The 115,343-nt window shown below is 60.5% G+C and carries 104 protein-coding genes (2 of these 104 only partly in view); 49 read left to right on the top strand and 55 right to left on the bottom strand.

What is annotated here, in order from left to right:
• The 3 genes from JJN09_RS18285 to JJN09_RS18275 all read right to left on the bottom strand — a co-directional run.
• Nucleotides 1–526, bottom strand: partial view of an alpha/beta fold hydrolase gene (locus tag JJN09_RS18285; protein ID WP_249482945.1) — the 5' portion only. It extends 287 nt beyond the left edge of the window; the window shows 526 of its 813 coding nt (coding positions 1–526); it begins with the start codon at nt 524–526; its stop codon lies beyond the left edge, outside the window.
• Between the two features lie 127 nt (nt 527–653).
• Entirely contained in the window at nt 654–2,534 is a 1,881-nt protein-coding gene (locus JJN09_RS18280; RefSeq protein ID WP_249482944.1) for a hypothetical protein, read from the bottom strand.
• A gap of 199 nt (nt 2,535–2,733) precedes the next feature.
• Nucleotides 2,734–15,732 (bottom strand): non-ribosomal peptide synthetase, encoded by a 12,999-nt coding sequence (locus JJN09_RS18275; protein WP_249482943.1) that lies wholly within the window; start codon nt 15,730–15,732, stop codon nt 2,734–2,736.
• A 368-nt stretch (nt 15,733–16,100) separates the two neighbouring features.
• Here JJN09_RS18275 and JJN09_RS18270 point away from each other — a divergent pair, with 368 nt between their 5' ends.
• A complete protein-coding gene (locus tag JJN09_RS18270) occupies nt 16,101–16,655 on the top strand; it encodes an RNA polymerase factor sigma-70 (protein ID WP_249482942.1) in 555 nt (184 codons plus the stop codon).
• Nucleotides 16,656–16,725: 70 nt separating this feature from the next.
• Here the strand turns inward: JJN09_RS18270 and JJN09_RS18265 are convergent, their stop codons facing one another.
• From JJN09_RS18265 to JJN09_RS18250, 4 genes are all read right to left on the bottom strand, one after another.
• Nucleotides 16,726–17,739 (bottom strand): GNAT family N-acetyltransferase, encoded by a 1,014-nt coding sequence (locus tag JJN09_RS18265; RefSeq protein ID WP_249482941.1) that lies wholly within the window; start codon nt 17,737–17,739, stop codon nt 16,726–16,728.
• Nucleotides 17,740–17,863: 124 nt separating this feature from the next.
• Complete coding sequence (locus JJN09_RS18260; protein WP_249482940.1) at nt 17,864–18,700, bottom strand: sugar-binding protein; 837 nt, start codon at nt 18,698–18,700, stop codon at nt 17,864–17,866.
• Nucleotides 18,701–18,849: 149 nt separating this feature from the next.
• The gene (locus JJN09_RS18255; protein ID WP_249482939.1) at nt 18,850–19,644 is read right to left on the bottom strand and encodes an ABC transporter substrate-binding protein; all 795 of its coding nucleotides are present in this window, start codon (nt 19,642–19,644) and stop codon (nt 18,850–18,852) included.
• Nucleotides 19,645–19,735: 91 nt separating this feature from the next.
• Nucleotides 19,736–20,359: a TetR/AcrR family transcriptional regulator gene (locus JJN09_RS18250; RefSeq protein WP_249482937.1), complete on the bottom strand. Its 624-nt coding sequence runs from the start codon at nt 20,357–20,359 to the stop codon at nt 19,736–19,738.
• Between the two features lie 187 nt (nt 20,360–20,546).
• Here JJN09_RS18250 and JJN09_RS18245 point away from each other — a divergent pair, with 187 nt between their 5' ends.
• The 8 genes from JJN09_RS18245 to JJN09_RS18210 all read left to right on the top strand — a co-directional run bounded on the left by JJN09_RS18245 (nt 20,547) and on the right by JJN09_RS18210 (nt 29,889).
• On the top strand, nt 20,547–22,337 hold the full coding sequence (locus JJN09_RS18245; RefSeq protein WP_249482936.1) for an acyclic terpene utilization AtuA family protein: 1,791 nt from the start codon (nt 20,547–20,549) through the stop codon (nt 22,335–22,337).
• A 10-nt stretch (nt 22,338–22,347) separates the two neighbouring features.
• Complete coding sequence (locus tag JJN09_RS18240) at nt 22,348–23,217, top strand: SDR family oxidoreductase (protein ID WP_249482935.1); 870 nt, start codon at nt 22,348–22,350, stop codon at nt 23,215–23,217.
• Between the two features lie 3 nt (nt 23,218–23,220).
• Entirely contained in the window at nt 23,221–24,837 is a 1,617-nt protein-coding gene (gene atuC / locus JJN09_RS18235; protein ID WP_249482934.1) for a geranyl-CoA carboxylase subunit beta, read from the top strand.
• 29 nt (nt 24,838–24,866) lie between these two features.
• Nucleotides 24,867–26,024, top strand: a complete 1,158-nt coding sequence (atuD, locus tag JJN09_RS18230; RefSeq protein ID WP_249482933.1) for a citronellyl-CoA dehydrogenase — start codon at nt 24,867–24,869, stop codon at nt 26,022–26,024.
• Complete coding sequence (locus JJN09_RS18225) at nt 26,021–26,818, top strand: enoyl-CoA hydratase/isomerase family protein (protein WP_249482932.1); 798 nt, start codon at nt 26,021–26,023, stop codon at nt 26,816–26,818. Before atuD ends, JJN09_RS18225 begins: the two co-directional genes overlap by 4 nt.
• A 131-nt stretch (nt 26,819–26,949) precedes the next feature.
• Nucleotides 26,950–28,911, top strand: a complete 1,962-nt coding sequence (locus tag JJN09_RS18220) for an acetyl/propionyl/methylcrotonyl-CoA carboxylase subunit alpha (protein ID WP_249482931.1) — start codon at nt 26,950–26,952, stop codon at nt 28,909–28,911.
• 69 nt (nt 28,912–28,980) lie between these two features.
• A complete protein-coding gene (locus JJN09_RS18215) occupies nt 28,981–29,523 on the top strand; it encodes an exonuclease domain-containing protein (RefSeq protein WP_249482930.1) in 543 nt (180 codons plus the stop codon).
• Nucleotides 29,524–29,604: 81 nt separating this feature from the next.
• Entirely contained in the window at nt 29,605–29,889 is a 285-nt protein-coding gene (locus JJN09_RS18210) for a pyrimidine/purine nucleoside phosphorylase (RefSeq protein WP_249482929.1), read from the top strand.
• 71 nt (nt 29,890–29,960) lie between these two features.
• On the opposite strand, the gene JJN09_RS18205 is transcribed toward JJN09_RS18210, so the two are convergent.
• Both JJN09_RS18205 and JJN09_RS18200 read right to left on the bottom strand, forming a co-directional pair.
• Nucleotides 29,961–30,767, bottom strand: a complete 807-nt coding sequence (locus JJN09_RS18205; protein WP_249482928.1) for an MOSC domain-containing protein — start codon at nt 30,765–30,767, stop codon at nt 29,961–29,963.
• Nucleotides 30,768–30,879: 112 nt separating this feature from the next.
• Nucleotides 30,880–31,815 (bottom strand): chemotaxis protein CheV, encoded by a 936-nt coding sequence (locus JJN09_RS18200; protein WP_034155209.1) that lies wholly within the window; start codon nt 31,813–31,815, stop codon nt 30,880–30,882.
• A gap of 455 nt (nt 31,816–32,270) precedes the next feature.
• On the opposite strand from JJN09_RS18200, the gene JJN09_RS18195 reads away from it, so the two are divergent.
• From JJN09_RS18195 to JJN09_RS18185, 3 genes are all read left to right on the top strand, one after another.
• The gene (locus JJN09_RS18195; protein WP_249482927.1) at nt 32,271–32,741 is read left to right on the top strand and encodes a hypothetical protein; all 471 of its coding nucleotides are present in this window, start codon (nt 32,271–32,273) and stop codon (nt 32,739–32,741) included.
• 490 nt (nt 32,742–33,231) lie between these two features.
• Nucleotides 33,232–34,125, top strand: coding sequence for a sensor histidine kinase (locus JJN09_RS18190; RefSeq protein WP_249490821.1), 894 nt, complete (start codon nt 33,232–33,234; stop codon nt 34,123–34,125).
• Nucleotides 34,122–34,781 carry a response regulator transcription factor gene (locus JJN09_RS18185; protein ID WP_096821098.1) on the top strand — a complete coding sequence of 220 codons (660 nt, stop codon included), beginning with the start codon at nt 34,122–34,124 and terminating at the stop codon, nt 34,779–34,781. The genes JJN09_RS18190 and JJN09_RS18185 overlap by 4 nt, the downstream gene beginning before the upstream one ends.
• Here JJN09_RS18185 and yegS read toward each other — a convergent pair.
• Nucleotides 34,765–35,682: a lipid kinase YegS gene (gene yegS, locus JJN09_RS18180; RefSeq protein ID WP_249482926.1), complete on the bottom strand. Its 918-nt coding sequence runs from the start codon at nt 35,680–35,682 to the stop codon at nt 34,765–34,767. The two genes, JJN09_RS18185 and yegS, sit on opposite strands and share 17 nt — an antisense overlap.
• 314 nt (nt 35,683–35,996) lie before the next feature.
• Here yegS and JJN09_RS18175 point away from each other — a divergent pair, with 314 nt between their 5' ends.
• Nucleotides 35,997–36,305 (top strand): hypothetical protein, encoded by a 309-nt coding sequence (locus JJN09_RS18175; RefSeq protein ID WP_249482925.1) that lies wholly within the window; start codon nt 35,997–35,999, stop codon nt 36,303–36,305.
• Between the two features lie 42 nt (nt 36,306–36,347).
• On the opposite strand, the gene glp is transcribed toward JJN09_RS18175, so the two are convergent.
• Entirely contained in the window at nt 36,348–37,574 is a 1,227-nt protein-coding gene (gene glp / locus JJN09_RS18170; protein WP_249482924.1) for a gephyrin-like molybdotransferase Glp, read from the bottom strand.
• Nucleotides 37,558–38,097, bottom strand: a complete 540-nt coding sequence (gene moaB, locus JJN09_RS18165; RefSeq protein WP_249482923.1) for a molybdenum cofactor biosynthesis protein B — start codon at nt 38,095–38,097, stop codon at nt 37,558–37,560. The genes glp and moaB overlap by 17 nt, the downstream gene beginning before the upstream one ends.
• A gap of 81 nt (nt 38,098–38,178) precedes the next feature.
• Here moaB and mobA point away from each other — a divergent pair, with 81 nt between their 5' ends.
• Both mobA and JJN09_RS18155 read left to right on the top strand, forming a co-directional pair.
• The gene (gene mobA, locus JJN09_RS18160; protein ID WP_249482922.1) at nt 38,179–38,781 is read left to right on the top strand and encodes a molybdenum cofactor guanylyltransferase MobA; all 603 of its coding nucleotides are present in this window, start codon (nt 38,179–38,181) and stop codon (nt 38,779–38,781) included.
• A 78-nt stretch (nt 38,782–38,859) separates the two neighbouring features.
• A complete protein-coding gene (locus JJN09_RS18155; RefSeq protein WP_157711524.1) occupies nt 38,860–39,081 on the top strand; it encodes a YgdI/YgdR family lipoprotein in 222 nt (73 codons plus the stop codon).
• 74 nt (nt 39,082–39,155) lie between these two features.
• On the opposite strand, the gene JJN09_RS18150 is transcribed toward JJN09_RS18155, so the two are convergent.
• The 3 genes from JJN09_RS18150 to JJN09_RS18140 form a co-directional block, all read right to left on the bottom strand.
• Nucleotides 39,156–40,049 (bottom strand): pseudouridine synthase, encoded by an 894-nt coding sequence (locus JJN09_RS18150; RefSeq protein ID WP_249482921.1) that lies wholly within the window; start codon nt 40,047–40,049, stop codon nt 39,156–39,158.
• A 69-nt stretch (nt 40,050–40,118) separates the two neighbouring features.
• Complete coding sequence (locus JJN09_RS18145; RefSeq protein ID WP_249482920.1) at nt 40,119–40,436, bottom strand: transcriptional regulator; 318 nt, start codon at nt 40,434–40,436, stop codon at nt 40,119–40,121.
• 173 nt (nt 40,437–40,609) lie between these two features.
• Entirely contained in the window at nt 40,610–40,846 is a 237-nt protein-coding gene (locus JJN09_RS18140; protein WP_249482919.1) for a glutaredoxin family protein, read from the bottom strand.
• 202 nt (nt 40,847–41,048) lie between these two features.
• On the opposite strand from JJN09_RS18140, the gene JJN09_RS18135 reads away from it, so the two are divergent.
• Nucleotides 41,049–42,761, top strand: coding sequence for a monovalent cation:proton antiporter-2 (CPA2) family protein (locus tag JJN09_RS18135; protein WP_249482918.1), 1,713 nt, complete (start codon nt 41,049–41,051; stop codon nt 42,759–42,761).
• Here JJN09_RS18135 and JJN09_RS18130 read toward each other — a convergent pair.
• Nucleotides 42,758–43,966, bottom strand: a complete 1,209-nt coding sequence (locus tag JJN09_RS18130; RefSeq protein WP_249482917.1) for an ammonium transporter — start codon at nt 43,964–43,966, stop codon at nt 42,758–42,760. The genes JJN09_RS18135 and JJN09_RS18130 overlap by 4 nt on opposite strands.
• 317 nt (nt 43,967–44,283) lie before the next feature.
• Between JJN09_RS18130 and JJN09_RS18125 the strand changes: the two genes are divergently transcribed.
• The 8 genes from JJN09_RS18125 to JJN09_RS18090 all read left to right on the top strand — a co-directional run bounded on the left by JJN09_RS18125 (nt 44,284) and on the right by JJN09_RS18090 (nt 55,683).
• On the top strand, nt 44,284–44,598 hold the full coding sequence (locus tag JJN09_RS18125) for a YqjD family protein (RefSeq protein ID WP_197869093.1): 315 nt from the start codon (nt 44,284–44,286) through the stop codon (nt 44,596–44,598).
• A gap of 2 nt (nt 44,599–44,600) precedes the next feature.
• The gene (locus tag JJN09_RS18120) at nt 44,601–44,987 is read left to right on the top strand and encodes a phage holin family protein (RefSeq protein WP_249482916.1); all 387 of its coding nucleotides are present in this window, start codon (nt 44,601–44,603) and stop codon (nt 44,985–44,987) included.
• Nucleotides 44,984–45,322 (top strand): hypothetical protein, encoded by a 339-nt coding sequence (locus tag JJN09_RS18115; protein WP_249482915.1) that lies wholly within the window; start codon nt 44,984–44,986, stop codon nt 45,320–45,322. Before JJN09_RS18120 ends, JJN09_RS18115 begins: the two co-directional genes overlap by 4 nt.
• Nucleotides 45,323–45,442: 120 nt before the next feature.
• Nucleotides 45,443–46,606, top strand: coding sequence for an EAL domain-containing protein (locus tag JJN09_RS18110; protein WP_249482914.1), 1,164 nt, complete (start codon nt 45,443–45,445; stop codon nt 46,604–46,606).
• A 68-nt stretch (nt 46,607–46,674) separates the two neighbouring features.
• Nucleotides 46,675–48,003, top strand: coding sequence for a deoxyguanosinetriphosphate triphosphohydrolase (locus JJN09_RS18105; protein ID WP_249482913.1), 1,329 nt, complete (start codon nt 46,675–46,677; stop codon nt 48,001–48,003).
• A 392-nt stretch (nt 48,004–48,395) separates the two neighbouring features.
• Nucleotides 48,396–49,022 carry a response regulator transcription factor gene (locus tag JJN09_RS18100; protein WP_096821086.1) on the top strand — a complete coding sequence of 209 codons (627 nt, stop codon included), beginning with the start codon at nt 48,396–48,398 and terminating at the stop codon, nt 49,020–49,022.
• An 8-nt stretch (nt 49,023–49,030) separates the two neighbouring features.
• A complete protein-coding gene (locus JJN09_RS18095) occupies nt 49,031–52,678 on the top strand; it encodes a transporter substrate-binding domain-containing protein (protein WP_249482912.1) in 3,648 nt (1,215 codons plus the stop codon).
• Nucleotides 52,679–52,737: 59 nt separating this feature from the next.
• The gene (locus JJN09_RS18090; RefSeq protein ID WP_249482911.1) at nt 52,738–55,683 is read left to right on the top strand and encodes an HD domain-containing phosphohydrolase; all 2,946 of its coding nucleotides are present in this window, start codon (nt 52,738–52,740) and stop codon (nt 55,681–55,683) included.
• On the opposite strand, the gene JJN09_RS18085 is transcribed toward JJN09_RS18090, so the two are convergent.
• Both JJN09_RS18085 and JJN09_RS18080 read right to left on the bottom strand, forming a co-directional pair.
• A complete protein-coding gene (locus JJN09_RS18085) occupies nt 55,684–56,166 on the bottom strand; it encodes a GAF domain-containing protein (RefSeq protein WP_249482910.1) in 483 nt (160 codons plus the stop codon). It abuts the gene before it with no gap.
• Nucleotides 56,163–57,053, bottom strand: coding sequence for an ATP-binding protein (locus JJN09_RS18080; protein WP_096821083.1), 891 nt, complete (start codon nt 57,051–57,053; stop codon nt 56,163–56,165). The genes JJN09_RS18085 and JJN09_RS18080 overlap by 4 nt, the downstream gene beginning before the upstream one ends.
• A 166-nt stretch (nt 57,054–57,219) precedes the next feature.
• Here JJN09_RS18080 and JJN09_RS18075 point away from each other — a divergent pair, with 166 nt between their 5' ends.
• Nucleotides 57,220–59,541 (top strand): response regulator, encoded by a 2,322-nt coding sequence (locus JJN09_RS18075; protein WP_249482909.1) that lies wholly within the window; start codon nt 57,220–57,222, stop codon nt 59,539–59,541.
• Here the strand turns inward: JJN09_RS18075 and JJN09_RS18070 are convergent.
• From JJN09_RS18070 to msrB, 3 genes are all read right to left on the bottom strand, one after another.
• The gene (locus JJN09_RS18070; protein ID WP_249482908.1) at nt 59,525–59,986 is read right to left on the bottom strand and encodes a MarR family winged helix-turn-helix transcriptional regulator; all 462 of its coding nucleotides are present in this window, start codon (nt 59,984–59,986) and stop codon (nt 59,525–59,527) included. The genes JJN09_RS18075 and JJN09_RS18070 overlap by 17 nt on opposite strands.
• Nucleotides 59,983–60,468 (bottom strand): glutathione peroxidase, encoded by a 486-nt coding sequence (locus JJN09_RS18065; RefSeq protein ID WP_249482907.1) that lies wholly within the window; start codon nt 60,466–60,468, stop codon nt 59,983–59,985. The genes JJN09_RS18070 and JJN09_RS18065 overlap by 4 nt, the downstream gene beginning before the upstream one ends.
• A gap of 101 nt (nt 60,469–60,569) precedes the next feature.
• A complete protein-coding gene (gene msrB / locus JJN09_RS18060) occupies nt 60,570–60,965 on the bottom strand; it encodes a peptide-methionine (R)-S-oxide reductase MsrB (RefSeq protein ID WP_249482906.1) in 396 nt (131 codons plus the stop codon).
• Nucleotides 60,966–61,190: 225 nt separating this feature from the next.
• Here msrB and JJN09_RS18055 point away from each other — a divergent pair, with 225 nt between their 5' ends.
• Nucleotides 61,191–62,402 carry a pyridoxal phosphate-dependent aminotransferase gene (locus JJN09_RS18055; protein ID WP_249482905.1) on the top strand — a complete coding sequence of 404 codons (1,212 nt, stop codon included), beginning with the start codon at nt 61,191–61,193 and terminating at the stop codon, nt 62,400–62,402.
• 304 nt (nt 62,403–62,706) lie between these two features.
• Complete coding sequence (gene htpX / locus JJN09_RS18050; RefSeq protein WP_102620441.1) at nt 62,707–63,594, top strand: protease HtpX; 888 nt, start codon at nt 62,707–62,709, stop codon at nt 63,592–63,594.
• A 55-nt stretch (nt 63,595–63,649) separates the two neighbouring features.
• Here the strand turns inward: htpX and JJN09_RS18045 are convergent, their stop codons facing one another.
• Complete coding sequence (locus JJN09_RS18045; RefSeq protein ID WP_249482904.1) at nt 63,650–64,306, bottom strand: thiopurine S-methyltransferase; 657 nt, start codon at nt 64,304–64,306, stop codon at nt 63,650–63,652.
• A 102-nt stretch (nt 64,307–64,408) separates the two neighbouring features.
• Here JJN09_RS18045 and JJN09_RS18040 point away from each other — a divergent pair, with 102 nt between their 5' ends.
• Nucleotides 64,409–65,176, top strand: a complete 768-nt coding sequence (locus tag JJN09_RS18040; RefSeq protein ID WP_249482903.1) for a class III extradiol ring-cleavage dioxygenase — start codon at nt 64,409–64,411, stop codon at nt 65,174–65,176.
• A gap of 91 nt (nt 65,177–65,267) precedes the next feature.
• Here the strand turns inward: JJN09_RS18040 and JJN09_RS18035 are convergent, their stop codons facing one another.
• Entirely contained in the window at nt 65,268–66,941 is a 1,674-nt protein-coding gene (locus JJN09_RS18035) for a DEAD/DEAH box helicase (protein WP_249482902.1), read from the bottom strand.
• A 422-nt stretch (nt 66,942–67,363) separates the two neighbouring features.
• Here JJN09_RS18035 and JJN09_RS18030 point away from each other — a divergent pair, with 422 nt between their 5' ends.
• Nucleotides 67,364–68,155, top strand: a complete 792-nt coding sequence (locus JJN09_RS18030) for a crotonase/enoyl-CoA hydratase family protein (protein ID WP_249482901.1) — start codon at nt 67,364–67,366, stop codon at nt 68,153–68,155.
• A 3-nt stretch (nt 68,156–68,158) separates the two neighbouring features.
• Here the strand turns inward: JJN09_RS18030 and JJN09_RS18025 are convergent, their stop codons facing one another.
• Nucleotides 68,159–68,914 (bottom strand): spermidine synthase, encoded by a 756-nt coding sequence (locus tag JJN09_RS18025; RefSeq protein ID WP_096821076.1) that lies wholly within the window; start codon nt 68,912–68,914, stop codon nt 68,159–68,161.
• A gap of 150 nt (nt 68,915–69,064) precedes the next feature.
• On the opposite strand from JJN09_RS18025, the gene JJN09_RS18020 reads away from it, so the two are divergent.
• On the top strand, nt 69,065–70,411 hold the full coding sequence (locus tag JJN09_RS18020) for a class II 3-deoxy-7-phosphoheptulonate synthase (RefSeq protein WP_003226774.1): 1,347 nt from the start codon (nt 69,065–69,067) through the stop codon (nt 70,409–70,411).
• A gap of 131 nt (nt 70,412–70,542) precedes the next feature.
• On the opposite strand, the gene JJN09_RS18015 is transcribed toward JJN09_RS18020, so the two are convergent.
• Both JJN09_RS18015 and JJN09_RS18010 read right to left on the bottom strand, forming a co-directional pair.
• The gene (locus JJN09_RS18015) at nt 70,543–71,769 is read right to left on the bottom strand and encodes a winged helix-turn-helix domain-containing protein (RefSeq protein ID WP_249482900.1); all 1,227 of its coding nucleotides are present in this window, start codon (nt 71,767–71,769) and stop codon (nt 70,543–70,545) included.
• 64 nt (nt 71,770–71,833) lie between these two features.
• A complete protein-coding gene (locus tag JJN09_RS18010; RefSeq protein WP_249482899.1) occupies nt 71,834–72,049 on the bottom strand; it encodes a DUF1127 domain-containing protein in 216 nt (71 codons plus the stop codon).
• Nucleotides 72,050–72,146: 97 nt separating this feature from the next.
• Between JJN09_RS18010 and JJN09_RS18005 the strand changes: the two genes are divergently transcribed.
• Nucleotides 72,147–73,001 (top strand): LysR substrate-binding domain-containing protein, encoded by an 855-nt coding sequence (locus JJN09_RS18005; protein ID WP_007955701.1) that lies wholly within the window; start codon nt 72,147–72,149, stop codon nt 72,999–73,001.
• Here the strand turns inward: JJN09_RS18005 and JJN09_RS18000 are convergent.
• Nucleotides 72,991–73,740 (bottom strand): sulfite exporter TauE/SafE family protein, encoded by a 750-nt coding sequence (locus JJN09_RS18000; protein WP_085744971.1) that lies wholly within the window; start codon nt 73,738–73,740, stop codon nt 72,991–72,993. The genes JJN09_RS18005 and JJN09_RS18000 overlap by 11 nt on opposite strands.
• A 112-nt stretch (nt 73,741–73,852) precedes the next feature.
• Between JJN09_RS18000 and JJN09_RS17995 the strand changes: the two genes are divergently transcribed.
• The 3 genes from JJN09_RS17995 (at nt 73,853) to JJN09_RS17985 (ending at nt 76,032) form a co-directional block, all read left to right on the top strand.
• Nucleotides 73,853–74,809, top strand: coding sequence for a LysR family transcriptional regulator (locus JJN09_RS17995; protein ID WP_249482898.1), 957 nt, complete (start codon nt 73,853–73,855; stop codon nt 74,807–74,809).
• Nucleotides 74,810–74,892: 83 nt separating this feature from the next.
• Complete coding sequence (locus tag JJN09_RS17990) at nt 74,893–75,357, top strand: MarR family winged helix-turn-helix transcriptional regulator (RefSeq protein WP_249482897.1); 465 nt, start codon at nt 74,893–74,895, stop codon at nt 75,355–75,357.
• Nucleotides 75,358–75,612: 255 nt separating this feature from the next.
• Nucleotides 75,613–76,032 carry an organic hydroperoxide resistance protein gene (locus JJN09_RS17985; RefSeq protein ID WP_249482896.1) on the top strand — a complete coding sequence of 140 codons (420 nt, stop codon included), beginning with the start codon at nt 75,613–75,615 and terminating at the stop codon, nt 76,030–76,032.
• A gap of 78 nt (nt 76,033–76,110) precedes the next feature.
• On the opposite strand, the gene JJN09_RS17980 is transcribed toward JJN09_RS17985, so the two are convergent.
• Both JJN09_RS17980 and earP read right to left on the bottom strand, forming a co-directional pair.
• Complete coding sequence (locus tag JJN09_RS17980) at nt 76,111–76,680, bottom strand: elongation factor P (RefSeq protein WP_096821070.1); 570 nt, start codon at nt 76,678–76,680, stop codon at nt 76,111–76,113.
• A gap of 48 nt (nt 76,681–76,728) precedes the next feature.
• Nucleotides 76,729–77,871 carry an elongation factor P maturation arginine rhamnosyltransferase EarP gene (gene earP, locus JJN09_RS17975; RefSeq protein ID WP_249482895.1) on the bottom strand — a complete coding sequence of 381 codons (1,143 nt, stop codon included), beginning with the start codon at nt 77,869–77,871 and terminating at the stop codon, nt 76,729–76,731.
• A gap of 124 nt (nt 77,872–77,995) precedes the next feature.
• Between earP and JJN09_RS17970 the strand changes: the two genes are divergently transcribed.
• The gene (locus JJN09_RS17970) at nt 77,996–78,403 is read left to right on the top strand and encodes a hypothetical protein (RefSeq protein WP_249482894.1); all 408 of its coding nucleotides are present in this window, start codon (nt 77,996–77,998) and stop codon (nt 78,401–78,403) included.
• Nucleotides 78,404–78,405: 2 nt separating this feature from the next.
• The gene (locus tag JJN09_RS17965; protein ID WP_096821067.1) at nt 78,406–78,888 is read left to right on the top strand and encodes a GreA/GreB family elongation factor; all 483 of its coding nucleotides are present in this window, start codon (nt 78,406–78,408) and stop codon (nt 78,886–78,888) included.
• An 8-nt stretch (nt 78,889–78,896) separates the two neighbouring features.
• Here the strand turns inward: JJN09_RS17965 and cysB are convergent, their stop codons facing one another.
• The 5 genes from cysB to JJN09_RS17940 all read right to left on the bottom strand — a co-directional run bounded on the left by cysB (nt 78,897) and on the right by JJN09_RS17940 (nt 82,862).
• Nucleotides 78,897–79,871: an HTH-type transcriptional regulator CysB gene (cysB, locus tag JJN09_RS17960; RefSeq protein ID WP_007955684.1), complete on the bottom strand. Its 975-nt coding sequence runs from the start codon at nt 79,869–79,871 to the stop codon at nt 78,897–78,899.
• A 113-nt stretch (nt 79,872–79,984) separates the two neighbouring features.
• Nucleotides 79,985–80,488 (bottom strand): universal stress protein, encoded by a 504-nt coding sequence (locus tag JJN09_RS17955; protein ID WP_085710767.1) that lies wholly within the window; start codon nt 80,486–80,488, stop codon nt 79,985–79,987.
• Between the two features lie 98 nt (nt 80,489–80,586).
• Nucleotides 80,587–81,492 carry a 5'-nucleotidase gene (locus JJN09_RS17950; protein WP_249482893.1) on the bottom strand — a complete coding sequence of 302 codons (906 nt, stop codon included), beginning with the start codon at nt 81,490–81,492 and terminating at the stop codon, nt 80,587–80,589.
• Nucleotides 81,493–81,522: 30 nt separating this feature from the next.
• Nucleotides 81,523–82,479 (bottom strand): putative 2-dehydropantoate 2-reductase, encoded by a 957-nt coding sequence (locus JJN09_RS17945; RefSeq protein ID WP_249482892.1) that lies wholly within the window; start codon nt 82,477–82,479, stop codon nt 81,523–81,525.
• The gene (locus tag JJN09_RS17940) at nt 82,476–82,862 is read right to left on the bottom strand and encodes a co-chaperone YbbN (RefSeq protein WP_249482891.1); all 387 of its coding nucleotides are present in this window, start codon (nt 82,860–82,862) and stop codon (nt 82,476–82,478) included. Before JJN09_RS17940 ends, JJN09_RS17945 begins: the two co-directional genes overlap by 4 nt.
• Here JJN09_RS17940 and JJN09_RS17935 point away from each other — a divergent pair.
• Nucleotides 82,861–83,289, top strand: coding sequence for a PilZ domain-containing protein (locus JJN09_RS17935; RefSeq protein ID WP_085730573.1), 429 nt, complete (start codon nt 82,861–82,863; stop codon nt 83,287–83,289). The two genes, JJN09_RS17940 and JJN09_RS17935, sit on opposite strands and share 2 nt — an antisense overlap.
• Before the next feature lie 145 nt (nt 83,290–83,434).
• On the top strand, nt 83,435–84,511 hold the full coding sequence (locus JJN09_RS17930) for a 3-deoxy-7-phosphoheptulonate synthase (RefSeq protein WP_114884576.1): 1,077 nt from the start codon (nt 83,435–83,437) through the stop codon (nt 84,509–84,511).
• A gap of 70 nt (nt 84,512–84,581) precedes the next feature.
• Here JJN09_RS17930 and JJN09_RS17925 read toward each other — a convergent pair whose 3' ends face one another.
• The gene (locus JJN09_RS17925) at nt 84,582–84,863 is read right to left on the bottom strand and encodes a GNAT family N-acetyltransferase (RefSeq protein WP_007955658.1); all 282 of its coding nucleotides are present in this window, start codon (nt 84,861–84,863) and stop codon (nt 84,582–84,584) included.
• Nucleotides 84,864–85,502: 639 nt separating this feature from the next.
• Here JJN09_RS17925 and oprI point away from each other — a divergent pair.
• Nucleotides 85,503–85,754, top strand: coding sequence for an outer membrane lipoprotei OprI (oprI, locus tag JJN09_RS17920; protein WP_003183784.1), 252 nt, complete (start codon nt 85,503–85,505; stop codon nt 85,752–85,754).
• Between the two features lie 123 nt (nt 85,755–85,877).
• Here oprI and JJN09_RS17915 read toward each other — a convergent pair whose 3' ends face one another.
• The 3 genes from JJN09_RS17915 to JJN09_RS17905 form a co-directional block, all read right to left on the bottom strand.
• Entirely contained in the window at nt 85,878–86,849 is a 972-nt protein-coding gene (locus JJN09_RS17915) for a L,D-transpeptidase family protein (protein WP_096821063.1), read from the bottom strand.
• 150 nt (nt 86,850–86,999) lie between these two features.
• The gene (locus tag JJN09_RS17910) at nt 87,000–87,293 is read right to left on the bottom strand and encodes a hypothetical protein (protein WP_007908575.1); all 294 of its coding nucleotides are present in this window, start codon (nt 87,291–87,293) and stop codon (nt 87,000–87,002) included.
• A gap of 57 nt (nt 87,294–87,350) precedes the next feature.
• Nucleotides 87,351–87,956, bottom strand: coding sequence for an arylesterase (locus JJN09_RS17905; RefSeq protein WP_249482890.1), 606 nt, complete (start codon nt 87,954–87,956; stop codon nt 87,351–87,353).
• Nucleotides 87,957–87,966: 10 nt separating this feature from the next.
• On the opposite strand from JJN09_RS17905, the gene JJN09_RS17900 reads away from it, so the two are divergent.
• From JJN09_RS17900 to greB, 3 genes are read left to right on the top strand one after another with little or no spacing between them, the layout of a single operon-like run.
• Entirely contained in the window at nt 87,967–88,650 is a 684-nt protein-coding gene (locus JJN09_RS17900; RefSeq protein ID WP_085710774.1) for an ABC transporter ATP-binding protein, read from the top strand.
• Nucleotides 88,650–91,154 (top strand): ABC transporter permease, encoded by a 2,505-nt coding sequence (locus tag JJN09_RS17895; protein ID WP_249482889.1) that lies wholly within the window; start codon nt 88,650–88,652, stop codon nt 91,152–91,154. The genes JJN09_RS17900 and JJN09_RS17895 overlap by 1 nt, the downstream gene beginning before the upstream one ends.
• A 34-nt stretch (nt 91,155–91,188) precedes the next feature.
• Entirely contained in the window at nt 91,189–91,686 is a 498-nt protein-coding gene (greB, locus tag JJN09_RS17890) for a transcription elongation factor GreB (protein WP_003226818.1), read from the top strand.
• Nucleotides 91,687–91,689: 3 nt separating this feature from the next.
• Here greB and JJN09_RS17885 read toward each other — a convergent pair whose 3' ends face one another.
• The 3 genes from JJN09_RS17885 to JJN09_RS17875 form a co-directional block, all read right to left on the bottom strand.
• On the bottom strand, nt 91,690–91,998 hold the full coding sequence (locus tag JJN09_RS17885; RefSeq protein ID WP_249482888.1) for a class I SAM-dependent methyltransferase: 309 nt from the start codon (nt 91,996–91,998) through the stop codon (nt 91,690–91,692).
• 250 nt (nt 91,999–92,248) lie between these two features.
• Nucleotides 92,249–92,683, bottom strand: coding sequence for a DoxX family protein (locus tag JJN09_RS17880; RefSeq protein ID WP_201237336.1), 435 nt, complete (start codon nt 92,681–92,683; stop codon nt 92,249–92,251).
• 107 nt (nt 92,684–92,790) lie between these two features.
• Nucleotides 92,791–94,212, bottom strand: a complete 1,422-nt coding sequence (locus tag JJN09_RS17875) for a transglycosylase SLT domain-containing protein (RefSeq protein WP_249482887.1) — start codon at nt 94,210–94,212, stop codon at nt 92,791–92,793.
• A gap of 236 nt (nt 94,213–94,448) precedes the next feature.
• Between JJN09_RS17875 and JJN09_RS17870 the strand changes: the two genes are divergently transcribed.
• The 3 genes from JJN09_RS17870 to JJN09_RS17860 all read left to right on the top strand — a co-directional run bounded on the left by JJN09_RS17870 (nt 94,449) and on the right by JJN09_RS17860 (nt 97,330).
• Nucleotides 94,449–95,255 (top strand): TatD family hydrolase, encoded by an 807-nt coding sequence (locus tag JJN09_RS17870; RefSeq protein WP_249482886.1) that lies wholly within the window; start codon nt 94,449–94,451, stop codon nt 95,253–95,255.
• A 109-nt stretch (nt 95,256–95,364) separates the two neighbouring features.
• Nucleotides 95,365–96,843 carry a methyl-accepting chemotaxis protein gene (locus JJN09_RS17865; protein WP_249482885.1) on the top strand — a complete coding sequence of 493 codons (1,479 nt, stop codon included), beginning with the start codon at nt 95,365–95,367 and terminating at the stop codon, nt 96,841–96,843.
• A 121-nt stretch (nt 96,844–96,964) separates the two neighbouring features.
• Nucleotides 96,965–97,330: an Mpo1-like protein gene (locus JJN09_RS17860; RefSeq protein ID WP_085730565.1), complete on the top strand. Its 366-nt coding sequence runs from the start codon at nt 96,965–96,967 to the stop codon at nt 97,328–97,330.
• Between the two features lies 1 nt (nt 97,331).
• Here the strand turns inward: JJN09_RS17860 and JJN09_RS17855 are convergent, their stop codons facing one another.
• The 3 genes from JJN09_RS17855 to JJN09_RS17845 all read right to left on the bottom strand — a co-directional run bounded on the left by JJN09_RS17855 (nt 97,332) and on the right by JJN09_RS17845 (nt 99,370).
• Nucleotides 97,332–98,126, bottom strand: coding sequence for an acyl-CoA thioesterase II (locus JJN09_RS17855; RefSeq protein WP_249482884.1), 795 nt, complete (start codon nt 98,124–98,126; stop codon nt 97,332–97,334).
• Between the two features lie 120 nt (nt 98,127–98,246).
• Nucleotides 98,247–99,014 (bottom strand): CHAD domain-containing protein, encoded by a 768-nt coding sequence (locus JJN09_RS17850; RefSeq protein WP_249482883.1) that lies wholly within the window; start codon nt 99,012–99,014, stop codon nt 98,247–98,249.
• A 77-nt stretch (nt 99,015–99,091) separates the two neighbouring features.
• On the bottom strand, nt 99,092–99,370 hold the full coding sequence (locus JJN09_RS17845) for a hypothetical protein (protein ID WP_129394926.1): 279 nt from the start codon (nt 99,368–99,370) through the stop codon (nt 99,092–99,094).
• A gap of 218 nt (nt 99,371–99,588) precedes the next feature.
• On the opposite strand from JJN09_RS17845, the gene JJN09_RS17840 reads away from it, so the two are divergent.
• Nucleotides 99,589–100,626, top strand: coding sequence for a patatin-like phospholipase family protein (locus JJN09_RS17840; RefSeq protein ID WP_249482882.1), 1,038 nt, complete (start codon nt 99,589–99,591; stop codon nt 100,624–100,626).
• On the opposite strand, the gene JJN09_RS17835 is transcribed toward JJN09_RS17840, so the two are convergent.
• The 6 genes from JJN09_RS17835 to kdpF form a co-directional block, all read right to left on the bottom strand.
• Nucleotides 100,623–101,321 (bottom strand): response regulator, encoded by a 699-nt coding sequence (locus JJN09_RS17835; protein WP_102620456.1) that lies wholly within the window; start codon nt 101,319–101,321, stop codon nt 100,623–100,625. The genes JJN09_RS17840 and JJN09_RS17835 overlap by 4 nt on opposite strands.
• Nucleotides 101,322–101,369: 48 nt before the next feature.
• Entirely contained in the window at nt 101,370–104,021 is a 2,652-nt protein-coding gene (locus JJN09_RS17830) for a sensor histidine kinase KdpD (RefSeq protein ID WP_249482881.1), read from the bottom strand.
• Nucleotides 104,022–104,055: 34 nt separating this feature from the next.
• Nucleotides 104,056–104,601 (bottom strand): potassium-transporting ATPase subunit KdpC, encoded by a 546-nt coding sequence (gene kdpC, locus JJN09_RS17825; protein ID WP_249482880.1) that lies wholly within the window; start codon nt 104,599–104,601, stop codon nt 104,056–104,058.
• Nucleotides 104,602–104,933: 332 nt separating this feature from the next.
• Nucleotides 104,934–106,991 carry a potassium-transporting ATPase subunit KdpB gene (gene kdpB / locus JJN09_RS17820; RefSeq protein WP_249482879.1) on the bottom strand — a complete coding sequence of 686 codons (2,058 nt, stop codon included), beginning with the start codon at nt 106,989–106,991 and terminating at the stop codon, nt 104,934–104,936.
• 10 nt (nt 106,992–107,001) lie between these two features.
• On the bottom strand, nt 107,002–108,696 hold the full coding sequence (gene kdpA, locus JJN09_RS17815) for a potassium-transporting ATPase subunit KdpA (protein ID WP_249482878.1): 1,695 nt from the start codon (nt 108,694–108,696) through the stop codon (nt 107,002–107,004).
• Nucleotides 108,697–108,704: 8 nt separating this feature from the next.
• Nucleotides 108,705–108,794 (bottom strand): K(+)-transporting ATPase subunit F, encoded by a 90-nt coding sequence (gene kdpF, locus JJN09_RS17810; RefSeq protein WP_007899818.1) that lies wholly within the window; start codon nt 108,792–108,794, stop codon nt 108,705–108,707.
• A gap of 423 nt (nt 108,795–109,217) precedes the next feature.
• On the opposite strand from kdpF, the gene eat reads away from it, so the two are divergent.
• Nucleotides 109,218–110,582 carry an ethanolamine permease gene (eat, locus tag JJN09_RS17805; protein WP_249482877.1) on the top strand — a complete coding sequence of 455 codons (1,365 nt, stop codon included), beginning with the start codon at nt 109,218–109,220 and terminating at the stop codon, nt 110,580–110,582.
• 130 nt (nt 110,583–110,712) lie between these two features.
• A complete protein-coding gene (locus JJN09_RS17800; protein ID WP_096821045.1) occupies nt 110,713–110,880 on the top strand; it encodes a DUF2897 family protein in 168 nt (55 codons plus the stop codon).
• A 45-nt stretch (nt 110,881–110,925) separates the two neighbouring features.
• On the opposite strand, the gene JJN09_RS17795 is transcribed toward JJN09_RS17800, so the two are convergent.
• Nucleotides 110,926–111,777 (bottom strand): DUF1989 domain-containing protein, encoded by an 852-nt coding sequence (locus JJN09_RS17795; RefSeq protein WP_249482876.1) that lies wholly within the window; start codon nt 111,775–111,777, stop codon nt 110,926–110,928.
• Between the two features lie 175 nt (nt 111,778–111,952).
• Here JJN09_RS17795 and JJN09_RS17790 point away from each other — a divergent pair, with 175 nt between their 5' ends.
• Nucleotides 111,953–112,510: a TetR/AcrR family transcriptional regulator gene (locus tag JJN09_RS17790; RefSeq protein ID WP_249482875.1), complete on the top strand. Its 558-nt coding sequence runs from the start codon at nt 111,953–111,955 to the stop codon at nt 112,508–112,510.
• Here JJN09_RS17790 and fabF read toward each other — a convergent pair.
• The 4 genes from fabF to JJN09_RS17770 all read right to left on the bottom strand — a co-directional run.
• Entirely contained in the window at nt 112,507–113,781 is a 1,275-nt protein-coding gene (gene fabF, locus JJN09_RS17785; protein WP_249482874.1) for a beta-ketoacyl-ACP synthase II, read from the bottom strand. The genes JJN09_RS17790 and fabF overlap by 4 nt on opposite strands.
• 32 nt (nt 113,782–113,813) lie before the next feature.
• Nucleotides 113,814–114,608, bottom strand: a complete 795-nt coding sequence (locus tag JJN09_RS17780; protein ID WP_249482873.1) for an SDR family oxidoreductase — start codon at nt 114,606–114,608, stop codon at nt 113,814–113,816.
• 217 nt (nt 114,609–114,825) lie between these two features.
• Complete coding sequence (locus JJN09_RS17775; RefSeq protein ID WP_249482872.1) at nt 114,826–115,164, bottom strand: helix-hairpin-helix domain-containing protein; 339 nt, start codon at nt 115,162–115,164, stop codon at nt 114,826–114,828.
• Nucleotides 115,165–115,276: 112 nt separating this feature from the next.
• Nucleotides 115,277–115,343 carry the 3' portion of a nucleoside-diphosphate sugar epimerase/dehydratase gene (locus JJN09_RS17770; RefSeq protein WP_249482871.1) on the bottom strand. The gene runs 1,928 nt beyond the window's last position, so 67 of the gene's 1,995 nt are visible here — the last part of the coding sequence; its start codon lies beyond the right edge, outside the window; the stop codon is at nt 115,277–115,279.

The following is a 115,343-nucleotide window of genomic DNA, read 5'->3' as shown; positions in this document are numbered from 1 at the left end:
GTTTTGCGCGGAAATCCTGATACAGCGCCGACTGCGGATCGATGCCCGGACGGAAGAAGATCGGCACCACGATGTCGAGTAACTGCTCGGAGATCTCGCCGCTTTCTTCGATCTGCTTGAACAGCGAAAAGTAATACTGACGGGTCGGCTCCGGCTCGACGCCGACGTAGGTGTCCATCAGCACCAGACCATTGAGCCGCTGCGGCGCCGACAACGCCAGGCGCACGCCCCACATGCCGCCGACCGACAGTCCGACCAGCGTGACCCGGTCGATCTCCAGATGATCGAGCAGGGCCAGTGACTGACGGGCGATGTCGTCCAGCGAAGCGGTGCCTTCAGGCAAACGTCCGGATTCACCGTGGCCCCACAGATCCAGCGCAATCACCCGATAGTGCGGCGATAACGCAGCGATCTGCGGTGCCCACATGGCCTGGTCCCACAGGTAGCTGCCGGCCAGCAACACCGCCGGACCTGTGCCTTGATCAAAGTAGTGAAGCGCCTGTCCGTCAACCTCGAAGAAAGCCATCGACTCACCTGCACGGTAAAAAAGAGAACCGGCAGACTGAGCTGCCGGTTCTCCATCGTCAACCCTGCAAATATTGGTGAATGCGCCAAGGCCCCACGCGAGCCACTCGCTCCAACAAAAATGAGACTCAGCGAATCAAGTTGAAAAAATCCAGGAAGGAAAAATCCCCGACTTCAAACACAACACTGTATATCCGCTGGTGTTCCGGAGCAGACAGCTCGATCCATTGGTGCAACGCTCCGCCAACGTCTTGCCCCAGAATATCAACACTGCCTAAATCAGCATCTTGCGCATCACAATAGAAGACTTTTCCAGCCTTATGCCCCCAAGTCCAGGCAAACCGAAGCTGCAGATAGCCATGTCTGAATCGTAGTCGCACACGTTGAGGAGGAGTGAGATTTCCTTGGTTCAGGCATAAAACAATCGAAGCCCCCTCACGCATACCGCTTTCGTTACCGGCGTAGGTGTATATCCCCGCCTGACCCGCACCACTCAAAAACTCGATATCCATCATCGCCGCGGAGTTAGTGTGTTGACCTTCAGTGATCAACTCATTCACCAGTCCCGTAAATTGCTCGGTATCGGTAAAGCGCTCCGTGATCAACCGAAGAGTCAGGGGTGGAAACTTCTTAGCCGTCATCAGATCGGCCTTATCGTCAAAGCTGCTCCACAACTCCAGCACCACCTCGCTGTCAATGGCAAACCCCTGAAGCATGTCACGCACTAATTCATCGGCGATACCGTTCGCAACTTCCCCATCCTGGAGCGCTACAGCGTTGCGCAGGATGACCTGCCGAGGGCTCCCTGCTTCGTCGGTGCCGCTGATTTTCGTCCAGGTCGCATCGTCCGCTTTCGCAAAGTCCCATCCTGCAACCATCAGTTTTGGAGTTTCGGTAAAGGTATTCAGGTCCAGCACACCACCGCTGGCCCGATCAACCGTCAGCGGGGAAAAATCTGAAAGATCCAATACCCTGAGTACGGTGACCGGTGACGTGAGTAAACGGCCATCGCGCACCACCGTGTACCAGACGTCCAGCGCACGGCCCAAAAATTCCCGGATCAAATCCGGGAGGACATCAAAAGTCAGAGACCCCGGCAAATTGCCTGCCTTGCACTCCAGCGCCAAGGAATTGCCCCAGTGAATACACACCCAGTCTGAGGTACGCAATCCTGGCCAGTTAATTCGAACGGTTGCACCCTGGGTGACCAAGTGTGGATTGAGAGTTCCTGCTTGTGACTGATCAATCTCGGGCGCTGGCAGACTAATCAGCGCAGAACGCACGCGCACCTTCGTACGCGGAAACCGATGCGCACAACGATGAGAGTCCAGGCTATCGAACGCCACTTCGACCTTGAGCTCCAGCGTCGATCTATCCATCAACAGATCGAGCCACCAGCGCGGAATGCTCAGGTTCACCCCGTCAACCACCTGTTCATCGGTGATCTCATGGCCATCCAGCAGATAGATGAAAGTGAACTCCTGATCGGTGCGCTGCCCGATACTCCTCACCCAGATCTTTTGCCCTTTGCGCATGAGCGGCCAGGGTGGCAGGAACGCACGCGCATCGCCTGGCAATTGACCAAGATCCAGCCAGTGCTTGCAGTTCTCGCAAATCAGATCCTGCACCTTGACCCTGGGGAGATCGCGACACTTGAAACGCTTCACCGCCAAGCGAAGTGTCGAAGAGCACACCGTACAATCCTCCTGTGAGACATCACTCCAGATATCCACTGACTTGCCCACGAAAGGCGCGAGGATAGATGCTGGCAACCAGGCCTGAGCGCAGCCATGATCGTTACCGGTTTGCTCGAATATCAATGGTTCTGATGTTTGCCTGGCGGGGCGCAAGAAGAACCGTACAGGTTGACCTGCGGACAATCCGTTGAAAGCCCAGGAAAGTTTCAGGCCGTCCCCGACATCTCCTGGATAGATCCGGTTGCAGAAGCTGCTTTTGGACTTTGCGATGACGGGCATCGGCAACTGCGAACAACATTCTTCGTGCGACATGATCGGACCTCTTGTCCAGGCGGAACAGAAGTCAATCTAGCCTCCAAACAGGAACGTCTGCCTACTGTCAGATCTGACAGGTTCCCCAGACTCGCCGACGAACGGCTTCTTCGAAAAGAAAAAACCGCTGGATCTACATAGGCAAATCCAGCGGGATGTTTCACTCAAACACTCGCCATAAAAGCTGCTACTACAGAGATTACAGGCCTTCCAACTCCGCCATCAGATCATTCAACCGATCCACCTTATCCTCGGTAATGTCACTGGCCGCGAGCCCTTCGATGTACTCGGCCAGTTCCTCCACCGTGCTGCACTCGAACATCGCTCGCAGCGGCACATCCCGTTGCAGGGTTTTCTGCACCCGCGAGGCGATTTGCGTGGCGAGCAGCGAATGGCCGCCAAGTTCGAAGAAGTTGTCGCGGACCCCGACCTTCTCGACCTTCAGCACCTCGGCCCAGATATCGGCTAGGGTCTGCTCCAGTTCGCTGCGCGGTGCCAGGTAATCCTGGCTCTGCAACTGGCCGATCTCCAGCGCCGGCAGGGCCTTGCGGTCGAGTTTGCCGTTGGCGTTGAGCGGCAAGCGGTCGAGCCACAACCAGTGCAGCGGCACCATGTATTCCGGCAACTCTGCACGCAGGCGCTGCTTGATCCGCTCCAGCCGTTCGCTCTGATTCAGTGCGGAATCGGCGGCGACAAGGTAGCCGACCAGATGCTTGCCGTTGACACCTTCCTGAACGCCAACAGCACCATCGCGGACTTCCGGTTGTTCATGCAGACGCGCCTCGATTTCACCCAGTTCGATCCGGTAACCGCGAATCTTCACCTGATGGTCGACCCGGCCGACATACTCCAGCACGCCGTCACTGCGACGACGCGCCAGGTCACCAGTGCGATACAGGCGCTCACCCGGCGCACCAAACGGATTCGGCACGAACACCGGCGCGGTGCGTAGCGGATCGCTGACATAACCGCGACCGACACCGGTGCCCGCCACGCACAACTCACCCACCGCACCCAACGGCACCAGATCCAGCGCGCCATCGAGCAGGTACAGCAAGTTGTTATCGGTCGGCGTACCGATCGGCAGGTAACTGCCGCGAGTCGACGCCATATCGACGCGGAAGAACGCCACGTCGTCCGAGCATTCCGCCGGGCCATAGGCGTTGACCAGACCAATGTCCGGATAACGCAGCAGCCATTGGTGCGCCAGCTCCGGCGGCATCGCTTCACCGGTCGGCAGCATCCAGCGCAGGCCATCCAGGCTCAAACGATCCGAAGCGAGCATGCCCTGGATCAGCGACGGCACGCTTTCCAGCACGGTGATGCCCTGTTGCTGAACATGCACCAGCAAGCCTTGTGGATCGTGGGCGATGGTGTTCGGCACAATGTCCACCCGCGCACCGAACAACGGCGCGGCAAGGAACTGCCAGACCGAAATGTCGAAGCTTTGCGAAGCGGTCTGGGCGATCACATCGGCGTCGCTCAGGTTCAGGTACGGAACCTTGCTCAACTGGTTGTTGAGCATGCCACGCTGCTCGACCATCACGCCTTTCGGCAACCCGGTGGAACCCGAGGTGTAGATCACGTAGGCCAGGTTGTCCGGGCCGCTGAAGATGCCCGGATTCGACGGCGAAACCGCGCCCGCCTGAACCTCCTCCCACACCAGCAAGCGCGGACGGTTGGCGCAACTGAACTCGTCCAGCAAGGTCTTCGCCTGTTCACGGCAAGCTTCGGTACACACCAGCACCGGCGTGCGACTGAGCTCGATGATGCGTTGCAGACGCTGGCTCGGCAGGCCCGGATCCAGCGGCAGGTAACCGGCACCGGCCTTGAAGCTGCCGATGATCATGCCCAGCAGATCCAGATTACGTTCGCCCAACAGCGCCACCGGTTGATCCATCTGCACTCCAGCCGCGACCAGGGCATGGCCGAGACGGTTGGCGTTCTGGTTCAACTCGGAATAGCTGAGTTGCTGATCGAGGCAACTGGCGGCAATGCGTTGCGGATGTTGCTCGACCTGTGCTTCGAACAGTTCGACGTAGCTCTGCTCCAGCGGATAGTCGTGCTTACTCTGGTTGCAACCGTGGAGCAGGAGGTCCTGTTCCTCAAAGCCCAGCAGCGGCAGGTCAGCCATGTCGCCATGGAAGCCGTCGACCAGCGCCAGCAACAGACGCTTGAACTCGCCGAGCATGCGCTCGATGGTCGTCTCGTCGAAGTAGCGCTGGTCGTAAGACAGGTGCAGCCCCAGGTCATCGCCCGGATAGCAAACCGCCGTCAGCGGGAAGTTGGTGTGGGTACGGCCCGAGTCTGAGGTCGCGTTGAGGCTCTGCGCACGGTCCAGCACGGAGACTTCCACCGGGGCGTTTTCGAACACGAAAAGGCTGTCGAACAGCGGCTGGCCTTTCGGCAATTCGCTTTGCTCCTGGATGTTCACCAGCGGCAGGTATTCGTACTCGCGCAGTTGCATGTTGCTGTCGAGCAGACCGCTCAGCCACTGACGCACGCTGGCGCGCTGATCGTCAGCCGGGATCTGCACCCGCAGCGCGATACTGTTGATGAACAGGCCGACGGTGCGTTGCATCTCCGGCATTTCCACCGGACGCCCGGCCACGGTCACGCCGAACAGCACGTCGCGATCACCGCTCATGCGGCGCAGCACAAGAGCCCACGCCGCCTGGGCGAAGGTGTTGATGGTCAGTTGATGGGCCTGGGCCAGCTCACGCAGACGGGCGCCATCCTCGACATTCAGTCGGGTGTAGCGGTCGCCGACGATCATGCCGCCGCTTTCGCCGGCGTGTTCACGCAAGAACGGACGGTCGCTCGGGATCGGCGTGGTGCGCTCGAACCCTTGCAGGTTCTGCTGCCACCATTGACGCGCCTCGGCCAGGCTCTGACGTTGCAGCCAGCCGATGTAATCGCGGTAGCGCGGCGGCACCGACAATTGCGCTTCGCGCCCTTCGCCAAGGGCGGTGTAGATCTCGAAGAAATCATTCATCAGCAGCGAACGGCACCAGGCATCGATCAGGATGTGGTGGTTGCTCATCATGAACCAGTATCGCGCCGCGCCGACCTTGATCAGACGCAGGTGGAACGGTGCCTGATTGAGCAGATCGAAACCGGCCTCGCGCTCAGCCTTGAGCAGCGCTTGCAGTTTCGGCTCCTGCTCGGCGTCAGCGATGGTGCTCCAGTCCAGGTATTCAATCGGCGTGCGACCCGGTGTGTGGATCACTTGCAGCATGTCTTCGCCAACGTTCCAGCAGAACGACGCACGCAGCGCTTCATGACGGGCGACCACCGCTTGCCACGCCCGGGCGAAACGCTCGGGATCGAGCTCGCTGTTGATGCGGTAGCGATCCTGCATGTAGTACAGACCGGTGCCCGGTTCGAGCAAGGTGTGCAGCAGCATGCCTTCCTGCATCGGCGTCAGCGGGTACACGTCTTCGATGTGCGCCGCCGGCACAGGCAGTGCATCAAGTTGCGCCTGGGTCAGTTTTGCCAGCGGGAAGTCCGACGGCGTCAGACCACCGGCTTCGTCCTGCAAGCAATGTTCGATCAGGCTCTGCAACTCGCCGACATAGGCATCGGCCAGCTCGTTGATGGTCTGCGTGTCGTAACGTTCGGCGCTGAAAGTCCAGCGCAGCAGCAGTTCACCTCCGTACACCTGACTGTCGACGCTCAACTCGTTCGGCAATGGTGCGTGCGGATCGTGGGCAGCGCCAACCGATTCATCCAGCGGACGGAACAGCGCATCGCTGCCGAAACTCTGGTCGAACTGGCCGAGGTAGTTGAAGGTAATCGGCGCGTTCGGCAATGCCGCCATGCTCTGACGGCTGGCATCATCGGCGAGATAACGCAGCACGCCATAGCCCAGACCTTTGTGAGGCACGGCGCGCAGTTGTTCCTTGATCGCCTTGATCGAAGCGCCCTGCCCGGCAGCTTCTTCGATGTTGTGCGGAGTCAGGCGCAGCGGATAGGCGCTGGTGAACCAGCCGACCGTGCGGGTCAGGTCGATCTCGTCGAACAGGGTTTCGCGGCCGTGGCCTTCCAGTTGAATCAGCGCCGACGGCTGACCACTCCAGCGGCACAATACGCGGGCCAGTGCGGTCAGCAACAGGTCGTTGACCTGCGTGCGATAGGCGCTCGGTGCCTGTTGCAACAGTTGCTTGGTGCGCTCGGCATCCAGACGCACGCTGATCGTTTGCGCATGACGATTCTCGCGACCGCCCTCAGGACGTTCGCACGGTAAATCGAAGTTCGGGCCGGCCAGTTGCGCTTGCCACCAGCTCAGTTCTTCACGCAGGGACTCGCTGCCGGCGTAAGCCTGCAAGCGTGCTGCCCAGTCCTTGAAGGCGCTGGTTTTCGCCGGCAGCTTCACCGACTGATCGGCGTCGAGCTGGCGATACACGGTTTGCAGATCGTCGAGCAGAATGCGCCACGACACACCGTCGACCACCAAGTGATGAATCGCAATGAACAAACGTTGCTGACCTTCCGGTCCATCGACCAGTACCGCACGCAACAGCGGGCCTTGTTCCAGATCGAGGCTGCGCTGGGCATCGGCGAACAACGCGGCGCACTTGTCCATCGACGGCACGCGAACCTGCCACAACACGGCGGCATCGGTGACCGGTTGATGGGTTGCCTGCCACTGGCCGAGGGCTTCAGAGAAGCGCAGGCGCAATGCGTCATGTTGCTCGATCACCGCCAGCAGCGCTTGCTCCAGACGATGTGGTTCAAACAAAGCAGTCGGTTCCACCAGCAGCGCCTGGTTCCAGTGCTGACGCTCGGGAATCTCGGTGGCAAAGAACCAGTGCTGAATCGGGGTCAGACGCGATTCGCCAGTTACCAAACCTTGTTCGGCGGTTACGGTTTCACTGCGACTGGCAACGGCGGCCAGGGTCTGCACGGTCTGATGCTGGAACAGATCGCGCGGGCTGAAATGAATGCCCTGCTGCCGCGCCCGGCTGACCACTTGAATCGACAGGATCGAGTCGCCGCCCAGTTCAAAGAAGTTGTCGTTGAGGCCGACCTGCTCGACGTTGAGTACTTCGCACCAGATTTGCGCCAGGGTTTGCTCCAGTTCGTTGCTTGGCGCTACGTAATCCTGACGGTTCAGCTCCGGGTCCGGCGTCGGCAAGGCGCGACGGTCGAGTTTGCCGTTGGCGGTCAGCGGCATGCTCGCCAGCAGGATCAAGTGCGTCGGCACCATGTAGTCCGGCAGTTGCGTCTTCAGGTGCGATTTCAGTGCTTCGCGCAGTTCAGCTTGTTGGGCTTCGCCTTGTTCGGCGATCTCGGTGACAAGGTAGCCAACCAGTTGCTTGCCGCTCGGCGCATCCAGCGCCAGCACTACCGCTTCGCGGATCGAAGCGTGATCGAGCAGGCGGGTTTCGATTTCGCCCAGTTCGATACGGAAACCACGGATCTTCACCTGATGGTCGATCCGACCCAGGTACTCCACCAGACCATCGGGACGCTGGCGCACCAGGTCGCCGGTGCGGTACATGCGCCCGCCATCGGCGGCAAACGGGTCAGCGACAAAACGCTCGGCGCTGATGCCCGCACGGTCGTGATAACCCTGGGCCAGGCCGGCGCCGCCGACGAACAACTCACCGGTCGCGCCTTGCGGCACCAGTGCCAGATCGGCGTCGAGGATGTACGCCACGCGATCTCCGATCACGCTGCCGATCGGCACGCTGCCGGCGCCCTCTTCCAATACTTCCGGCGCCAGACTGGCCAACGGCATGACCACGGTTTCGGTCGGGCCGTAAGCGTTGAAGAACAGGCTCGGCTTGAACGCTGCACGAATCCGTTGCAGGTGCTCGCCGGTCAGCGCTTCGCCGCCGGTGATGATCATGCGCACTGGCAGGATGTCGTTTTGCGTCGCGAGGAACTGCGCCAACTGGCTGCCGTAACTCGGGGTGAAACCGAGAATATTGATCCGATGTTCGCGGATCAGGCCGCAGATTTCTTCCGCGTCCCACTGTCCTTGCGCACGCAGCACCACTTGCGCACCGCTGAGCAACGGCACCAGCAGACGCTCGGTGGCGGCGTCGAAGTTGATCGAATAGAAGTGCAGCTCGCAATCGTCCGCACGCATGCCGAAGCGTTCGATCACGGCCTGGCAGTGCATGGCGATTTCACCGTGGGACACCACCACGCCTTTCGGCTTGCCAGTGGAACCCGAGGTATAGATCAGGTACGCCTGATGCTGCGGCAGGCTGATAAATGGCAGCTCGGTGGCCGGGTAATCGGCCAGCGCGGCGCTGTCGTCTTCCAGACACCAGCGCGCCACATTCGGCGGCAGTTCGCCAAGGGCTTTGAACATCGCCCGGTCGCTGAGCAGCAGGCCGACGCGGCTGTCTTCGATCATGTAATGCAAACGGTCGAGCGGGTACTCCGGGTCCAGCGGCACGTAGGCGCCGCCGGCCTTGAGGATCGCCAGCAGGCCGACGACCATTTCCAGCGAACGCTCCAGCGCCAGACCGACCCGCACTTGCGGGCCGACGCCGCGCTCACGCAGGGCCCAGGCCAGGCGATTGGCGCGGGCGTCGAGTTCGGCGTAGCTCAGGGTCTGTCCGGAAAAGGTCAGCGCCGGCGCGTCTTTGCGCGCCAGTGCCTGTTCGGCGAACAGGTGATGGATGCACTGATCGAGACGACGCTCGCCCGGTTCGACGCCAAGGCTGTCGAGCAATTGCTGTTGCTCGGGCGCGTCGAGCAGCGGCAGTTCGCTGAGGCGTTGTTGTGGGTTGGCGATCAACGCTTCCAGCAGATTGCGCCAATGCCTGGCCATGCGTGCGATGGTTGGTTCGTCGAACAGGTCGGTGCTGTACGTCAGGCAGCAACCGAGGCGATGGTCGAGGTCGGTGACTTCCAGATTGAGGTCGAACTTGGTCGCCCGCGCATCGTTGGCCAGGTACTCGACGGTCATGCCGGCGAGCATGCGGCTCTGCTGGAACTCCCAGCGCTGCACGTTGCACATCACCTGGAACAGCGGGTTGTACGCCGCGCTACGCGGTGGCTGCAACGCCTCCACGAGATGATCGAACGGCAGGTCCTGATGGGACTGGCCTTCGATCACGGTGTGGCGCACCTGCTCGAATAATTCGCCGACCGACATCTTGCCGTCGAGCTGGCAACGCAGCACTTGAGTATTGAGGAACGCACCGATCAGCCCTTCACTTTCAGGCCGGATACGGTTGGCCACCGGCGCGCCAATGCGCAAATCGGTCTGGCCGCTGTAGCGATAGAGCAACGTTGCAAGTGCAGCGGTCATGGTCATGAACAGGGTCAGACCGTTCTGCGCATTGAATGCACGAACGCGTGCAGCGAGATCATCGCTGAGGTCGAAACGGAACAGCTCGCCCTGATGGCTTTGTACCGGCGGACGCGGACGGTCACCCGGCAGTTCCAGCAGCGGATGTTCGCGGCCCAGTTGCGCAGTCCAGTAATCGAGCTGACGTTGACGCTCGCCGGACTCCAGCCAGTTGCGCTGCCACACGCTGTAGTCGAGGTACTGCACCGGCAGCGGCTCCAGCGGCGAATCGCGGTCATCGACGAACGCTTCGTACAGCGCGCTGAGTTCCCGGGCGAAGATGTCCATCGCCCAGCCTTCGGTAACGATGTGGTGCAGGGTCAGGACGAAGTAATGCTCTTGCTCGGCCGTCTTGACCAGACAGGCGCGCAGCAGCGGGCCGGTCTCCAGATCGAACGGCAAATGCGCTTCATCGTCGGCCAGTTGCTGGACTTTCTGCTCGCGCACATCAGCGGCGAATTTCGAAAAATCCTTCCAGTCCATGCGCACGCCGGTCTCGGCATGCACGTGCTGACGGGCCACGCCGTCGACGCTCGGGAACGTGGTGCGCAGAGTTTCGTGGCGCAGGATCAACGCTTGCAGCGCCGCCTCGAAACGCCCGACATCCAGCACGCCACGCAGGCGCGCCATGCCGCCGACGTTGTACGCCGGGCTGTCCGGCTCCATCTGCCAGAGGAACCACATGCGCTGCTGGGAATAAGACAGCGGCACCGGTTTGCTGCGATCCACCTTGTCGATCGGCGGCTGTTTGTTGGTGCGGCCGCTGGCCTGAATCTGGCGAATCTGTTCGGCGAAATCACCGAGTTCACTGTGTTCGAACAACGCACGCAACGGCAACTCGACATCGCAGGCCTGACGGGTGCGGGAGATGATTTGCGTGGCCAGCAGCGAGTGACCACCGAGAGCGAAGAAGTCGTCGCGCAAGCCGACCTGTTTCAGGCCCAGCACTTCACGCCAGATCGCAGCGATCTGCTGTTCCAGCTCGGTGACTGGCTCGACATGTTCGCGCACTTGCCATTGCGGTTCGGGCAAGGCGCGACGGTCAAGTTTGCCGCTCGGGCTCAGGGGCATTGCGTCCAGGCGCATCAGTTGCGCCGGGACCATGTATTCCGGCAGCTCGGCGGCCAGTGCGGTTTTCAGGCGAGCGATTTGCGCGTCCTGATCTTCATTGGCATCGGTGGCGGTGAAGTAGCCGATCAGTTGCGGGCCGGCGACGGTTTCACGCACCAGCACGGCGGCCTGGGCCACACCGTCCTGCGCAAGCAGACGCGCTTCGATTTCTTCCGGCTCGACGCGGAAGCCGCGCAGTTTGACCTGCTGATCGAGACGGCCGAGGTATTCGATCACGCCATCGTTCGTCCAGCGTGCGCGGTCACCGGTGCGGTACAGACGCGCGCCCTGCTCGCCCAGCGGATCGACCACGAAACGTTCGGCGGTCAACGCCGGGCGACCGAGGTAACCACGGGCCAGGCCGATACCGCTGATGCACAGCTCACCCGGCACACCGGCCGGCACTGGATTCAGATCGCTGTCGAGCACGCGGCAAACGACGTTGCCCAGCGGACGGCCAATCGGCGAACGCTCGCCGTCGGCCACGGAACAATGCCAGTGGGTGACGTTGATCGCAGTTTCAGTCGGGCCGTAGCGGTTGTGCAGTTGCACCGCCGGCAGTTGCGCCAGAACGCGGTTACGTAGTTCCGCCGGCAGCGCTTCCCCGCCGGAGAACACACGGCGCAGGCTGGTGCATTCGGCGCTCAACGGTTCGTCGATGAACAGCGAAAGCAGCGGCGGCACGAAATGCAGGGTGGTTACGCCGTACTGCTGAACCAACTGCGCAATGCGATGCGGATCGCGATGTTCACCGGGGCCGGCGATCAGCAGGCGCGCGCCGGTGATCAGCGGCCAGAAGCACTCCCACACCGACACGTCGAAACTGATCGGCGCCTTTTGCATCAGCACGTCGGTGTCGTTCAGGCGATAGGTGTTCTGCATCCATTGCAGACGCTCAGCCAGCGCCGCGTGAGTGTTGCCCACGCCTTTCGGCTGGCCGGTGGAGCCGGAGGTGTAAATCACGTAGGCAAGGTTGTCGCCGTGCAGGTGCAGGCCCGGCGCCTGGCTCGGCCAGCTCTCCAGGTGCAGGGTGTCCATAGCGATCACGCTGACGCCTTCGCTGGCCGGCAAGCGGTCGAGCAATGCGGTCTGGGTCAGCAGCAGTTCGACGCCGCTGTCGCTGAGCATGTAGGCCAGACGCTCGGCCGGGTAGTCCGGGTCCAACGGCACGTAGGCGCCACCAGCCTTGATGATTGCCAGCAGACCGATCAGCAGTTGCGGCGAACGCTCGGCGGCGATGGCCACGCACACGTCCGGTCCGACGCCTTTGTCGCGCAGGTAATGGGCCAGACGGTTGGCCTGGGCGTGCAATTCGGCGAAGTCGAGGCTGCCGCCGTCCCATACCAGCGCGGTGCGATCAGGGGTCTGACGGGCCTGTTCATTCAGCAGTTCCGGCAGCCATTGCTGAGCCGGTGTGCACGCGGCGAAGCTCCACGCGTTTTGCTGAGTGTGTTCGGTGGCGGTCAACAGCGGCAGGTCGCCGATGGTTTGCTCCGGGTGCTCGCAGACAGCCCGCAGCAGGTTGCTGAAGTGCTCGGCGAGGCGTTCGATGGTCGCGGCGTCGAACAGCTCATCGGCATAGTCGAAGGACAGGCTCAGGCGACCATTACGGTCTTCTTCGCTATGCAGTTGCAGATCGAACTTGGCCTCGCGACTGTGCCACGGCAGTTCTTCGGCGAGCAGCCCCGGCAGACGTTTGAGCGCACTCAAGTCACGCTGCTGGTGGTTGAACATGACCTGGAACAGACCTTGTTCACGAGCCTGCGGGAAGGCTTCGAGCAATTGTTCGAACGGCAGGTCCTGATTCGCCTGGGCACCGAGTGCAGCCTGACGGGTTTGCGCCAGCAGTTCAGTGAACGGCAGACGCGAATCGACGTCGGCGCGCAGCACCTGGGTGTTGATGAAGAAGCCGATCAGACCCTGAGTTTCCAGACGCGGACGGTTGGCGTTGGGCACGCCGATGCGAATGTCACGCTGGCCGCTGTAGCGATGCAACAGGCTTTGGAAAGCCGAGAGCAGCAGCATGAACGGCGTGGCTTGGTAGGCCTGCGCGGTCTGGCGGATGGCGTCGCTGAGGCTGATTCCCAGACGAACGCTGTGGCGTGCGGCGCTGTGAACTTGCTTGGCAGAACGTGGATGATCGGTGGCAATTTCCAGCGTCGGATGTTCATCACCCAACTGCATTTTCCAGTACGCCAGTTGTCGCTCACCCTCGCCTTGCGCCAGCCAATGGCGCTGCCAGATGCCGTAATCCGCGTATTGGGTGGGCAGCGGCGCGAGTTCGGCGCGCTGGCCTTGGGACGCGGCGGCGTACAGGCGCGAGAACTCGTCGATCAGTACGTTCAGCGACCAGCCGTCGGCGATGATGTGGTGCATCGTCACCAGCAGTTGATGATCTTCGTCGTCGAGACGGACCAGCGTCACCCACAGCAGCGGGCCTTTCTCCAGGTCGAACTGGGTCCGGGCTTCGTCTTCACGAATCTGTTGTGCGCGGGCTTCACGTTCGCTGGCCGGCAGGTCGCTGATGTCGATCAGTTGCAGGTTGAACTCGCCCGCCACTTCAACCTGTTGCAGCGCCACGCCGTCGCGCTCAAAGAAACGCGTACGCAGGGATTCGTGGCGCTCGATCAGTTGCTGGAAACTGGCGCGCAGTGCGTCTTCGTCCAGTTCGCCACGCAGGCGCAGGGCACCGGGAATGTTGTAGGCGCTGCTTTGCGGATCGAGTTGCCAGGTGATCCACAGACGGTTTTGCGCCAGGGATTGCGGCAAGGCTTCGTGGCGCGACAACAAGGTGATTTCGCCTTGGGCGCTGCCGCCGTCCTGTTGCTGTTGCGCCACGGCTGCGGCGAACGCGGACAGGGTCGGCGCTTCGAACAGCAGGCGCAGGTTCAGCTCCAGGCTCAGCTCTTCACGGACCTTGGCGATTACCTGAGTCGCGGCGATCGAGTTGCCGCCAAGCAGGAAGAAGTGGTCGTCGGCGTTGACTTGCTTGACATTGAGTTGCTCGGCCCAAATTTTGCCGATCAGCGCTTCCAGCTCGGACGAGGACGCAGTCAATTCGCTGGTTTCAGCGGTGGACGACGGGAATACGGCGTAGCTGTCGAGGCTGCCGTCGGCCAGGCGATTGCGGCAGGCCGAACGTTGCAGCTTGCCGCTGGAGGTCTTCGGCAATGCGCCAGGATTGAGCAGCACCACCACGCTCGGCGCTTCCTGATAGGCCTCGGCCACGGCTTGGCGAATGGCTTTGATCAGCGCTTCGGGCGGGAGAATTTTCTGCACGCTGCGGCTGATTTCCGCCGCGATGCCGATGCCTTCTTCGCCATTCTGGTTGACCGCGAACGCCGCGACGCGGCCCTTGCGCACCACCTCCACTTCGCTCTCGACCGTCTTCTCGATGTCCTGCGGGTAGAGGTTGTGACCACGCACGATCAGCATGTCTTTCAGGCGACCGGTGATGAACAGTTCACCGTTACGGATGAAGCCCAGGTCGCCTGTGCGCAACCAGGTCTGTCCGGCGTGCTGGACGAAAGTCTTGGCGCTGGCCTCAGGATTGCGCCAGTAGCCGTGGGCGATGCTCGGGCCCGTGGCCCAGACTTCGCCGATGGCATTGTCGGCCAATTCTTCAAGCGTGCTCGGCTCGACGATCAATACGGCATGCTGTGGCTGGCTGATGCCGCAACTCATGATCGGGCTGCCCTCGCCCGCTTCGGCGCGGTTCCGGGCCAGAGCTTGATCGTCCACGCGCAGTGCAGGAATACCTTTGCCGCGCGGTGTGCCGGCGACGAACAGAGTCGCTTCCGCCAGACCATAGGACGCCATGAAACTGTTTTCGCTGAAACCGCACGCGGTGAACTTTTCGGTGAAGCGCTCAAGGGTATCGAGACGGATCGGCTCGGAACCCGAATAGGCCACGCGCCAGCGGCTCAGGTCGAGACGCTCCAGTGCCGATTCGCTGACCCGCTCGCTGCACAAACGATAGGCAAAGTCCGGCCCGCCGCTGATGGTGCCGCCGTATTGGCTGATCGCTTCGAGCCAGCGCAACGGCCGGCCGAGGAAGTACGCTGGCGACATCAGGATGCACGGCACGCCGCTGAAGATCGGTTGCAGCAGGCCGCCAATCAAGCCCATGTCGTGGTACAGCGGCAACCAGCTGACGATCACGTCGTCCGGGTTCACGTCGATGCCGAAGCCGTGGCGGATCAACAGTTCGTTGGCCACCAGGTTGCCGTGGCTGACCTGCACGCCTTTGGGCAGTGCGGTGGACCCGGAGGTGTATTGCAGGAAGGCGATGTGGTCTTGCGGCAAGGTCGGTTCGACCCAGCGTTCGGCCAGTGCGCTGTCGAGGGTATCGACACACAACAGCGGCGGCGCACCTTCGATTTGCTGCAAGGCGTCGCGCAGGTCGGCGCTGGTCAGCAGCAGACGCGGTTCGGCGTCGGCAATGATCGACAGCAGACGCTCCTGATGGTGACGCTTGGCCGACTCCGGCGGATAAGCCGGCACCGCGATCACGCCCGCGTACAGGCAACCGAAGAACGCCGCGACGTAATCCGGGCCGCTCGGAAACAGCAGCACCGCGCGATCACCGAATCCGGCCTCGGCCTGCAACGCTGCCGCGATGGTGCGCGCACGCTGATCGAGTTCGCGATAACTGAGCACCACAGCCTGCTCCTCGGTTTCAGCGAGAAAGCGCAAGGCCAGCCGGTCCGGCGTCAGGGCCGCGCGGCGCTGGAGGGCTTGGACCAGGGTGCTGGGGAGTTCGAACGCGTCGGTCATGAGGTTTCCTGCCTGAATTCGGCTTGCTGGTGGAATCGGGTTGGCTGCGGCATGCCCGTGCAAGGCATGCAGGACACGGTCTTCGCCGACCGTGCAAGGCATTGGAATGCTGTCTGGCCGGGGCTGTGTACCCGGAACCATTCACCAATGAGAACGGATGACGTCTTGAAATAATTAGTCGGCAGGCTGGATCGCCAATGGGGCTGGGGTGTGGCAGTGCGTCGCAGTTCTCAAATCGCACCGTATTGGATCATTAGTTCTCTTTCTCAATTGACAATCATTATCATTCAACATAATTTGTCGCTCGATGTGTTGGACGGCCCGTCCCCCAGGCGTCCCACTAACCTATTGGCAGCAAGGTGATTTCCATGACGGAACAAGTATCCACAAGCAGGTGCGATTCACCGCTACTTCAGGCATTCGTCGACAATCGACTGATTCTGGTCAAGATTGCAGCCCGAATTACCGGCTGCCGTTCACGCGCCGAAGATGTGGTGCAGGATGCGTTCTTCCGACTGCAATCGGCGCCGCCGATCACGTCATCGATCAAGGCCCAGCTGAGTTATCTGTTCCAGATCGTGCGCAATCTGGCTATCGATCACTACCGCAAACAGGCGCTGGAGCAGAAGTACGCCGGCCCCGAGGAGGAAGGGTTGAACGTGGTCATTCAGGGCGCTTCGCCGGAAACCTCGCACATCAACTTCTCGACCCTGGAACACATTGCCGATGCGCTGACCGAGTTGCCGGTCCGCACTCGCTACGCCTTCGAGATGTACCGTCTGCATGGCGTGCCGCAAAAGGACATCGCCAAGGAACTCGGCGTTTCGCCGACGCTGGTCAACTTCATGATTCGTGATGCGCTGGTGCATTGCCGCAAGGTCTCGGGCAATCGTGCCGATGCCGTGACAGCGCACCGTCGCTGACAGCGCACCGCCAAAAAAAAGATCGCAGCCTTCGTTGAAGGGCTGCGATCTTTTTTGTTTCAGCGAAACATCACGCCAGTTTGCACCGATCAAAAAACCGCTCGCGTCCCAGGATCATCAACGCCGCGCGCTTGTGCGGGAAGTCGAATTCCTTTTCGCAGTGGAAGCACTGGTTGTGCATGTGGCCGATCATTTTCGCGTTATCGGCACGCGGCTCCGCGACGACGCGCTGAGTACGCGGATCATCCAGAAACAGGTAGTGCACCAACGCAGACAACCAGCTCGCCACCTTGTGTGGGCCGCGATGGTTTTCTTCCCCGACCAGCATATGAATCCCGCGATCGTAATTATCGGCGTCGTAGAATGGCGCGATGCGATCTTCCTTGGCCCAATAGGCTTCGAAATAGGCAAACGGCTGATCATCGAAACAACCGATCAGGGTCAGGGTATGCGGATCGGCGTCGAGCTTGCTCAAGTACTCCCGATGCTGTTCGAGGCTGCCCTCTTCCTGCCAGAAACTGGCGACTCGCGGGCTGTTCTGCCAACGGTTGAAACGCGCAAGATCCTGCTCGATCTCCACCGTTCGCAGGGAAATCCATGCACCGAGACGTGCATCGAAACGCCGATAAACCTCACCCCGAGGCTTCACCGGTCGCTGCGGATGGCGCTTGCCGTTGCTGATGACCATTTGCTGCGGATAACTGCCGGTCAGCGAAGCCCCTAGCCACGGTTGCGGCAGTTGCCAGAACAGCGTGCGCTCGCAGCGATATTCACCTGCCACTTCAGTGCTCACCAGCAAACCGCTGAGCAAGGCTTCGGTCGGCGGTTGATCCAGTTGCCAGATCAATTGCTGACGCGCCGGATCCCGGGCAAACAGCCAATAGCAGGCGGCCCACAGCGCCTGGCCTGGAGGCAATGCATAGCGTTCATCGATCTGGATCGGTCCCAGGCCTTCACGGTCGAGGCGCAGGCGAATCAGCGGTTGCCCATCCAGACTGAGGCTCAGACGGCTTTCAGTGGCATCGGCTATCAGTTGACTGCCCGAAGGCAAGGCCAGGGCAGTCAGGTCATTCAGATTGGACATGGGTCGGGCTCACGATAATCGTCGACAGTTCAACGGTAAACGTGATGCACGACCGGAAATTTAACGCCAAGAGTATCAACAATCGGAGGATCGATAGGTGCCAGACAACTACGACGCGCAGTGGCTATTCGGATTTGACCCAGATCCTGCTGATCGCATAGTCATTCCCTTGGCCAGACGCCGTGTGACTATCCACAGACAATGTTTCAGGTGAGTAGCCCGCGGTAAATGTCCCTTCAAACAACTCCCAGGTTGTAGTTGTGAAACTCTGGGGACCCGCTACCGTCGTTGTGCCAACTGCAAGCGACAAACTCGGTACGTTAGAATTGGTGTTGACTCTGCAAGCCAGCAAGCCAAATTTGTAACGCTGACCCGCCTCAAGATCCTCAAAAACCTTCTGCAGGATAGGACCCGCAGATGAGTTGGTGTACGTCATGTTGAAAAGCACAAATTCATTCTCACTACGGCCGACAACCAGGTCTCGGACATCCTGGGCAGCAGCGCCTCTTTCCCAGCCGTTCCATGGAGCTGTTTGACCTTCGCAGAAGGTGGTCAGATCCAGATAAGGTACCTGCACCTGAAGGCACAACGGAGGGAACAATAGCGGGCAATCACAACCAGTACTATTCAATGCGACCTGAAAAACAAACACCAGATGGCTGTTGTGTTTCAGATTCTGCAGATAACTCCACTCAATCGTTCTATGCCAGCCCGCTTCATACTCTTGCCGATTAATCGGTTCGGCATCAGCGACGCACAACATCAGCGCAGTGCCATCCGTGTTCTGCCCACAGGCATGCAATGTCGCCAATTGGTTCTCGGTCATGAACGGCCATCGCGAGACTTCAACCTTCACACCGGTCGATTCCTCAGGCCTGTTCAGAGTCAGGACATCGCCGACAGCTTGTTCGGCTACTGGCGTGGGCACGCAATGCAGGGAAACAGGATATGGGGCCGGCATGAGGTATTCCTCTGTGTGGGATCCTCCTCACAACGAGTAGAACCTGACAGGAATCAAACCCCCGGCAGACACGGGCCGTCTACTGTCAGATCTGACAGGTAACAACGCAAAACCGATAAACGGCAGTCCCTGCGATCGCAGTGCACTGGCTATTTAGGCACCGGCACCACCGCAATCTTGTACGGATCGAAGATTTTCAGCATCTGCCCGCTGTCGCGCAACCCTTGCAGCAACTTGCCGAACGCTTCGCCGGTGATTGGCGCTTTCGGACTGAGAATCGCGTAATGATGGTAGATCTGGTCGATGCGCTGCGACACCAGCAATTCGTCGCGCACTTTTTCGTTTCGCAGCAGGTAATCGAACAGGTACGAGCGAGTGACCAGCGCAATGTCCGCCCGACCGCGCAGCACCATCAACAGGTTGCTGTCGTGGGAATAGGTCAGTGTGGCGTTGTAGGTTTCAGAGAGGTACTTGGGGTCGGCATTGAAGTTGGCGAATTCGTAGTGATAGCCGCTGTACAACGCCAGGCGCTTGCCCTTGAGATCAGCGAAGTAGTTCTGCTGACGACCGGGTTCGTTTTCCGCGACGAAAATCTCCGCGTCCTCCAGTCCCATGTCGACCGTGGTATGGGGAATGTCTTTCCAGCCCCAGTCCGGGTTCTCGAAGATCGCCATGTCCGTGCGGCCCTCCTTGAAATCGCCGAATCGTCGCGGAATCGAGGTGGGGACAAGTTCAAAACGGTAGTCGCTCTGAGCGCTGTTCAATGCGGCGACCAGTTCCGGCAGCAACCCCGTGTCGGCGCCGTTTTCCGGGCGAATGGTGTAAGGCGGGAAATGCGCCGCACCCACCCGAACCACTTGCACCGCCTGAGCGGGCAAAACCCAGGATGCAGCCAGCGCTGCGAGCATCAGCCCGGCGGCCGTCCGATTTGGCGAAAACTTCAAAACACCCCACTCCCCGAAAAAGTACCGTTGCTTGCATTCAAGCTAGGCGGTTTCGCCCAGTTAGCCAGTTTCCCGAACCGATAGAAAGCGATTAGCGCTCCTCAAGCACCAGGATCAGCGCTTCTTCGGCCAGTTGATCGAGGCTCAGACTGCCGCCAGCGCGGAACCATGTGGTAGTCCAGGACAGCGCGCCCGTGAGAAAACGTCGGGTAATGAACACATCGCCACGGATGAACCCCGCCTCCTTGGCCTCGCCCAGCACTTGCAGCCAGATGTCCTCGTAAATGTCACGCAGCGCCAGCACCTTGGCCTGACCGTCTTCGGACAGCGAGCGCCATTCATACACCAGCACCGCCATTGCTTCGCCGCTGCCGCCCATGATCGACTGCAATTCGCAGCGGATCAGCGCCAGTACCCGCTCGCGCACATTGGATGCTTCGGCAAGGGCTGCACGCATCAACGCGGTGTTGTAGCGGATGGTTTCTTCCATCACGGCGCGCAGGATTTCGTCCTTGCTCTTGAAGTGATGAAAAATGCTGCCCGACTGAATCCCCACAGCGCCGGCCAAGTCGCGCACGGTGGTGCGTTCGTAGCCTTTGTTGCGAAACAGGTGGGCCGCCACTTGCAGCAGTTTGCCGCGAGCGCTGTCCGGGTCGGTCAACCGGCCTTCGTCGACCAGTTCGCGCATGACCTTCAGGGCTTTTTGCTCGTCCACCCGTTCTCTCCTACAGTCGTTCAGTCGTCTGCCGCCCTGAAACCGCAGGGTTGCGCGGGCAATTTAAGCCGCCGGCCGCGACCAAGCAAGCGCTTGGGCAGAAGATAATTTCGCCTGTTTACAAACCAAGCGCTTGCTTGGTAGCCTCGATGCACTTCTGTCACAGGTTGCTGAGTCGGAGATGAAAATGCCCACCACCGTCCGCATCGGATGCGCCAGCGCATTCTGGGGAGATACGTCGACCGCCGCCGCGCAGCTCGTGGCCGCAGGACAGCTGGATTATCTGGTGTTCGACTATCTGGCCGAGATCACCATGTCGATCATGGCCGGCGCCCGCATGAAGGACCCGCAGGCCGGATTTGCCGGAGATTTCATCGAAGTCCTAGCACCCCTGCTGGCGCAACTGGCCGAGCAGAAAATTCGCGTCATCAGCAATGCCGGCGGGGTCAATCCCCAGGCCTGTGCCGCCGCCTTGCAGGCAGCCTGCGACAAGGCCGGTGTGTCGCTGAAAATCGCCGTGCTGTCGGGCGACGATCTGCAACCGCAATTCAAACAGCTCGCCACCCAAGGCATCAGGGAAATGTTCAGCGGCGCCCCGTTGCCACCGATGTGCGTTTCGACCAACGCCTACCTCGGCGCACCGGGCATTGTCGAAGCCCTGCGTCTGGGCGCCGATATCGTCATCACCGGGCGGGTGGTGGACAGCGCGGTGGTCAGCGCCGCGCTGGTGCATGAGTTCGGCTGGTCATGGCATGACTACGACAAACTCGCTCAGGCAGCCTTGGCCGGGCACATCATCGAATGCGGCGCGCAGTGCACCGGCGGCAACTTCACCGATTGGCGCGACGTACCGGATTACGAACACATCGGTTTTCCGATCGTCGAGGTCAGCACGGACGGCCAGTTCATCGTCAGCAAACCCGAAGGCTCTGGCGGGCTGGTCACGCCGCTGACCGTCGGCGAACAGATGCTCTACGAAATTGGCGATCCGCAGGCCTATCTGTTGCCTGATGTGGTCTGCGACTTCAGCGAGGTCAAACTTCAGCAACAAGGTAAAAACGCCGTCCGCGTCCACGGCGCAAAAGGCCTGCCGCCCAGCGACAAATACAAGGTCAGCGCGACGTACCCCGACGGTTTCCGCTGCACCGCCAGTTGCCTGATCGCCGGCATCGATGCGGTGGAAAAGGCCCGGCGCGTCAGTCAGGCGATCATCGACAAGACTTCGGAAATGCTCGAGCAACGTGGCTGGGGCCCTTACAGCGAAACCCACATCGAACTGCTCGGCAGTGAAGCCTCCTACGGCCCTCACGGCCAGCGCCGGGACAGCCGCGAAGTAGTGATCAAACTCGCCGTGCGCCACCCGAACAAACAGGCCTTGATCCTGTTCTCCCGGGAAATCGCCCAAGCCGCCACCGGCATGGCGCCGGGGTTGACCGGCATCGTCGGCGGGCGCCCGACGGTGTATCCGCTGATCCGGCTGTTCTCGTTCCTGATCGAAAAAAGCACCTGCAGCTTGCAGATCGACATCGCTGGCGAGCGCCACCCGTTTGCCCTGCCCGCCTCGGCCGTCCTCGACAGCCAGGATCTGCCACTGCCCCACGAAACACCCAAAACCCATGGCCGCGCCGACGCCAGCGTCGCGCTGGTGAAACTGGCGGTGGCGCGCTCCGGCGACAAGGGCAATCACAGCAACATCGGCGTTATGCCGCGCCGTCCGGAATACCTGCCGTGGATCGCCGAAGCGTTGACCCCGGCGGTGGTCGTCGACTGGATGAGCCATGTCCTCGACCCGATTCACGGCCGGGTCGAACGCTGGTATCTGCCGGGCACCCACAGCCTCAATTTCCTGCTGGAAAACGCACTCGGTGGCGGCGGCGTGGCGAGTCTGCGCATCGACCCGCAAGGCAAAGCCTTCGCCCAACAATTGCTGGAAATCCAGATCCCGGTGCCGCAGAGCATCGCCGAGCAGTTCGATTAGAGGATTGTCCATGGCATACGAATCGATTTTCAGAGCCGATCTGTTCAGCGGTCAGACCCTCATTGTCACCGGTGGCGGCAGCGGCATCGGGCGTTGCACTGCCCATGAGCTGGCGGCGCTGGGGGCCACCGTGGTGCTGGTCGGACGCAAACCGGAAAAGCTGCAAACCGTCGCCGCCGAAATTGCCGAAGACGGTGGCCGGGCGCACTGGAAGGCTTGCGATATTCGTGATGAAGAGGCCGTGAAGACGCTGGTCAGCGAACTGATCCGCGAGCATGGGCCGATCCACGGGCTGGTCAACAACGCCGGCGGCCAGTACCCGTCGCCATTGGCCTCGATCAATCAGAAAGGCTTCGAAACCGTGCTGCGCACCAATCTGGTCGGCGGTTTTTTGATGGCGCGGGAAGTGTTCAATCAATCGATGAGCAAACACGGCGGCAGCATCGTCAACATGCTCGCCGACATGTGGGGCGGCATGCCCGGCATGGGCCACTCCGGCGCCGCCCGTTCGGGCATGGACAACTTCACCAAGACGGCGGCGTTCGAATGGGGTTATGCCGGGGTGCGGGTGAATGCGGTGGCGCCGGGCTGGATCGCCTCCAGCGGCATGGACACTTACGAAGGCGCGTTCAAAGCCGTGATTCCGACCTTGCGCGAACACGTACCGCTCAAGCGCATCGGCACCGAATCCGAGGTCAGCGCAGCGATCGTGTTTCTGCTCAGCCCTGCAGCCTCGTTCGTCAGCGGCAGCACCTTGCGCATCGATGGCGCGGCCAGTCTGGGCAGCCGCGCATGGCCGCTGCACAAGGCGACCCACAGCGAATCTTTCAACGGTTTTCACCGGGCCTATATGCCGGACGTCTTGAAGGACAAGGAGTAAGCCATGCCGGTCATTCAATCCCAACTCGACCCACACAGCGAAGCCTTCGCCCGCAACCGCGCAGCGATGCTCGCCGCCATCGAGCAAGTCCAGCAGCTCGAACAGAACCTGCTGAACAAGGCCGCCGAAGCCAAACCGAAATTCGACAAGCGCGGACAACTGCTGCCCCGCGAACGCCTGAACCTGTTGCTCGACCCCGGCGCGCCATTCCTCGAACTGGCGAGTCTGGCCGGTTACAAACTGCACGATGACAAGGATGGGAGTTCGGCGGGTGGCGGTTTGATCACTGGCATTGGCTACGTCTCCGGCGTGCGGGCGCTGGTGGTGGCGAACAACAGCGCGATCAAGGGCGGGACGATTTCCCCGTCAGGCCTGAAAAAGTCCCTGCGCCTGCAACAGATCGCTCAGGAAAACAAACTGCCGGTGATCACCCTCGCCGAAAGCGGCGGCGCCAACCTCAATTATGCGGCGGAGATTTTCGTCGAAGGCGCGCGCAGCTTTGCCAATCAGGCACGCATGTCGGCAATGGGGCTGCCGCAGATCACCGTGGTGCACGGCTCAGCCACCGCTGGCGGCGCCTATCAGCCGGGGCTGTCGGATTACGTGGTGGTGGTACGCGGCAAGGCCAAGCTGTTTCTCGCCGGTCCCCCATTGCTTAAAGCCGCGACCGGCGAAGTGGCCACCGACGAAGAACTGGGCGGCGCCGAGATGCACGCGCAAGTCGCCGGCACCGCCGAATACCTGGCCGAGAACGATGCCGACGGTGTGCGTCAGGTGCGGGAAATTGTCAGCCTGTTGAACTGGAACGAGCAGCTTCCGTGGCTGCCCGAACCGCAATTCAAAGAGCCGTTGTACCCCATCGACGAACTGCTGGGCCTGATCCCGGACGACCCGAAAAAGCCCTACGACGTGCGTGAAATCATTGCGCGGATCGCTGACGAATCACGCTTCATGGAGTTCAAGGGTGAATTCGATCAACAGACCATTTGCGGCCACCTGAAGATTCAGGGCCGCGCCTGCGGTTTCATCGGCAACAACGGCCCGATCACGCCCAACGGCGCGAGCAAGGCGGCACAGTTCATTCAGCTGTGTGACCAGAGCCAGACGCCGCTGTTGTTTTTCCACAACACCACCGGGTTCATGGTTGGCACCGAATCGGAACAAAACGGCGTGATCAAGCACGGTTCGAAACTGATCCAGGCCGTAGCCAATGCACGGGTACCGAAACTGACCATTGTGGTCGGCGGCTCTTACGGCGCGGGCAACTACGCAATGTGCGGGCGCGGGCTCGATCCGCGCTTCATCTTCGCCTGGCCCAACAGTCGCACCGCTGTCATGGGCGGCGCCCAGGCCGGCAAGGTGCTGCGGATCGTCACCGAAGCCAAGCAGTTGAAGGACGGCCTGGTACCCGACCCGAAAATGCTCGACATGCTGGAACAGGTCACCGCACAGAAACTCGACAGCCAGTCCACTGCCCTCTACGGCAGCGCCAACCTGTGGGACGACGGGCTGATCGATCCGCGCGATACCCGCACCCTGCTCGGCTACCTGCTGGACATCTGCCACGAAGCCGACATCCGCACGCTGGCCCCCAACAGCTTCGGCGTCAGCCGGTTCTGATCGCCACGGACTCAAGGAGAACAATAAAAATGATCTTCACCCCGGAACACGAAGCCCTGCGCCGTACCGTCCGCCAGTTCGTCGAGCACGAGATCAACCCCCACGTCGATGAATGGGAAAAGGCCGGGCGCTTTCCGATCCACGAGATTTTCCGCAAGGCCGGCGACCTCGGCTTGCTGGGGATTTCCAAGCCGGAAAAGTTCGGCGGCATGGGCCTGGATTACAGCTATTCGATCGTCGCCGCCGAAGAGTTCGGCACCATCCATTGCGGCGGCATTCCGATGTCGATCGGCGTGCAGACCGACATGTGCACCCCGGCCCTCGCCCGCTTCGGTTCCGATGAGTTGCGCGACGAATTCCTGCGCCCGGCGATCACCGGCGAGCAGGTCGGCTGCATCGGCGTCTCGGAAGTCGGTGCCGGCTCCGACGTCGCCGGGCTCAAGACCACCGCACGCAAGGATGGCGACGACTATGTGATCAACGGCAGCAAGATGTGGATCACCAACTCGCCGAGCGCCGACTTCATCTGCCTGCTAGCCAACACCTCGGACGACAAGCCGCACATCAACAAGTCGCTGATCATGGTGCCGATGAACACACCGGGCGTCAGCCTCAGCTCGCACCTGGACAAGCTCGGCATGCGCAGCTCGGAAACCGCTCAGGTGTTTTTCGACAACGTGCGCGTGCCCCAGCGCAATCGCATCGGCCATGAAGGCGCCGGGTTCATGATGCAGATGCTGCAATTCCAGGAGGAACGACTGTTCGGCGCGGCGAACATGATCAAGGGCCTGGAATACTGCGTCGACAGCACCATCGAGTACTGCAAGGAGCGCAAGACCTTCGGCAACGCGCTGATCGACAATCAGGTGATCCACTTCCGCCTCGCCGAACTGCAGACCGAAATCGAATGCCTGCGGGCGCTGGTCTATCAGGCCACCGAGCAATACGTGAAAGGCCAGGACGTCACCCGACTGGCTTCGATGGCCAAGCTCAAGGCCGGGCGCCTCGGTCGGGAAGTCAGCGACAGGTGCCTGCAATATTGGGGCGGCATGGGGTTCATGTGGGACAACCCGGTGGCCCGCGCCTACCGCGACGTACGCCTGGTATCGATTGGCGGCGGCGCCGACGAAATCATGCTGGGGATCATCTGCAAACTGATGGGCATCCTGCCGGGGAAAAAGAAATGACCACCCTGCCCGCTTGCCAGACGCTGTTGCTGGAGCCACATAACGGTGTACTGCACATCACCCTCAATCGCCCGGAAAGCCGCAACGTCATGAGCCTGCAAATGGTCGCCGAACTGCGTGCGGTGCTGGCCGCCGTGCGCGATGACCGCAGTGTTCGCGCGCTGGTGCTCAGCGGCGCCGGCGGGCATTTCTGTGCCGGTGGCGACATCAAGGACATGGCCAACGCCCGCGCTCAGGGCAGCGATGCCTATCGCGAGTTGAACCGCACTTTCGGGTCGTTGCTGGAAGAAGCGCAGCATGCGCCGCAAGTGCTGATCACGGTGTTGCAAGGCGCGGTGCTCGGGGGTGGCTTCGGACTGGCGTGCGTGAGCGATATCGCGATGGCCGATCATCAGGCGCAATTCGGTCTGCCGGAAACCAGCCTCGGTCTGTTGCCGGCGCAGATCGCACCGTTTGTAGTGCAACGCATCGGCCTCACTGAAGCCCGCCGCCTGGCCCTGACCGCCGCGCGTTTTGACGGCCACCAGGCGCGGCGTCTGGGGCTGGTGCATTTTGTCGAGCAGGATCCCCAGGCACTGGCCGAACGGCTGGATGAAGTGCTGCAACATGTCCTGTGCTGCGCCCCCGAAGCGAACGCCGCCACCAAGAAACTCTTGCTGACCAGCGCCGGCCAGCCGTCGAGCACATTGCTGGATGAAGCGGCGCAGTGGTTCAGCGAAGCGGTGACCGGTGCCGAGGGCATCGAAGGCACGATGGCGTTCGTGCAGAAACGCAAACCGAGGTGGGCCTCCTGAAAGCTTCGTCGGAACGCCGCCCGGAGCAAGCCCGCTCCCACATTGGATCTGTGTCATTCACAAGTCCGGTGGGAGCGGGCTTGCCCGCGAAGAGGCAGTCCCATTCAGCACAAAACTCAAGGGAAAAGCCCATGCCCGCCATCCACAAAATCCTGATCGCCAACCGCGGTGAAATCGCCTGCCGTATCCAGCGTACCGCCCAGGCCCTCGGCTATCGCACGGTCGCGGTGTTCAGCGACGCCGACGCCGATGCACTGCATGTACAAATGGCGGACGAGGCCATGAACATCGGCCCGGCGCCAGTGCAACAGTCTTACCTGAATATCCCGGCCATCCTCGACGCCGCCCGGCGCAGCGGTGCCGACGCGATCCATCCCGGTTATGGCTTCCTTTCGGAAAACGTCGGGTTCGCCCGAGCCTGCGAACAGGCCGGTCTGACTTTCATCGGCCCCAGCGTCGAAGCCATCGAATTGATGGGCAGCAAACGCCAGTCGAAAATCGCCATGCTGGCCGCCGGCGTACCCTGCATCGCCGGCTATCAGGGCGCCGAGCAGGACGACGCGACCCTGACACGCGAAGCCGAACGCATCGGTTATCCGTTGATGATCAAGGCCAGCGCTGGCGGTGGCGGACGCGGCATGCGCCTGGTGCACCACGCATCCGAACTGGCGGCGCAATTGCGCACCGCCCGTTCCGAAGCACTGAACGGTTTCGGCAGCGACGAACTGATCCTCGAACAGGCGTTGATCGAACCGCGGCATGTCGAAGTGCAGTTGTTCGGCGACCGGCACGGCAACCTGATCTACCTCGGCGAGCGCGATTGTTCGATCCAGCGTCGCCATCAGAAAGTCATCGAAGAAGCACCGTGCCCGGTGATGACCGAAGAACTGCGTCAGGCGATGGGCGAAGCGGCGCTCAAGGCCGGACGCGCGGTGAACTATGTGGGTGCCGGGACCGTGGAGTTTCTGCTCGATGCCCGTGGCCAGTTCTACTTTCTGGAGATGAATACCCGGTTGCAGGTCGAGCACCCGGTGACCGAATTGATTACCGGACTGGACCTGGTGGCATGGCAGCTTCTGGTTGCCGAGGGCCATCCTCTGCCGCTGTCGCAAGCGCAGGTCAAACTCGATGGCCACGCCATGGAAGTGCGCCTCTATGCCGAAGATCCGGCCCAAGGTTTTTTGCCGCAGACCGGGCGTGTCGAAGCTTGGGCACCGGCACTGGATCGGGGGGCACGAGTTGATCACGGGCTGATCGAAGGCCAGTCGGTCTCACCGTTCTACGACCCGATGCTCGGCAAACTGATTGCCCACGGTGCAACCCGCGAAGAGGCCCGGCGCAAACTGTTGTGCGCAGTACAAGACAGCGTGTTGCTCGGCGTACAAACCAATCAGCGACTGCTGGCCAGTCTGTTGCAGCATCCGCAATTCATCAGCGGTGAATTCAGCACCGGGTTTATCGCGCAACACTTCGTCGACCATCCTTGTCTGCATCCCCATACTCCGAGTGGCGAAGAACTCGCGGTGGCGGCGTTGCTGTTTTATCAATCCTGCGCCAAATCGCATCACGCCCCACTGGCCGGTTGGCGCAACAATGCCGGAGCGCCATTGCACTATCGGCTGGGTCTCGACGATCAGTCGTGGAGCGTGCAATTGCACGCCGCCTCGGATGGCATCGTTCGGGTTCAGGTGGCTGAACGTGCCTTCGAACTGAAGCTCATCGAACACGGCGAACACTCGATATCCCTCGAAATCGAAGGCCTGCGCCGACGCCACGCCTATCGCCTGCACGACGACCAGCTTTGGCTGTTCACCCGTCCCGGCAGCCTGCGTCTGGTGGATCGAACTCATGCCGTGATCGACAGTCAGACCAGCGTCAGCACCGGCACCTTGAAAGCCCCGATGGATGGCGCAATCATCGACGTGCTTGTCAGCGAAGGCAGCCCGGTCAGCAAAGGCCAGTTACTGGTGGTGCTGGAGGCAATGAAAATGGAGCACCCGCTCAAGGCTGGCATCGATGGCGTGCTCAAGCGGGTGCAGGTCAAGGTCGGCGATCAGGTCAAAAATCGTCAGGTTCTGTTGCAGGTCGAGTAGTCGCCGCGCGCATCCGCAAGGTTTGACTACGCTCTGAATAATCAGGACGCGGAAATCAGGAACCCTGCGATGCCCCATTGGCTGGTCATTGATCTGGAAGCCACCACCGATGAAGGTGGCTGGCCGATTACGGAAATGGAGATCATCGAGATTGGCGCCACCCTGGTGGACCGTGCCGGTCGCGAGCAGGATCACTTTCAGCGCTTCGTCAAACCGACGCGTCGGCCACTGCTGACGACGTTCTGTCGTGAACTGACACACATCACTCAGGCCAACATCGACGCCGCGCAACCGCTGTCCGACGTCTGGCCGGCGTTCGAGCGCTGGCTCGGCCAGCATCAGACACGCCTTGAAGGCTGGGCCAGTTGGGGCGATTACGACCGCAAGCAATTGCTTCAGGAATGGCAGCGCCTGCAACTCGACACTGTGCTGAGCCGTGTGCCGCACATGAACCTCAAACAACGCTTTGCCAAGGCCCGACGCCTCGAACGGCCCCTGGGACTCAATGGCGCCCTGCAACTGGCGGGCATGCAGTTCACCGGTCAACAGCACCGGGCGCTGGAAGATGCGCGTAATACCGCCCGATTATTGCCGCTGGTGCTGCCGCTCTAGCGCAGGTGACGGCGCCATGAGCCTTGTGCATACTGGCCGACCTTTTTGACCCTTTTAAGCCCTTTTCGAGAGGAATCGCCCATGTTTAAAGTCAACGAGTACTTCGACGGCACCGTCAAGTCGATCGCCTTTGGCACTGCCGAAGGTCCTGCGACCATCGGCGTCATGGCCCCGGGCGAATACGAATTCGGCACCAGCCAGCGTGAAATCATGCACGTGGTGTCCGGCGCACTGACTGTCAAACTGCCGGACAGCAGCGACTGGGAAACCTTCGCCGCCGGCAGCCAGTTCAACGTGCCAGCCGACAGCAAGTTCCAGCTGAAAGTGGCCGTAGACACCGCTTACCTGTGCGAATACCGCGGCTGAAACCACAGTTTCCTGCGGCAATAAAAAATGCCCGTGTCCTTGGACACGGGCATTTTTCGTTTCGGGGCACATTACTCGAGGATTTCCACCGGCATGCCGACTTCGAGTCGGCCGTTGCTGTCATTGACCAGGTTCTGACCGAACATCGCACCATCGGCCTGGGTGCGGGTCTTCTGCAGCGTTGCCAGCGGCTCGCGATCGGCACTGCGTTCACCGGTTTTCGGATCGATCGTGGTGAGAATGCAGCGTGAACACGACTTGACCACGCGGAACTCGACATCACCGATGCGGATACGCTTCCAGCCATCCTCGGCATAGGCCTCGCTACCTTCGATCACCAGATTTGGCCGGAACCGCAGCATTTCCAACGGACGCCCGACTTCCTGCGACAGATGTTGCAGCGATGCCTCGCCAATCAGCAGCAGCGGGAAACCGTCGGCGAACGCCACTTGGTCGTCATCGTTGCCATACCCGGCCGCAGTCGTACGGGCGCGATCCAGCGGCACTTGCACCAGTCGCGTCGGTTTTCCGATGAATTCGCTGACCCAGCGGGCTGCTTCTTCGCCGGCATCCGGCACGCGCAGGGTGTCGCGCCAGATGGTCACGCCGCGCAGTTCGGCTTCGTTGCCGGGCAAGGCGATATCAATCGCCGAATGCCCCGGCGCATCGAGGGTCAGGCCACCGTCGGCATTCCACAGCGCCGACAACTGGCCCATCTTCGCTTCGGCACGCTGAGTCAGGAAGCGCCCGCTGGCCTCGTCCACCAGCATCCAGCGTCGATCGCCCTCAAGCCCCAGTTTGTCCAGGTCGATCCCTTGCAGGACCTCGCCCTTGCCGGATTTCAACGGGTAACGATAAAGCGCGCTCAGACGCAGCATGGCCAGCTCCCTGGTGGGTCAAAAACGCCACCCTATACGAGCTGCGTCGCCGAATCAAAGGCCTGAGAATGAGGAAGCGAACTTGCTCGCTTCCACTGCAACTGTGTGGTGATCAGGCCGGCACTTCGTCAAGCATCAGGCGCTGGCGCACCACATCGACCAGTTTGTCCGGCTGGAACTTGGAGAGGAAGTTGTCGCAGCCGACCTTCTTCACCATCGAGTCGTTGAAACTGCCGGACAGCGAGGTATGCAGCACCACGTAAAGGCCACGCAGACGCGGGTCGTTGCGGATTTCGGTGGTCAGGCGATAGCCGTCCATTTCCGGCATTTCCGCGTCGGTGAAGATCATCAACAACTTGTCGGTCATGTTGACCCCGGTGTCGGCCCAGGCCTTGAGCATGTTCAGGGCCTTCAGACCGTCGCTGGCGATGTGCATCTTCACGCCCAACTGGCCGAGGGTGTCGCGCAACTGCGACAGCGCCACATTGGAGTCGTCGACCAGAAGCACTTCACGGCCACGGGCACGTTCCAGGACTGGATCGTCAAGTTTGTCGCGGGAGACCTTGGCGTTGTACGGCACGATTTCGGCGAGGACTTTCTCGACGTCGATGATTTCTACCAGTTGATCGTCGACCTTGCTGATGGCGGTCAGGTAGTGCTGGCGGCCGGCGCTGGTCGGCGGTGGCAGGATGGCTTCCCAGTTCATGTTGACGATGCGATCCACACCACCGACGAGGAACGCCTGCACCGAGCGGTTGTACTCGGTGACGATGATCGTGCTGTTGGGGCCCGGCACCAGCGGACGCATGCCGATCGCCTGGGACAGGTCGATCACTGGCAGGGTCTGGCCGCGCAGGTTGACCACACCGCAGACAAACGGGTGACGCTGAGGCATCAGGGTCAGCTTCGGCAGTTGCAGGACTTCCTGAACCTTGAACACGTTGATCGCGAACAATTGGCGCCCGGCCAGTCGGAACATGAGAATTTCCAGGCGATTCTCACCCACCAGTTGCGTGCGTTGGTCTACCGTATCGAGAATGCCGGCCATCAATGACTCCTGGGCTTGTTCTGGTGAATTCACTAAAGAGGGTTATCGGCGGATTCCGGCCAATCTTGATCCCTCTACAAATCACCTACAAAATGCCATGAGAAGGCATTGATGTCACATTAACATCATGCTTTACTGGCCCCGTGATTTCATCTGCTACATTCTCTGCGGCGCGACCTCGGTTTGCACGGTAGGTTCCCGCGTCTAAGGGATTCCCCTAGTAACAATCAGGCCCAACCTGATGTTCGCAATATCCAATAGCCATTAATGTGACGCCATTCTCATTGCATGAACGGAGTCAGGCTTTTGTGTGCGATCGCAGGTCAGTGGAACCCCATCCTCTCGAAACCCCCGGCACAAGCCTCCTCGGCACTGCAGGGCGCGATCTCACGACGGTTCATGATCGTCGACACACACGACATTCGCTCATCAGACATGACGTTGTGGAGATAAGCATGCCGAACGACCGTAAAGAGTGGGCGCAGCGGTTCCCCGAATTTCTTGTCGAGGCTGAAACGCTCCTGGCGAAGTCCGAAGAGTGCCTGAGTCATTTGCAACTGATCAGCAATGACAAGGACGCCATCGACTGCATGCTCAGCACCCTGCTCAAACTGGCGAACAAGGCTGATGCCCTGGCGCTGGAGGCAGTCTCCGAATTCTGCCTGCACCTGCACGGCTTGCTTACTCAGGCACAGGATCATGTCGACCTGCATGCCCAGGCGCTCGATGCCCTGAAAGATTGCTTCACCTTGATGGCCTGGCAACTTGAACTGGTCGACCAGAGCACCGGCCAGCTGAGCCTGGACGAAAGCGAGCAGACCTCCCTCATCGAAGCGTTCGCCTTTCAGGTTGGACAGAGCCAATTTCAGCCGCCGCTCAGTGCCAAACCCTTGTCCTTCGTGTCTTACTCGGAGCGGCAAGCGTAATCGAGTGCACGCCGGGCCCATTGCAGCCCGTTAGTTCGAGCCATCGAATGTCGCAATTGAATAACTCATGCCTGCCAGCGACATCCTCAAATAAATAATTACGTTCCAACATGCAGACTGGCCATCGTTGAAGTCAGGGTTTACCTGTGTATGAAAATTGAAAACTTCAGGTTTCATCGATAATTATCGATCCCGATAAATCAACTTTTTCCATTATGGAACTCGCGTCCAACATGGCATATTTCCTGACTCTTTGGACATATAGGGCGAACGCGACCAACGGTATGTTAAGTGGTATTATGCCGCCCGTTAGTTGCTTTCACTTAATGGCACAGTGACTTCAATGATCGGTCCCCACCGAAGTTTGCAGTCAATTATCGATCACTGAACCGTATTGAAAACAACAACCTGAATCACAGATTTTCAGACAGAGACCGCCAGCCACTCCGCCCGGTCTGCCCGCAGCGAACATCCATTGGCTCCATCCGCTATGTACGCCAGCCTCAAGTCAATCACCACATGGCCTCCCTCCCGAGAAAACGCGCGCAGGTTCACGCTCACGCTTTGCATGGGTGCAGCGGTGGGCAGTCTGCTGACTTATGGCTTGTCTGCGCCGCTGTCGTTTGGCTTGCTGCTTATCAATCTGGCGGCCGCCGCTTGTGTTTTTACTCAGCATCGCCTGTCGCGCAAATCGATCAAGTTCCAGCCCCAAGAACTGGCCGATCGCTTGCTCGAAGTTCAGGAAAACGAGCGTCATCGTCTCAGTCGTGAACTGCACGACGATATCGGCCAGTTACTGACCGCCGCCAAGCTGCAGAGCGAATGGCTCAAACGGCGTCTGCCCGACGACCTTCAGGAGCACTGCTCGGCACTCTGCGACACCCTTGAGGAAACCCTCAACAAAGTCCGAGATGTGTCGGCCATTCTCAATCCACGGCAACTGACCAGCCTCGGGCTGGAAGCCAGTTTGCGCGCGCATCTGCTCAAGACGCTGACCAACACCTCGGTGCACTGGAGCCTGGACTGTCAGCAGCGCCTGAACGGCATTCCCGAAGAAATGGCGGTCGCCGCGTTCCGTATCACCCAGGAAGCCGTGACCAACATCCTGCGTCATGCGCAGGCCAAGAACCTGCTGATCCGCGTGCAACGCCTTCCCAAAGGCTTGACCCTGCTGATCAGCGATGACGGTCTGGGTTTTGCCCCGGCCGCCAATCCTGGTCGCGAAGGACAACGAGGCATGGCCGGGATGGCCGAACGGATCGAGCAACTGGGCGGCACCCTGAGCGTGACGAGCGAACCGGGCAAAGGCACTCAAATCGAAGCACTATTCCCCTGGGCGCCCCGTGCACTCGAGCGGGCCAGTACGAATAAGGTTATGCGTTGACTTGTAACTTACTTCTGGTGGATGACCACTCGCTGATCAGAGCCGGCGTGCGCGCTCTGGTGCTGGATATTCCCGGTTATGCGGTAATCGGCGAGGCCAATGACGGCTCGCAGTTGCTTGAGATGGTCGAGCAACTGAACCCCGATATCGTCTTGCTGGATATTTCCATGAAAGAAACCGGCGGCCTCGAAGCGTTGCAACGGCTCAGACGGGTTCGTCCGCACAGCAAAGTACTGATCCTGTCGATGCACACCGACCCTGCGCTGATCATGCAGGCACTGGAATCCGGTGCTCATGGCTATCTGCTCAAGGACACCACGGCCACCGAGCTCGAACACGCGCTGGAAGCCCTGCGCAACAACGAACGTTACCTGAGCCCGGCCATCGCCCACACGGTGATCAACCAGGCGCTGACCCGCAATCAGAAGCTGCAACCGGAAGTCGCCGATTCACATAACCTGACAGCGCGCCAGCTGGAAATCCTGCGCCTGATCGTGCGCGGCAAATCCACACGCGAGATCGCCAATGGCCTGGGCCTGAGCATCAAGACCGTGGAAACCCACCGCTCGCAGATCATGAAACGCCTGCAGATCTACGACGTGGCCGGGCTGGTGCTGTTTGCCGTGCGGGAACAGATCATCAGTCTGGACGACTGAAGCGCCGCGTCTTGCCCAGCAGCGGCGAGTTCTCCGGCAAATGCACGCGCAACGCCGCCGGACGCGCCGCAAACCGCAGACTGTCTCCTTCCAGCGGCTCGCCATCGAGATTGATGCAGAGCCCTTCGGCGACCTTGATTTCAACCCACGGCAAACGCGTGCGCACAAACATGTTGTCGAGGCCAAACCCGTCGCTGAGCAGGGTTTTCAGCGTGCCGATCAGTTCCTGCGGTGCCGGCAGGATACTGATATCCAGCAGACCATCATCGGCCAGTGCCTCTGGGCACAATACATGCCCTCCGCCCGCCTGGCGGCCATTGCCGATACCCAACGCAAGCAGCTCACCGCGCCAGTGGAAATCCGGCCCCTGCAGTTCGCCATAAGCGGCGTGCAACTCACTGAATCGTGACAGGCCCGTAAACAGATAGGCTGCGCCTCCCAGCACCTTTTTCAGATCTTCCGAGGTATTGGCGGTGACCTGGCTGCCGAAACCGCCAGTGGCCATGTTCAGGAATATCTGCCCGCCCACTTCACCCAGATCGATGTCATGGGGAGGTGCATCAAGCAACTCAAGCGCCTCGGCCGGCTCCAGGGGAATGCCGGCCGCGCGGGAAAAGTCGTTGGCGGTTCCCAGTGGCAACAGCACCAAACTGGCCTTGCGCGGGTGAGCCGCCAGGGCCTCGGCGATATCACGCAACGTACCATCGCCACCGCCGGCTATGATCTGCTCGAATCCGGCATCCAGCGCTTCTTCGACCAGACGCTGGGCATCGCCGGCTTCCCAGGTCAGGCGCACCGCCAGTTCCCAGCCTTGCTCGCGCTTGTGCTCAACAGCGGCGCGAACCGCTTCGTTGAGTGCCTGCTTGCCGTGCAGAATCAACAATGCCCTGCGATCACTCATTTTGGTCACTCCCGGAATTGAATCAGTTCGGGACATCTTGACCTTCACAGCACGCAAAAGAGCCGCCGCAATCCCAAGTATTTCCAGCCCCCCCGTTCACTCGTCCTACAAGGCGGTATTTTTTCGCACAGAATGTAAGGAATCGGCTCAATTGACCCGCCCTGGCCATTGGTACACCGTGCATCGACGGCAACAATCTTCAACCCGATTACACAAGGATGTGCAGGTAATGAGTCAATACATCATCAGGACTTTCGATCATTCGAGCAGCCGTTTCTGCCGGCAGAAACTCATGGCAGCAGGCGGGGATTTCCATGCACAGCCATGAAGCAAGAATGCAGGTGAGTCCGGTTGCCCCCCTCTCCGACAGTCGTACCAGTCAAAAAGCCGAATTCAACAGCTGTACCAAAAACACCGGAGAAACCGTTATGGAACCTCGTGTCACCGAGCTGGAAACCCACCTCAAATACATCCGCCGTGACATGGACGAAGTAAAGGGAGACGTCAAAGCCATCAAACACCGCCTGGCCTACTCCGCAGGTGCCACAGCGGTGGTCCTAGGATTGTTGGGCTGGGTTGCCAACAGTCGCTTCGACCAGCTCGTCACACTGATCAGCCGCTGACGGGCTGAAATGCAGGCTCTCACCGAGCCTGCATTTCAATGATCAGCCGAGAAGTTCACTCAAGGGAATGAAGGGCACCATGTCTCCCCGAGTCAGGGTGCGCCCCTCCTGCACCTCTACCAATCCGTCGGCCCAGGCGGCGCTACGCAGAACACCCGAGCTCTGGTTTCGGTAGATCGTTGCCTGCCCCTGCTCCAGACGTCCCCGCAGGAATTCACGCCGATTGCCGGCCTGTGGCCAGACGAAGCCAGCCGGGACTGGAAACTTGAGTGGCTCGACATCTTGCACCCCCTGACGACGCAGCAGATAGGGCTTGGTCAACAAGGCAAAAGTCACCAGGGTCGACGCCGGATTGCCGGGCAAGCCGATAACCGGAACACCACGGAAATGACCAACAGTCAAAGGCTTCCCTGGCTTGATCGCCAGCTTCCACAGTGTCAGCTCACCGTCTTCCCTCAGCGCAACGCCGAGGAAATCCGCGTCCCCAACCGATACGCCACCGGTCGACAGTATCAGGTCGGCTTTTTTGAGCTCCCCAAGACGTGCGCGGGTGGTGGGCAAGTCATCCGGAAGAATCCCGGCATCCAGCACTTCACAGCCCAAACGCTGCAGCCAGCTGCACAGCACCACACGGTTACTGTTGTAAATCTGTCCCGGGCCCAGTGCCGCTCCCGGTTCGACCAACTCATCGCCAGTGGACAGCACCGCCACGCGGATCTTGCGGATCACATCAAGGCCGGCGCAGCCCAAAGACGCAGCCAACCCTTGCTCGATCGGACCGAGTCGGGTTCCCGCGGACAGAATCAGTTCGCCGACAGTGGTTTCCTGCCCCTGCGGGCGGATGTTCTGCCCGGACACCATGGACTCGATGAACCGCACGCGTTCGTCGGCCTCGATGACCGCGTTTTCCTGCATCTCGACGCAATCGGCGCCCGACGGAACGGGGGCGCCCGTAAAGATGCGGGCGCAGGTGCCCGGCTCCAGCGGTTCAGGCGCCTGACCGGCAAAAATCTTCTGACTGACCCGCATCGGCTCACCGGTCCAGTCGGCCAGGTTCAAGGCATAACCGTCCATGGCACTGTTGGGCCATGGCGGCAGATCCAGTGTCGAAACCAGATCCTGCGCCAGCACCCGCCCCTCGACCTGCGCCAATGGCAGATACTCGGATTCAATAATCCGCGAGGCGTCCGCCATTTCCAGCAGACACGCCAAGGCCTCCTCGACCGGTATCAGGCTGCCGGTCTTGCCAGGCTTACCCGCGGGATTCACAGGGAACTGCCTGTTTCAGATGAGGGACGAAATTGCACGGACGATGTCGCGAATCCAGTTGCTCGGCCAGGATGCCATCCCAACCGGTACGAACCGCATTGGTCGAGCCCGGCAGGCAGCAGACCAGCGTACCGTTGGCCAACCCCGCCAATGCCCGGGATTGCACAGTGGAGGTGCCTATATCGGCAACCGAAATCTGGCGGAACAACTCACCAAAACCATCGACTTGCTTGTCCAGCAGGCACGCAACAGCTTCGGGTGTACTGTCGCGACCCGTGAAGCCCGTGCCCCCAGTGATCAGCACCACTTGCACGACGTCTTCGGCAATCCAGTGGGCGACTTGCGCACGGATTTTGTACAGGTCATCTTTGAGCAAAACCCGCTCCGCCAGGTTGTGGCCGGCAGCCGTCAAACGGTCGACGAAGACCTGGCCGGAGGTATCGGTTTCCAGGGTACGGGTGTCGCTGACCGTCAGTACCGCAATATTGAGCGGTGCAAAAGGTACATCAGCCTTGGCTTTCATAGGCTCATCCAGTTGTAGGAGAAACAGCCCGGTGTTATATCACAGCGCCCCATTTTTTCGCCGAACCTGCGGAGAGTTGCCATGACTTCCAATACCCGATTGCCGCCCTGCTCTGTCCTGTTGCTGGCCGGCGGACGCGGCCAGCGCATGGGAGGTCAGGACAAGGGACTTATTGAATGGCACGGGGAGCCTCTGATCGCTCATTTGCAGCGCAAGGTTCGTCCGCTGACCGACGACCTGATCATTTCATGCAACCGCAATCGCGAACGCTATGCACCTTTCGCCGATCAATTGGTTGTGGATGACGAAGAAGGCTTTCCCGGGCCGTTGGCCGGCATCCGGGCTGGCTTGCGAGCAGCCCGCCACACCCATCTACTGGTGTTGCCTTGCGACGTACCGCGAATCGATGGCCCCCTGTTACAAAGCATGCGCGAGACCGCCAGCCTGCACCCTGAAAACCCTCTGATGCTACGTCACGACGAGCACTGGGAACCGCTGCTTTGCGTGATTCCCGCAGCGCTTCTGCCCGCATTCGAAGAGGCCTGGCACGAGGGGGAGCGCAGCCCTGGCCGGCTCATGCGCAGCCTTGGCGCTCAGGCCCTGATTTGCCCGGACAACGACCCGCGGCTGGCCAATCTCAATACCCCGGAACTGTTAAGCTCTCATAACACTGTGTCAGACTGACCGCATTCAAGGAACTCTCACGCCTTGCATACGTCTACAAGTTCAGTAACCAAAAGAATTCCCTTCGGAGACAAACACATGACTCAACGGACTCTCGCCACTTTCATGCTCGCTCTGGGCCTGGCCACCCTCGCCGGTTGCGCTTCGCCAACGGTGATTACCTTGAATGACGGTCGCGAAATCCAGGCCGTCGACTCGCCTAAATTCGACAAGGATTCGGGCTTTTACGAATTCGAACAACTGGACGGCAAGCAGACTCGCATCAACAAAGATCAGGTTCGCACCGTAAAAGAGCTGTAAGCGACGCCAGATACAGAAAAGCCCGCATGATGCGGGCTTTTTCGTGGGCGGGAGAAAGTGGTTGGCGCTATTGATCACCAGTCCAGCGTGATCCGGCTTTCAAATTCGCGCGCCTGACCTGTGACCGGATCAATGAACCGCAAACCCTGCGCCAGAAGTTTGAGTGGGTTGGCGTAATCATCTTCGACGTCCTTCAGTACCTCGGGATAGAACGGATCGTTGCAGATGCTCGCGCCCAGCGCCGTCATATGCACCCGCAACTGGTGTTTCTTGCCGGTCACCGGGTACAGGCCATAACGCCAGAGGTCACCGTTCCTTTCCCGCACTTCCACTGCTGTTTCGGTGTTGCTGACACCGGGACTTTCCTGCATGCGGAAAAAAGGCTCGCCATCGACCATGCGGCTCTTGTGCACCAATGGAAAATCCAGCCCCGGCAATGCAGCAGCGATGGCTTCGTAGCGTTTTTCGATTTGCCGTGTCGGGAACAATGACTGATATGCCGAACGCGTCTGCGGATTGGCCGAAAAAATCACCAACCCGGCGGTGTGCCGGTCAATCCGGTGCAGCGGCACCAGGTGCGGATTGTCCAGTCGACGAATCAACCGGCGCAGCAGCGTTTGCTCCACGTACTCACCCGCTGGCGTCACCGGGAGGAAATGGGGTTTGTCGGCAACAACCAGATGATCGTCCGCATAGAGAATCGACTCGACCACCGGAATAGGCTTTTCGTCTGGCACTTCGCGAAAGTAATGGATGCGCAGGCCTTCCTTGTAAGGCAAGTCGAGCGCAATCGGCTGGCCTTCACCATTCAGCACCCGGCCTCGGGCAATACGGTCCAGCCATTGATCGCGTCCGATGGCACCGAAGTGATCACACAGACAATCGAACACCGTCTCCCAGTCGCCGGGAGGCAGATAAAGCGTACTGGCCTGATTCTGTGCGGCGGAAAAAGTAGATGTGCTGGACATACGGAGAACTCGAACCCTCAAGGCAGAGCGGCATTATCCAACACGGGACGCAGCAGACCTAGCGCAGAATCAGGCGGAGATCGATTTGAGGGCCGCCGCCTCGGTGAATTCCTTCAGCCAGCGCAATACATCGACGGCCTCCCAGCGACCCGGATCGTACAAGGCGTACAGCAAGCCCTGATAACCCACCACATCCAACTGCTTGTGATAGCCGGCGCGCTGGAATAACGCCTCGATCTCGGCAAAACAGGTATTGAAATGCAGCTTGTTGAACGGCGTCTTGCCTTCCGTGACCAGACCGTCCAGGCGCAATTCGTGGACGGCTTCGCGCACCACGTCAACCGACATCCGGTTCACGCTGCTTTTCAACTGTTCGACATTGACCACGGTTCATCCCTCTGACGTACTGGCCACCGTGCTCATCGCCCAAAAAAGGACACCGCACGACGAGCCCACTCAATTACTGTATGAACATACAGTAACCGAATAAACCCCAGAGTGCCAAGGATCGATGACCATCGCGATGAATGGCCAGGTCGGAACAATGAAGAGGGAAAAGGCTAACGCAGGAATGCCACAACCTGATCGGCACTGAACGGCCAGCTCATTTCCGCCCCGGTATCGACCCGGCGCAGCACAGGGATCCGCAGACTGTAGGCCTCGAACCAGGACTCATCGTCAGCAATGTCCACCAGTTCCACCAGCAGGCCATGCTCGACAAACGGCATCAGCTCGGCTTCAGCGACTTCACACAGATGGCACCCCAGGGTGCCGAACAACTGGCATTCAGGAAGCATGCGCGTTCAATCCCAAAATTTGATTGGCCATTTTAGGCCTGACCTGTGAACCCGTCGACCCATCAGAGGCTTCAAGCCTTTGAGTGGTTTTATCCTCGCAAAACCCTGACTCAAATCAGCCCGCACAAATGCGTTTTCCACCATGCTCCGGTGTTTTTTGCCTCTACGCTTGAAGAGCCTGCCCCTGCCGCCGGAGTGTTTTGTGTTTGCCAACCTGTTGATCATTCTTGCCTCGTCCCTGGTGATGATTGCCCTGTTCCGCCGCCTGCGCCTGCCACCGGTGCTGGGCTACCTGTGCGTCGGGCTGATGGTCGGACCGAAGGCGTTCGACTGGATAAACGAGAGTGAACACCTGCCGGACCTTGCCGAGCTGGGCGTGGTGTTTCTGCTGTTTTCCCTGGGGCTGGAATTCTCCCTGTCAAAAATGATTGCCTTGCGCCAAGTGGTTTTCCGTCTGGGCAGCCAACAGGTGCTGATCAGCACAGCGCTGCTGGGAAGCGTACTGATGCTACTGGGCATGCCCCTCACCCCGGCGCTGCTGCTCGGCGCAGGTCTTTCACTTTCATCCACGGCGATCGTCACCAAGGAACTGGGCAGCCTCGGCGAAATCTTCAGCAGCCACGGCCAGAACGCGGTGGGGGTCCTGTTGTTTCAGGATGTGGTGGCCGTGTTGTTGCTGACGCTGGTGCCCGTCTTCGCCGGTAGCAGCGATCAAGCCTGGTATTGGGCGTTGCCGCTGACACTGCTCAAGACGGTTGTGCTGTTCATCGGCTTGCTGCTGGCCAGTCGCTGGCTGTTGCCGCGTCTGTTTCAGGAGGTGGCGGCATCGCGTTCGGCCGAACTGTTCGTGCTGTTGGCGCTGGTGATCGTGTTGCTCACGGCGTGGTTGACCCACCTGCTCGGCCTGTCCCCTGCCCTCGGCGCCTTCCTGGCCGGCATGCTGCTGGGGGAGAGTCATTACCGGCATCAGATCGAAGCCGATATCCGACCGTTCCGCGACATTCTGCTCGGCCTGTTCTTCGTCAGCATCGGCATGCTGATCGACCTGCAACTGTTCGCCAGCCACAGCCTGCTGATTCTCGCCATGACCCTGGGATTGCTGGTGATCAAGGGCTCAGTGGTGGCGCTGCTGGTGAAATGGCGCGGCAACGACAATGAAACCGCGTGGCGCAGCGGCCTGGCACTGGCTCAGGGCGGCGAGTTCTGTTTCGCCCTGATGGCGCAGATGCAGCAAAACCGGCTGATGCCTGCCGAACTCGGCGCGCTGCTCCTCGCTGCAACGTTCTGCTCGATGCTGCTGACGCCGCTGATGTTGCGCGCAGCCCCGCGCATCGCCGCCGCCCTGCACCGCAAACCCAATCAGGAAGCACAGATCGAGCAGATCAGCGCCCTCAATGCCGGCCTCGACCAACATGTGGTGATCTGTGGTTACGGTCGTGTCGGTCAATCCATCGGACGCTTCATGCGCAATGCCGGGCAAACCTACATCGCGCTGGACAACGATCCGGTGCGGATACAGGAAGCCGCCACCGTCGAACGCGACGTCCACTACGGCGACTCAACACGCGGCGATCTGTTGACCGCCGTCGGTTTGCTGCGCGCCAGGTTGCTGGTAATTGCCGTGGATCAAGCCGACGTGGCCTTGCGGATTCTCAAGGAGGCCCGGCGCCTCAACCCGAAAGTGCCGATCCTGGTGCGTACCCGGGACGACAGCCAGTCGGCCGAGCTGAAAGCAGCCGGCGCCAGCGAGGTGGTGCCGGAACTGCTGGAATCGAGTCTGATGCTCGGTTCACATGCCTTGGTTCTGCTGGGGTTTCCTGGGCACCAGGTGCAGGCGAAAGTCGATCAGGTGCGCGCTGACCGTTATCGCCTGCTTCACGGCTTTTACCCCGGAGCCGCTGATGAAGAGACTTAGTCCTGACTCACCGCGCCGATCTTGTGCAGCGACAGGTCCGCGCCGTAATACTCCTGTTCCTGACTCAGGCGCAGGCCATGCAGCGCCTTGATCGAACCGTATACGGCAAACCCGCCGGCCAGGGCCACCACTACGCCCAATGCGGTGCCGATCAACTGGCTGATCAGGCTGACGCCGCCGAGCCCGCCCAACGCGGTCGAGCCGAAGATCCCGCAGGCGATGCCACCCCACACGCCACACAAGCCGTGCAACGGCCAGACACCCAGCACGTCGTCAATCCGCCATTTGACCTGCGCCGCCGTGAAGCACCAGACAAACAGGGCACCCGCGATCCCACCGGTCACCAGCGCACCCACCGGATGCATCAGATCAGAGCCGGCACACACCGCCACCAGACCGGCCAACGGGCCGTTGTGCAGAAAACCCGGGTCATTGCGCCCGACGATCAACGCCGCCATCGTACCGCCCACCATCGCCATCAACGAATTGACCGCCACCAGGCCACTGACGCCCTGCAGGGTTTGCGCGCTCATCACGTTGAAGCCGAACCAGCCGACGATCAGGATCCACGAGCCCAGCGCCAGAAACGGAATGCTCGACGGCGCAAATGCCACCAGCCGGCCATCGCGATAGCGCCCGTTGCGCGGACCCAGCAACAGCACCGCCGCCAAAGCCAACCACCCACCCATGGCGTGAACCACCACGGAGCCGGCGAAATCATGGAAGGATGCGCCGAACTGCGCCGCCAGCCAGGCTTGAAAGCCATAGTTGCCGTTCCAGATCATGCCCTCGAAAAACGGATAGATGAACGCCACGATCAGCGCCGTCGCGCACAATTGAGGAACGAACCGCGCCCGCTCGGCGATGCCACCGGAAATGATCGCCGGAATCGCCGCCGCAAAGGTCAGCAGGAAGAAAAACTTCACCAGCCCGTAACCGTGATCGGCACTGAGCACCGACGCCGGTTGCAGGAACGTCACCCCGTACGAAATCCAATAGCCTATAAAGAAATAGGCCAGGGTCGACACCGCGAAGTCGCTGAGAATCTTCGACAGGGCGTTGACCTGATTCTTCTGGCGAACCGTTCCAACTTCTAGAAAGGCGAACCCGGCGTGCATGGCCAACACCATGACCGCACCGATCAGAATGAACAACGTGTTGGAGCTATGAACGAGCGTATCCACAGCGCTTTGCAGATTTTCCATGAAGAGGCAGACCCAAGGCTGAAAAAGGCACCAAAGCGGTTCATGCAGACATTTCATGCACCAAGTTGCAACCGCGCAGTCACCGATGCACTCGTCCGGCGAACCGCTTTGGCGCACAAGGTCGATGTCCTGATATGAACCCGTGTCATCCGGGCTATGATTTCCCGGCTTCGCGCTCGGCAACAGCGCACTGCTACCGATGGACGCACCACGACATAGCAAAAGACATACCAGTCATTTGTACTGAACCTTCACGCAAGGCTCATACTCGAAAGTTTCAGAAAGCCGCTTAAGACAGCCACTTACGGAGATCCCCAATGGCCAGCATCAAGGCAAAGACTGCTCAAGAAATCCTGATGAACGACTTCCAGACCCTGGTCAGTGACACCGAACGGTTGCTGGAACACACCGCCACGCTGGCCGGTGATCAGGCTGACGAATTGCGCGAACAGATCCACGAAAGCCTGCTGCGCGCACGAGAAACCCTGAAGCTGACCGAGGACACCCTGCGCGAGCGTGGTCAGGCAGCGGTCACCGCTACTGAAGACTATGTATCGGCCAACCCGTGGCAATCGGTGGGTATCGCGGCGGGCGTGGGCTTTCTGATTGGCCTGCTGGCCACGCGGCGCTGATCATGTCGATCGGTGAATCCGGCCCGACTTCGGGCACCACTTCCTCCACGCGGCGCCTGGGCGCAGCCGTCCTCGGTCTGTTGCACAGTCATGTCGAACTGTTCGGCATCGAACTGCAGGAGCAGAAGGCGCGCACCGTCAGCCTGTTGTTGTTCGCAGGTCTGGCGCTGGTGTTTGCATTGCTGTTGCTGGTCGGCCTGTCGACACTCGTCCTGATCGTGTTCTGGGACACGTACCGTCTCGCCGCAATCATCGGCCTGTGCGTGTTCTATACCCTGGCGGCTATCTTCTGTGCGCTGCGTCTCAAGGCTGCGATCTTCGATGAGTCCTCACCCTTCCACGGCACTCTGCAAGAGCTGGCCAACGACCGGGAGCGCCTGCTGCCATGAGCCTGCCTGAACTTCCGCACAACAGCTCTCGTCGGGAAATGCGCAAGGCCCTGATCCGTCTGCGCATGGAAATGCATCGTCAGGAAATCCGTCATGAAGCCGGCCAGGTCCTGCAACCCTTGCAACGCATGCGTGGCATGACGCAAAACCTGCAAGGTGGTTTTGGCATCAAGCACGCGCCGTTGTGGGGCGTGGCAGCCGTGACGCTGCTGGGTTTCCTCACCGGCAAAGGCGCTAAAAGCGGGGGCGTCGGCGGTCTGAGTCGGTTGATCCGCCTCGGCACCAGCCTCGCTCCGCTGATCAAACTGGTGATGCAAAATTCCAGCAAGCGCTGAGCTACACATCTGGCTGCATTCTTGCAGTGCTGGCGGGATTGAACCTCTTCATCCGGAGATTCAATCCCGCTTGCCTATCTGGCCGGCAGGATCCAGAACAACAACGACCAAGGAGGCCCCGTGATCGACGGGCAACCGCTCGCCTGCTTTCAGCCTTTCATCGATACCGCCACCGGACGCATTGCAGGGGTCGAAGCGCTGGGTCGTCTGCGCCAGGCGCAGGGGCAACTGACATCGGTGGGGCCGCTGTTCGCCGATCCACGAACGCCAGCCACCGCGTTGCGCCGCCTCGACCGGCAGATTCGCGACAATGCGCTGAGCCGATTGCACGAAGCGCCGCCGGACTGGTTTCTCAGCCTGAACATGTCGCCGCGCTGGATCAGCCGTCTGCGCGCCGATCAGGCGCTGCCGAGTTTCAAACAACTTGCCCGGCATGGGGTCAACCCGCAGCGGATTGTCTTCGAGATCACCGAGTTGGGCGGCAACAGCCAGCGACTGTCTGAAGTGGTCGCGCGCTATCGCGATGCCGGGGCGCGAATCGCCATCGACGATTTCGGCGCTGGGTACTCACAACTTGATCGTGTGCTTGCGTTGCAACCGGACATTCTCAAGCTCGACATGCGCCTGTTCCAGGCCGCTGCCCTCGGCGGACCCAGCAGTGATGTGGTCAAGGCGCTGGCACAGATGGCGGAAAAAACCGGCTGCTGGATCATCGCCGAAGGGGTGGAGACCGAAGCGCAGCTGAATTTTGCGCTGGAGTGTGGCTCGCGTTACGTACAGGGTTTTCTGTTCGCCCGGGCGCAAGAGGCTTTTTTTGCGACGGATGCCTTCGTCCAGCGCTTCGCTGAACTGCGCCAATCCTATGTGAAGCAGAAACTCACTGAGCGCGGCAAGTTGATGTCGATGCGTCAACAGCTCGGCGAATTGATGACGATCCTGCAGACCTGGGCCCAGGCTCGCGCGCCGCTCAGCGCCTTGCCGCAACTCGATGCCTTTCCGTGGTTACTGCGGTTTTATCAGTGCGACCGTCAGGGCACACAACTGACGCCGAATCTGGAATGGCGCCAGAACGCTTGGGTCGCCGACAACCGCTACCTGGGCCACAACTGGTCGTGGCGCCCCTACTTCTATCACTTGCTGGCAGAGGGCTGGGAAGAACGCCGACTGACGCTTTCCAACACCTACCGCGATGCCACCAGCAACCAGTACTGCCTGACCGCCGGACAGTTTTTCGACAATGGCGAACGCCTGCTGTTGATCGACATCGACGCCGCCGGGCTGTAGTTGCGCTTGCAGACACACGCTCGAACCGGGAAGCTAGGGCACCAGTCACCCGACGGAGAGAATCAGCCTTGGATTGGCAAACCCTGCTCAACCGCGAACGTCTCGGTAAGCCGCTGCACAGCCCGCAAGAACTCGGCCGCAGCCCGTTCCACAAAGACCATGACCGCATCATTTTCTCTGGTGCCTTTCGCCGTCTGGGCCGCAAGACCCAGGTGCATCCGGTGTCCAGCAACGACCACATCCACACGCGCCTGACCCATTCGCTGGAAGTCAGTTGCGTCGGTCGTTCGCTGGGCATGCGCGTCGGTGAAACCCTGCGCCGTGCCCTGCCCGAATGGTGCGAGCCGAGCGATCTGGGCATGGTCGTCCAGTCCGCCTGCCTGGCCCATGACATCGGCAATCCGCCGTTTGGCCATTCCGGTGAAGACGCCATTCGTCACTGGTTCCAGCAGGCTGCCGGGCGCGGTTGGCTGGATGCGATGAGTGACGCCGAGCGCGGTGACTTCCTGAATTTCGAAGGCAATGCCCAGGGCTTCCGGGTCCTCACGCAACTGGAATATCACCAGTTCGACGGCGGCACTCGACTGACCTATGCGACCCTCGGTACCTACCTCAAGTACCCGTGGACCGCGCGTCACGCCGACTCCCTGGGTTACAAGAAACACAAGTTCGGTTGCTATCAGAGCGAGCTGCCACTGCTGGAGCAGATCGCCCACAAACTGGGACTGCCGCAACTCGAAGAGCAGCGCTGGGCGCGCCATCCACTGGTTTATCTGATGGAGGCCGCAGACGACATCTGCTATGCACTGATCGATCTGGAAGATGGCCTGGAGATGGAGCTGCTGGACTACGCCGAAGTCGAGTCGCTGCTGCTGGGTCTGGTCGGCGATGATTTGCCGGAAACCTATCGACAGTTGGGTCCGCAGGATTCACGCCGACGCAAACTGGCAATCCTGCGGGGCAAGGCCATCGAACACCTGACCAATGCCGCCGCCCGGGCCTTCGTCGAGCAACAGGACGCACTACTGGCCGGAACGCTGCACGGGGACCTCGTGGAGCATATGCACGGCCCGGCCAAGCGCTGTGTGCTGAATGCAAAGGACATCGCCCGCCGCAAGATTTTTCAGGACAAGCGCAAGACTCTCCATGAGATTGGCGCTTATACGACGCTGGAGATACTGCTCAATGCGTTCTGCGGTGCCGCCCTGGAACAACACAACGGCCGTACGCCGTCGTTCAAGAGCCGCCGAATCCTCGACTTGCTGGGCAACAATGCACCGGATCCGCACGGCCCGTTGCACACATCGTTCCTGCGCATGATCGACTTCATCGCGGGCATGACTGACAGCTACGCCAGTGACATGGCCCTGGAAATGACAGGGCGCTCCAGTCATTGAAGCATCGCCGTCCGACCGGTCAGACATTGATCGGTCGGACACGTACTTCGTCCAAAACAGGATTCAAAAAGCGCTCCTGGTGAATATCACGACTTCTCTCTGATACCTATGTTCGATTTTCGCGACGAGCCGCCAACATAAAAAACGAAATTCATGATGACTGACAAACATTAAACAAACTTGCTTTTCAGCCATATACCGCCCGCCACTGAACAAGTGCAATTGACGAAGCGCCCCCTCTACCTACGTTAAAACTAGTTAACACGTAGTCTTATTCTTCTTTGTTTGTAGGACTAATCCTAGATTGCCACTAAGGTCCTGTCGGTTCATGCGACCGCTCATCCATCTGAGCTAAGGTGCGCCCTTTCTTCGTGCTCGCATGGGACTTTATTATGAACTCCGTTTTTATTGTCGACGATCACCCGGTTATCCGTCTTGCCGTTCGAATGTTGTTGGAACATGAAGGTTACAAGGTCGTCGGTGAAACCGACAACGGGGTCGATGCCATGCAAATGGTTCGCGAATGTGCTCCCGATCTGATCATTCTCGACATCAGCATTCCAAAGCTGGACGGCCTGGAAGTCCTCGCCCGCTTCAATGCCATGAGTTCCCCGTTCAAGACGCTGGTTCTGACCGCACAGTGCCCGACATTGTTCGGCATTCGTTGCATGCAGTCCGGCGCGTCGGGTTATGTCTGCAAACAGGAAGACCTCAGCGAACTGGTCAGTGCCATCAAGGCTGTTCTATCCGGTTACAACTACTTTCCCAGTCAGGCATTGAACCCGGTTCGCAGCGATGATGTGCGCTACACAGAGCTGGAACTTTTCAAAGCCGTCAATGACCGGGAATTAATGGTATTGCAACTATTCGCTCAAGGTCGCACAAACAAGGAAATTGCCAAAGGCATGTTCCTCAGCAACAAGACCGTCAGTACTTACAAAAAGCGTCTGATGCAGAAACTCAAAGCCAAATCCCTTGTAGAACTTATCGAAATGGCCAAACGTAACGCACTCGTGTGAGAGCAAACATGCCCAGCCGTTTAAAGAACTGTCTGATTGTACTGAGCACCTGCCTTGGGTTAAGCGCTCATGTAACTGCCACGCCCGTCACCTCACAAGACTTGACCTTGCTCAGCCGCTCGACTGCCAAGTTGTTGCCAGTCTTGCTGGATCATTCACAACGGGATTGGTTGCACAATCGCAATGAGCTGGTTCTAGGCACATCCGCTCCCGACTATCCGCCTTTCGACATGACCGCCAGCGGTCGCGACTACGAAGGCTTCACGGCCGACTACGCGGGGCTCATTGGCCAGACAACCAGCCAGCCGGTCAGGGTCAAGCGCTTTGCCACACGAGACGCCGCGATACGTGCATTGATCGATGGCAGCATCGACATGCTCGGCACGTCCAACGGGCTGGAGGCGGAAAACGCCAACATCGTGCTATCCAGCCCTTACGCCATCGACCAACCGGTATTGGTCACCCGCACGGGCGAAACCCGGTCACTGAGCGAAGGTCTGGCCGGTTTGCGACTGAGCATGCTGTATCACTATCTGCCGCTGGACGAGGTCAAGGCCCTGTATCCCAAGGCCCTCATCACGTCCTATCCGTCTTACCAGAACGCAATCAACGCGGTCGCTTTCGATCAGGCGGACGTGTTTCTCGGCGACACCATTTCCACCCACTACATGATCAGCAAGGGTTATCTGAACAACATCCGCATGGCGAACTTCGGCAAGCACGAAGCCCACGGTTTCAGCTTTGCCGTGCGGCGCGACAATCCTCAACTGCTGGGCATCATCAATAGCGTGCTCAAGGCCGTCCCGAGCAGCGAGCGGGAAAACATCGCCAAACGCTGGAGTATCGGCAGCGACACCTTGCTGACCGACCAGAAACTGCAACTGACCTACCGGGAAGAACAATGGCTGAAAAAACACCCGGTGGTAAGCGTGGTCGTCAACGAGGCGTTTGCTCCCCTAACGTTCTTTGACACGGATGGAAATTTTCGCGGCATCAGCGCAGACCTGCTCGAACTCATCCGCTTGCGCACCGGTCTTCGCTTCGAAGTCCGCCGTAGCCGCAGCGACGCCGAGATGATCAAACAGATCGAAAACCATCAGGCCGATCTGGTCGCCGCCCTGCTGCCTACCGCTCAGCGGGAGGAAACCCTGAAATTCAGCCGCCCTTATCTAGAAAACTCCTACGTCTTGTTGACCCGCAAGGCCGCCGACAGTCCGACACATCTGGGGCAGCTCAAGCGCAAACGGCTGGCCATCGCCCAAGGCAATCCGATGATCGAGTACCTGCGCCGGGAATTTCCCCGTATCCAGTTGATCGAGACCCCGGATACCTACAGTGCAGTGGCATTGCTTGACGAAGGTCAGGTCGAGGGCGCGGTGAACTCGCTGGTGATCGCCAACTATTTCATCGCTTCACACATCTTCGAACAGCCATTGCAGATCACCACCACGATCGGCACGCGGCAGGCAGCCTTTTCCCTGGCGACAGCGCGGGACAACGCGGAACTGGGCTCGATCATCGACAAGACACTGATGAGCATAACGCCCGAAGAACTGGGCATCATCAATGGGCGCTGGCGGGGTTATTCAAGCCTGTCGCAAGGCACCTGGCACCAGTACCGGCGCCTTTTCTATCAGGTTATCGGGGGAGCCGGCCTTCTCCTTCTGCTGTCACTGTTCTGGAATGCCTACATGCGCCGCCAGATCAAACAACGCCAATCGGCCGAACGTGCCTTGAACGATCAACTGGAATTCATGCGTTCGCTGGTCAATGGCACGCCCCATCCGATTTATGTGCGTGATCGACAAGGCCTGCTGCAGAGTTGCAACGACAGTTACCTCGAGGCCTTCAATGCCAAGCGAGAAGATGTCATCGGCAAAACGGTGATGGACGGTGCACTCAACAACGCTTTCGAAGCCAGGGTGTATCAGGCCGACTATCGACGGGTCGTGGCTGAGGGCAAGCCGCTGGTGCTCGACCGGCCATTGCATATCGGCAACCGGCGCCTGACGATCTATCACTGGATTCTCCCGTACCGCGATTCCAGCGGTGATGTACAGGGGATCATTGGCGGTTGGATCGACATCAGTGATCGTCATGAACTGCTCGACGAACTGCGCGCCGCCAAGGAACGGGCAGATGATGCCAACCGGGCGAAGAGCACTTTTCTGGCTAGCATGAGCCACGAAATCCGTACGCCGATGAACGCAGTGATCGGCATGCTCGAGCTGACGCTCAAGCGTATGGATAAAGTGCATCCGGACCGCTCCAGCATCGAAACCGCCTACAGCTCGGCCAAGGACCTGCTGGGGTTGATCGGCGACATACTGGATATCGCCCGGATCGAATCCGGGCGCCTGAGCCTGAGCCCCGAGCGGGTCAACCTCATCGATACCGTCGGCTCGGTGGTCCGGATCTTCGAAGGTCTGGCCCGGCAGAAACGGCTGACCCTGGCGGTGAACGTCTCCCCTCCAGAACTGAACGTCGACGTGCACCTGGACCCTTTGCGCTTCAAGCAAGTGCTGTCAAACCTGATCAGCAATGCCATCAAGTTCACCGAAAAAGGCCAGGTCAGGATCACGCTGGAACTTCTGGCCAGCGACGTTCCCGAATGCTCACAGCTGCAGTTGACTGTTCAGGACAGCGGCATCGGTGTCTCTGCCGATGATCAGCGGCGTCTGTTCGAACCGTTCGCCCAGGCCCATCAGGGCAAGGATCGGGCAATCAGTGGCGCGGGGCTGGGACTGGTCATCAGCCGCAGCCTGTGCGAAATGATGGGAGGTCAACTGCAACTGAGCAGCCAGCCAGGGATCGGTACACAAGTGAGTGTGTCGCTGCCACTGCCCATACTGCCCGCAGAAGCGACAATTGCGAAACACGAACCGCAGATCCAGACGGCCCTGACACCGCTGAACGTTCTGGTGGTCGACGATCACCCGGCCAATCGCCTGCTGATGTGCCAGCAACTGGAGTTCCTCGGCCATCACTTCAGCATCGCCGAGGAGGGTCAAAGCGCACTGGAACAATGGAAAAACGGTGCATTCGATCTGGTCATCGCCGATTGCAACATGCCCGTCATGAACGGCTATGAACTGACCCGTGCGATCCGTCGCTACGAAAGACTCATGCAGCGCCCGACCTGTACCGTGCTCGGATTCACGGCCAATGCACAACCCGAAGAGATTCTTCGCTGCAAGCAGGCTGGCATGGACGAGTGCCTGTTCAAGCCCTTGAGCCTGAGTGTCTTGAGCCAGTGGATCGACAGTGTCCAGCCCGTGCTCCATACACCCGCGCTCATTGCGCCTGCATTCAACCTGCAAGGGCTGCATTCGCTGACCGGAGGTAACCCGGTCCAGACTCAGCGGCTGCTGACTGAACTGCTCAACAGCAGTCGTCTTGACCGTAAGGATCTGCAGGCGTTATCCCCCGGGCGGGATGACCACGCTCTGGCCGAGATTGCACACAAGATCAAAGGTGCCGCGCGCATCGCCCAGGCAGCCCGTCTGATCGACAGTTGTGACGCACTGGAACAAGCCTGCCTGCAAGCCTTGCCAACGGACGAAATCGAGCGCCGCTGCGAGGCCAGCAGTTCCGCCATCCTTGAACTGGAAAAAGCACTGGAGCAGCAACTGACGCTGACCAGCAGAGCGGAATGATCGGGCCTTAACTATGCTTGGGCGCTGAGCAGTGTGTTTACCAACACGGAGAGTCCGCAATGCCCAGCCCACTGCGCCAGGATCAACGCCGGTTCCCTTTGCACGTGCACATCAGTGTCATGTTCACCTTTCTGCTGTTGCTCACCGGGGTCGTGCTGGGGCTGTTCAACTACCGGCAGACCACACAGATCATTCTGTCGAGCAGCGAAAAACTGTTCGAGCGCATCGAGCAGGATGTACGCGTCGACCTGCAATCGACCTATGCGCCAATCCGGCACCTGCTGAGCCTGCTCGCGGACAACCCCGGGACTCAGGCCTCAACCCTCGAACAACGCCTGACGCTGCTCAAGCCGTTCAGCCAGTCACTGACGGACAACCCGGACTTGGCCTCGTTGTATCTGGGTTACGACAATGGTGATTTCTTCATGGTGCGCCCCTTGCGTACCGCGTCACTGAGAACCTTGCTGAAAGCTCCGGATGCTGCGGCGTATCAGGTCTGGAGCATCGAACATGACGCCAATGGCAGCGCCAGATCGCAATCGCTGTTCTTCGATCAGGCATTGTCAGCGGTCGGACGTCACGACAATCCGGACGATGTCTACGACCCGCGCAACCGCGCCTGGTACACCCGCGCACAGCAACAGAACGAACAAATCACCACCGAACCCTATGTGTTTTTTTCCACCCACAATGTCGGCACGACCCTCGCCCGGCGCAGCAGCGCGCACGCGGTGATCGCCGCCGACCTGACCCTCGACGCGCTGTCGGCGACCCTGACCAAACATGTTGTGACGCCAGCAACGGAAATTGTCCTCTTCGACGCCGAAGGCAACGCCGTAGCGTACCCCGACAGCAGCCGGCTGATCGTCGATGACCGTACCGCGCGCCTGGCCAAGGCAGCCGACCTGAGCCCTAGTCTGCATGCCCTGCTGTCTACCGATCATCAGGGCAAACGCCTGAAAGCTGACGGGCGACGCTGGATCGTCGCCCGCAGCAGCCTGCAGGAAGGTGGCCCGAAAGGTTTGCAGATGGCCTTGCTGGTGCCGGAAGACGAGTTACTGGTCGATGCCTATCGCATGCGCTGGCAAGGTGCGCTGATCACTCTCGCCACCCTGTTGCTGTGCCTGCCGCTGGGCTGGCTGATTTCGCGGATTCTGGTCAAGCCGCTGCATGCACTGGTCAAGGAAGCCGATGCCATCCGCAGCTTCGATTTCAACTTTCCCGTGACCCGTCGCTCGCCGGTGCTGGAGGTTGACCAGTTGAGTCTGTCGATGGCGCGGATGAAAGACACCTTGGCCAGCTTCTTTCGCATCACCGACAGCCTGACTGCCGAAACTCGCTTCGCCCCGCTGCTGCAACGAGTGTTGTTCGAAACGGTGCAAATTGCCCAGGCCCAGGCAGGCCTGATCTACCTGCGCGAAAGTGATGGCAATCGCATGGAACCTTACGGGCTGGTGGTCGACGGCACTTCCCGGCCGCTGGCAGTGTTCGATATTCAAGGCCACAACCTTGATACCAAGCAGGGTCCGGCCTGGTTCGAGCAACTGGCGCATGCCGACAACGTGGTCAGCAACCTCGGCTTCGAACAGGCCGCCGACCTGCAAAAGGTCCTGTTGGCCATGGACACGCCGCGCGTCCACCTGATCGGGATCCGCCTGCACAACCAGCACAACGAAACAATCGGTCTGCTGGTGCTGCTGATCAACGACAGCGGCACCCCCGCCGACCTGGAGAAGCTGCGGCCCGACCGCATCGCGTTCCTGCAAGCGGTGTCCGGTGCGGCGGCGGTGAGTATCGAGAGCCAGCGTCTGCAAGCCCGGCAAAAACAACTGCTCGATGCGTTCATTCAACTGCTCGCCGGCGCCATCGATGCCAAGAGCCCTTACACCGGCGGGCATTGCCAACGCGTGCCGGAACTGACCCTGATGCTCGCCCACGCCGCAGCGGCCAGCGACGCCCCGGCCTTCAGCGACTACCAACCCTCTGAGGATGAATGGGAAGCCTTGCACATCGCCGCGTGGCTGCACGATTGCGGCAAAGTCACAACGCCGGAATACGTCGTCGACAAAGCCACCAAACTGGAAACCCTTAACGATCGCATCCATGAAGTCCGCACCCGCTTCGAAGTGCTCAAGCGCGATGCCTGGATCAGCTATTGGCGAGCCATGGCATCGGGTGGCGACGAACGACAACTGGCCAGCCTGCGCGACGCGACGCTGACAGAGCTGGATGATGATTTCGGTTTTGTAGCCCGCTGCAATCTGGGCAGTGAGGCCATGGCCGACGCCGACCTTCAGCGTCTTGAGGGCATAGCGCAGCGCACCTGGACACGCACGCTGGATGATCGTCTGGGCGTGTCCTGGGAGGAAAACCGGCGTCAGGCGCGCACATCGCCCCCCCTCCTGCCCGTCAGCGAAAAGTTACTGGCCGACAAGCCCGAACACCTGCTCGAACGCGCTGACAGCGAACTGATTCCAGAAGACAATCCGTGGGGGTTCAAACTCGACGTCCCACGCTACAAATACAACCGTGGCGAGCTGTACAACCTGAGCATTCCTCGCGGCACTTTGACCCGTGAAGAGCGTTACATCATCAACCATCACATGGTGCAGACGATCCTGATGCTCAGTCACTTGCCCTTCCCCGGGCACCTGAACAACGTCGCGGAAATTGCCGGTGGTCATCACGAGAAAATGGACGGCACCGGTTACCCGAAACGTTTGAAACGCGAGGAAATGAGTCTGCCGGCGCGGATGATGGCGATTGCCAATATCTTCGAAGCGCTGACCGCCGCCGACCGCCCCTACAAAAAGGCCAAGACCCTCAGCGAGGCGCTGGGAATCATGGCCACCATGTGCCGCGAGGCGCACATCGATGCCGAGCTGTTCAGCCTGTTCATCCGCGAAGGCCTGTATCTGCAATACGCCAGCCGTTTCCTCGACCCGCAACAGATCGATGCGGTCGACCCTGACGGCGTGCTGCGCAAGGCGGGCCTTGCGGCTTGATCAGCAGTCGGTCAGGCGCAGGAAGATCGCTGCCAGTTGTTCGATACCGGCTTGATCCTCTGCACCGAAACGCGAAAGCTTCGGGCTGTCGAGGTCGAGTACGCCAATCAGGCGACCGTCCTTGACCAACGGCACCACCAGTTCACTGTTCGACGCGCTGTCACAGGCGATGTGGCCGGGGAATGCGTGAACGTCTTCGACCCGTTGTGTCTGCAGACTGGCCGCCGCCGCGCCACACACACCGCGACCGAACGGAATGCGTACGCAGGCGATCTGGCCCTGGAACGGGCCGAGCACCAGCTCTTCGTTGCGATTGAGGTAGAAACCCGCCCAGTTCAGGTCATCGAGCTGGTTGTACAGGAACGCCGAAAACTGTGCGGCGTTGGCAATGAAATCGCGCTCGTCCGCCAGCAGCGACTCCAGTTGTGCGGCCAACATGCCATAGCCCTCGAGACCCTGGCCGCTTTGTTGCAAATCAATCATGCCTTGTGCTCCAGCAATTTCAGTCCCACCCAGTAACGGGCGAATTGGTACGCGCAACGTCCGTTGCGGTTGCCACGGCCGGTCGCCCAGCGCACGGCGAGAATGTCCAGTTGTTCGTCGCGCTGCCAGCTCAGGCCGGCCTTGGCGGCCAACTGGCCGATCCAGTGTTCGACGACGTTGAGGAAATGTTCCTGAGTGAACGGATAAAAAGACAGCCACAGGCCGAAGCGATCCGACAGGGCGATCTTGTCTTCCACCGCTTCGCTCGGATGCAGTTCGCCATCGACGCGCTTCCAGTTTTCGTTGTCGCTTTCCTTTTCCGGCACCAGATGGCGACGGTTGGAGGTGGCGTACAGCAACACGTTGTCCGGCGCCTGCTCCAGCGAGCCGTCCAGCACGCTTTTCAGCACCCGGTAATCGCCTTCGCCGGATTCGAACGACAGGTCATCGCAAAACAGCACGAAACGTTGCGGCAGTTTGCCGATCTGCTCCACCACACGTGGCAGGTCGGCCAGGTGATCACGTTCGATCTCGATCAAGCGCAGACCAGCCTTGGCGTGCTCGGCCAGCAGCGCCCGCACCAACGAGGATTTCCCCGTACCGCGCGAACCCCAGAGCAAAGCATGGTTGGCCGGCATGCCGTCGAGAAACTGCTGGGTATTTCGGCCCAGTTGCTCCAGTTGTCGATCGACACCGATCAAGTCCGAAAGACGCATGTCGAGGCTGACTTCCAGCGGCAGCAGATACCCGCTGCGACCGTCACGCTGCCAGCGTGCGGCCAGGCAAGTGCCCCAGTCGATGACCGGGCGTGGCGCCGGTAGCAGCGGTTCGATCCGCGCCAGAACCGACTCGGCGCGCTCAAGAAAAGCATTCAATCGGGAATCCACGTCTTCTCCTCGGGCTGGTTCACAGTAATGATGGCAATACAGCGACAACCGATAGCGTTCGACACCCGCCCGGCGCCTTGTTACAAGGCGATTCGGGAACCACGGTATCCATACATGATCGACTATGCTTGAGCAGCGAAGGGAAACGGAAGTGGTTCAACACCCCATGGATATCAAATTCACCCACCGGCTGTCGTACAAACAGGCCCGGCTTACCGTGCTGGTCGGGTTCATTCTGGGCACGCTGCTCAGCCTGCTGCAAATCGGCATCGATTATGCCAGTGAAGACGCGTCCATCAACCGTGAAATCCTGTCTTTGCTGGAAATCAGCCATAACCCGGCCTCGCGTATCGCCTATAACATCGATGCCGAGCTGGCCCAGGAACTCACGTTGGGCCTGCTGCGCTCGCCGGCGATCATCTCCGCACAACTGACCGACAACAATCAGACGGTACTGGCCAGCGTCAAGCGCCCGGAACTGCAAAGCGGATATCGGTTGATCAGCGACTTTCTGTTCGGCGCCAAACGCGAGTTTGAAGATCGGCTCTATCTCGACCACTTGCCCAACGAATCCCTCGGTACCCTGAGCCTGGAGGTCGACACCTATGCCTTCGGCAGCCGCTTCCTGCGCCGGGCCGAAGTCACGCTGCTCAACGGCTTTGCCCGCAGCCTGATCCTGACCGGCATCCTGCTGGCGCTGTTCTACGTGATGCTGACCAAGCCACTGGTGCGGGTGATCCGTGAACTCAGCGGGCGTGATCCGCGCAGTGCCGAACCGACCACTCTTGAATGTCCGAGTGGACACGCCAACGACGAGATCGGCGTGCTGGTGAAGGTCGCCAACCAGCAGTTCGAAAACATCGCTACGGAAATCCAGCAACGGCGCACCGCAGAAAACCGTCTCACCGACTACCTCGCTCAACTCGAAGACATCGTGTCGGCACGCACCGCTGAACTCAAAGCGATCAACGCCCGCCTCAGCCAGTCCAACGAGGAACTGGAGGTCGCCCGCAGCACCGCACTGGACATGGCCGAGGCGCGCTCGGCGTTCCTTGCCAACATGAGCCACGAGATCCGCACCCCGCTCAACGGCTTGCTGGGCATGATCGCGCTGTCCCTCGACGGCCCGCTCAACGGCGAACAACAGCAACAACTGTCCATTGCCCACGACTCGGGCAAAGTGCTGGTGGAGTTGCTCAACGATATTCTCGACCTGTCGAAGTTCGATGCCGGGCAACTGGAACTGGAGCACATCCCGTTCGACCTCGGCTCGCTGATCGAAGACACCGCCAACCTGCTGTCGCAGAACGCGGCGCCAAGCGTGGAGCTGACGTGCCTGATCGATCCGCACTTTCCGGCGCTGGTGCTCGGAGACCCGACACGGGTGAGGCAGATCGTCAGCAACCTGCTGTCCAACGCCCTGAAGTTCACCCGTTTTGGTCGGGTCGATGTGCGTTTGTCGACCTGGAAGGATGGCGTGCGCATCGAGGTCTGCGATACCGGCATCGGCATCGCCCAGGAAGCCCAGGTGAAGATTTTCCAGCCCTTCACCCAGGCTGGGGCCGGCATCACCCGCCAGTACGGCGGCACCGGGCTGGGCCTGGCCTTGACCTACAACCTGTGCGAGGCCATGCAGGGGCGCCTGACGATCAGCTCCGAAGTCGGTTTCGGTAGCCAGTTCTGTGCCGAACTGCCGCTGCCCTGCCACACCCGCGCGGTCATCCCGGCCCCGTTGCATGGCAGCGTGCTCGCCATCACCACTGCCGCCAGCGGCCTTTCAGAGCTGCTGGGCAGTCTGTTGCCGGTCTGGGGCCTGTCGTACGAACAGCGCACGATTGAAGCGTCACTCCTCGGCCCGTCGCCGGACATCATCATCACCGATTGCCCCGAATGCCTGTTTGGCCTGCGGCCGACCATGACGGCACCGATTCTGCTGGTGACGGCTTACGGCAGCTTCATGCCGGGCGAAGAAGCTGCGGCACTTGCTCCGCTTCAGCAACAGGCTCGTCCTCTGGCACGCAACGCGCTGTATCAGAATCTGCGCAGAACCCTGCAACCGGACATCACCACCATCGACCGTGCACGGCTTGAAAGCGTGCCCTCTCAACGTCGCGGGCGGGTGTTGCTGGTGGAAGACAACCCGGTCAACCAACTGGTGGCCAAGGGCATGCTCGGCAAACTCGGTTGCGAGGTAGTAGTGGCGGCCCATGGCGCAGAAGCACTGGATCAACTGGAATACCACGAGTTCGATCTGGTGCTGATGGATTGCAACATGCCGGTGATGGACGGTTACGAAGCGAGCCGGCAGATCCGTCAGAGCGGTCGCTGGCCGCACTTGCCGATCGTGGCGTTGACGGCCAACGCCATGTCTGAAGAACGCGAACGCTGCCGCGCGGCAGGCATGAGCGACTATCTGGCCAAACCGTTCCGCCGCGAAGAGTTGGCAGCGCTGCTGGATCAGTGGATACCGACTACGACAGCGCTTTGATTTGCCCCAGCAGATGATCAAGCCCGGTGCGCAGCTCGTTGAGCCGATCCAGGTCCACACCACTGTCGCACAGCAGGCGATCCTTCAACGGCCCGACCTGCTCGCGCAACGCCTGCCCCTGAGGCGTGAGGCTCAGATGAACCTCACGCTCGTCCCGCGCCGAGCGTTGACGCTGCACCAGTTGCAGTTGCTCCAGACGCTTGAGCAGTGGCGTCAGCGTCCCGGAATCCAGCGCCAGACGCTCGCCCAACGCCTTGACGGTCGGCTGCTCCGGTGCCGCCTCCTGCCATTCCCACAACACCAGCATCGCCAGGTATTGCGGGTAGGTCAGGCCGAGCTGATCGAGCATCGGCTTATACGCACGAATCACTGCCCGGGACGCGGCGTACAGCTTGAAGCACAACTGACTGTCGAGCTTCAGCGCATCGGCTGACAGTTCGTTCATTTGAGCAGTGCTTCGATCTCGCGGCTCAGATCCTGCGGCTTGGTGGCCGGAGCGAAGCGCTTGACCAACTGGCCGTCCTTGCCGATCAGGAATTTGGTGAAATTCCACTTGATGCCCTGGGAACCCAGTACACCCGGCGCAAGCTTCTTCAGCTGTACGAACAGCGGATGCGCACCGTTACCGTTGACTTCGATCTTCTTGAACAGCGGGAAGCTGACACCGTAGTTGAGCTCACAGAACTCGCTGATCGCCCCCTCGTTGCCGGGCTCCTGCTTGCCGAACTGGTTGCACGGAAACCCCAGCACCACCAGCCCCTGATCCTTGTAGCTCTGCCACAGCTCCTCAAGGCCCTTGTATTGCGGGGTGAAACCGCACTTGCTGGCAGTGTTGACCACCAGCACCGCTTTGCCGGCGAAGTCGGCCAGGGTCTTTTGCTCACCCTTGATGGTGGTGCACGGGATGGTCAGCAGGTTATCGCTCATGGTGCGCACTCTGGAAAGTTGAGAAGCTGTGAAAATAGCGAGCAATTGAATTGTGTGCAATTCAATTATCAGAAAGGCGATCCAGGGATCGCCCGCATCGGCTATTCGCGTGGCACCAGATCCAGGCACACCGAGTTGATGCAGTAACGCAGACCTGTCGGCGGCGGGCCGTCGGGGAACACGTGCCCCAGATGCGCATCGCATCGGGCGCATTTCACTTCGGTGCGGATCATGCCATGGCTGATGTCGCGGATTTCGGTCATGGCGCTCTCGCCGATCGGCGCGTAGAAGCTTGGCCAGCCGCAACCGGAGTCGAATTTGGTGCTGGAGTCGAACAACGGCTCATTGCAGCAGACGCAGTGATAGACACCGTCAGTCTTGGTGGCGTTATATTTGCCCGAGAACGGTCGCTCGGTGGCACTGAGACGACACACGTTGTATTGCTCCGGGTCGAGCATCGCGCGCCATTCTTCCAGGGTCTTTTCTATCTTTTCCATCATCACACCTCAGCGGCTGAAAAAGCCCGATCTGTACCTTTTCCACGGATCGGGCGGCACGTATGATTGCGCCTCGTCACACGCCAGTCTGGCAGCGGGATCCTGCGCATTCAAACGGATTGTTGGAAACCGCCGCTCAAGACGCTTGCCTGTGTGAAGACGCAGGATTCCCAGCACGGTTGTCCATTCGCCGCCTGGATCGTTCATTTTCGGGATCACATCGCCATGCAGTTCAGCAAATCGAACAAGCTCGCCAACGTCTGCTACGACATTCGCGGCCCAGTGCTCAAGCACGCCAAACGCCTGGAAGAGGAAGGCCATCGCATCCTCAAGCTGAACATCGGCAATCCGGCGCCCTTTGGTTTCGAAGCGCCGGACGAAATTCTCCAGGATGTGATCCGCAACCTGCCGACCGCCCAGGGCTACAGCGACTCCAAAGGCCTGTTCAGCGCGCGCAAGGCCGTGATGCAGTACTACCAGCAGAAGCAGGTCGAAGGTGTCGGCATCGAAGACATCTATCTCGGCAACGGTGTGTCCGAACTGATCGTGATGTCGTTGCAGGCACTGCTCAACAACGGTGACGAAGTGCTGGTGCCGGCGCCGGACTATCCGCTGTGGACCGCTGCCGTGAGCCTGGCCGGCGGTAACGCGGTGCACTACCTGTGCGACGAAGGTGCCAACTGGTTCCCGGACCTGGCCGACATGAAGGCCAAGATCACCCCGAACACCAAGGCCATGGTGATCATCAACCCGAACAACCCGACCGGCGCGGTGTACTCGAAGGAAGTGTTGCTGGGCATGCTGGAACTGGCCCGTCAGCACAACCTGGTGGTGTTCTCTGACGAGATCTACGACAAGATTCTTTACGACGACGCCGTGCACATCTGCACCGCTTCGCTGGCACCCGATCTGCTGTGCCTGACCTTCAACGGTCTGTCGAAGTCGTATCGCGTGGCGGGTTTCCGTTCCGGCTGGATCGCCATTTCCGGGCCGAAACACAACGCCCACAGCTACATCGAAGGTATCGACATGCTGGCCAACATGCGCCTGTGTGCCAACGTGCCGAGCCAGCACGCGATCCAGACCGCCCTCGGCGGCTATCAGAGCATCAACGATCTGGTGCTGCCGCAAGGTCGCCTGCTGGAACAGCGCAACCGCACCTGGGAGTTGCTCAACGACATTCCCGGCGTGAGCTGCGTGAAGCCGATGGGCGCCCTGTATGCATTCCCGAAGATCGACCCGAAGGTCTGCCCGATCCACAACGACGAGAAATTCGTCCTCGATCTGCTGCTGTCCGAGAAGCTCCTGGTGGTTCAGGGCACGGCCTTCAACTGGCCGTGGCCGGATCATTTCCGTGTCGTGACCCTGCCGCGGGTCGATGACCTGGACATGGCCATCGGGCGCATCGGCAACTTCCTCAAGTCCTACCGCCAGTAACCGGCGATCTGTGCGCAACGAGCCTTTCGTTGCGCACTGTCTGATTCAGCAACACTTCTGCCCCGCCCCCTTCCGCACGCCTTCTACACTGTCGATTCGTACCGATCACATGCGCCTGATGCAATGGCGGTGGGAGGTGCGCAGCTGTCATCCATGTCGTCTTCAGGGGTGGGAATTGTCCCGCATACCGGAGAATCCGATGTAGGACACAGTTTGAAATAGTCACTCGGTTGAATCGCCCGGTGCCGCACCTTATATACCCCGCAGTACGCTACATCTTTAGCTTGAGGAGATTTCTACAACCATGATGCGCATCCTGCTGTTTTTGGCCACTAACCTGGCGGTCGTGCTGATAGCCAGCATCACCCTGAGCCTGTTCGGCTTCAACGGGTTCATGGCGGCCAACGGGGTTGACCTCAACCTCAGTCAGCTGCTGGTTTTCTGTGCAGTCTTTGGTTTCGCCGGTTCGCTGTTCTCGCTGTTCATCTCCAAGTGGATGGCGAAGATGAGCACGAGCACCCAGATCATTACCCAGCCGCGCACCCGCCACGAGCAATGGCTGATGCAAACCGTCGAGCAACTGTCCCGCGAAGCCGGGATCAAGATGCCCGAAGTCGGGATTTTCCCGGCCTACGAAGCGAACGCCTTCGCCACCGGCTGGAACAAGAACGACGCGCTGGTCGCGGTCAGCCAGGGCTTGCTGGAGCGCTTCTCTCCGGATGAAGTGAAAGCCGTGCTGGCCCACGAAATCGGCCACGTTGCCAATGGAGACATGGTCACCCTGGCACTGGTCCAGGGCGTGGTGAACACCTTCGTGATGTTCTTCGCGCGGATCATCGGTAACTTCGTTGACAAGGTGATCTTCAAGAACGAGGAAGGCCAGGGCATCGCGTATTACATCGCGACCATCTTCGCCGAACTGGTTCTGGGTATCCTGGCCAGCGCGATCGTGATGTGGTTCTCGCGCAAACGGGAATTTCGTGCCGACGAAGCCGGCGCCCGCCTGGCCGGTACCAGCGCGATGATCGGCGCTTTGCAACGCCTGCGTGCCGAACAAGGCCTGCCGGTGCACATGCCAGACACCCTCAACGCCTTTGGCATCAACGGTGGTATCAAACAAGGGTTCGCCCGCATGTTCATGAGCCACCCGCCGCTGGAAGAGCGTATCGACGCTCTGCGTCGTCGCGGCTGATCAGCCCGGCCCAAACAGAAAGGCCCGCAGTGATGCGGGCCTTTTTTGTGCCTGCTTACTGGCCATTCAGCCGGTAAACCCGCTCTTGCAGGCGCGTCACTCCCGCCTGCAGGAACTTCCCGCTTTCGCTCAACACGTCCTCTTCTTCCAGCGCCTGTATCTGCCAGTCGCCACCGAACAGTCGATGCATCTCGGCATCTTCAACCGCAAACGGCGGCCCCGGCATTTGCGCCTGATCATAATCCAGCGTGATCAGCAAACCGCGGACACCCGCCGGCAAGATATTCTGCAAGTGCGCCGCGTAGCGCTCACGCATCGGTGCCGGCAAGGCAATCACCGCCGCGCGGTCATACAGTGCCGTGCAATCGGCCACATCGCTCGCGGACAAGGCGAAGAAATCCCCGCACCACAACTCGATCGCCCCGGCCCGATAAACCTTGAAGCCGCCCTCCTCGCTGATCTGCGGCTGCAATTGCTGCTCACGGAAGAAGTCTTCGACAGCCCTGTGCGACAGTTCGACGCCGAGAACCCGATGCCCACGCCCGGCCAGCCACAGCAGATCCAGGCTTTTACCGCACAACGGCACCAGCACACGCGCCTGCGCCGGGATGGCCAGATCAGGCCAGTGACGCTGCAAATACGGGTTCACCTCCGGCTGATGAAAGCCGATCTGGTTCGATTCCCACTTCTTGTGCCAAAACTCCGGCTGCATGTTTCCTCCTAAGAATTCGATCAAAAAGCGTTAAAACTTATATTGGAATTAGATCAATGAACTGACTGAAGATGAAGCATCTTAACGCTCAGGAACCCTTCCATGTTTCCCAGCCTGTTTATCTCTCACGGCTCGCCCATGCTCGCGCTGGAACCCGGTGCCAGTGGCCCGGCCCTGGCGCGTCTGGCCGCCGTGCTGCCGCGTCCTAAAGCCATCGTCATCGTTTCCGCTCACTGGGAAAGCCATGAACTGCTGGTCAGCAGCCATCCGCAACCGGAAACCTGGCACGATTTCGGCGGATTTCCCCGTGCACTGTTTGAAGTGCAGTACCCGGCACCGGGCAATCCGCAATTGGCGCAAGAGGTCGCCGAACTGCTGACCGCCAACAACCTGCCCGCGCGCCTCGACCCGCAACGTCCGTTCGACCATGGCGTGTGGGTGCCGCTGTCGCTGATGTATCCGCAAGCGGACATCCCGGTGGTACAGGTCTCCCTGCCCAGCCGTGGCGGTCCGGCGTTGCAGACCCGCGTTGGCCAGGCGCTGGCCAGTCTGCGCGATCAGGGCATTCTGTTGATCGGCTCCGGCAGCATCACCCACAACCTGCGCGAACTGGACTGGCATGCCGGCCCGGAAAGCGTCGAGCCGTGGGCCCGGGACTTCCGTGACTGGATAATCGACAAGCTGGCAGCCAATGATGAAGCCGCCTTGCACGATTACCGCCAGCAAGCGCCGAACGCCGTGCGCAGCCATCCGAGCGACGAGCATCTGTTACCGCTGTACTTCGCCCGCGGCGCCGGCGGTGATTTCAGCATTGCGCACCAAGGGTTCACCATGGGCGCACTGGGCATGGACATCTACCGCTTCGGCTGAAGAGTTCTTTCCGACCTCAAATCGCAGGCAAAAAAAATCCCCGAACCAGTCGGGGATTTTTTTATGTTCGATCAATCAGCCCAAGGGCGGATCAATCTTCGCGGTAGCGACGCAGCTTCAACTGCTTGCCCGCAACGCGAGTGTCCTTCAGTTTGGTCAGGAGTTTATCCAGACCATCTTCCGGCAGCTCGACGAGGCTGAAGCTGTCACGCACCTGGATGCGACCGATCGCTTCACGTGCCAGACCACCTTCGTTAAGGATGGCGCCCAGCAGGTTTTTCGCCGCGATACCGTCACGCGCGCCCAGCGCGGTACGGCAACGGGCACGGCCTTCGCCCAGCGGCATCGGAGCGCGACGCTCGCGGTCACCACGATCAGGACGGTCACCGGTACGCTCTGGACGATCGCCACGCGGTGCGTTGTTCGGCACCAGTGGACGTTCCTTCTCGATAGCGGCCAGGTTCAACGCTTGACCATTGGTAGCCTTGCGCAGCAGAGCTGCAGCCAGGGCACGCGGGGTGCAACCGATGTCGGCGGTCAGGCGATCCAGCAGATCACCGTGAGTCGATTCGGCGTCAGCCACCAGCGGCGACAGGCTGTTGGTCAGTTTCTTGATGCGGGCATCGAGAACGGCCTGGGCGTCCGGCAGACGCACTTCGGCAACTTTCTGACCGGTTACACGCTCGATCACTTGCAGCATGCGGCGCTCACGTGGAGTCACCAGCAGCAGCGCGCGGCCTTCGCGACCGGCACGGCCGGTACGGCCGATACGGTGCACGTAGGATTCCGGATCGTATGGCATGTCCACGTTGAACACGTGGGTGATACGCGGTACGTCCAGACCACGAGCGGCAACGTCGGTCGCTACAACGATGTCCAGACGGCCATCTTTGAGCGAGTCGATGACGCGCTCACGCTGGTTCTGGGCGATGTCGCCGTTCAACGCTGCGGCTTTGTAGCCTTTGGCGTCGAGGGCGCTGGCCAGATCCAGGGTCGCTTGCTTGGTGCGCACGAACATGATCAGAGCGTCGAAATCTTCCACTTCCAGCAAGCTGAGAACGGCAGAGGTCTTCTGGTCAGCGTGAACCAACAGGTGAGCCTGTTCGATCGCGGTAACGGTCTGAGTCTTGCTCTGGATCTTCACGTGCTTTGGATCGCGCAGGTGACGCTCGGCGATGGCACGGATCGATTGCGGCAGGGTCGCCGAGAACAATACGGTCTGACGGGTTTCCGGCATGGCCTTGAAGATAACTTCGAGGTCGTCCATGAAGCCCAGTTTGAGCATTTCGTCTGCTTCGTCGAGAACCAGGTGGTTCACGGTCTGCAGTACTTTTTCGTCGCGACGCAGGTGGTCGCACAGACGGCCCGGAGTGGCGACAACGATCTGTGCGCCATTACGGATTGCTTTCAATTGTGGGCCCATCGGCGCGCCGCCGTAGACAGCCACAACAGTTACGCCCGGCATTTGCTTGGCGTAGGTTTCGAAAGCGGTTGCAACTTGTAGCGCCAACTCACGAGTTGGGGCCAGGATCAGAGCTTGCGGCTCGCGCTTGGACGGATCAATGCGGTGCAGGATAGGCAGGGCAAAGGCAGCGGTTTTACCGGTACCGGTTTGCGCCTGACCAATCATATCGTGACCGGCGAGGATGATCGGGATCGACTGCTGCTGAATGGCCGAAGGCTCTTCATAGCCGGTAGCGACTACTGCAGCGACAATATTGGGATGAAGTTCAAGAGCGGCGAAGCCGCCGATTTCCTGGGTCATGGGTCTGCCTCTAAGTGCATCCGCAAAGACCCATGCTCCAAAGCTGCACATGCCGTGTTGAGACTCAAGAGTCGCCCTGGCAGCTTTGTCGGCGGGGATTTGCGAAAACGAATGAATGAAAAAGAATCGTCAAGGAAGAGCCCGCAGTGCGGACGTGCAGCCGAAGCTGACTTCGGGGAATTGCGCTACCTAAACGCGGCCCGGTTAAAGGCCGGCGCGCACTATACCGGAATTTGCCCGAAAAGGGAGCTTTTTTTATCGGTGAAATACAGTTGTCACCGCTGTGTAACGGGGTTTTGCGGATAATCGGGCAAAGGTCTATTTTTCAAAGACCCCGGCCCTGCTGGCGATGGCGCTTAAACGATTCACCGATGTGCGGCATCTGGTCGCTGCACCCTTTCTTCCCGCCCGAGGAAACACCCATGAATCAGCCCTGCCCCGGCCGCGTCAGCCGTGCGCGCCACGGTCACGTCCAATTGATCGGACTGGACCGAGCCGCCAAGCGCAACGCTTTCGATCTGGATCTGCTCAATGACCTGGCCCTGGCCTATGGTGAATTCGAGGCCGACAGCGAAGCACGGGTGGCCGTGGTGTTCGGGCATGGCGAGCATTTCACCGCCGGGCTCGATCTGGTCAACGCCAGTTCCGCCCTCGCCGAAGGCTGGCAGGTGCCGACCGGTGGTTGCGATCCGTGGGGCGTGTTCGTCGGGCCACGGGTCAGCAAACCGGTGATCGTTGCCGCGCAGGGTTATTGCCTGACCATCGGCATCGAGTTGATGCTCGCTGCGGACATCAACCTGTGCGCCAGCAATACCCGGTTCGCCCAGATGGAAGTGCAGCGCGGGATCTTTCCTTTCGGCGGTGCGACGCTGCGCTTTCATCAAGTCGCCGGCTGGGGCAATGCCATGCGCTGGCTGCTGACCGGCGACGAATTCGACGCCCATGATGCGCTGCGCCTGGGTCTGGTGCAGGAAGTCATGGCCAGCGAAGACTTGCTGCCACGCGCCATCGAGTTGGCCGAACGGATCGCCCGACAGGCGCCGCTTGGCGTGCAGGCGACGCTGATGTCGGCACGTCAGGCGCGCTACGAAGGCGAGACCGCAGCGGCACAGAGTTTGCCGCCGCTGGTGAAGAAATTGCTGGCCAGTGATGATGCCAAAGAGGGTGTTCGCTCGCTGGTGGAGCGCAGGCCGGGGGTCTTCAAGGGCATTTGAGGCTCAAGTGGCCGGGCGAATAGCCTTGATCAAAGACTGCAATGAATAACCCAGCTTCGGTGCCAGCGCTTCAGCCCGGGCGGTGAGTGCCTGCATGTCCAGTACCTGATCGAGATCCGCCGGCACGATCAGAATCACGTTGCCTTCCTTCACCGGCAGTTCCCAGTAATGCCGGTGATAGAGCCCGCGCAACAGCGCCGCCCCCAACGGTTTGCCGTCATCGGTGGCCCACTGGTTGATCACCAGCCAGCCGCCGGGATTCAGACGTTTCTGACAGTCACCGAGGAAATTCCACGCAAGGTGTGCGGCACCCGGGCCGACATCGGTGTAGAGGTCGACGAAAATCAGATCCGCCGGCTCGGCCGTCGGCAGCAGTTCGATTGCATCGCCAACGCGGATATACAGCCTTGGATCGTCATCCAACCCAAGGTACTCGATGGCCAGACGCGGCACGTCCGGACGCAACTCGATGGCTTCAACATCTTCCAGCGGCAGGAACTTGAGGCAGGCCTGGGTCAGCGTGCCAGCACCAAGCCCGAGAAACAGAGCGCTCTCCGGTTGTTCATGGCACAACGCGCCAATCAGCATCGCCCGGGTGTAGTCGTACTCCAGCCAACTCGGGTCGGCGGTAAACACACAGCTTTGCTCGATGGCATCGCCGAACTCCAGAAAGCGGTAGTCGGCCACTTCCAGCACGCGAATCACGCCGAACTCATCCTGTACCTCGGCGAGCAACAGCTCGACGCGCTCCTCAGTCATTTCGTCTCCTGTTGGTCACCGGGCGCGGTGACGCGATGGCACCGCTCTGGCGCCGTGGCAAAGCGGCGATTGTCGGCGAAGCGACGGGAGCAGGTCACGCACTAATTGCTGCTAACATGGCCGTCCGTGCGTAGAACCTTAGAGACCGTGATGAGCCAACCCTGGAGCCCTGACAGCTGGCGCGCCTTGCCGATCCAGCAACAACCTCAATACCCCGACGCCGCGCACCTGCGCCAGGTCGAGCAGACGCTGGCCAGCTATCCGCCGCTGGTGTTTGCCGGTGAAGCGCGGGAGTTGCGTCGTCAGTTTGCCGAAGTCACCCAGGGCCGGGCCTTCCTGCTGCAGGGCGGCGATTGCGCGGAAAGCTTCGCCGAGTTCTCCGCCGCGAAGATCCGTGACACTTTCAAAGTGCTGCTGCAAATGGCGATCGTCATGACCTTCGCCGCCGGTTGCCCGGTGGTGAAAGTCGGGCGCATGGCCGGCCAGTTCGCCAAGCCGCGCTCGGCCAACGACGAAACCATCGACGGCGTGACCCTGCCGGCCTACCGAGGCGATATCGTCAATGGCATCGGTTTCGACGAAAAGAGCCGCGTACCGGATCCGGAGCGTCTGCTGCAGTCCTATCACCAGTCCACGGCGACCCTCAACCTGCTGCGCGCCTTCGCCCAGGGCGGTTTTGCCGACCTGCATCAGGTGCACAAGTGGAACCTCGATTTCATCGCCAATTCGGCGCTGGCGGAGAAGTACAGCCACCTCGCCGACCGCATCGATGAAACCTTGGCGTTCATGCGTGCCTGCGGTATGGACAGCTCGCCGCAACTGCGCGAGACCAGTTTCTTCACCGCCCACGAAGCGCTGCTGTTGAACTACGAAGAAGCCTTCGTGCGCCGCGACAGCTTGACCAACGATTACTACGATTGCTCGGCGCACATGCTGTGGATCGGCGACCGTACCCGTCAGCTCGACGGCGCCCACGTCGAGTTCCTGCGCGGGGTGAACAACCCGATCGGTGTAAAAGTCGGCCCGAGCATGAATCCGGATGACCTGATTCGTTTGATCGACGTGCTCAACCCGGACAACGATCCAGGCCGCCTCAACCTGATTGCGCGGATGGGCGCGAACAAGGTTGGTGATCATCTGCCGGCACTGATCCGCGCGGTGCAGCGTGAAGGCAAGCAAGTGCTGTGGAGCTCCGACCCGATGCACGGCAACACCATCAAGGCCAGCAGCGGCTACAAGACGCGCGATTTCGCGCAGATCCTTGGCGAGGTTAAGCAGTTCTTCCAGGTTCACGAAGCGGAAGGCAGCTACGCCGGTGGCATCCACATCGAAATGACCGGGCAGAACGTCACCGAATGCATCGGCGGCGCACGGCCGATCACTGAGGACGGTTTGTCGGATCGCTATCACACCCATTGCGACCCGCGAATGAATGCTGATCAGTCGCTGGAACTGGCGTTCTTGATTGCTGAAACCCTTAAACAGGTTCGGCGCTGAGTTCGGAAACCTTCATTGTTTGATCGGGCCTCATCGCGGGCAAGCCCGACTCCCACAGGATCGATGTCGTACATTTAGTTTGTGAACGACTCGGTCACTGTGGGAGCTGGCTTGCCAGCGATGAGGCCGGTTCAGTCGCAGCCAATCTGAACCATAGCCATCCGGAGCCGACCCGCACTTTCCCGCTGACAATTGAGCTGCACGTGCTCAAGCTCCAACCAGTCCGCCATGCGCCGCAGGTTCAACGCCAGCGCCAGCATTCCCGCGTCATCCAGTCCGGTTTCTTCCTCGTGTACCGCATGCACTGCCAATCGCCCCGCCGCCCGCTCGGCGCGCAGGTCAACTCGCGCAGCAATCCGTTCGTTGTGCAGGAACGGCAGCACGTAATAGCCGTAAACGCGTTTATCTTGCGGCGTATAAATTTCCAGCCGATAGCGGAAATCGAACAGCCGTTCGGTACGACTACGCTCCCAGATCAGCGAATCGAACGGCGACAGCAATGCGCTAGCCTCGACTTTGCGCGGGACTTTCGGTTCGGGCAGGCAGTAGGCGATCTGGCGCCAACCAGCGACTTCGCAGGTCAGCAACTGACCGGCCTCGACCAGCTCCGCCAGTCGCGGGCGTGCATCGGAAGGGTTCAGGCGGAAGTAATCGCGCAGGTCTTTTTCCGTGCCTACGCCCAACGCCTCAGCCGCGTGCAGCAGCAAACCGCGCTGCGCCTCGGCCTCATCGGGCAATGGCAGTTGCAGCACGGACGCCGGAATCACTCGCTCCGGCAGGTCATACAGCCTTTCGAAGCCGCGCCGCCCGGCCACGGTCACTTCGCCAGCCGCAAACAACCATTCCAGCGCATGTTTTTCCGCGCTCCAGTCCCACCAGGGGCCGGCCTTTTCCTCACGAGTCGACAGACTGCCGGCACCCAATGCGCCCTGCTCTTCGACCGACGCCAGCACCCGGCGGATGGTGTCCTGTTGCTCACGGCCGAAACGCGCCAGTTGCTGATAAATGTCTTCACCGCGCTTGGCCCGCTGCATCCGCCAGCCCATCAACGGGTACATCGACAGCGGCAGCAACGAGGCTTCATGGCCCCAGTATTCGAACAGCGAACGACGTCGCCCCGAACTCCAGGCAGCCTGGTCGAGCAAGTCAGCAGAATAGGAACCGAGACGGGAAAACAGCGGCAAGTAGTGCGAGCGCACCACCGCATTGACGGAGTCGATCTGCAACAGACCGAGGCGTTCGATCAGCCGGTTGACGTGCATCGCCTTGACAGCCGGCGGCTGGCGCCCGTGAAACCCTTGGGCAGCCAGTGCCAGACGTCGAGCCTGTTTAAGGGAAAAGGACAGAGTCGCGGGCATGTGTACCTCCATGTCTGCTCGCAACCTACCTCACTACAAAGGGGTTTGTGTAGCGATGGCCTCATCATTTATGCATCGGATCGTCCCAAAACGGCCGCACCGACTCGTGTTCGACATCGGCACGGCTGACCCCGATGTCCTTCAGCGCTTCGTCGCTCAGACTGGCAAGCAACTCGCGTTCGCGGTGAAGTTCGTACCAGCGGCTAAACTTGTGCAGCAGATCGGAAATCAGATGGACCGGCATTCTTTCATCGCTCACATACAGTTTTTGACCTTTCATCGTGTTGCCCTCCTTTAGGGATGGCTCAAGTCTCGCGCTGGGGCTACGATCAATCCAACGAATGTTTCTGATGGCATGAATCACGGAGATTCATCAATTGTCGGCGTATCCCAGTATCGATACCGATGTCCTGCGCACCTTTGTCGCGATTGCCGATCAGGGCGGTTTCACCCGTGCCGGCGAAATGGTCAACCGCACTCAGTCGGCAGTGAGCATGCAGATGAAGCGTCTGGAAGAGGACGTGTTGCAGCGCCAGTTATTCGAGCGCGACGGGCGCCAGGTGCGCCTCACTGCTGAAGGCCAGGTGTTGCTCGGCTACGCGCGGCGCATCCTGAAATTGCACAGCGAAGTGTTCAACACCCTGCGCGAACCGCACATGGTCGGCACGGTGCGAATCGGTACGCCGGACGATTACGTGATGCGGTTTCTGCCGGGGATCCTGTCGCGCTTCGCCCAGTTCTATCCGCTGATCCAGATTGAAGTGCATTGCGAGTCGACCAAACAACTGCTGCAACGCACGGATCTGGATCTGTCGATCGTCACCCGCGAACCGGGCAACGAAATTGGCCAACTGCTGCGCAAGGAGCGTTTCGTCTGGGCCGAAGCGCAGAATTTCAGCGCCCACGAGCAGACCCCGTTGCCACTGGCGATGTTCAACAGTGATTGTTTCTGCCGCCTGTGGGCCTGCAATGCGCTGGACGCCATGGGCCGCGAATACCGGATTGCCTACAACAGCACCAGCCTGTCGGCGCTGATGGCGGTGGTGAGCGCCGGTCTGGCGATCACCGCGCAACTGGAAAGCCTGATCACCCCGGACCTGCGCATTCTCGGTGCCGCCGAAGATCTGCCGCTGTTGCCCGAGGCCAGCATCATGCTGATCCGCAACCTGAACAATCCATCGCCGATCACCGAATGCCTGGCCGAGCACATCGTCGAAGGCTTCAAACTTTAAAGGCGAGCATCACCGCGCACAGCACCAGGAACCCGCAGAACAGCCCACGCAGGAGTTTTTCCGGCATCGCGTGGGCCACTTTCACGCCCCAACTGATGCTGGCCAGGCCGCCGATGGCCAGCGGCAGGCCGATCATCCAGTCCACCTCGTGGTGCACCGCGTACGTCACCAGCGTGACACCGGTGCTCGGCAATGCCAGCGCCAGCGACAAACCTTGGGCGACCACTTGAGTGGTGCCGAACAGGCTGGTCAGCACCGGGGTCGCCACCACCGCTCCGCCGACACCGAACAAGCCGCCCATGGTGCCAGACGCCGCGCCCAGCACGCCCAGCCAAGGCCATGAATAGCGCATCTCGGAAGTCGCTGCCGGACGCGCGCCGAACATGCGCACCAGGTTGTACGCCGACAACGCCACGAGGAACGCGACAAAACCGATGCGCATGGTTTGCGCATCAATGCCCACGGCCCAGATCGAGCCGATCCACGCAAAGCAGAACCCCATCACTGCCAGCGGCAACGCGTGCCTGAGTTCGATGCGATTGCGCTGGTGATAACGCCACAGCGCCAGCATCACGTTCGGCACCACCATCACCAGCGCCGTGCCTTGGGCGATCTGCTGATCGAGCCCGAACCACACGCCCAACAGCGGAATGGCGATCAAGCCGCCGCCGATGCCGAATATCCCACCTAACGTGCCAAGGGCGGCGCCGAACAACAGGTAAAGCAAAAACTCGATCACAGCAAAATTCCTCATACGTCAGGCAATTCATCCTACGCAGTCGGCACTGGCACGGAAACGCACAGCAACGCACAATGGCTGTGCCAAATCCGCATAGGCACTGAATTGATTCATGAACCCCAATCAATTGACCGAACAACTCGGTTTGTTCCTCGATGTGCTGGAAAGCGGCAGCTTCTCTGCCGCCTCACGCCGACACCCGCTGACGCCATCGGCCGTTGCACGGCGCATCGACAGTCTGGAGAGCGCTGTCGGCAGCCAGTTGTTCGTCCGCAACACTCACGCGGTGCGCGCCACGCCGGCCGGTCTGGCGTTTGCCGAACGGGCGCGACGGATCGTTGCGGAACTGCAACTGGCCCGCGCTGAAGCCGTATCCCTGAGCAGCGCGCCGGAAGGCTTGATCCGGGTGGATGCGCCGGCAGCGTTCGGGCGTCGGCATCTGGCACCGGTGATTGCCGACTTTCTGATGCTATATCCGGGGCTGGATGTACAGTTGCATCTGATCGACAGCTTCGTCGACATGGACGGCTCGAACCTGGGCAAGGTCGATCTGGTGCTGCGTGCCGGGCAAATGGCCGACACCCGACTGGTCGCCACGCCGCTGGCGAGCATGGTGCGCATTGCCTGCGCCAGTCCCGACTACCTCAAGCGTCGGGGCGTGCCGAGCGAGCCCGCTCAATTGGGCGAACATGACGGTCTCGATTGGGACGGCCTCGCCCCACCCTTCGCCTGGCGATTCGAACAGGACGGGCAGATGCAGTTGCACCGCCCGGCGCGGGTGCGCATGAGCGCTAACAACGCTGAAGCATTGGTGTGTGGCGCGCTCGCCGGACTGGGCATCGCCCACCTGCCGACCTGGCTGGCCAGCGAATACTTGCTGCGAGGCGAGTTGCTACCGCTGTTCTGTGAAAACGGCCTGCCAAAACCGGAGAGCACCGGCATCTATGCGCTGCGACTGGAACAACAGGCCAGCTCCCGCAGCCGCCTGCTGTTGGAATACCTCAAGACCCGTTTCAGCCCCGTGCCACCGTGGGATCTGGCGCTGCAACGGGAGCTGGGCCGGCACTGACCGATTTACCACGGGCCACAATTGTCTGGCGCATTAAAGATTCGAGCGCTAGATTCATACGCATTACCGTTCAAGGCACCGACATGACCACCACCCGCGACACCACCGACCACTGCGAAGAGCTGCTGCTCGACAATCAGGCCTGCTTCGCCCTGCATTCCACCTCGCTGATGATGACCAAGGTCTACAAACCGCTGCTGCAAGCGCTCGGCCTGACCTATCCGCAATATCTGGCGATGATGGTGCTGTGGGAGCAGGATGGTTTGACTGTCGGAGAAATCAGCACGCGCCTGCTGACCGATCCGGGCTCGCTGACTCCGCTGCTCAAGCGCCTGGAAGGTGAAGGGCTGCTCAGCCGAACACGGAGCCGTGAAGACGAACGCGTGGTCATTGTCGAGCTCACCGCACAAGGCCGCGCCTTGAAAGACCAGGCCCGAAGTGTTCCGCCCTGCATTCTGGGCGCCAGCGGATTCACTTTGGAGCGACTGCAAAACCTGCAAGCGGAATTGCAGGCGTTGCGCAGTCATTTACAGGACAGCCTGGCCTGACCGCAGCACCTTCCCCGCCTGTTCGAGAACGCCTACCAGCTCTCACAAGAAATTATTTTCGCTGAAGCCAATGCGGCTTCAGCCGCTCTGAATCAAACCTTTCCGCCCACTGCACCGCCCCGTTTCGTGGTTTGCCTTCATTTTTTGCGAAATTTTATCTTGCGCACTAAATATTAGCGAAGTACATTTGCCTCGTACTTACTTAGCGCGCAAACAGTTAGCGCAACAACCCACGCAATCGACGAGGCTCACACCATGCAAACTCTCTACACCGCAATCGCAACCTCCACTGGCGGCCGTGACGGTCGTGCGATCTCCAGCGACAACATCCTCGACGTCAAACTGGCCACCCCGAAAGAACTCGGCGGTGCCGGCGGTGCGGCCACCAACCCTGAGCAACTGTTCGCCGCCGGCTACTCGGCCTGCTTCATCGGCGCGCTGAAATTCGTTGCCAGCCAGACCAAGCGCAAAATCCCGGACAACGCGTCGATCACTGCTCACGTCGGCATCGGTCAGATTCCTGGTGGTTTCGGTCTGGATATCGACCTGCACATCAGCCTGCCAGGCCTGGAACAGGCTGACGCGCAAAGCCTGGTTGAAGCTGCCCACCAAGTCTGCCCGTACTCCAATGCCACTCGCGGCAATGTTGATGTACGCCTGCACGTGACCGTGTAATTGGCCTGAAGTAAAAATCGCAGGCATAAAAAAGCCCGACTCAATGGTCGGGCTTTTTCTTTCCGTAAAAACCAGTGCTTATTTGGCACGGCCTTTGTAGGAACCGCCTTCGCGGGTATCGATCTCGATCTTGTCACCGATTTCGATGAAGTCAGCAACTTGCAGCTCAGTACCGTTGCTCAGCTTGGCTGGCTTCATGACTTTGCCGGAAGTGTCGCCACGAGCCGAACCTTCGGTGTAGTCAACTACGCGCACGATGGTGGTCGGCAGTTCTACGGAAACCAGACGCTCTTCGAAGAACACGGCTTCGCAAACGTCGGTCATGCCTTCTTCAACGAAAGGCAGAACGCTTTCGATGTCTTCGGCGTTCAGCTCGTACATGGTGTAGTCGCTGGTGTCCATGAACGTGTAGGTGTCACCGCTGATGAAGGACAGGGTCGCTTCTTTGCGGTCCAGGATCACGTCGTCCAGCTTGTCGTCCGCACCGTAAACGGTTTCGGTCTTGTAACCGGTCAGCAGGTTCTTCAGCTTGGTCTTCATGATCGCGCTGTTACGGCCCGATTTGGTGAATTCAGCTTTCTGAACCAGCCAAGGATCGTTGTCGATACGGATCACGGTACCGGGTTTGAGTTCTTTACCAGTTTTCATTGCGAATATCCGAATTTGGATGGGATTTACAAAAATCTAGGCCGCGTATCATATCCAATTTCGGTAAAACTGTACCAGCGCCGTCGCAAGATCGGCCTGCAAGGCCTGTTCCAGACACCACGCGCGGGCATTTTCCTGCAATTCGGGCCAGTGTTTACGGGCCTCAAGCCAGTGCTCGCCGATAGGCTGCCCGGCACTCCACGCTCGCCAGAGACCGTTCATCGCCTCGGCAGCGTCCGGCGAAAGGCCTTTTCCATAGAGCGCGAGGAAGGCATCGAGCTTGTCCAGATGGATGTCTTCGTCCTGCTGATAGATGTGCCACAGCATCGGCCGCCCCGCCCATTGCGCCCGGACGAATGAGTCTTCACCGCGCACCGCGTTGAAATCGCAACACCACAACAATTGATCGTATTGATCCTGCCGGACGAACGGCAGCACCTGCACGGTCAGCGATCGATCGACATGCACAGCGCCGACAGACAGCGACTCAACGCCGAGCCAGCGCGCGACATCACCGAGAATCCGCCCTTCCGGCACCAGTAGATGAGTGGGCGTCAAATCCGCCGCGAGTACATCCAGCCAACTGGCGAGCCCGGCGTTCTCGTAGGCGAACAGCGAAATCAGCTGCGCGCCGGGTGCAGGAACGACACTCAACGTTTGCAGGAATTGTCGCTGCGACTCGGGATCCTGCTGAAACCGCCGACGCCGATCCAGCAATCCGCTTTCACGCAACAATCCGCCAGTGCCCGCCTGGAATCCCGGAAAGAAAAAAATCTTCTGCACTGACTTGTACTTCACCGACGGCAGACCGTGGCAGCCGACCACCCAGTCTTCGGCGCTTAGATAGTCGAGGTTCATCCACAATGGCGGTGTTTCGCGCTCGGCCATGGCGTCCATGTAGGCACCCGGCAACTGGCAGGCGAATGCGGCAATCACCACGTCGGCGGCGTCCGTTTCTTGCCATTCTGCCGGCCAGTGTCGAACCTCGACGCCCTGCTGCCATTGCGCGTCGAGGTGGATGTCGAGCTCCGGACAGATGCGCTCGAACGCGCGCAGGTCATCGACCCACAGCCGCACCGCCAGTGCATGCTCGGCCACCAGTTGCCGGGCCAGACGCCAGGTCACGCCGATGTCGCCATAGTTGTCGACCACGGTGCAGAAGATGTCCCAGCGGGTTTTCGGTTGCGGCATTCAAGACTCCCGTTGGCAAAAGCGGCGATTGTCCGCATAAATGTCGGCGTGCAGAAGAGCCGACGACGATTAATCTTCGTGCGACAATCGCCACTTGCCCGCAATCATCCGCCAGGAGGCAGCCATGCCCTACCGCCCAAACCCGCGTCGCCCCTTGCCTGTTCAGCTTAGCGCGCTGCAATTGACCGGCAGCATTGCCTTGGGCCTGTGGCTGGGTTTCCTGGCCATCGCGCTGACTTGCTGGCTTGCCTCATTGCTCTTCAGCCGTCAATTGCAGCCAGTCGCGGACGCTGTGCAACAACTGAGCAAGCCACCGGTCGCCGCCCAACCGCAGCCAGAACCCGAGCCGCAAAACCGCCTGTTCGAGCAGTACGAAGAAAACCTGCGCAAGAACGAACAACAAAACCGTCTCGATCAGGCCCGCAGCAGCACGCGTAACCAGTCGAACCCGAAATGCCAGTTCTGGCTCCAGCAGGATCAGACGGCCCCGAGCGAAAAAAGCCGCGCCAACGTCCTGCAATTCTGCGATTGATCATGAACAAGCACGCCGTCCATCAACTGATTCTCGACAAACTGCGCGTCGACCTCGATATCGCCGAACGCGCAGCACAAACCGCTTACGAAACTGCGACCCACGAAGAAAACATCGCTGAAAACAAGTACGACACCCTGGGGCTTGAGGCGTCGTACCTGGCGGCCGGGCAAGCAAAACGGGTCGAGGAGATCCGCCAGTCACTGGCGGTCTGCCAGAACCTGACGCTTCGGGCCTATGACGATCAACGCGGAATTGAAATCGGCGCCCTGCTCGGTCTGGAAGACGAAAAGGGTCGTGAACAATGGCTGTTTCTGGCGCCGGATGCGGCGGGCCTGAAAGTCGACGTGGTCGGTCAGCCGATTACCGTCATCACCCCGCGCTCGCCGCTGGGCAAAAGCCTGCTGGGCAAGTTCGAAGGTGATGAGGTGGAGATTCTGGTGGCAGGCACCCGGCAACAGTTTGCTGTCACCGAGGTGCTGTAGACAGGGACTTAGTGGACCGGCAGTTCGACGCCTTCGAACAGCTCTTCCAGTTCCTGCTTGTTGTGGCACTGAATGGCCTTGGCCATGACTTCGCGAGTCAGGTGCGGTGCGAATTTCTCGATGAAGTCGCACATGAAGCCACGCAGGAAGGTGCCACGACGGAAACCGATCTTGGTCACGCTGGATTCGAACAGTTCGCTGGCATCGAGCACCACCAGATCGTTATCCAGTTTGGTATCGACGGCCATTTTCGCCACGATGCCGACACCCAGCCCCAGGCGCACGTAGGTTTTGATCACGTCGGCGTCGGCAGCGGTGAACACCACTTTCGGTGTCAGGCCGCGATGGCTGAAAGCTTCGTCGAGTTTCGAACGGCCGGTGAAACCGAACACGTAAGTCACGATCGGGTATTCGGCCAGCGCTTCGAGGGTCAGCTTCGGCAGCTTGGTCAGCGGGTGGCCCTGAGGCACGACCACGCAGCGGTTCCAGCGGTAGCACGGCATCATCACCAGATCGCCGAACAGCTCCAGCGCTTCGGTGGCGATGGCGAAATCGACGGTGCCGTCAGCGGCCATTTCGGCAATCTGCATCGGCGAGCCCTGGTGCATGTGCAGCGCCACATCCGGGTATTGCTTAATGAAGTTGCTGATCACCGGCGGCAGTGCGTAACGTGCCTGGGTGTGAGTGGTGGCGATCGACAGGGTGCCTTTTTTCTCGTTGGAGAATTCCTGGGCGATCTGTTTGATGCTTTCGACCTTGCGCAGAATCTCACCGGCGGTGGTGATGATGCGCTCGCCTGCCGGCGTGACGCGGGTCAGGTGTTTGCCACTGCGGGCGAACACTTCGACGCCCAGTTCGTCTTCCAGCAGACGGATTTGCTTACTGATGCCCGGTTGCGAGGTGTAGAGACTTTGGGCTGTAGCGGAAACGTTGAGGTCGTGGTGCGCCACTTCCCAGATGTAGCGCAATTGTTGAAGCTTCATATGAATCCCTCAAAGCAGGTAGACGCCACGGGCATCAGCGACGGTATATAACTATATTAATGGTTTGAAGAATAAATCTAGAACTTTTTTATCAAAATGCCATTATTCCCGCCTCAGCGATCCTCCCGACGCCGACGCTCCACCAGCGGCACCATGTAAACCGGCACCTTGGACAATTGCAGCAAGCGAGTCGCCGTGCGCCCCAACGGTGTTTCCGCCCCAACCCCGTGGCTGTGACTTCCTACGATCAGCAAATCGACGGAGAGTTTCTGTACCTGGTCGAGAATCACCTGCGACGGATCGCCCTGCAGCACCCGCACCGCACGAATCCGCAGCAGATCCTGCTCGCCTTCGTCCCCCAGCTCTTCGCGAAAACTGTCGAGCACTCGCTGCTCGATATTGGCGATGACGGTTTTCAGACCCTGACTGTGAAACTCGTTCAACGCCTGTTCGTCGAGATAGCTCTGCAACACCGATTCGGCAAACAGCCCCATCGGTTCCACCGCGTGCACCACATACAAGTCGGCATTGAATGTTCGAGCCATCGCCAGGGCATGCTGCATCACTAACGGTGCGTACAGACCGAGGTCAGTGGCATACAGCATCGAACGAATCATATGACCTCCTCGCAAGCCAACATGGCGGAGATTTGATTCAGCTTAGCAGTGCCTTGGCGAGTACGACGTGCGACGCAACGTCTTGAAGCACGAGGGCTTTAGACCGCTGGTTCGTTGCTGATGCCGTGGGGGACATGGCCGGTGGCAACCACCTCCCGGGCCAGTTCACAGTGACCGGCCTGATCGTCGAAAAACACGTCGGCGGCGAAGGCTTCGAGGAACGCCGATTTGGTCAGGCCGCCGAGGAACAGCGACTCGTCCAGTCGAATGTCCCACTCACGCAAGGTGCGGATCACCCGCTCGTGAGCCGGCGCCGAACGTGCGGTGACCAGCGCGGTACGGATCGGGCAGTCGTCATCCGGGAACTCGCGCTGCAACAGATTGAGCGCCGCGAGGAAGCCCTTGAACGGCCCGCCACGCAATGGCTCACGGGCGGACTCACGCTCCTTGGCCTGGAACGCTTCGAGGCCGCCGGATTGATAGACCCGCTCCGATTCGTCGGAAAACAGCACCGCATCGCCGTCGAAGGCGATGCGCAATTCATCGCTGGCCGCACGGCTCGCGCCGCCGGACAGAATAGTCGCCGCCGCGAAACCAGCATCCAGTGCGGCGCGCACGTCTTCGGCATGGGTGGAGAGAAACAGGTCGCAACCAAAGGCTTTCAGATACGGATAGGGACTGCGCCCGCCAACGAACGCCGCACGGGAAATCGCCAGGCCGTAATGACCAATGGAGTTGAAAACGCGCAGACCGGTGTCGGCACTGTTGCGCGACACCAGAATCACCTCGACCCGAGCGCGACCGAGGCGACTGTTGAGGTTGAGCAGTTTTTCCACCAGCGGAAAGGCATCGCCCGGCGCGAGGATTTCGTCTTCGTGCTCGATCTGATATTGGCGATAGGCTTCGACGCCGCTCGACAGGTAGACCTTGTGGCTCTCGCTCAGGTCGAACAGGGCACGGGACGAAATCGCCAGCACCAGTTTGTCATCGATGTTCTTGGCCATGCCTTCCCCCAAATCCCTCAAATAATCGACTCAGGTGTTACGCCGGTCGATGAAACGCAAATTGCGGTACAACGCTTCGATACGCGGCAGCTCGCAACCTGCCGCTTTTGCCGCAGCCAAGGGTCGAGCGTAGATGGCATCCAGCTCCAGCGGTCGCTTGTGCAGAAAATCGTGGTACATGCTCGGCCAATAGTCGGGCATTTTCTCGGTCATCATGAACAGGTAATCGGCGTAACCGGGCGGCATGTCATGACCGCAGGCCTTGGCGCCCTGCACCACTTCAGCCATCAACGCCTGAATCAGAATGCGGCTGTCGGCATCGGCCATCAGCGGCGTGGTACTCGCCCCGAGCAAAACGGAAAGACCATTGTAGGGAATGTTCCAGACCAGTTTCTGCCAGCGCGCCTGATGCAGATTCGGCATAGCCTGGGAGTCGATGCCGGCGGCACGGAACAGTCCGACGCCGTCCTCGACGATCGCCATGCGCGCCGCATCATCGGCTGCCGGACCACTGTGATAACCGACGTTCACCGCACCCAGCGCTTGATGAGTGATGTGGCCCGGGCCTTCCCGGTGAACGCAGATCAGACACAAGCCGCCCAGCAAGTGCAGGGAATCGGGCAGCAACGCCCGCAAACTGTCTTCGACGTCCAGACCGTTTTGCAGCACCAACACTTTCGCATCGGGTTTCGCCGCCTGAATGATCGACGGCGCCAGCCCGGCATTGCTGGTGGTCTTGGCGCCGACCAGCAGCCAGTCGCAGGGCGGCATGTCTTCAGCCGATGAATAAGCCTGCACCGGGTTGAGCGTCAGCGTGCCGTGAACCGCACTGTCGACCTGCAAGCCACGCTCGGCGACGGCGGAAAACTCGCTGCGCAGTAAAAAGTGCACATCGAATCCGGCCCGGGCCAGCATCAAGCCGTAAAACCCTCCAATTGCGCCGGTACCGATAATCCCCACGACCGGTTTATTCACTGCTCCCATCACGGCAACTCCTCTGCAATTCGACCCAGCGCCTGCACCACGGCTGCGTTCAGCTCCGTGGCGTTCAGGCGCGTGTGTACTGCCCCAAAGAACTCGCCGTCGCGCACCACGAACAGCGCCGGCAAATGAAAGACCTGATAGCGCTCGACCAGCCCGCCGTTATTGCCAGCGTCGATCCAGCACAGGCGATCGATTGCCAGATCCAGCCCCGGCAAAACTTCGCGGGCATAGCGGCAACTGGAACAGCCGACACTGGTGAAGATCACCAGCGAAACGCCGTTCATCGCCAGCAGCCGTTGGTCGGCGTCGAAATCGGTCAGTTCCGATTCGAACACTATACTGGGGGAAACAATGTCAAATGGCCGACACAGGGAGTCTGTGCTCATGGGACGGTTTATTCCTCATCCGGATGATGTGCCCGTCGAATTAACGTTGCTCAAACCTGAGTGCATTTCGCGGCAACAGCTGCACACTATCAGCCTCGGCGGCATCGCTTGCAATTACCACCGCGCCTGGCGACATGGCACCGCGCTGCAAGTGCGCATGCCGACACTCAATGCCGACTTCGCCTATCCGGGCTATGTGGCCTGGTGCCTGCGCCGTAAAAAAGGCTATCTGGTGGGCATTGCGTTCACCGATGAGCAGACGCTGTTCAGCGCGCGAATGGGTGAGCAGGTGTGTCAGATCGAGCGTTATTGCCGAATCAACGATGCTCACGATGACCTGCAGGATATCCAGGCGCGAGCGCTGCAATGGGTCGAGCAGCACGCCGAAGAGTTCTCCCACGACAGCGTTCGCAAGGCTTTTGCGTAACCAGAGCTGGACTGAACAGTTACTTGCCCATTGTCTAGCAGGCGTCTAACGCGATAAGGTTCGGCTCCCCGACGCGCTTAAATCTGCTGTGCTCCGCCGCGCGGGGATCGCTGGCGGCCGGCACCCGTGACCTGACGAGTAAACGATGGCTGATTTACCGATCAACGACCTAAACGTCGCCTCCAACGAGACCCTGATCACTCCCGATCAGCTCAAGCGTGATATCCCTCTGAGCGACGCTGCCCTGCGCACCGTCACCAAGGGTCGCGAAGTCATCCGCAACATTCTCGATGGCACCGACCACCGTCTGTTCGTGGTCATCGGGCCTTGCTCGATCCACGACATCAAGGCTGCCCACGAGTACGCCGAGCGCCTGAAAGTTCTGGCGGCGGAAGTGTCGGATACCTTGTATCTGGTCATGCGCGTGTACTTCGAGAAGCCACGGACCACCGTTGGCTGGAAAGGCCTGATCAACGACCCGTACCTGGATGACTCGTTCAAGATCCAGGATGGTCTGCACATCGGTCGCCAGTTGCTGCTGGACCTGGCCGAGAAAGGCCTGCCGACCGCGACCGAAGCTCTCGACCCGATCTCCCCGCAATACCTGCAGGACCTGATCAGCTGGTCGGCCATCGGCGCTCGCACCACCGAATCCCAGACCCACCGCGAGATGGCGTCCGGCCTGTCCTCGGCAGTCGGTTTCAAGAACGGCACCGACGGCGGCCTGACCGTGGCGATCAACGCCTTGCAGTCGGTTTCCAGCCCGCACCGCTTTCTGGGCATCAACCAGGAAGGTGGCGTGTCGATCGTCACCACCAAGGGCAACGCCTACGGTCACGTGGTACTGCGCGGCGGCAACGGCAAGCCGAACTATGATTCGGTCAGCGTCGCCCTGTGCGAGCAGGCGCTGAACAAGGCGAAGATCAAGCCGAACATCATGGTCGATTGCAGCCACGCCAACTCCAACAAGGATCCGGCGTTGCAACCGTTGGTGATGGAGAACGTCGCCAACCAGATCCTCGAAGGCAATCAGTCGATCATCGGCCTGATGGTCGAGAGCCACCTGAACTGGGGCTGCCAGGCGATCCCGAAAGACCTCGCCGACCTGCAATACGGCGTCTCGATCACTGATGCCTGCATCGACTGGTCGGCCACCGAAAACACCTTGCGCAGCATGCACGCCAAGCTCAAGGATGTACTGCCGAAACGTCAGCGCGGCTGACAGCTGTTTCGCAGGCATAAAAAAACGCCGGGCATTGCCCGGCGTTTTTGTGTGTGCGGTGTGAGGTCAGTCAGATCTTGGCGGTGCGCCGCTGATGACGCTCCATGTAGCGCTCCACGTAGGAGCACGACGGGATGACCGTGTAGCCCATTTCATCGGCGTACTGCAGCGCCCGTTCGGTCAGGGCTGCCGCGATGCCTCGGCCACGCAATGCGTTGGGCACGAAGGTGCGGTAGATATCCAGGGTCTGTTTCCCCAGATCCATATAAGTCAGGTAGGCACGATGACCGTCCACATTGGTCTCGAACTGATGACCAGCCTGGTCATGGTGGATGGACAACGCCTCGCTCATCACTACTCCTCGCGGGTCTTTGATTCGACCCCTACCTTACCGATGTTTTCCCGGCGAAGGAACATCTACTACGCCACCCCGTGCCTGATGGACACCGAGAAGAACTGCACCGATCTCGCGTAACCCGAGCACGTATCAAATAGTAGGCACCAATGGCGAAAATGCTCAAGGCACGCTCGTCATCATGCTGATTGACGGGGCAGCTCCGGTGGACTCAGGGCTGGCTCGGGAGAAGCTCGTCCCGAGCCAAAAGGCTGAACATCGCCGGATGTTGAGACTTAAGACGTGCCTCGTTTTATAAAGTCACCTGAACATGGACAAAGATAAGCGAGACGCCGCACAAAATCGCAACAAAAGTGTGGACGAATCCATATAGACAGACTCTAGCCACTACCTGCAAAACAGCACCTGACAACGGGAACTTTTTCTCAATAACTCGCTCATCTCGGGCCTTCCAGCTGAATATTTTTTATACAACCCAGTTAAAAGTTGCTCGAAAAAGAATCAACGCCTACAATTTTTTTTGCTTCTTGCCTTACGTCAGTTTACTTACTACAAGTAATGGGTAGTATGTACGCCGGCTATTTCCTCAATCGGAGGAGACAGCCACTTAATTGAAAGTCCTTGAAGGGGAACACGATGAACAACGTTCTGAAATTCTCTGCTCTGGCTCTGGCCGCAGTTCTGGCTACCGGTTGCAGCAGCGCATCGAAAGAAACCGAAGCACGTCTGACCGCTACTGAAGACGCAGCTGCTCGCTCCCAGGCTCGTGCAGACGAAGCTTACCGTAAAGCTGATGAAGCTCTGGCTGCTGCTCAAAAAGCACAACAGACTGCTGACGAAGCTAACGAGCGTGCTCTGCGCATGCTGGAAAAAGCTAGCCGCAAGTAATAGTCCTTCGGGATTGTTATCAAGCCGACCCGTTTTTCGGGTCGGCTTTTTTTTGCCTGAAATTTTCTTCATGCAATAAAAAACCCGCCGACGCGCAAGCATCGGCGGGTTCTTTTTATCGGCTTACTGCTGCAAGTCGATCGGTGCGCTGGAGACGATCGGCGCCGAGGTGTTCGGCGTGCCGATTTCGGTTGGCAAGCCGTCTTCCGCTGCGACTACATCACGGACCACATCCCAGTTCATGCGCAGGTTGTTGGTGATGTCTTCACGCTTGAGCATCGCGTTGATCACGGCGGTGTGCTTGTCGACCACCGACGGGTTGCCCTTGTCGTCGATCGGCGTGTGCGCTTCCAGGTAGACCTTGCCGCCACTGCGACCGAACTTGTACGCATCGTTGAGGATCCGCACCGACGTGCCCACCGGCACCATGCCGGCCATTTCCAGCACGTTGTTGTTGAACATGCGGAAGCAGCCGTGGCTGGTGCGCATGCCGATGCCGAACTTCTTGTTCGAACCGTGGATCAGGTAACCCGGTGTACCCAGGGTGAACTTGAACGGGCCCAGCGGGTTGTCCGGACCGGCCGGCACGACGTTCGGCAGCGGATCGCCATCGGCGGCGTGTTCTGCCTTGATCGAGGCTGGCGGTGTCCAGGTCGGATTCGGCGTCTTGGCGGTGATCGTGGTGTGGGCAATCGGCGAGCCCCAGCCCTCACGACCGATACCCAGCGGGAAGGTGTACACCACGTTCCGGCCTTTCGGGTAGTAGTAGAGGCGGTATTCGGCGAGGTTGATCACGATGCCTTCACGCGGGCCCGGCGGCAGGATGAAACGGGTCGGTAGGACCACTTCGGTGCCCGCACCCGGCAACCAGGCATCGACGCCCGGGTTGGCCGCAACCATTTCCGAATAGCCCAGATCGTAGGTGGTGCCCAGATCGGCAAAGGTGTCTTCGTACTTGGCCTTGATCACCTGCACCTGGCCGATGATGTCTTCACCAGGTGGTGGCAGGGGAAACTCCAATGCGGCAACGGGGCCGGCCACACACAGGGCGGCAAGAGACAGGCAGCGGGTGACGGCAGGAAAGCGCGGCAACATCCGGAAAATCCTTCGCATGATCGACAAGGGTATAAGAGCGCGATTGTACACCGCGCCTCGGGGATTCGGGGAGATGCGCCGATGGGCTGGCAGAACTCTTCATAATTGAAGCTGCCGCCTGCCCGGGCTGTGTTCGGAAGATGTTTGCGCTTAAAGCTCGAAACGCAGCTCAGGCCAAATCGGCGAGGTTCCACGTTTCTGCGATTCGAGAATCGCCCGGCACAGCGAACACAGACGTTGATCCTGGAACACCCGGCGATCCACGCTCGACCAGCGCGGTTGCGCCGGCAGCAGACTGCCGCACAGGGTTCGGTCGGCCGAGCCACCGAGCTCCAACTGACGGGTCACCAGATGCACCCGCACTTCCTGGCAGGCGAACAGATCCAGCTGTTCGTCAGGCTCGATCAGTTGGTAGGCAAACAGGGACCAGGCAGAACGCGACATCGGGGGCTCCATTTAGGGGGGCGCCACATTAGCCGAAAGCCTGCCGCTAGAAAAGCCTCATAACAGCGGTTTTAGCGTCGGCCAGACATTTTCCAGCAACTTGCCCTGAGCCCCGGCTGCCGGGTGCAGACCATCGGCCTGCATCAAGTCGGGATGGCCGCCGATCCCGTCGAGGAAAAACGGCACCAGCGGGATCTTTTTCTCCTCGGCCAGTTTGCCGTACACCTGCGCGAACGCATCGGTGTAACGCTTGCCGTAATTGGGCGGCAATTGCATGCCAAGCAACAGCACCCTGGCACCGCTTTGACGGGAGCTGTCGATCATCGCCGCAAGGTTTTGTTGCAATTGAGTCGGCGGCATTCCGCGCAGGCCATCGTTGCCGCCCAACTCGAGAATCACCAGCTCCGGTTTATGCTCTGCAAGCAGCGCCGGCAGCCGCGCCTGGCCTCCGGCACTGGTGTCACCGCTGATGGAGGCATTGATCACTTTATCGTCAAAACCTTCGGCCTTGAGCCGCTGCTCAAGTAACGACACCCATCCCGACCGGGTATCCAGTCCGAAACCGGCGCTGATACTATCGCCAACGATCAGGACTGTACCCGCCGCTGCGTTCTGGGCCATGCACATCAAGGCCAGGCCAGCACTCAAAAACCACACACGCATCGGATTCTCCATGGGCGCAAGCATTCTCACCGCGAAGAACCTTAGCAAAGTGGTTCCCAGCGCGGAAGGTGAACTTACCATCCTGCACGAACTCAGCCTGGAACTGAACAAGGGCGACAGCCTGGCCATCGTCGGCGCGTCCGGTTCCGGCAAATCCACCCTGCTCGGCCTGCTCGCCGGCCTCGACCTGCCAAGCAGCGGCGAAGTCGTTCTCGCCGGCCAGTCCCTGAGCAATCTCGACGAAGACCAGCGCGCGCGCATTCGTGCCGAACACGTGGGTTTCGTCTTTCAATCGTTCCAGTTGCTCGACAGTCTCAACGCCCTGGAAAACGTCATGCTGCCGCTGGAGCTCGACGGCCGCAAAGACGCCCGCGGTCGTGCCACTGAATTGCTGCAGCGGGTCGGCCTCGGTCAGCGCCTGACTCACTCGCCGCGCCAGCTCTCCGGTGGTGAGCAACAGCGCGTGGCCATTGCCCGGGCCTTCGCCGCCGAACCGGATGTGCTGTTCGCCGACGAACCCACCGGCAACCTCGACAGTCACACCGGCGAGCGCATCAGCGACTTGCTGTTCGAACTGAACAAGGAACGCGGCACCACCCTGGTGCTGGTGACCCACGACGAGCGCCTGGCCCATCGCTGCCGGCGCCTGATCCGACTTGAAGCCGGCCTGTTGGTCGCCCCTCTGGAGCCTTGATGGCACGTCTGCCGCTGTTGCGTCTGTTCAGCCTTGCCCTGCGCCAACTTATGCGCGATGCCCGCGCCGGGGAGTTGCGGGTGCTGTTCTTCGCCTTGCTGGTGGCGGTTGCCGCCAGTACCGCCATTGGCTACTTCGGCGCTCGCCTGAACGGCGCCATGACCTTGCGCGCCACCGAGTTTCTTGGCGCGGATCTGGTGCTCGAAGGCAGCTCTCCCGCCCGAACGGAACAGATCAAGAGCGGCACCGAGTTGCGCCTCGACCATGCGCAGATCGTTGAATTCTCCAGCGTCATCGCCACCGATAACGGCATCCAGTTGTCGAGCATCAAGGCCGTCGACCGCGCTTATCCGCTGCGTGGTGAGCTGAAAAGTGCACCAGCGCCGTTTGCTGCCGAAGAATCAGGTGGCGAACCACAGCCGGGAGAAGCCTGGGTCGAATCGCGCCTGCTCACCGCGCTGGACCTGAAGATCGGCGACAGCATCGACGTCGGCATGAAGACCTTGAAACTCACAAGGGTGCTGACTTACGAGCCGGATCGCGCCGGCAATTTCTACAGCCTTACGCCTCGGGTGCTGATCAACCGCGACGACCTCGCCGCGACCGGCGTGGTCCAGCCTGGCAGTCGCGTGAGCTATCGCGAACTGTGGCGCGGCGAACCCAATGCGCTGGAAACCTATCGCCAACTGATCAAACCGGGCCTTGCCGCCAACCAGCGAATTCAGGATGCCCGCGACGGCAACCGACAGATCGGCGGCGCACTAGGCAAGGCCGAGCGTTATCTGAACATGGCCAGTCTGGTCGCCGTGCTGTTGGCCGGCGTGGCCGTGGCGTTGTCGGCGAATCGCTTCGCCAGTCGCCGTTTCGATGCCAGTGCGCTGTTGCGCTGTCTGGGTTTGTCGCGCCGGGAAACCATGGTCCTGTTCAGCCTGCAACTGGCGGTGCTCGGACTGTTCGCCAGCCTCAGCGGCGCCCTGCTCGGCTGGCTCGCTCAGTTGGGCTTGTTTGCGCTACTGCACGATCTGCTACCGACCGACGTACCGCCGGGTGGCTTGCTACCCGCGCTGGCCGGGATCGGCACCGGGCTGGTGGCGCTGGCCGGTTTTGCCTTGCCGCCGCTGGCCGCATTGGGTCGCGTGCCGCCGTTGCGGGTATTGCGCCGGGACATGCTGCCGATTCCGTCGAGCACCTGGATGGTCTACGGTGCGGCACTCGGTGCGCTCGGGCTGATCATGTGGCGCCTGAGCCTTGATCTGCTGCTGACCTTTGCCTTGCTGGGCGGTGGCGTGGTCGCCGCGCTGGTGCTCGGTGGTTTGCTGTTGCTGCTGCTCAACAGCCTGCGTCGCCTGTTGGCTCGCGCCTCCCTGCCCTGGCGTCTCGGTTTGGGTCAATTACTTCGCCACCCGTTGGCGGCGGCCGGACAGTCCCTGGCATTTGGTTTGATCCTGTTGTCCATGGCCTTGATCGCCTTGCTGCGCGGCGAATTGCTCGACACCTGGCAAAACCAGTTGCCGAAAAATGCCCCCAACTATTTCGCCCTGAACATCCTGCCGGCGGACAAACAGGCCTTCACCGATCACCTCATCAATGTCTCGGCCCAGGCCGCGCCGTTGTACCCGGTGGTGCCGGGACGACTGATCAGCATCAACGGTGAAGCGGTGCAGCAGATCGTCAGCAAGGATTCGGCCGGTGACCGGGCAATCCAGCGCGACCTGAGCCTGACCTGGGCCGCTGACCTGCCACCAGGCAACAAGCTCACCGCGGGTGAGTGGTGGAAAGATCAGCCACAGGACGATGTGCCCGGCGTGTCGGTGGAAGGCAAAGTCGCTGAAAGCCTCAAACTCAAACTCGGCGACCATCTGGTATTCACCGTTGGCGGAGTGAACCGCGAAGCGAAGGTCACCAGCCTGCGGGAAATCAACTGGGACAATTTCCAGCCGAACTTCTTCATGATCTTCCAGCCCGGCACTTTGAAAGATCTGCCGGCGACCTACCTGACCAGCTTCTATCTGGCGCCTGGTCACGATCAGCAGATTGTCGAGTTGTCACGAGCGTTCCCGGCGGTGACCATCCTGCAGGTCGAAGCCTTGCTCGAACAGCTGCGCAGCATCCTCGCCCAGGTCACCCTGGCGGTGGAATACGTGCTGTTGTTTGTGTTGGCGGCCGGAATGGCGGTGCTGTTTTCCGGGTTGCAGGCGACCCTCGATGAACGCATTCGCCAGGGCGCGCTATTGCGTGCGCTAGGGGCGGAACGGCAGTTGCTGGTCAAGGCGCGGCGGATCGAGTTCGGCCTGCTCGGCGCGGTCAGCGGGTTGCTGGCGGCCATCGGTTCGGAAGTGGTGAGTCTGGTGCTGTATCGCTACGCGTTCGACCTGCCCTGGCATCCGCACCCGTGGTTGCTGGTGCTGCCACTGATCGGTGCGGCATTGATTGGTGGTGCCGGCGTGTTCGGCACCCGTCGGGCACTGAATGCGAGCCCGCTGACAGTGTTGCGCGAGGGTTGATAGACTCCAGCCCTCAATACCACAAGAAGTTGCCATGAGCCGTTATCGCCCTCCCCGCACCGCCGGCACCGCGCTGATCACCCCTGAAGGTGAAGCGCGGATGCGCGCCGAATTCCATGAGCTCTGGCATGTGCGCCGCCCACAGGTGACGCAGTCGGTCAGCGAAGCCGCGGCTCAGGGCGATCGTTCGGAAAATGCCGAATACACCTACGGCAAGAAAATGCTGCGCGAGATCGACAGCCGCGTGCGCTTTCTCACCAAACGCCTTGAAGCACTGAAGGTCGTCAGTGAGAAACCGAGTGATCCGAACAAGGTCTATTTCGGCGCCTGGGTAACCATCGAAGACGAAGACGGTAAGCAGTCGCGCTACCGTATCGTCGGCCCGGACGAACTGGATCTGAAACTGGGCCTCATCAGCATCGACTCGCCGCTGGCCCGCGCCTTGATCGGCAAGGCGCTGGACGCCGAAGTTCGGGTACAGACGCCAACCGGCGAGCAATTCGTCTACATCGTGGCGATCGACTATCCCTGAGGTTTAACGCCGTGTGATCAAGCCCTGGCGCGCGACGCGAGTCAGTTGCCCGATCATTTCCGGGGCATTGTCGCGGCTCGGTGCCTGAATCACCGCCAGGTCGAAACTGTCATCGGCAAAACGCGCCAGCGACTCGCCATCTTCAACGAACTGGATCAGAAACGCGGCAGGACCGCCGCTGCGACGTGGCCAGCCATCGAGATAACGCAACAGCGTCGGCTGATGTTTGCCGCCAAGCAGGATTTTTGGATTGCGCTGGGTGATATGTGCCGTGATCGGCGCGGGACGTGCTGGAGGGCGAAGTGCATTCATCGTGTCGTGTCTCTGCCTCAAAAGTCTGCATGGCAGGTGAGAGGCAACACCGAACCAGCGCTTTAGCGGTATTTCGAAGCCCTGTTCCGGCTTCTGACGGCAACTGAAGAATAGTCACCTGGCGCCCCGCAAGTAGCTGTTTAAATCGGCGCATGAGCGGCATCCTAGAGAACGTGACCAGCCAGTGTCAAGAATCAGCCGCAACAAAAAAGGCCCGCACAATGCGGGCCTTTTGCTTGAGCCAGAGCGGTCAACCGGCGATGGCGCGGTCTACCGAAAGTTTGCCGGCACCTTCGATCAGCACCGCGAGGCTGCCACCGAGCAGGGCCAGGGCGAACTCGTAACCGTTGTTGGCCATGAACAGACCGTTGCTGATGTGCACGGTGAAGATCGCCACCAGCGACAGGAACGTCAGACCCAGTGCCGCCGGGCGAACCAGCAGACCGATGATCAACGCCAGACCTGCAAAGAACTCCGTACCGCCCGCCAGGGTGGCCATCAGGTAGCCCGGGGTCAGACCGAGGCTTTCCATGTATTGAGCAGTACCCGCCAGGCCGTATCCACCGAAGAGACCAAAGAGTTTCTGTGAACCGTGGGCGGCGAAGATCACACCGACGGCGATGCGCAGAATGGTCAGACCGTAGCCAGCGCGGGTGAACAGAACCTTGTTGATCAGAGAGCTCATGTTTCAATTCCTTGTTGTGAGAAGTGCTTGTTGGTTGGCCGCCATATTAATCAGTTAAATTTATGTTAAAAGCGCAAATATTCCGCCATAACAATCAACTTATTAGATCATTTGCGTGAGACAACTTTCTGTCCCCGGGGCTCCAACGACTCCCGCTCCCGGTCGAACGCCAAGTAATACTTGTTCACGCTATTAACATAGCTGACGGCGCCCATGCCCACCTGCTCCATGGCAATACGCTCGACCTGGAAGAACCACTGATTCGGGTTCAGGCCACGGCGCCGGGCCTCGGCGCGCATGCCCTGCACACGCTCCGGGCCGATGTTGTAGGCCGCCAGGGTGAACGCCATGCGCTCGCGCTCATTGAGCTTGGGGCTGTTGAAGAACTTGCGGCGGATCATCGCCAGGTACTTGGCCCCGGCCTGCACATTCGCATCGAGATTCTGGATGTTATTGACGCCAACCCTCTGCGCGGCGGACGGCGTGATCTGCATCAGCCCGGTCGGCCCCCCGCCACTGCGTGCACTGGGTTGCAGTGCCGATTCCTTGAACGCCAGCGCTGCCAGGTTGAGCCAGTCCATGTTCTGCGCTTCGGCATGTTTTTGCAGGGTCGGACGCAGTTTTTCCAGACGCTGGCGATCAGCCTTGGCCAATGGATAGTGAACTTGATAGAGCCGGCGGTAGATCCGCAGAAACGCCGCATCTTCGTTCGACGGCGTCTTGTAGCCGGTCAGGAAGCGGTCGATGCTCGCTCGTAGCATCGCGGCATCGCGCCGCACGAACCAGTACTCCTCGCCCGGCTCGCTGATCATCAATTGCCGGTCAAAACGCAGTTTCGGCAGGATCTTGCCCCAGCGCTCGGCAATCGGTTGCTCGACGATGGTCAGGTGGAAGATCCCGCCCTGGACCATTTCCAGCACATCCTCGACCGCCAACGTAGGATCGACCCATTCGATCTTGATCGGCGCCAGCTTGTGCAGCGCCAGTTTCTGGTTGAGCTGGCTGACCGCCTCCCCCGCCGCACTGCCGGTGGGCAGCGCCAGGGTCTTGCCGGCGAGTTGCTCGACCTTGGTGTAGCGCTTCTCACCCTTGATGCCGACCAGCACCAGCGGCACGTTGCTGGCGATCGGCTCGCTGCTGGCGACCGCATGGCCCGGTTGCAGATCGAGCAGTTCGCCCGGCGCTACCAGATCGCCTTCGCCACGCTGCAACGCGCCAAGCAATTGATCCTTGGCTTTGGGAATGATCTTGAGGGTGATTTCCTGGCCGTCGCGGGCGTGGCCATTGAGGTACTGCTCGAAGGCGCGCAAACGGTGATATTCGACGCCGATGGTCTGGCCCTGGACTTCGCCGGAGCTGTTGCGGCTCTGGTTGACCAGCACCCGCAGCACGCGGCTATTGCGGATCTCGGTCAAGTCGCGGACCTTGACGGCCGGCACGGCTTGCAGCGGCCCGGGCAGGCGCGCAACCGCCGTCATCGGCAGCAGCAACGAGCCACACAGCAGGAGCAAAACCGAGGGACGAACCATCCACTCTCCGGAAAGAATACGGGGTGTTTTCACCGCTGAGCGGTCATAAAACACCGACGAAAACAGAGCGCCAGAAGCGCTGATAAAGTGCGAGAGACTGGCACAGTGATGGCAACTCTGCCAACCCGTGTTGCCTCGCGGCCTCAACAGACAGCCATAAGCCGTTGTAGTTCTTGGCTTTTCTTTTAAATCTACCGCTCTGATATGCTTTCCGGCCTTCGGCCCGAGGTAGCACCATGCAACTCATCGATATCGGCGTCAACCTGACAAACCCCAGTTTCGCCGACAAACACCAGGCTGTGCTCGACCGAGCCTACGCTGCCGGGGTCTGCCAACTGGTACTCACCGGCACCAGCGTCGAGGGCAGCGAACAGGCGCTGGAACTGTGCCAGCAACTGGATCCGGACGGGCAGCGACTGTTCGCCACCGCCGGTATTCACCCGCATTCGGCCAGTGACTGGAACGCCGACAGCGCACGGCACCTGCGCAGCCTGCTGAAGGAATCGAACGTGGTGGCAGTCGGTGAATGCGGACTGGATTTCAACCGTGATTTCTCGCCGCGCCCACAACAGGAAAAAGTCCTCGAAGAGCATCTGGCCCTGGCCGTGGAACTGCAACTGCCGGTGTTCCTGCACGAACGTGACGCCAGCCAGCGCTTGCTGGAAATCCTCCGTGACTTCCGCGATCAATTGCCTGCCGCCGTGGTGCATTGCTTCACCGGCGAGCAGAAAGCGCTGTTCAGTTACCTCGACCTGGACTTGCATATCGGCATCACCGGCTGGATCTGTGACGAGCGTCGCGGCACCCATTTGCACCCGTTGGTGAAAGAGATCAAACGAGGTCGCCTGATGCTGGAAAGCGATGCGCCGTACCTGCTGCCCCGCACTCTGCGGCCAAAACCGAAAAACGGACGTAACGAACCGGCGTACCTGACCGAAGTGTTGCGCGAAGTGGCGTTGCATCGAGGTGAGGCCGGGGAAGATCTGGCGGCCCACACCACCGCCTGCGCTCGAGCGTTCTACGGTTTACCCGCCCTGCCCTGATCCGCAGGAAATGCATCACTCGTTGATGCACATCAAGATCCGGACACCTGCGTAGCGGCACAATGCTGGCACCTTGCCAAAACTGTTTCCGCTATCAGAGAAGACCTCCATGGGTGCCTGGCTTAGCAATATCTCGCTGAAATACAAATTCTGGGCGGTCAACGCGGTCGCCTTCGTCACCACTCTGTTGTTGGTCTTGTACGCAGTCCAGCTCGAACAGCAGGCCCGCAGCCATGCTGCGCAGGCCTCGGCACAGGCGCAGGCGCAATTGCTCAAGGCCTGGCCCGCAGGTCAGGCACTGCCCAAGAGCGATCAGGTGCTGACCTTCAAACGCGGTGAAGCGCCGCGCCTCAACGATCAGCCGCTGCTGGAAATCACCGACAGCAATGGCTGGGTCGATATCAGCCACTTGCCGCTGTTTGGCGAAAACCCGTTGCTCGGTGCCGAGGTGTTCAGCCGCGCCGACGGCCAGGCCGCGGTGATTGCTTTCGCGCCGAGCCTGAGCCAGGTGTTCAGTGAGCGTTTCGCCAACTATGCGGTGGCGGTGTTCATCCTGATGCTGGCGATGCTCGGTGCTTCGCAGTTGCTGATCCGCTTCCTGCTCAGCCAGCTCAACACCCTAAAGGACGTGATGCTGCACGTGGAGAAAACCGGCGATCTTTCGGCTCGGGTGCCGTTGGCCTGCAAGGACGAAGTCGGCCAGATGGCCAATGCCTTCAACGCGATGCAGGCCGGCTACCAGCGTGTGGTCACTACCGTGGCCAACACCGCGCGGCAACTGGATGTCGGTGCTGCGCGGCTGGCCTCGAGCATGAACGAGGTGCGCCACGGCATGCTCGGCCAGCAGAGCGAAACCGATCAGGCGGCCACCGCGATCAACGAAATGACCGCCACCGTCTACCACATCGCCCAGCACGCCGGTGCCACTCGCGACCTGTCGCAGACCGCCGATGGTCTGGCCGGCAGCGGTCAGCAGGTGGTGACCCGCGTCCAGCATTCGATTGCCGGTCTGTCCAGCGGCGTGCAGCAGACTGCCGAGATGATCCAGCGCCTGGCCGAGGACAGCCAGAAAATCAACGGCGTGGTCAGCGTGATCCACAGCATCGCCGAGCAAACCAATCTGCTGGCGCTCAATGCCGCCATCGAAGCGGCGCGCGCCGGGGAAATGGGTCGAGGATTCGCAGTGGTCGCCGACGAGGTACGCAATCTCGCAAAACGTGTGCAGACCTCCACCGATGAAATCACCACCATGGTCTCGGCGTTACAGGCCGGTACTCGCGATGCGGTGGACTTCATGCAGGAGAGTTCGTACAAGGCCGACGACTGCGTGCAGCAGGCGCAAGAAGCCGGTGAAGCGCTGGCGGAAATTACCGGGGCGGTGGCGCAGATGCGCGAGAGCAACACGCAGATTGCAGTGGCGGCAGAACAGCAGAGCCAGGTGGCCGAAGAGATGAACCGCGCGGTGGTGAGCATTCGTGATGTGACCGAGAACACGGTGCAGCAGACCGTGGATTCGGCGACCACCAGTAACGAGCTGGCGACGCTGGCCGGGGAACTGAACAAGGCGATCGGTCAGTTGAAGCTCTGAGGGGGCAACATCAAAGAAGGCCATTGTCCCTATCACTGCAATAGCCAACCTTGATTCGCCGCCCTGCCCGCCCGGGCCTATTCTTCAACCATGAATCGAACATGGATTGAGGAGCAGCAACATGGGCAAACGTCACCCCAACCTTCCCGCGTGGCAATGGCGCGCGTACCCGGCCAATCATCAGCACCCGACCAATCTGGTGCTGCACCTGATCGCTGTGCCGCTGTTCATCGTTGCGTTTCTGTTGATCGTCTCGGGCGTGTTCAGCCTGAGTCTGGCGAGCGTGGCAATTGGCGTGATCGGAATTGTCGCGGCACTGGGTCTGCAGCGCCACGGCCACAGCCTGGAGGCGCAAGCCTCCGAGCCGTTCAGTGATCGCAAGGACGCAGTATCGCGCCTGCTGGTCGAGCAGTTTCTGACGTTCCCACGGTTTTTTCTCAGTGGCGGATGGTATCGCGCCTGGCGTGAACGCCACCGCCGTCATTGAGTCAGGCGAAGATCGTCACCGTCTGCCGGCTCATGGCGATCAGCTCGCCTTGCGCACTCCACAGTTTGGCGGCGACGTGGCCGTAACCGTCGGCGGCATACTCGATGTCCGCCAGATACTGGCACCAGTCCAGCGTGCTCAAATCGCGTAATGGCTGAACGAATTCGATGGTCCAGGTCAGTGTGCTACCCGGTGCCGGTTTCTTCAGGTACGGCAACAGCGCGGGCGGCCAGGCATCGACCAGCGCCAGCAGGTGCGCCTCGTTGACCGGCTCCTCTTTGACATCCCCACGCAAGCGCACCCAGCCGCCCATCAGCCGCGACTGATTGCCGGTGAACGGCATGCCGCCGACACTCCAGCGCATCGCCAGATGACGCATGAACTCCGGGGTCACACCTTTGATGTACGGCAGTTCCTGGCAGTCGTCCCAGCGTTTCATCTCCGGTGCCGGGTAGGCTTCAACCGCTACTTCCGAAGGGCGCGAAGCACCGAAGCTGCCTTGCACCATCGTCACTACTTGGCCGTTCTGCACGGCGCGGCCCAGCACCTGGCTGACCGCTTTGCCTTCGCGCAGCACCTCGACCTCGAAGCTCACCGGAACCTCGGGCTCGACCGGGCCGACAAACGTGATCGCCAACGAACGCACCGGCCGATCGGTGGGCACCTTGGTGCGCATCACTTCAAATTGCAGCGCGGCAACCAGCCCGCCAAAACTGGCCCGGCCCTGTCCCCACTCGGCAGGAATCGTGACCTCGGGTTGACGACGGACAGCATCGATCAGATCGCAAAAGCGCATGGGAACCTCGGACACGAAAAAGGGAATGACCGGATCTTAACCAGCGCGGCAGAGCGGCGCAGCGTCCATTCCGGTCAAAGAGACTGACAGATAAGACAGCGCGCCGAGCTGGAGAGGGTTTCAGGACTTGAAGCAGGCTGCGCTGAGCTTTTCCAGCACCCGGTCAGCCTTGCTTTCGGCCTTGATCATGGTTGCCTGCCAGGTGGCGACGCAGGGTTGCAGATCCGCTTCCTGTTCGGCCTTCGCCAGCCATTGCCAGCAATCGTGCCAGTCACCCAATGCGCCCTGTGCAGACTTCAGACGCTCCAACGCGGGTTTCGGCAGGCGATCAAGTTCGGGATAGGCTTCGATGCCGTAACGCACACGCTTGATCAGCAGACGCAGGCGATGGCGGTCGTGGGCCGGATCGTGCAGCGCCACGTCGAGGTTCCTCCATTGTTTACCCAGGCGTTTTTCGATGCGCTTGCCCAGATCATCGAGCAATCCCTGACGCTGGGATGCCCGTAGGAAACGCGGAAACGCATCGAGGATCATCAGCAGCGAAGCCACTTCCGCACTCGCCGCCAATGCCGGATAGGCCTCGGCCATCTGCGCCATGCGCCGCTGCGCGGCCTCAGGTTGACCATGTTCGAGCAGATACGCCGCCAGCACCTCGCGATCACGCCATGGCGTAGTCACTTGCCCGACACCGGCCGCCGCGACTTCCAGTTGCTCGACACCGGGCAAACCGCGCAATGGCCTTAACAGGCTGCGCAAGCGGCGCACGGTGGTTCGCAAATCATGCAGCGCCTCAGGGTCGGTCCGGGCGGTCAGACGTGCCTGACAGGCCAGCAGCCTGACTTCCAGACTCAGGACATGAGCCACCAACCGGTCAACCAGCGCAGACATTAATTGCTCCTGAATTCAATGGCGTTGCATGAGTGTGCATCTGCGCAAGGCACCTGCACTTGCGCTACGTCAGCAGCTTAGCGCCCGGCGCGGGATTCGCGAATGTAGAAACGCGCCTTTTCAGCCTTGCTGCTGCAACCTTCGAAACCTTCGAATTGCTGCTGAGTCTTGGCCGCCGTCAGCAACGACAGGGCCTTGGAGTAGCTGACCGTGCCGGCGAAACCCTCGGCCTTGGCCAGATCCAGTTCATGCCACGCCGCGTCGAGTTGGCTGCCGCAGCTGTCGCGGTAGGCGGTCTTGCCGGCGCAACCGGCCAATGCCAGGGCAATCAAGGGCACACAGATCCAGGCTTTCATCACTTACACCTCAAAGATAGGTCAACAGTCGTGCAGTTAAGACGGTCCGGCGCTGAAAAAGTGCCTTGTGCCCCGTGAATCCACCGCACGGCAAAAGATAACGCCAGCGGGTCATGAAGTATCGAAATAACGACGCCATCGCCACCCCGAGCGACCCTGGCGATTGTAGCCCGGCCCTCGATGGGTGCATTGTGGAAACCTGTCGGGGAGGAAGTCTGATGAAAAAGCGTGTCGCACTGGTGCTGGGCTCCGGTGGCGCCCGGGGCTATGCCCATATCGGGGTCATCGAGGAGATTGAACGGCGTGGTTACGACATCGCCTGTATTGCCGGTTGTTCTATGGGCGCGGTGGTCGGCGGAATCTACGCCGCCGGCAAACTCGACGAGTACCGCAACTGGATCGAAAGCCTGGATTATCTCGATGTGCTGCGGCTGGTGGACGTGAGCTTTCGCCTCGGCGCGATCCGTGGCGAGAAGGTCTTCGGCCAGATCCGCAAGATCGTCGGCGAGATCAACATCGAAGACCTGCGCATCCCTTACACGGCGGTGGCAGCCGACCTCACCAATCAACAGGAAATCTGGTTTCAGGAAGGCTGCCTGCATCAGGCGATGCGTGCCTCGGCGGCGATTCCCAGCCTGTTCACGCCGGTAATGCAAGGCAACCGGATGCTGGTGGATGGCGGCATTCTCAACCCGCTGCCGATCGTGCCGGTGGTGTCGAGTCACTGCGACCTGATCATCGCGGTCAATCTCAACTCCACCAACCAGCGTCATTACAAATTGCCGGTGATACAGCGGCCCGCTGCGTTTCGTAGCCGCTTCGACAACCTGATCAGTTCACTCGGTTCGAAAATGCCGTTCCGCCGCACACAAGCCGAGCAACTGCTGCGACTCGAGCAGGAGGCGTTGCGCGCCGAGGCCGCCGAGATCAATCCATGGGTCGAAGGTGCGGAGCCCGAAACCCAGCAACCGGCCGCCGCCCCTGAACGTGAAGGCGCCCCGAAATCCGCCACCGGATCGTTCATCATCGATAACGTCGGGCCGGCGTCATTGCTGGATTTGATCAACCAGAGTTTCGAGGTGATGCAGACCTCGCTGGCACAGTACAAGATCGCCGGGTATCCACCGGACATCCTGATCAACGTGCCGAAGCGGGTGTGCCGATTCTTCGAGTTCTACAAGGCACCGGAACTGATCGCGCTGGGTCGCGAAATCGCCCGGGACACCCTCGACCGCTATGAGAGCGAACAGAGCTAAAGGCTGTTCTCGTTCAACAACCGATAGCCGACGCCTGCCTCGGTCACGATGAACCGTGGCCGGGTCGGATCGTCCGCCAGTTTCTGCCGCAGATGACCGACCACAATCCGCAGATAGTGACTGTCCTCGGTGTGGGTCGGGCCCCAGATATCCTTGAGCAATTGCTGTTGGGTGATCACCCGCCCCGGATGTCGCGCCAGTTGCGCCAGCACGGCGTACTCCTTGCGGGTCAGGGCAACTTCGACGCCGTCGAGCAGCACCCGCCGATAAGCGAGGTCCACCGTCAGCGGGCCAAACACCAACGCCGCTTGCTGCGCCTCCCCGGCCGGTGCCTGGCGCAACAACGCGCGGACCCGAGCGAGAAACTCCTGAATACCGAACGGTTTGGTCACGTAATCATTGGCGCCGCCATCCAGCGCCTGGACTTTCTGCCCTTCGCTGGCGCGCACCGACAGCACCAGCACCGGCGCCGTGGCCCACTCGCGAAACTCGCGCAACACTTGCTGACCGTCCATGTCCGGCAGGCCGAGGTCGAGCACCAACAGGTCCGGTTTGTTCAGCGCCGCCTGGGCCAGGCCCTCGGCACCGGTGCCGGCCTCCAGCACTTTGTAGCCTTGGGATACGAGGCTGATGCGCAGAAACTTGCGGATCTGCGGTTCGTCATCGATGACCAAAATGGTCGCGGTCTGAGTCATGAGTTCACATCAACACAAAAGAGTGGCAAGAGAGTAGCGCAGCGCGGATCAGGCTTCACCGTCCATCCCCGGTTGCGCCTGCAAAGGCAGGTGCAGGGTGATGCAGGTGCCGTGTCCGTCGATACCGTCGCCGACACTGATCCGCCCGCCATGGGCGCCGACCATGCCCTGACAGATTGCCAACCCGAGGCCAGTGCCCTGCCCGCCGCGATCACCCCGGGCGGCGGTGTAGAACATGTCGAAAATCTTCGCTCGCTCATCGACAGGAATTCCCGGCCCTTCATCGCTGACCGAGAAAAACACCTCGCTCTCATCCGCTCCGGCACGCAGTTGCAGCCGGCCGTGGGACGGCGAAAACCGTGCGGCGTTCTCCAGCACATTCACCAGCGCCTGTTCGATCAACGCGGCATGGACGAACAGCAGCGGCAACTCGGCCGGTACATCGGTGCTCACGTGCAACGACGACAGCACCGCTCGCAGACGATTGAGCGCACTGCCGACGATGTCCGCTGGCGACACCCAGTCCCGCGCCAGCTTCAGGGCACCGTGGCCGAGGCGGGTCATGTCCAGCAGATTCTGGATGTAGCGGTCAAGACGTTCGGCTTCATCGCGAGTGCCTTCAAGCAACTCGCGGCGATCTTCCAGCGGGATCGCTTCGCCGAGCGCCAACAGGCTGTCGATGCTGCCGCGCATTGACGTCAGCGGCGTGCGCAGATCGTGGGACACCGACGCCAGCAAGGCACTGCGCAATTGTTCGGTTTCGCCGTGCAGGCGCGCAGCTTCAAGGTCATCGGCCAGTTGCGCCCGGGCGAGTGCCTGGGCCAGCGGCTGGCTCAGCGCAGTCAACAAGCGGCGGCGTTGCCCGCTCAACGTCTGGCCTTCTTTGGCGCACACACCGAGCAACGCCAACGGCCCGTCCTCCACCGACAGCGGCCACCACCACCAGCGACCGAACGGCAACGTGCCGGTGCCCATGCCTGCCGGTTGATCGTGTTGCCAGGCCCAGTCGGCGGCGGCGCGTTCCGCTTCGGTGAATTGCAGCGGGCCGCCGGTCTCGACTTTCCAGCCACCCTGGCCGTCGCGATTGAGCAGGCACAATTGCAGATCGCTCCAGCCATTGAGGTGCTGCGCAGCGGCGCTGACCACGGCCTGACGGTCGGTGGCGGCGGTGAGTTTGCGCGACAGGTCGAGCAGTTCGGTGGTCTCTTCCTGGGTGTCGCGCAGGGCCTGCAATTGCCGACGCTGACGCGCCGCCAGGTTACCGGTGAGCGCCGCCATCAGCAGGAAGAACAGCAAGGTCAGCACGTCTTCTTCGCGCTGGATGCTGAAGGAGAAATTCGGCGGAATGAACAGAAAGTCGTAGGTCAGGAACGACAGCGCCGCGCAGGCCAGCGAAGGCCCCAGGCTGCTGCGCACTGCCACCAGCAACACCGCGGCAAGGAACACCAACGAGATATTCGGCAACGGCAATACGCTGGACACCGCCCACGCCAGCGCACTGGCCAAAACCGTGGCCACCAGCGCCAGCGCGTAGTCGAACCACACCAGTGTCGGTGCCGACCGCTGACGTGGCGGATGCTGTTCGTGGTCGCTGTCCAGCACGTTGATTTCCAGGCCATGGGACTGGCGCAACAAACGCGCCGCCAGACCACCGCCAAACAAACGCCGGCGCAGACTCGGCCGCGACTGGCCGACCAGCACCAGACTGGCGCGGCGTTCGGCGGCGTGCTGGATCAAGGTCTTTGCTACTTCGCCGGCCCGCAGCAGCACCACTTCGCCGCCAAGCCGTTCGGCCAATTGCTGGGCGCTTTGCAGGCGCAGGCGCGATTGCTCATCGCGCACACTGCCGTTTTCGACGTGTACCAGACTCCAGGGCAAATGCCGGCGCTGTGCGACGCGACTGGCATGACGCACCAGCCGTTCAGCATCGGCATTGCCGTCGACGCCGACCAGCAAGCGCCCGCGCACGGCCGGTGCAGCCTGGCCGAGCTGGCGATAGCCTTGGGCGAGATCGTTATCGACCTGCGCCGCAGCGGTCTGCATCGCCAGTTCACGCAGCGCGGTGAGGTTGGTCTGGGTGAAAAACGCATCGATCGCGGCCCGCGCCTGTTCCGGCACGTAGACCTTGCCTTCGCGCAAGCGCTCGAGCAATTCCCGGGGCGGCAGGTCGATCAGCAGCAGTTCGTAGGCTTCTTGCAGCACCCAGTCCGGCAGGGTTTCGCGCACCTGCACACCAGTGATGCCCCGCACCTGATCGTTGAGACTTTCCAGGTGCTGGACGTTGACCGTGGTGTACACGTCGATGCCGGCTGCGAGCAGTTCCTGAATGTCCTGCCAGCGTTTGGCGTGACGACTGCCGGGGGCGTTGCTGTGGGCCAGTTCATCGACCAGCACCAGTTTCGGTTTTGCCGCGAGCAGACCGTCGAGGTCCATTTCCTCCAGCGTCACGCCACGGTATTCCGAACGTACCAGCGGCAGTTGCGGCAGGCCGCCGAGCAACGCTTCGGTTTCGGCGCGACCGTGGGTCTCGACCACGCCGGCAATGATTTTCACGCCCTGACGCAATTGACTGTGAGCCGCCTGCAACATCGCATAGGTCTTGCCCACACCCGGCGCGGCGCCGAGGAAAACCTTGAGCCGGCCACGGCCGTCGCGGGGCAGGTCTGCTAACAGCGCGTCGGCGCGGCCGGAGTCACTCATGCTTGAAAGTCTCTCTTCCTGATGTCATCGCGATTTACAGCTTTTCCAGCGCCATGTTCAGCGCCAGCACATTCACTACCGGTGGGCCCACCAGCGGCTGTTCGATGTGCGCGTCGAGCAACTGCTGCAAGGTCGCCACCGGCACATTACGCGCTGCCGCGACACGCGCCAGTTGATAGGCAATCGCGGCCGGTGGCAAGTGCGGATCGAGACCGCTGCCGGAGGTGGTCAGCAGCGCCAGTGGCACCGGGCCCTGACCGGGCACCTGCAACTTGTTGGCGTCATCGATCACCCGAGTGGCCAACGCCGGATTGCTCGGCGCCAGGTTGCTCGCGCTGCTCGACACCGTCGCAAAGGCACCGGCCGAAGGACGTGGATGGAACCAGGCATCGCCGACAAAATCCTGAGCGATCAGCGACGAGCCGCGCACCTTGCCTTCGGCGTCGTGCACCAGACTGCCGTTGGCCTGTTCGGGGAACGCAACTTGCGCGACTCCGGTGACCACCAGTGGATAGGCAACGCCAGTGACCAGGGTCATCAGCACCAGCAGGCTCAGGGCCGGACGTAACATTGTGGACATTTCAAAATCCTCGAATTCATTGGGCAAACTTTGGTGGGGGGTCAGGAAGATCCATCCCCCTCACCCCAGCCCTCTCCCCCAGGGGGGCGAGGGGGAAAGGGAGCCGATTTGCATACTTTTCAAAACCTGAGTTCGGCTCGATATTTCAGGTCGGTGCAACTCGCCAGAACACCTCGGTCAGTCCCCTCTCCCTGAAGGAAAGGGAGCCAATCTTTGTGCATTTCAAATCCTGAGTTCGACTCGGTAATTCAGGTCGATGTATCTCCGGAAAACACCTCGGTCAGTCCCCTCTCCCCCCGGGAGAGGGTTAGGGTGAGGGGACGATTTCGGGGTCAAACCAGATGCAACGCCGTCAGCAACATGTCGATCGCCTTGATCCCCACGAACGGCACCAGAATCCCGCCCAGGCCATAGATCAGCAGGTTGCGTCGCAGCAACGCCGCCGCACTCGCCGCCTGCACCCGCACGCCGCGCAGGGCCAGCGGAATCAGCACGACGATGATCAGAGCGTTAAAGACGATGGCTGACAGAATCGCGCTCTGCGGGCTGCTCAAGTGCATGATGTTCAGCACGCCCAGTTGCGGGTAGATCGCAGCGAACAGCGCCGGCAGGATCGCGAAGTACTTGGCCACGTCGTTGGCAATGGAAAAAGTCGTCAGCGCACCACGGGTCACCAGCAATTCCTTGCCGATCTGCACCACGTCCAGCAGCTTGGTCGGATCGCTGTCGAGGTCGACCATGTTGGCCGCTTCGCGCGCCGCCTGAGTGCCGTCATTCATCGCCATGCCGACGTCAGCCTGGGCCAGCGCCGGGGCATCGTTGGCGCCGTCGCCGCACATCGCGACCAGGCGACCGTCGTTCTGCTCATGACGGATGCGCGCCAGTTTTTTCTCCGGTGTGGCTTCGGCCAGCACGTCGTCGACGCCTGCTTCAGCGGCAATCGCGGCAGCGGTCAGCGGGTTGTCGCCGGTGACCATCACGGTGCGAATCCCCAGCTTGCGCAGCTCGGCGAAACGCTCGCGGATACCCGGCTTGACCACATCTTTCAGGTGAATGGCACCAAGCAATTTGCCGTCGGCGCAGACCAGCAACGGTGTGCCACCGCTCTGGGCGATCTTGTCGATTTCACGGGACAGGCTCGGGGCCAGATCCGAACGCTGTTGACCGATGAACCCCAGCAGCGAATCCACCGCGCCCTTGCGGAATACACGGCCCTGATAATCGACACCGGACAAGCGGGTTTCCGCACTGAACGGCACCGCGGTCAACACGTCCAGCGCAGGTTCCGCTTGCGGATGCAGACCTCGCAGGTACTCGACGATGGACTTGCCTTCGGCGGTTTCATCGGCGAGCGAAGCGAACAGCGCGCCTTCGGCCAGCTCGCGACCACTCACGCCGGGAGCGGCATACACCGCGCTGCAACGACGGTTGCCGAAGGTGATGGTGCCGGTCTTGTCCAGCAGCAACACGTGCACGTCACCCGCCGCTTCCACGGCACGACCGGACTTGGCGATCACGTTCAGGCGCACCAGACGATCCATCCCGGCGATACCGATCGCCGACAGCAGACCGCCGATGGTGGTCGGAATCAGCGTCACCAACAGTGCCACCAGGAACACCAGCGGCAGGCTGCCGTTGGCGAAATGCGCGAATGGCTGCAATGTCACGACCACCAGCAGGAAGATCAGGGTCAGACCGATCAGCAGGATGTCCAGCGCCACTTCGTTCGGGGTCTTCTGGCGTTTGGCGCCTTCGACCAGCGCGATCATCCGGTCCAGGGTCGATTCGCCCGGGTTGGCCGTGATCTTCACCAGCAGCCAGTCGGACACCAGTCGCGTGTTGCCGGTGACGGCGGAACGGTCGCCGCCGGACTCGCGGATCACTGGCGCCGATTCACCGGTGATCGCCGCCTCGTTGACGGCTGCGATGCCTTCGATGACCTCGCCGTCACCAGGGATCATTTCTCCGGCTTCGACGCGCACCACATCGCCCTTGCGCAGGCTCGCGGCCGGCACCACCTGGAAGCTGCCGTTGGCCAGTTTGCGTCGAGCGCTGAGCCCTTCACTCCCAGCCTTGAGGCTGTCGGCGCGGGCCTTGCCCCGACCTTCGGCCAGTGCTTCGGCGAAGTTGGCGAACAGCACGGTGAACCATAGCCACAGGGCAATTTGCGCCGCGACGAAGGTCGGCACGACGTTGTCCGGGATGAAGCACAGCACGGTGGTGAAGATCGCGGTCAGTTCGACCACCAGCATCACTGGCGAACGCACCAGTTGACGCGGGTCGAGCTTGACGAACGCTTGCACCAGTGCCGGACGCCACAGGGCGCTGATCGCGGTTTTCGCGTGTTCCGGCGCCTTGGCGACGACGGGTTTGATTGCGGGCATATTCATCATTGACTCCTTAGAAGCCCATGCTCAGATGTTCAGCTATTGGGCCCAATGCGAGGGTCGGCAAGAAGGTCAGGCCGCCCACCAGCAAAATGGTCACGGTCAACAGGGTCACGAACAGCGGGCCATGGGTCGGGAAGCTGTTCTGGCCGATCGGTGCGGTTTTCTTCATCGCCAGGCTGCCGGCCAGGGCCAGTACCGGGAGGATGTAGCCGAAGCGACCGATCAACATGCCCAGGCCGAGCATCAGGTTGTGGAACGGAGTGTTAGCACTCAGTCCACCGAACGCCGAACCGTTGTTGGCACTGGCCGAGGTGTAGGCGTACAGCAACTGGCTGAAACCATGTGGGCCGGGGTTACTGATGGTCGCCGCCGGGCCAGGCAGGGCAGCGGCAATCGCGCCCAGCACCAGCACGCCGACCGGCATCACCAGCAAGGTCACGACCAGCAGTTGCACTTCGCGGGCCTGGAGTTTCTTGCCGAGGTATTCCGGGGTGCGACCGATCATCAGGCCGGCGAGGAACACCGCGATCAGCACGTTGAGCAACATGCCGTAGAGCCCGGCACCGACACCGCCGAAGATCACTTCGCCGACCATCATGTTGACCAGCGCCACCATGCCGCTGAGCGGGTTGAGGCTGTCATGCATGCCGTTGACCGAACCGTTCGAAGCTGCGGTTGTGGTCACCGACCAGAGCACGGTGGCAGTGGTGCCGAAGCGCGATTCCTTGCCTTCCAGCGGCGCGGTCTGCTCGACGGCCACGTTGTTCAGCGCAGGGTTCGGCTGATACTCGGCCCACATCGAAGTAGCGCCGCCGATGAGGAACAGCGCCAACATGCAGCCGATGATTGCGCGGCTCTGACGCAGATCCTTGACGTAGTGGCCGAAGGTGAACACCAACGCGACCGGGATCAGGATGATCGAGGTGACTTCGAACAGGTTGCTCCACGCGGTCGGGTTCTCGAACGGATGCGCCGAGTTGACCCCGAAGAAACCGCCGCCGTTGGTGCCCAATTGCTTGATCGCAATCTGGCTGGCCGCCGGGCCGAGCGGGATGACTTGATCGACGCCCTGCATCGTCACCGCATTCACATATTGCGCGAAGGTTTGCGGAACGCCCTGCCACACCAGATACAGCGCCAGCAGCAGGCACAGCGGCAGCAGGCCGTAGAGAGTGGCGCGGGTCATGTCGGCCCAGAAGTTGCCCAGGGTCTTGGTCGATTTGCGACCGATGCCACGGCACAACGCGACCAGCACGGCGAGGCCGGTGGCGGCGCTGACGAAGTTCTGCACGGTGAGGCCGACCATCTGGCTCAGGTAGCTGAGGGTCGCTTCACCGCTGTAGGACTGCCAGTTGGTGTTGGTCATGAAGCTGACGGCGGTGTTGAACGCTTGCGTCCACTCCTGGCCTGGCAGGTTTTGCGGGTTCAGCGGCAGGTGATCCTGGAACAACAGGATCGCGAACAGCAACAGGAAACCCGCGAGGTTGAACGCCAGCAGCGCCAGCGTGTACTTCTGCCAGCTCTGTTCGTCCTGCGGATTGACCCCGGCAATGCGGTAACAGCCGCGCTCGACCGGGCCGAGAATCGGCGTCAGCCAGGTGCGCTGACCTTCCATTACCTTGTAGTAGAAGCGCCCGAGGAACGGCGCCGGCAGCAACACCAACGCGAAAAACGCGAGGATCTGCCAATAGTCATAACTGTGCATAGCCGCTCCTAGTTCCGATCCGCGCGCAACAGCGCAACCAACAGATAAATGAACAGCCCCACTGCCAGCAGCAGTGACACCCCGTCCAGAACGCTCATGGAAGATCTCCGTGTTACGGCGTATTGCCGCGTGTGGAGGCATTGTCGGAAAGGTGGCTGTAAAGGAACGAGACCGAGGGTGCGCGCGGGGCATAAAGAAAGCGTAAAGAGTGGGTTTACGTCGGCGTTACAGCGGATTTTTGCGTTGTATGGGCGGGCCTGTTCGCGGGCAAGCCCGCTCCCACAGAATTTGTGTCGATCACAGCATCTGATCCCACAGCTGAACCTGTGGGAGCGGGCTTGCCCGCGAAGACGGCAGCACAGACAACATCGCACCCAACTGGCGCACAATTTTGTGGGCATTGCGCCGCGAACATCCCCGATACGACAGCTTTCAGCCCATTACGACGCGCCAATACAAAATGGCACGCCCACTGCACACACCCTCCTTCGAGCTTTCCAAACCGTTCAGGGAGCAAACGCATGAACACACAACTCAAACCCACGCTGGGCACGTTGCACCTGTGGGGCATCGCGGTGGGGCTGGTGATTTCCGGGGAGTATTTCGGCTGGAGCTACGGCTGGGGCGTCGCAGGAACGCTGGGCTTTCTGGTGACGTCATTCATGGTCGCGACCATGTACACCTGCTTTATTTTCAGCTTCACCGAACTGACCACGGCGATTCCGCACGCGGGTGGGCCGTTTGCCTACAGTCGCCGGGCGTTCGGTGAAAAAGGCGGATTGATCGCAGGCCTGGCGACGCTGATAGAATTCGTCTTCGCTCCGCCGGCGATTGCGCTAGCGATTGGCGCCTATCTAAACGTGCAGTTTCCGGCCCTCGATCCGAAACATGCAGCGGTCGGCGCATACATCGTCTTCATGGGGCTGAACATCCTCGGTGTGAAACTGGCGGCGACTTTCGAGTTGATCGTCTGCGTGCTGGCCGTCGCCGAGCTGTTGGTGTTCATGGGCGTGGTCGCTCCGGCCTTCAGTTTCAGCAACTTCGCGCTCAATGGCTGGGCCGGCTCGGACGTATTCGGCGCACCAGCGATTGCCGGGATGTTCGCGGCGATTCCGTTTGCGATCTGGTTCTTTCTCGCCATCGAAGGCGCGGCCATGGCGGCCGAAGAGGCCAAGGATCCGAAACGCACGATTCCCAAGGCCTACATCAGCGGCATCCTGACGTTGGTGCTGCTGGCGATGGGCGTGATGTTCTTTGCCGGCGGTGTTGGCGACTGGCGCACCCTGTCAAACATCAACGACCCGCTGCCACAGGCGATGAAAGCGGTGGTCGGCGACAATTCCGGCTGGCTGCACATGCTGGTGTGGATCGGCCTGTTCGGCCTGGTGGCGAGTTTCCACGGAATCATTCTTGGCTACTCGCGGCAGTTCTTCGCCCTCGCCCGCGCCGGTTACCTGCCTGCCTCGCTGGCGAAGCTGTCGCGTTTCCAGACGCCGCACCGGGCGATCATCGCCGGCGGCATCATCGGCATTGCCGCCATTTACAGCGACGGCCTGATCAACCTCGGCGGCATGACCCTGACCGCCGCGATGATCACCATGGCCGTGTTCGGCGCCATCGTCATGTACATCATGAGCATGCTCAGCCTGTTCAAGTTGCGCAAAAGCGAACCGAATCTGGAGCGGACTTTCCGCGCACCGTGCTACCCGCTGATCCCGTTCATCGCGCTGGTGCTGGCGGTGGTGTGTCTGGTGGCGATGGCCTGGTTCAACGCGCTGATCGGGCTGATCTTCCTCGGTTTCATGGCGGTCGGATTCGGCTATTTCCTGCTCACCGGCCAGTTGCGTGCGAACGCGCCGGCCGATGCGATGCTGACCGGTCAATAGACGCTGTGCGGGTGTACCGGGCATAACCGGCCTAGAATGGAACCACTGCGATTTTCCATCGCTCAAACGTGGTAAGCAGCATCGCCCGTCGAAATCCTCGCCCGGCGACCTGCCATTAAGGAGAGCCGCTATGCCCTGGTATGCCTGGTTGATTCTGGTTGTTGCAATCGGCTCGATCGTGGGGGGTCTGATGATGCTGCGAGACACCGCCAACAAGGTCGAACTGACCGAAGAACAACGTCAGCGCGTTGCTGAGCGCAATGCCGAAGCGGACGTCAAGGACGCGCAGGACCGCTGAACGAAAAACCCCGCCATAATCGGCGGGGTTTGTTTTTGAAAGCCGTTATTTTTCCCACTCGGCCTTGGCGATGTGCAGACCATGCAGGCCCTTGTATGCCGCGCGCTCCGGCGGGCTCCAGCCTTCGAGCAATGAGTCCTCAAGTCGATAGATTTCCACGCCCAGCGGACGACACACACTCAGCGGATCCTGTGCATCCGGGCCCCACATCGCCAGCGACAGATCACCGCCGGGACACGTCGACAATGCACACAGCAAGTCGATTTCCGCAAAGAACTCAAGATAGTCGCCCTTCTGCGCCGGACAGGCCTTCATGAAGTACAGGTCATCGTGGTTCAGGCCGGTGCACTGAAAGATGTTCAGTACGTCATGCACGTCGAATTCGGTCAGACCGTGTGGCAGTACGGCGCGGGTCAGGTTGGAATGGCAATGATGATGGAAGTCTTCGCCGGTGAGCATCTTGTTCACATACGGATCGCAGCGCGTGCCGAGCAAATCGTGCAGGCGCCCGCCGTGCTCATCGATGCCGTAACTGGCCAGGCTGTCATCGGTGATGGTCACCAGTGGCCGCAGAAAAGGCAGGTTCGACCAGAGGCGATCATGGGTGCTGACATGTGCGCCTTGCAGTTGCCGGGTCCGCGCCGCCCACATCCGTTCGCGCGGATCGTGGGCATTCCACACATTGAAGTCGCCCACCTGTGGCCCCACCGGTGTGGTGACACGAAACACATGCCCCGCCGGAACGTGCCAGGCACGACCGGTGCGGATCGGCACTTCGAATTGCTCGATCAGGGTCCGCGCAGCCTTCTGTTCGCGAATCCGCTCGTAGAACGGTGCATTGACCTGCAAGGCCGAGCCTTTACTGACTTGATAGGCGGCCGGATAGTCTTTGTACATGGTTCTCCTGCTCCTTCGGTGATGGCAACTTTGCAAGCTGCAACCACTATCCGTGCCAACCGTTCACCGCTGTTACGAACATGTTGGAGTCATCGGCAGGCTTTTTAGAAGTAGAAGTACAGTCACCATTCAATTTGCATTGGTTAAGATGGCGGTCTTGTTGCGGAGAGTTTAAATGCGTTACTCGCAGGATCATAAAGCCCAGACCCATCAGCGCATCATCAAGGAAGCGTCCGAACGGTTTCGCAAGGACGGCATCGGCGCGACCGGCCTGCAACCGTTGATGAAAGCGCTGGGCCTGACCCACGGCGGCTTTTATTCGCATTTCAAATCCAAGGACGACCTGGTCGAAAAAGCCCTGCAAGCCGCCGGCGATCAGGTCGCAGGCTTGTGCGAGGAGCTGTTCGCCCAGGAAAAACCGCTGGAAGCCTTCATCGATACGTACCTGTCCGAATGGCACCAGACTTCTCCTCATGAAGGCTGCCCGTTGTTGACCATTTCTTCGGAACTAGGACTACGCGGCCAACCGAGCCCGACCAGCGACACCGTGCTGAAGGCGCGTCTGGATCAGATTCAGACGACCCTCGAAGGCGAGAACGCGGCCGAACGCAGCATCGTCATCATGTCGACGCTGGTGGGCGCGCTCCTGCTCTCACGCAGTGTCGCGGATGCCGAGCTAGCGCAACAGATCCTCGACGTCACCCGCGAACACCTCAAGCGCTCCGAAGATTAATCCCGCCAACGCTTGAACAGCACACTGGCATTGACCCCACCGAATCCGAAGCCATTGGACAGCGCATACTCGATCGGCATCGACCGCGCCTGACCATGGACGATGTCCACGCCTTCGCTGGCCGGATCGGGATTGTCCAGGTTGAGGGTCGGCGGAACGATCTGATCGCGGATCGCCAACAGGGTGAAGATCGCTTCAAGACCGCCCGCAGCGCCCAGCAAATGCCCGGTGGCGGATTTGGTCGAGGTCACGGCGATTTTGTTCTGCGCTCCAAACACCGACTTGATTGCAGCCAGTTCACCCAGGTCGCCAACCGGCGTAGAGGTCGCATGCGCATTCAGATGCTGCACCTGATCCGGCGCGATACCGGCCTGAGCCAGCGCCAACGTCATGGCTCGCCGGGCACCGCTGCCGTCTTCCGGCCCGGCGGTCAGGTGATAGGCGTCGGCGCTGGTGCCGTAGCCGACCAGTTCGGCCAGTGGCTTGGCACCACGGGCCAGTGCGTGATCCAGGGATTCGATTACCAGCAGCCCTGCGCCTTCACCCATCACGAAACCGTCCCTGCCGCTGTCGAACGGCCTCGAGGCTCGTTCGGGCGTTTCGTTGTAGCCGCTGGACAGGGCCCGCGCCGCCGCGAAACCGGCAAGACTGACTCGATCGATTGACGCTTCTGCACCGCCACACACCGCAATATCGGCCTCACCGGCGCGAATCAATCGAGCGGCGTCACCGATCGCCTGGACGCCAGCGGCACACGCGGTGACCGGTGCGCCAATTGGACCTTTGAGCCCGTGCTGGATCGAGACATGGCCCGCCGCAAGATTGACCAGAAACGAAGGGATGGTGAACGGTGACAAACGCCGGGGGCCACGACTGTCAGTGGTGCGTACGGCATCTGCGATTGCGCCAAAGCCACCGACACCGGAGCCAATGATGGTCGCTGTACGCTCTTGAGCATGAGGGTCCCCCGGATGCCAGCCGGCCTGTTCAAGCGCCTGCCGCGCAGCCTCCATGGCAAACAGAATGAAACGATCCATCTTCTTCTGTTCCTTCGGCGGCGTAGCGCGATCCGGGTCGAAACCCGCTTCGGCGTCCTCTTCCATCGTCGGCACCACACCACCGACCCGGGCCGGCAGATCGGCAACCACCGCGTCCGGCAACTGGCGCAAACCCGAGCGCCCGGCAAGCAGACGCTGCCAGACGACTTCGACATCACTGCCCAAGGGCGATACCAGGCCCATACCCGTAACAACTACTCGACGCTGATCCATATCGGGTTGACCTCTCACGACTCAAAAGTCCTTCACTTGTAACGGCTGGCTGCCGAGCTGTGGGACAGGTTGGGGGCCATCACGTGCCGCGCGGCAACGAAGGCTTGCCATTCCCCGGCATCAGGAAGCGAAGGAATGGTGATGAGCTCGCCCTGGTCCAGACCTGCCAACGCGGCATCCACCATCTCGCCGGCTTCCATGACCATCTCCGCCGGAATACCGCTGGCATCGAAACCGGAACGTTCCCAGATTTCGGTGCGGGTCACACCTGGCAATACTGCTTGTACCTTGACCCCGGTGCCTTCCAGTTCCGTATTGAGCGACTGAGTGAGGCTCAGCACGTAAGCCTTGCTGGCACTGTAGGTCGCATTGAAACGCTCGGGGAACAAGGCGACCACTGACGCGATATTGATGATTGTGCCGCGCCCGGCGCTGGTGAATGCCGAAGCTGCAGCGGCTGCCAGGCGGGTCAGGCTGGTGACGTTCAACTGAATCAGTTTCTCCAGAACATCAGGATCGGCGTTGGCCAACAAACCATTGACCGCCACTCCGGCATTATTGACCAACAGACGGATGCCAGAGTCGCTGCGCAGGCGTTGTTCAAGCTTGAGCACTTCGTCTTTTTGAGTCAGATCGGCTTTCAGCACTTCGACCTGGACACCGTACACGTCCCGCAGCGTGCGTGCTGCGGACTCGAGGCGCTCATGATCGCGAGCGACCAGCAACAGATCAAAACCACGCGCCGCCAACCGCTCGGCATACACCGCACCGATGCCGGAAGAAGCGCCAGTAACAAGCGCCGTACCTTGGGATTTTGGGGAATTCATGACCATACTCCTGGAATGCCTGGCAGATAAGCAGCCCTGAAAAGCCTGAGCGTTTCAGCGGCGACGGAATTTATTATAGGCATAATCCAAAGCCAATATGATAGTCGTAATTTTCCATCACCGACAGGAGGCCTTGATGGTCACCCGCAGCCTCAAGTGATCGCCAGAATGCAAAAAGGCCGGTCAATGACCGGCCCCTTGGCTTTGAATAATGAGCTTAGTTCACTTCCAGCTTGTCGCGATTGCGATCCAGAATCGCTTTCCCGATGCCTTTCACTTCAAGCAACTCATCTACCGAAGCAAATGGCCCATTAGCATCACGATAGGCAATAATTGCCTTGGCCTTCGCCGCCCCTACACCGGATAACTGCTTTTGCAAGGTATCCGCATCAGCACCATTGAGATCGACCTTTTCACTCGTGGGCAGCGTATCGGACGCCTCCGTTACCATTGCTGCCTTTTCCGTTTGAGGGACGGCGAAAGGTGCAGCAACAGTCGCAATTGAAGCGCTGGTCAGCAGTGCAAAAAGCAAAGAGTAGAAAAAACCATTACGCATAAATGACGCTCCATGACATCGATTGAGAAAGCAGCTTTTCCCAAGCTGCTTCTCAAACTTAGGCCATGATTGGCGAGTGTCAAAAACGTGTCTATTACAGAATATGAAACAATCAGGGTTCCAGCCGACGCTGCTGATAGATCCAGTCGACAATTTCACCGTCGGGGGTGTAACCGCTG

It is taken from the genome of Pseudomonas sp. HS6 (genome assembly GCF_023375815.1).
Classification (GTDB): Bacteria; Pseudomonadota; Gammaproteobacteria; order Pseudomonadales; family Pseudomonadaceae; genus Aquipseudomonas.
This window is presented reverse-complemented; position numbering and strand designations above follow the sequence as displayed.

Bases quoted from the DNA above. Each gene is read 5' to 3' on its own strand.
- JJN09_RS18280 (WP_249482944.1), bottom strand. From the start codon at position 2,534: ATGTCGCACGAAGAATGTTGTTCGCAGTTGCCGATGCCCGTCATCGCA.
- JJN09_RS18275 (WP_249482943.1), bottom strand. From the start codon at position 15,732: ATGACCGACGCGTTCGAACTCCCCAGCACCCTGGTCCAAGCCCTCCAG.
- JJN09_RS18270 (WP_249482942.1), top strand. From the start codon at position 16,101: ATGACGGAACAAGTATCCACAAGCAGGTGCGATTCACCGCTACTTCAG.
- JJN09_RS18265 (WP_249482941.1), bottom strand. From the start codon at position 17,739: ATGTCCAATCTGAATGACCTGACTGCCCTGGCCTTGCCTTCGGGCAGT.
- JJN09_RS18260 (WP_249482940.1), bottom strand. From the start codon at position 18,700: ATGCCGGCCCCATATCCTGTTTCCCTGCATTGCGTGCCCACGCCAGTA.
- JJN09_RS18245 (WP_249482936.1), top strand. From the start codon at position 20,547: ATGCCCACCACCGTCCGCATCGGATGCGCCAGCGCATTCTGGGGAGAT.
- JJN09_RS18240 (WP_249482935.1), top strand. From the start codon at position 22,348: ATGGCATACGAATCGATTTTCAGAGCCGATCTGTTCAGCGGTCAGACC.
- atuC (WP_249482934.1), top strand. From the start codon at position 23,221: ATGCCGGTCATTCAATCCCAACTCGACCCACACAGCGAAGCCTTCGCC.
- atuD (WP_249482933.1), top strand. From the start codon at position 24,867: ATGATCTTCACCCCGGAACACGAAGCCCTGCGCCGTACCGTCCGCCAG.
- JJN09_RS18225 (WP_249482932.1), top strand. From the start codon at position 26,021: ATGACCACCCTGCCCGCTTGCCAGACGCTGTTGCTGGAGCCACATAAC.
- JJN09_RS18220 (WP_249482931.1), top strand. From the start codon at position 26,950: ATGCCCGCCATCCACAAAATCCTGATCGCCAACCGCGGTGAAATCGCC.
- JJN09_RS18215 (WP_249482930.1), top strand. From the start codon at position 28,981: ATGCCCCATTGGCTGGTCATTGATCTGGAAGCCACCACCGATGAAGGT.
- JJN09_RS18210 (WP_249482929.1), top strand. From the start codon at position 29,605: ATGTTTAAAGTCAACGAGTACTTCGACGGCACCGTCAAGTCGATCGCC.
- JJN09_RS18205 (WP_249482928.1), bottom strand. From the start codon at position 30,767: ATGCTGCGTCTGAGCGCGCTTTATCGTTACCCGTTGAAATCCGGCAAG.
- JJN09_RS18200 (WP_034155209.1), bottom strand. From the start codon at position 31,815: ATGGCCGGCATTCTCGATACGGTAGACCAACGCACGCAACTGGTGGGT.
- JJN09_RS18195 (WP_249482927.1), top strand. From the start codon at position 32,271: ATGCCGAACGACCGTAAAGAGTGGGCGCAGCGGTTCCCCGAATTTCTT.
- JJN09_RS18190 (WP_249490821.1), top strand. From the start codon at position 33,232: ATGTACGCCAGCCTCAAGTCAATCACCACATGGCCTCCCTCCCGAGAA.
- yegS (WP_249482926.1), bottom strand. From the start codon at position 35,682: ATGAGTGATCGCAGGGCATTGTTGATTCTGCACGGCAAGCAGGCACTC.
- JJN09_RS18175 (WP_249482925.1), top strand. From the start codon at position 35,997: ATGCACAGCCATGAAGCAAGAATGCAGGTGAGTCCGGTTGCCCCCCTC.
- moaB (WP_249482923.1), bottom strand. From the start codon at position 38,097: ATGAAAGCCAAGGCTGATGTACCTTTTGCACCGCTCAATATTGCGGTA.
- mobA (WP_249482922.1), top strand. From the start codon at position 38,179: ATGACTTCCAATACCCGATTGCCGCCCTGCTCTGTCCTGTTGCTGGCC.
- JJN09_RS18155 (WP_157711524.1), top strand. From the start codon at position 38,860: ATGACTCAACGGACTCTCGCCACTTTCATGCTCGCTCTGGGCCTGGCC.
- JJN09_RS18150 (WP_249482921.1), bottom strand. From the start codon at position 40,049: ATGTCCAGCACATCTACTTTTTCCGCCGCACAGAATCAGGCCAGTACG.
- JJN09_RS18140 (WP_249482919.1), bottom strand. From the start codon at position 40,846: ATGCTTCCTGAATGCCAGTTGTTCGGCACCCTGGGGTGCCATCTGTGT.
- JJN09_RS18130 (WP_249482917.1), bottom strand. From the start codon at position 43,966: ATGGAAAATCTGCAAAGCGCTGTGGATACGCTCGTTCATAGCTCCAAC.
- JJN09_RS18125 (WP_197869093.1), top strand. From the start codon at position 44,284: ATGGCCAGCATCAAGGCAAAGACTGCTCAAGAAATCCTGATGAACGAC.
- JJN09_RS18120 (WP_249482916.1), top strand. From the start codon at position 44,601: ATGTCGATCGGTGAATCCGGCCCGACTTCGGGCACCACTTCCTCCACG.
- JJN09_RS18115 (WP_249482915.1), top strand. From the start codon at position 44,984: ATGAGCCTGCCTGAACTTCCGCACAACAGCTCTCGTCGGGAAATGCGC.
- JJN09_RS18100 (WP_096821086.1), top strand. From the start codon at position 48,396: ATGAACTCCGTTTTTATTGTCGACGATCACCCGGTTATCCGTCTTGCC.
- JJN09_RS18095 (WP_249482912.1), top strand. From the start codon at position 49,031: ATGCCCAGCCGTTTAAAGAACTGTCTGATTGTACTGAGCACCTGCCTT.
- JJN09_RS18090 (WP_249482911.1), top strand. From the start codon at position 52,738: ATGCCCAGCCCACTGCGCCAGGATCAACGCCGGTTCCCTTTGCACGTG.
- JJN09_RS18085 (WP_249482910.1), bottom strand. From the start codon at position 56,166: ATGATTGATTTGCAACAAAGCGGCCAGGGTCTCGAGGGCTATGGCATG.
- JJN09_RS18075 (WP_249482909.1), top strand. From the start codon at position 57,220: ATGGATATCAAATTCACCCACCGGCTGTCGTACAAACAGGCCCGGCTT.
- JJN09_RS18070 (WP_249482908.1), bottom strand. From the start codon at position 59,986: ATGAACGAACTGTCAGCCGATGCGCTGAAGCTCGACAGTCAGTTGTGC.
- JJN09_RS18065 (WP_249482907.1), bottom strand. From the start codon at position 60,468: ATGAGCGATAACCTGCTGACCATCCCGTGCACCACCATCAAGGGTGAG.
- msrB (WP_249482906.1), bottom strand. From the start codon at position 60,965: ATGGAAAAGATAGAAAAGACCCTGGAAGAATGGCGCGCGATGCTCGAC.
- JJN09_RS18055 (WP_249482905.1), top strand. From the start codon at position 61,191: ATGCAGTTCAGCAAATCGAACAAGCTCGCCAACGTCTGCTACGACATT.
- htpX (WP_102620441.1), top strand. From the start codon at position 62,707: ATGATGCGCATCCTGCTGTTTTTGGCCACTAACCTGGCGGTCGTGCTG.
- JJN09_RS18045 (WP_249482904.1), bottom strand. From the start codon at position 64,306: ATGCAGCCGGAGTTTTGGCACAAGAAGTGGGAATCGAACCAGATCGGC.
- JJN09_RS18040 (WP_249482903.1), top strand. From the start codon at position 64,409: ATGTTTCCCAGCCTGTTTATCTCTCACGGCTCGCCCATGCTCGCGCTG.
- JJN09_RS18035 (WP_249482902.1), bottom strand. From the start codon at position 66,941: ATGACCCAGGAAATCGGCGGCTTCGCCGCTCTTGAACTTCATCCCAAT.
- JJN09_RS18030 (WP_249482901.1), top strand. From the start codon at position 67,364: ATGAATCAGCCCTGCCCCGGCCGCGTCAGCCGTGCGCGCCACGGTCAC.
- JJN09_RS18025 (WP_096821076.1), bottom strand. From the start codon at position 68,914: ATGACTGAGGAGCGCGTCGAGCTGTTGCTCGCCGAGGTACAGGATGAG.
- JJN09_RS18020 (WP_003226774.1), top strand. From the start codon at position 69,065: ATGAGCCAACCCTGGAGCCCTGACAGCTGGCGCGCCTTGCCGATCCAG.
- JJN09_RS18015 (WP_249482900.1), bottom strand. From the start codon at position 71,769: ATGCCCGCGACTCTGTCCTTTTCCCTTAAACAGGCTCGACGTCTGGCA.
- JJN09_RS18010 (WP_249482899.1), bottom strand. From the start codon at position 72,049: ATGAAAGGTCAAAAACTGTATGTGAGCGATGAAAGAATGCCGGTCCAT.
- JJN09_RS17995 (WP_249482898.1), top strand. From the start codon at position 73,853: ATGAACCCCAATCAATTGACCGAACAACTCGGTTTGTTCCTCGATGTG.
- JJN09_RS17990 (WP_249482897.1), top strand. From the start codon at position 74,893: ATGACCACCACCCGCGACACCACCGACCACTGCGAAGAGCTGCTGCTC.
- JJN09_RS17985 (WP_249482896.1), top strand. From the start codon at position 75,613: ATGCAAACTCTCTACACCGCAATCGCAACCTCCACTGGCGGCCGTGAC.
- JJN09_RS17980 (WP_096821070.1), bottom strand. From the start codon at position 76,680: ATGAAAACTGGTAAAGAACTCAAACCCGGTACCGTGATCCGTATCGAC.
- earP (WP_249482895.1), bottom strand. From the start codon at position 77,871: ATGCCGCAACCGAAAACCCGCTGGGACATCTTCTGCACCGTGGTCGAC.
- JJN09_RS17970 (WP_249482894.1), top strand. From the start codon at position 77,996: ATGCCCTACCGCCCAAACCCGCGTCGCCCCTTGCCTGTTCAGCTTAGC.
- JJN09_RS17965 (WP_096821067.1), top strand. From the start codon at position 78,406: ATGAACAAGCACGCCGTCCATCAACTGATTCTCGACAAACTGCGCGTC.
- cysB (WP_007955684.1), bottom strand. From the start codon at position 79,871: ATGAAGCTTCAACAATTGCGCTACATCTGGGAAGTGGCGCACCACGAC.
- JJN09_RS17955 (WP_085710767.1), bottom strand. From the start codon at position 80,488: ATGATTCGTTCGATGCTGTATGCCACTGACCTCGGTCTGTACGCACCG.
- JJN09_RS17950 (WP_249482893.1), bottom strand. From the start codon at position 81,492: ATGGCCAAGAACATCGATGACAAACTGGTGCTGGCGATTTCGTCCCGT.
- JJN09_RS17935 (WP_085730573.1), top strand. From the start codon at position 82,861: ATGGGACGGTTTATTCCTCATCCGGATGATGTGCCCGTCGAATTAACG.
- JJN09_RS17940 (WP_249482891.1), bottom strand. From the start codon at position 82,862: ATGAGCACAGACTCCCTGTGTCGGCCATTTGACATTGTTTCCCCCAGT.
- JJN09_RS17930 (WP_114884576.1), top strand. From the start codon at position 83,435: ATGGCTGATTTACCGATCAACGACCTAAACGTCGCCTCCAACGAGACC.
- JJN09_RS17925 (WP_007955658.1), bottom strand. From the start codon at position 84,863: ATGAGCGAGGCGTTGTCCATCCACCATGACCAGGCTGGTCATCAGTTC.
- oprI (WP_003183784.1), top strand. From the start codon at position 85,503: ATGAACAACGTTCTGAAATTCTCTGCTCTGGCTCTGGCCGCAGTTCTG.
- JJN09_RS17915 (WP_096821063.1), bottom strand. From the start codon at position 86,849: ATGTTGCCGCGCTTTCCTGCCGTCACCCGCTGCCTGTCTCTTGCCGCC.
- JJN09_RS17910 (WP_007908575.1), bottom strand. From the start codon at position 87,293: ATGTCGCGTTCTGCCTGGTCCCTGTTTGCCTACCAACTGATCGAGCCT.
- JJN09_RS17905 (WP_249482890.1), bottom strand. From the start codon at position 87,956: ATGCGTGTGTGGTTTTTGAGTGCTGGCCTGGCCTTGATGTGCATGGCC.
- JJN09_RS17900 (WP_085710774.1), top strand. From the start codon at position 87,967: ATGGGCGCAAGCATTCTCACCGCGAAGAACCTTAGCAAAGTGGTTCCC.
- JJN09_RS17895 (WP_249482889.1), top strand. From the start codon at position 88,650: ATGGCACGTCTGCCGCTGTTGCGTCTGTTCAGCCTTGCCCTGCGCCAA.
- greB (WP_003226818.1), top strand. From the start codon at position 91,189: ATGAGCCGTTATCGCCCTCCCCGCACCGCCGGCACCGCGCTGATCACC.
- JJN09_RS17885 (WP_249482888.1), bottom strand. From the start codon at position 91,998: ATGAATGCACTTCGCCCTCCAGCACGTCCCGCGCCGATCACGGCACAT.
- JJN09_RS17880 (WP_201237336.1), bottom strand. From the start codon at position 92,683: ATGAGCTCTCTGATCAACAAGGTTCTGTTCACCCGCGCTGGCTACGGT.
- JJN09_RS17875 (WP_249482887.1), bottom strand. From the start codon at position 94,212: ATGGTTCGTCCCTCGGTTTTGCTCCTGCTGTGTGGCTCGTTGCTGCTG.
- JJN09_RS17870 (WP_249482886.1), top strand. From the start codon at position 94,449: ATGCAACTCATCGATATCGGCGTCAACCTGACAAACCCCAGTTTCGCC.
- JJN09_RS17865 (WP_249482885.1), top strand. From the start codon at position 95,365: ATGGGTGCCTGGCTTAGCAATATCTCGCTGAAATACAAATTCTGGGCG.
- JJN09_RS17860 (WP_085730565.1), top strand. From the start codon at position 96,965: ATGGGCAAACGTCACCCCAACCTTCCCGCGTGGCAATGGCGCGCGTAC.
- JJN09_RS17855 (WP_249482884.1), bottom strand. From the start codon at position 98,126: ATGCGCTTTTGCGATCTGATCGATGCTGTCCGTCGTCAACCCGAGGTC.
- JJN09_RS17850 (WP_249482883.1), bottom strand. From the start codon at position 99,014: ATGTCTGCGCTGGTTGACCGGTTGGTGGCTCATGTCCTGAGTCTGGAA.
- JJN09_RS17845 (WP_129394926.1), bottom strand. From the start codon at position 99,370: ATGAAAGCCTGGATCTGTGTGCCCTTGATTGCCCTGGCATTGGCCGGT.
- JJN09_RS17840 (WP_249482882.1), top strand. From the start codon at position 99,589: ATGAAAAAGCGTGTCGCACTGGTGCTGGGCTCCGGTGGCGCCCGGGGC.
- JJN09_RS17835 (WP_102620456.1), bottom strand. From the start codon at position 101,321: ATGACTCAGACCGCGACCATTTTGGTCATCGATGACGAACCGCAGATC.
- JJN09_RS17830 (WP_249482881.1), bottom strand. From the start codon at position 104,021: ATGAGTGACTCCGGCCGCGCCGACGCGCTGTTAGCAGACCTGCCCCGC.
- kdpC (WP_249482880.1), bottom strand. From the start codon at position 104,601: ATGTCCACAATGTTACGTCCGGCCCTGAGCCTGCTGGTGCTGATGACC.
- kdpB (WP_249482879.1), bottom strand. From the start codon at position 106,991: ATGAATATGCCCGCAATCAAACCCGTCGTCGCCAAGGCGCCGGAACAC.
- kdpA (WP_249482878.1), bottom strand. From the start codon at position 108,696: ATGCACAGTTATGACTATTGGCAGATCCTCGCGTTTTTCGCGTTGGTG.
- kdpF (WP_007899818.1), bottom strand. From the start codon at position 108,794: ATGAGCGTTCTGGACGGGGTGTCACTGCTGCTGGCAGTGGGGCTGTTC.
- eat (WP_249482877.1), top strand. From the start codon at position 109,218: ATGAACACACAACTCAAACCCACGCTGGGCACGTTGCACCTGTGGGGC.
- JJN09_RS17800 (WP_096821045.1), top strand. From the start codon at position 110,713: ATGCCCTGGTATGCCTGGTTGATTCTGGTTGTTGCAATCGGCTCGATC.
- JJN09_RS17795 (WP_249482876.1), bottom strand. From the start codon at position 111,777: ATGTACAAAGACTATCCGGCCGCCTATCAAGTCAGTAAAGGCTCGGCC.
- JJN09_RS17790 (WP_249482875.1), top strand. From the start codon at position 111,953: ATGCGTTACTCGCAGGATCATAAAGCCCAGACCCATCAGCGCATCATC.
- fabF (WP_249482874.1), bottom strand. From the start codon at position 113,781: ATGGATCAGCGTCGAGTAGTTGTTACGGGTATGGGCCTGGTATCGCCC.
- JJN09_RS17780 (WP_249482873.1), bottom strand. From the start codon at position 114,608: ATGAATTCCCCAAAATCCCAAGGTACGGCGCTTGTTACTGGCGCTTCT.
- JJN09_RS17775 (WP_249482872.1), bottom strand. From the start codon at position 115,164: ATGCGTAATGGTTTTTTCTACTCTTTGCTTTTTGCACTGCTGACCAGC.